The 112,199-nt window shown below is 64.6% G+C and carries 108 protein-coding genes, 1 tRNA gene and 1 other RNA gene (2 of these 110 only partly in view); 64 read left to right on the top strand and 46 right to left on the bottom strand.

Annotated features, from left to right (window positions below; all coding sequences use genetic code 11):
- The 3 genes from argJ to MMB74_RS13965 all read left to right on the top strand — a co-directional run.
- Positions 1-957 carry the 3' portion of a bifunctional glutamate N-acetyltransferase/amino-acid acetyltransferase ArgJ gene (gene argJ, locus MMB74_RS13975; protein WP_277429229.1) on the top strand. 285 nt of this gene lie to the left of the window's left edge, so the window shows 957 of its 1,242 coding nt (coding positions 286-1,242); its start codon lies off the left edge, out of view; it ends in the stop codon at positions 955-957.
- 97 nt (positions 958-1,054) lie between these two features.
- Entirely contained in the window at positions 1,055-1,924 is an 870-nt protein-coding gene (locus MMB74_RS13970; protein WP_277429228.1) for an ATP-binding protein, read from the top strand.
- Entirely contained in the window at positions 1,921-2,358 is a 438-nt protein-coding gene (locus MMB74_RS13965) for an NUDIX domain-containing protein (RefSeq protein WP_277429227.1), read from the top strand. The genes MMB74_RS13970 and MMB74_RS13965 overlap by 4 nt, the downstream gene beginning before the upstream one ends.
- A 117-nt stretch (positions 2,359-2,475) precedes the next feature.
- Here the strand turns inward: MMB74_RS13965 and yacG are convergent, their stop codons facing one another.
- The 7 genes from yacG to MMB74_RS13930 form a co-directional block, all read right to left on the bottom strand.
- Positions 2,476-2,667 carry a DNA gyrase inhibitor YacG gene (gene yacG, locus MMB74_RS13960; protein WP_277429226.1) on the bottom strand — a complete coding sequence of 64 codons (192 nt, stop codon included), beginning with the start codon at positions 2,665-2,667 and terminating at the stop codon, positions 2,476-2,478.
- 3 nt (positions 2,668-2,670) lie between these two features.
- Positions 2,671-3,426, bottom strand: a complete 756-nt coding sequence (gene zapD / locus MMB74_RS13955; RefSeq protein WP_277429225.1) for a cell division protein ZapD — start codon at positions 3,424-3,426, stop codon at positions 2,671-2,673.
- A 204-nt stretch (positions 3,427-3,630) separates the two neighbouring features.
- Positions 3,631-4,242: a dephospho-CoA kinase gene (gene coaE / locus MMB74_RS13950; RefSeq protein WP_277429224.1), complete on the bottom strand. Its 612-nt coding sequence runs from the start codon at positions 4,240-4,242 to the stop codon at positions 3,631-3,633.
- 4 nt (positions 4,243-4,246) lie between these two features.
- The gene (locus MMB74_RS13945) at positions 4,247-5,197 is read right to left on the bottom strand and encodes an A24 family peptidase (RefSeq protein WP_277429223.1); all 951 of its coding nucleotides are present in this window, start codon (positions 5,195-5,197) and stop codon (positions 4,247-4,249) included.
- A gap of 1 nt (position 5,198) precedes the next feature.
- Positions 5,199-6,473 (bottom strand): type II secretion system F family protein, encoded by a 1,275-nt coding sequence (locus MMB74_RS13940; RefSeq protein ID WP_277429222.1) that lies wholly within the window; start codon positions 6,471-6,473, stop codon positions 5,199-5,201.
- The gene (locus tag MMB74_RS13935) at positions 6,470-7,687 is read right to left on the bottom strand and encodes a GspE/PulE family protein (RefSeq protein WP_277429221.1); all 1,218 of its coding nucleotides are present in this window, start codon (positions 7,685-7,687) and stop codon (positions 6,470-6,472) included. The genes MMB74_RS13940 and MMB74_RS13935 overlap by 4 nt, the downstream gene beginning before the upstream one ends.
- A gap of 109 nt (positions 7,688-7,796) precedes the next feature.
- Positions 7,797-9,092 (bottom strand): HlyC/CorC family transporter, encoded by a 1,296-nt coding sequence (locus tag MMB74_RS13930; protein WP_277429220.1) that lies wholly within the window; start codon positions 9,090-9,092, stop codon positions 7,797-7,799.
- A 193-nt stretch (positions 9,093-9,285) separates the two neighbouring features.
- On the opposite strand from MMB74_RS13930, the gene MMB74_RS13925 reads away from it, so the two are divergent.
- Positions 9,286-9,630, top strand: coding sequence for a cupin domain-containing protein (locus MMB74_RS13925; protein ID WP_277429219.1), 345 nt, complete (start codon positions 9,286-9,288; stop codon positions 9,628-9,630).
- Positions 9,631-9,864: 234 nt separating this feature from the next.
- Here MMB74_RS13925 and MMB74_RS13920 read toward each other — a convergent pair.
- Together MMB74_RS13920 and MMB74_RS13915 are read right to left on the bottom strand one after the other, a co-directional pair.
- Positions 9,865-9,941, bottom strand: a tRNA-Pro gene (locus MMB74_RS13920).
- A gap of 41 nt (positions 9,942-9,982) precedes the next feature.
- Positions 9,983-10,975 (bottom strand): polyprenyl synthetase family protein, encoded by a 993-nt coding sequence (locus MMB74_RS13915; protein WP_277429218.1) that lies wholly within the window; start codon positions 10,973-10,975, stop codon positions 9,983-9,985.
- A gap of 295 nt (positions 10,976-11,270) precedes the next feature.
- Between MMB74_RS13915 and rplU the strand changes: the two genes are divergently transcribed.
- From rplU to proB, 4 genes are all read left to right on the top strand, one after another.
- Positions 11,271-11,582 carry a 50S ribosomal protein L21 gene (gene rplU / locus MMB74_RS13910; protein ID WP_004194344.1) on the top strand — a complete coding sequence of 104 codons (312 nt, stop codon included), beginning with the start codon at positions 11,271-11,273 and terminating at the stop codon, positions 11,580-11,582.
- A gap of 24 nt (positions 11,583-11,606) precedes the next feature.
- Positions 11,607-11,870 (top strand): 50S ribosomal protein L27, encoded by a 264-nt coding sequence (gene rpmA / locus MMB74_RS13905; protein WP_277429217.1) that lies wholly within the window; start codon positions 11,607-11,609, stop codon positions 11,868-11,870.
- 148 nt (positions 11,871-12,018) lie between these two features.
- A complete protein-coding gene (cgtA, locus tag MMB74_RS13900; RefSeq protein WP_277429216.1) occupies positions 12,019-13,122 on the top strand; it encodes an Obg family GTPase CgtA in 1,104 nt (367 codons plus the stop codon).
- A gap of 98 nt (positions 13,123-13,220) precedes the next feature.
- Entirely contained in the window at positions 13,221-14,339 is a 1,119-nt protein-coding gene (gene proB, locus MMB74_RS13895; protein ID WP_277429215.1) for a glutamate 5-kinase, read from the top strand.
- Between the two features lie 114 nt (positions 14,340-14,453).
- Here the strand turns inward: proB and MMB74_RS13890 are convergent, their stop codons facing one another.
- Together MMB74_RS13890 and MMB74_RS13885 are read right to left on the bottom strand one after the other, a co-directional pair.
- The gene (locus MMB74_RS13890; RefSeq protein ID WP_277429214.1) at positions 14,454-15,008 is read right to left on the bottom strand and encodes a CNP1-like family protein; all 555 of its coding nucleotides are present in this window, start codon (positions 15,006-15,008) and stop codon (positions 14,454-14,456) included.
- 175 nt (positions 15,009-15,183) lie between these two features.
- A complete protein-coding gene (locus MMB74_RS13885) occupies positions 15,184-15,819 on the bottom strand; it encodes an RNA pyrophosphohydrolase (protein WP_277429213.1) in 636 nt (211 codons plus the stop codon).
- A 264-nt stretch (positions 15,820-16,083) separates the two neighbouring features.
- Between MMB74_RS13885 and MMB74_RS13880 the strand changes: the two genes are divergently transcribed.
- Positions 16,084-17,835 carry a proline--tRNA ligase gene (locus MMB74_RS13880; RefSeq protein WP_277429212.1) on the top strand — a complete coding sequence of 584 codons (1,752 nt, stop codon included), beginning with the start codon at positions 16,084-16,086 and terminating at the stop codon, positions 17,833-17,835.
- A 173-nt stretch (positions 17,836-18,008) separates the two neighbouring features.
- Here MMB74_RS13880 and MMB74_RS13875 read toward each other — a convergent pair whose 3' ends face one another.
- Together MMB74_RS13875 and ffh are read right to left on the bottom strand one after the other, a co-directional pair.
- Complete coding sequence (locus MMB74_RS13875) at positions 18,009-18,560, bottom strand: hypoxanthine-guanine phosphoribosyltransferase (protein ID WP_277429211.1); 552 nt, start codon at positions 18,558-18,560, stop codon at positions 18,009-18,011.
- Between the two features lie 76 nt (positions 18,561-18,636).
- Positions 18,637-20,004 carry a signal recognition particle protein gene (gene ffh, locus MMB74_RS13870; protein WP_277429210.1) on the bottom strand — a complete coding sequence of 456 codons (1,368 nt, stop codon included), beginning with the start codon at positions 20,002-20,004 and terminating at the stop codon, positions 18,637-18,639.
- 105 nt (positions 20,005-20,109) lie between these two features.
- Here ffh and ccsA point away from each other — a divergent pair, with 105 nt between their 5' ends.
- The 7 genes from ccsA (at position 20,110) to MMB74_RS13835 (ending at position 28,102) form a co-directional block, all read left to right on the top strand.
- Entirely contained in the window at positions 20,110-21,009 is a 900-nt protein-coding gene (gene ccsA / locus MMB74_RS13865) for a cytochrome c biogenesis protein CcsA (RefSeq protein ID WP_277429209.1), read from the top strand.
- Between the two features lie 10 nt (positions 21,010-21,019).
- Entirely contained in the window at positions 21,020-21,328 is a 309-nt protein-coding gene (locus MMB74_RS13860) for a PP0621 family protein (RefSeq protein ID WP_277429208.1), read from the top strand.
- Complete coding sequence (gene ampD / locus MMB74_RS13855) at positions 21,325-21,912, top strand: 1,6-anhydro-N-acetylmuramyl-L-alanine amidase AmpD (protein WP_277429207.1); 588 nt, start codon at positions 21,325-21,327, stop codon at positions 21,910-21,912. The genes MMB74_RS13860 and ampD overlap by 4 nt, the downstream gene beginning before the upstream one ends.
- 479 nt (positions 21,913-22,391) lie before the next feature.
- Positions 22,392-25,391: a ribonucleoside-diphosphate reductase subunit alpha gene (locus MMB74_RS13850; RefSeq protein ID WP_277429206.1), complete on the top strand. Its 3,000-nt coding sequence runs from the start codon at positions 22,392-22,394 to the stop codon at positions 25,389-25,391.
- A gap of 401 nt (positions 25,392-25,792) precedes the next feature.
- The gene (locus tag MMB74_RS13845) at positions 25,793-27,016 is read left to right on the top strand and encodes a ribonucleotide-diphosphate reductase subunit beta (protein ID WP_277429205.1); all 1,224 of its coding nucleotides are present in this window, start codon (positions 25,793-25,795) and stop codon (positions 27,014-27,016) included.
- Between the two features lie 86 nt (positions 27,017-27,102).
- The gene (locus MMB74_RS13840; RefSeq protein ID WP_277429204.1) at positions 27,103-27,438 is read left to right on the top strand and encodes a hypothetical protein; all 336 of its coding nucleotides are present in this window, start codon (positions 27,103-27,105) and stop codon (positions 27,436-27,438) included.
- A 19-nt stretch (positions 27,439-27,457) separates the two neighbouring features.
- Positions 27,458-28,102, top strand: coding sequence for a histone H1-like DNA-binding protein (locus MMB74_RS13835; RefSeq protein WP_277429263.1), 645 nt, complete (start codon positions 27,458-27,460; stop codon positions 28,100-28,102).
- A 152-nt stretch (positions 28,103-28,254) separates the two neighbouring features.
- Here the strand turns inward: MMB74_RS13835 and MMB74_RS13830 are convergent, their stop codons facing one another.
- The 10 genes from MMB74_RS13830 to MMB74_RS13785 all read right to left on the bottom strand — a co-directional run bounded on the left by MMB74_RS13830 (position 28,255) and on the right by MMB74_RS13785 (position 37,072).
- Complete coding sequence (locus MMB74_RS13830) at positions 28,255-28,731, bottom strand: glycine zipper 2TM domain-containing protein (protein ID WP_277429203.1); 477 nt, start codon at positions 28,729-28,731, stop codon at positions 28,255-28,257.
- Positions 28,732-28,772: 41 nt separating this feature from the next.
- Positions 28,773-29,708, bottom strand: coding sequence for a carbohydrate kinase family protein (locus tag MMB74_RS13825; protein WP_277429202.1), 936 nt, complete (start codon positions 29,706-29,708; stop codon positions 28,773-28,775).
- A 93-nt stretch (positions 29,709-29,801) separates the two neighbouring features.
- On the bottom strand, positions 29,802-30,302 hold the full coding sequence (gene tpx / locus MMB74_RS13820; RefSeq protein WP_277429201.1) for a thiol peroxidase: 501 nt from the start codon (positions 30,300-30,302) through the stop codon (positions 29,802-29,804).
- A gap of 78 nt (positions 30,303-30,380) precedes the next feature.
- Positions 30,381-32,105, bottom strand: coding sequence for a DUF3426 domain-containing protein (locus MMB74_RS13815; RefSeq protein ID WP_277429200.1), 1,725 nt, complete (start codon positions 32,103-32,105; stop codon positions 30,381-30,383).
- 105 nt (positions 32,106-32,210) lie between these two features.
- Positions 32,211-33,110, bottom strand: coding sequence for a 50S ribosomal protein L11 methyltransferase (gene prmA / locus MMB74_RS13810; RefSeq protein WP_277429199.1), 900 nt, complete (start codon positions 33,108-33,110; stop codon positions 32,211-32,213).
- 5 nt (positions 33,111-33,115) lie between these two features.
- Positions 33,116-34,483: an acetyl-CoA carboxylase biotin carboxylase subunit gene (gene accC, locus MMB74_RS13805; protein ID WP_277429198.1), complete on the bottom strand. Its 1,368-nt coding sequence runs from the start codon at positions 34,481-34,483 to the stop codon at positions 33,116-33,118.
- A gap of 124 nt (positions 34,484-34,607) precedes the next feature.
- A complete protein-coding gene (gene accB / locus MMB74_RS13800; RefSeq protein WP_277429197.1) occupies positions 34,608-35,078 on the bottom strand; it encodes an acetyl-CoA carboxylase biotin carboxyl carrier protein in 471 nt (156 codons plus the stop codon).
- Between the two features lie 64 nt (positions 35,079-35,142).
- The gene (aroQ, locus tag MMB74_RS13795) at positions 35,143-35,598 is read right to left on the bottom strand and encodes a type II 3-dehydroquinate dehydratase (protein WP_277429196.1); all 456 of its coding nucleotides are present in this window, start codon (positions 35,596-35,598) and stop codon (positions 35,143-35,145) included.
- 195 nt (positions 35,599-35,793) lie between these two features.
- Complete coding sequence (locus MMB74_RS13790; protein ID WP_277429262.1) at positions 35,794-36,363, bottom strand: TlpA disulfide reductase family protein; 570 nt, start codon at positions 36,361-36,363, stop codon at positions 35,794-35,796.
- A 64-nt stretch (positions 36,364-36,427) separates the two neighbouring features.
- Complete coding sequence (locus tag MMB74_RS13785; protein ID WP_277429195.1) at positions 36,428-37,072, bottom strand: UDP-N-acetylmuramate--alanine ligase; 645 nt, start codon at positions 37,070-37,072, stop codon at positions 36,428-36,430.
- Positions 37,073-37,228: 156 nt separating this feature from the next.
- On the opposite strand from MMB74_RS13785, the gene mpl reads away from it, so the two are divergent.
- The 6 genes from mpl to MMB74_RS13755 all read left to right on the top strand — a co-directional run bounded on the left by mpl (position 37,229) and on the right by MMB74_RS13755 (position 44,275).
- Positions 37,229-38,626 carry a UDP-N-acetylmuramate:L-alanyl-gamma-D-glutamyl-meso-diaminopimelate ligase gene (gene mpl / locus MMB74_RS13780; RefSeq protein ID WP_277429194.1) on the top strand — a complete coding sequence of 466 codons (1,398 nt, stop codon included), beginning with the start codon at positions 37,229-37,231 and terminating at the stop codon, positions 38,624-38,626.
- Positions 38,623-39,216, top strand: coding sequence for a YqiA/YcfP family alpha/beta fold hydrolase (locus MMB74_RS13775; RefSeq protein WP_277429193.1), 594 nt, complete (start codon positions 38,623-38,625; stop codon positions 39,214-39,216). The genes mpl and MMB74_RS13775 overlap by 4 nt, the downstream gene beginning before the upstream one ends.
- Before the next feature lie 110 nt (positions 39,217-39,326).
- Positions 39,327-41,474: an RNB domain-containing ribonuclease gene (locus MMB74_RS13770; protein WP_277429192.1), complete on the top strand. Its 2,148-nt coding sequence runs from the start codon at positions 39,327-39,329 to the stop codon at positions 41,472-41,474.
- Positions 41,471-42,370 carry a shikimate dehydrogenase gene (aroE, locus tag MMB74_RS13765; RefSeq protein WP_277429191.1) on the top strand — a complete coding sequence of 300 codons (900 nt, stop codon included), beginning with the start codon at positions 41,471-41,473 and terminating at the stop codon, positions 42,368-42,370. Before MMB74_RS13770 ends, aroE begins: the two co-directional genes overlap by 4 nt.
- Before the next feature lie 80 nt (positions 42,371-42,450).
- A complete protein-coding gene (gene mtgA, locus MMB74_RS13760; protein WP_277429190.1) occupies positions 42,451-43,173 on the top strand; it encodes a monofunctional biosynthetic peptidoglycan transglycosylase in 723 nt (240 codons plus the stop codon).
- 46 nt (positions 43,174-43,219) lie between these two features.
- Positions 43,220-44,275 (top strand): ADP-heptose--LPS heptosyltransferase, encoded by a 1,056-nt coding sequence (locus MMB74_RS13755; RefSeq protein WP_277429189.1) that lies wholly within the window; start codon positions 43,220-43,222, stop codon positions 44,273-44,275.
- A gap of 77 nt (positions 44,276-44,352) precedes the next feature.
- On the opposite strand, the gene MMB74_RS13750 is transcribed toward MMB74_RS13755, so the two are convergent.
- Complete coding sequence (locus MMB74_RS13750; protein ID WP_277429188.1) at positions 44,353-44,868, bottom strand: cupin domain-containing protein; 516 nt, start codon at positions 44,866-44,868, stop codon at positions 44,353-44,355.
- A gap of 278 nt (positions 44,869-45,146) precedes the next feature.
- Here MMB74_RS13750 and MMB74_RS13745 point away from each other — a divergent pair, with 278 nt between their 5' ends.
- The 11 genes from MMB74_RS13745 (at position 45,147) to pyrF (ending at position 56,340) form a co-directional block, all read left to right on the top strand.
- Positions 45,147-46,079 carry an IclR family transcriptional regulator gene (locus MMB74_RS13745; protein WP_277429187.1) on the top strand — a complete coding sequence of 311 codons (933 nt, stop codon included), beginning with the start codon at positions 45,147-45,149 and terminating at the stop codon, positions 46,077-46,079.
- Positions 46,080-46,084: 5 nt separating this feature from the next.
- Positions 46,085-47,068 carry a 2-dehydro-3-deoxygalactonokinase gene (locus MMB74_RS13740; protein ID WP_277429186.1) on the top strand — a complete coding sequence of 328 codons (984 nt, stop codon included), beginning with the start codon at positions 46,085-46,087 and terminating at the stop codon, positions 47,066-47,068.
- Between the two features lie 89 nt (positions 47,069-47,157).
- Positions 47,158-47,838: a 2-dehydro-3-deoxy-6-phosphogalactonate aldolase gene (locus MMB74_RS13735; RefSeq protein WP_277429185.1), complete on the top strand. Its 681-nt coding sequence runs from the start codon at positions 47,158-47,160 to the stop codon at positions 47,836-47,838.
- Complete coding sequence (locus tag MMB74_RS13730; RefSeq protein ID WP_277429184.1) at positions 47,835-48,614, top strand: SDR family oxidoreductase; 780 nt, start codon at positions 47,835-47,837, stop codon at positions 48,612-48,614. Before MMB74_RS13735 ends, MMB74_RS13730 begins: the two co-directional genes overlap by 4 nt.
- A gap of 136 nt (positions 48,615-48,750) precedes the next feature.
- Positions 48,751-49,752, top strand: coding sequence for an arabinose ABC transporter substrate-binding protein (locus tag MMB74_RS13725; RefSeq protein ID WP_277429183.1), 1,002 nt, complete (start codon positions 48,751-48,753; stop codon positions 49,750-49,752).
- An 85-nt stretch (positions 49,753-49,837) separates the two neighbouring features.
- Positions 49,838-51,361: an L-arabinose ABC transporter ATP-binding protein AraG gene (araG, locus tag MMB74_RS13720; protein ID WP_277429182.1), complete on the top strand. Its 1,524-nt coding sequence runs from the start codon at positions 49,838-49,840 to the stop codon at positions 51,359-51,361.
- 85 nt (positions 51,362-51,446) lie between these two features.
- A complete protein-coding gene (gene araH, locus MMB74_RS13715; RefSeq protein WP_277429181.1) occupies positions 51,447-52,463 on the top strand; it encodes an L-arabinose ABC transporter permease AraH in 1,017 nt (338 codons plus the stop codon).
- Between the two features lie 62 nt (positions 52,464-52,525).
- Positions 52,526-53,314 (top strand): SDR family oxidoreductase, encoded by a 789-nt coding sequence (locus MMB74_RS13710; RefSeq protein WP_277429180.1) that lies wholly within the window; start codon positions 52,526-52,528, stop codon positions 53,312-53,314.
- Complete coding sequence (locus MMB74_RS13705; RefSeq protein ID WP_277429179.1) at positions 53,305-54,207, top strand: SMP-30/gluconolactonase/LRE family protein; 903 nt, start codon at positions 53,305-53,307, stop codon at positions 54,205-54,207. The genes MMB74_RS13710 and MMB74_RS13705 overlap by 10 nt, the downstream gene beginning before the upstream one ends.
- A 188-nt stretch (positions 54,208-54,395) precedes the next feature.
- On the top strand, positions 54,396-55,409 hold the full coding sequence (locus tag MMB74_RS13700) for an aldose 1-epimerase (protein ID WP_277429261.1): 1,014 nt from the start codon (positions 54,396-54,398) through the stop codon (positions 55,407-55,409).
- Between the two features lie 106 nt (positions 55,410-55,515).
- Positions 55,516-56,340 carry an orotidine-5'-phosphate decarboxylase gene (gene pyrF, locus MMB74_RS13695; RefSeq protein WP_277429178.1) on the top strand — a complete coding sequence of 275 codons (825 nt, stop codon included), beginning with the start codon at positions 55,516-55,518 and terminating at the stop codon, positions 56,338-56,340.
- A 37-nt stretch (positions 56,341-56,377) separates the two neighbouring features.
- Here the strand turns inward: pyrF and MMB74_RS13690 are convergent, their stop codons facing one another.
- The 3 genes from MMB74_RS13690 to thiL all read right to left on the bottom strand — a co-directional run bounded on the left by MMB74_RS13690 (position 56,378) and on the right by thiL (position 58,535).
- Positions 56,378-56,878 (bottom strand): CinA family protein, encoded by a 501-nt coding sequence (locus tag MMB74_RS13690; protein ID WP_277429177.1) that lies wholly within the window; start codon positions 56,876-56,878, stop codon positions 56,378-56,380.
- 84 nt (positions 56,879-56,962) lie between these two features.
- Positions 56,963-57,535 carry a phosphatidylglycerophosphatase A gene (locus MMB74_RS13685; RefSeq protein ID WP_277429176.1) on the bottom strand — a complete coding sequence of 191 codons (573 nt, stop codon included), beginning with the start codon at positions 57,533-57,535 and terminating at the stop codon, positions 56,963-56,965.
- Positions 57,525-58,535, bottom strand: coding sequence for a thiamine-phosphate kinase (gene thiL, locus MMB74_RS13680; protein WP_277429260.1), 1,011 nt, complete (start codon positions 58,533-58,535; stop codon positions 57,525-57,527). The genes MMB74_RS13685 and thiL overlap by 11 nt, the downstream gene beginning before the upstream one ends.
- A gap of 153 nt (positions 58,536-58,688) precedes the next feature.
- Here thiL and MMB74_RS13675 point away from each other — a divergent pair, with 153 nt between their 5' ends.
- From MMB74_RS13675 to MMB74_RS13665, 3 genes are all read left to right on the top strand, one after another.
- Complete coding sequence (locus MMB74_RS13675; RefSeq protein WP_277429175.1) at positions 58,689-60,995, top strand: NADP-dependent malic enzyme; 2,307 nt, start codon at positions 58,689-58,691, stop codon at positions 60,993-60,995.
- A 361-nt stretch (positions 60,996-61,356) separates the two neighbouring features.
- Positions 61,357-61,809, top strand: coding sequence for a ribonuclease (locus MMB74_RS13670; RefSeq protein ID WP_277429174.1), 453 nt, complete (start codon positions 61,357-61,359; stop codon positions 61,807-61,809).
- Positions 61,810-61,825: 16 nt separating this feature from the next.
- Positions 61,826-62,389, top strand: a complete 564-nt coding sequence (locus MMB74_RS13665) for a barstar family protein (RefSeq protein WP_277429173.1) — start codon at positions 61,826-61,828, stop codon at positions 62,387-62,389.
- A gap of 67 nt (positions 62,390-62,456) precedes the next feature.
- On the opposite strand, the gene MMB74_RS13660 is transcribed toward MMB74_RS13665, so the two are convergent.
- Together MMB74_RS13660 and speE are read right to left on the bottom strand one after the other, a co-directional pair.
- Positions 62,457-63,197 (bottom strand): 16S rRNA (uracil(1498)-N(3))-methyltransferase, encoded by a 741-nt coding sequence (locus MMB74_RS13660; RefSeq protein WP_277429172.1) that lies wholly within the window; start codon positions 63,195-63,197, stop codon positions 62,457-62,459.
- Positions 63,198-63,295: 98 nt separating this feature from the next.
- On the bottom strand, positions 63,296-64,156 hold the full coding sequence (gene speE, locus MMB74_RS13655) for a polyamine aminopropyltransferase (RefSeq protein WP_277429171.1): 861 nt from the start codon (positions 64,154-64,156) through the stop codon (positions 63,296-63,298).
- 253 nt (positions 64,157-64,409) lie between these two features.
- Between speE and tkt the strand changes: the two genes are divergently transcribed.
- Both tkt and gap read left to right on the top strand, forming a co-directional pair.
- Positions 64,410-66,431, top strand: a complete 2,022-nt coding sequence (gene tkt, locus MMB74_RS13650) for a transketolase (RefSeq protein WP_277429170.1) — start codon at positions 64,410-64,412, stop codon at positions 66,429-66,431.
- Positions 66,432-66,558: 127 nt separating this feature from the next.
- A complete protein-coding gene (gap, locus tag MMB74_RS13645; RefSeq protein ID WP_277429169.1) occupies positions 66,559-67,569 on the top strand; it encodes a type I glyceraldehyde-3-phosphate dehydrogenase in 1,011 nt (336 codons plus the stop codon).
- A 147-nt stretch (positions 67,570-67,716) separates the two neighbouring features.
- On the opposite strand, the gene fur is transcribed toward gap, so the two are convergent.
- Positions 67,717-68,145, bottom strand: a complete 429-nt coding sequence (gene fur, locus MMB74_RS13640; RefSeq protein WP_115537644.1) for a ferric iron uptake transcriptional regulator — start codon at positions 68,143-68,145, stop codon at positions 67,717-67,719.
- A gap of 162 nt (positions 68,146-68,307) precedes the next feature.
- On the opposite strand from fur, the gene bamE reads away from it, so the two are divergent.
- The 9 genes from bamE (at position 68,308) to MMB74_RS13595 (ending at position 77,783) form a co-directional block, all read left to right on the top strand.
- Complete coding sequence (gene bamE, locus MMB74_RS13635; protein WP_277429259.1) at positions 68,308-69,063, top strand: outer membrane protein assembly factor BamE; 756 nt, start codon at positions 68,308-68,310, stop codon at positions 69,061-69,063.
- Positions 69,064-69,266: 203 nt separating this feature from the next.
- On the top strand, positions 69,267-70,064 hold the full coding sequence (gene dapB / locus MMB74_RS13630) for a 4-hydroxy-tetrahydrodipicolinate reductase (RefSeq protein ID WP_277429168.1): 798 nt from the start codon (positions 69,267-69,269) through the stop codon (positions 70,062-70,064).
- A gap of 74 nt (positions 70,065-70,138) precedes the next feature.
- The gene (locus MMB74_RS13625) at positions 70,139-70,912 is read left to right on the top strand and encodes a MotA/TolQ/ExbB proton channel family protein (protein ID WP_277429167.1); all 774 of its coding nucleotides are present in this window, start codon (positions 70,139-70,141) and stop codon (positions 70,910-70,912) included.
- 35 nt (positions 70,913-70,947) lie between these two features.
- Positions 70,948-71,424, top strand: coding sequence for a biopolymer transporter ExbD (locus tag MMB74_RS13620; RefSeq protein WP_277429166.1), 477 nt, complete (start codon positions 70,948-70,950; stop codon positions 71,422-71,424).
- Positions 71,425-71,591: 167 nt separating this feature from the next.
- Entirely contained in the window at positions 71,592-74,186 is a 2,595-nt protein-coding gene (gene leuS, locus MMB74_RS13615; protein ID WP_277429165.1) for a leucine--tRNA ligase, read from the top strand.
- Between the two features lie 41 nt (positions 74,187-74,227).
- Complete coding sequence (gene lptE / locus MMB74_RS13610; RefSeq protein ID WP_277429164.1) at positions 74,228-74,779, top strand: LPS assembly lipoprotein LptE; 552 nt, start codon at positions 74,228-74,230, stop codon at positions 74,777-74,779.
- A 19-nt stretch (positions 74,780-74,798) separates the two neighbouring features.
- Positions 74,799-75,887: a DNA polymerase III subunit delta gene (gene holA, locus MMB74_RS13605; RefSeq protein WP_277429163.1), complete on the top strand. Its 1,089-nt coding sequence runs from the start codon at positions 74,799-74,801 to the stop codon at positions 75,885-75,887.
- A 76-nt stretch (positions 75,888-75,963) separates the two neighbouring features.
- A complete protein-coding gene (locus MMB74_RS13600; protein ID WP_277429162.1) occupies positions 75,964-77,253 on the top strand; it encodes a glutamate-5-semialdehyde dehydrogenase in 1,290 nt (429 codons plus the stop codon).
- Between the two features lie 113 nt (positions 77,254-77,366).
- On the top strand, positions 77,367-77,783 hold the full coding sequence (locus MMB74_RS13595) for a CopD family protein (protein ID WP_277429161.1): 417 nt from the start codon (positions 77,367-77,369) through the stop codon (positions 77,781-77,783).
- Positions 77,784-77,794: 11 nt separating this feature from the next.
- Here the strand turns inward: MMB74_RS13595 and MMB74_RS13590 are convergent, their stop codons facing one another.
- A complete protein-coding gene (locus MMB74_RS13590) occupies positions 77,795-78,643 on the bottom strand; it encodes an SIS domain-containing protein (protein WP_277429160.1) in 849 nt (282 codons plus the stop codon).
- A 272-nt stretch (positions 78,644-78,915) separates the two neighbouring features.
- Between MMB74_RS13590 and edd the strand changes: the two genes are divergently transcribed.
- The 4 genes from edd (at position 78,916) to MMB74_RS13570 (ending at position 83,577) form a co-directional block, all read left to right on the top strand.
- Complete coding sequence (gene edd, locus MMB74_RS13585; RefSeq protein WP_277429159.1) at positions 78,916-80,790, top strand: phosphogluconate dehydratase; 1,875 nt, start codon at positions 78,916-78,918, stop codon at positions 80,788-80,790.
- Positions 80,791-80,799: 9 nt separating this feature from the next.
- Positions 80,800-81,435: a bifunctional 4-hydroxy-2-oxoglutarate aldolase/2-dehydro-3-deoxy-phosphogluconate aldolase gene (locus MMB74_RS13580; protein WP_277429158.1), complete on the top strand. Its 636-nt coding sequence runs from the start codon at positions 80,800-80,802 to the stop codon at positions 81,433-81,435.
- Between the two features lie 268 nt (positions 81,436-81,703).
- Entirely contained in the window at positions 81,704-83,071 is a 1,368-nt protein-coding gene (locus tag MMB74_RS13575) for a gluconate:H+ symporter (RefSeq protein WP_277429157.1), read from the top strand.
- A gap of 11 nt (positions 83,072-83,082) precedes the next feature.
- Positions 83,083-83,577, top strand: coding sequence for a gluconokinase (locus tag MMB74_RS13570; RefSeq protein WP_277429156.1), 495 nt, complete (start codon positions 83,083-83,085; stop codon positions 83,575-83,577).
- A gap of 150 nt (positions 83,578-83,727) precedes the next feature.
- On the opposite strand, the gene purB is transcribed toward MMB74_RS13570, so the two are convergent.
- Together purB and MMB74_RS13560 are read right to left on the bottom strand one after the other, a co-directional pair.
- Entirely contained in the window at positions 83,728-85,116 is a 1,389-nt protein-coding gene (gene purB / locus MMB74_RS13565) for an adenylosuccinate lyase (RefSeq protein WP_277429155.1), read from the bottom strand.
- Between the two features lie 128 nt (positions 85,117-85,244).
- On the bottom strand, positions 85,245-86,654 hold the full coding sequence (locus MMB74_RS13560; protein WP_277429154.1) for an MFS transporter: 1,410 nt from the start codon (positions 86,652-86,654) through the stop codon (positions 85,245-85,247).
- A gap of 516 nt (positions 86,655-87,170) precedes the next feature.
- On the opposite strand from MMB74_RS13560, the gene MMB74_RS13555 reads away from it, so the two are divergent.
- The 3 genes from MMB74_RS13555 (at position 87,171) to MMB74_RS13545 (ending at position 90,643) form a co-directional block, all read left to right on the top strand.
- Positions 87,171-88,130, top strand: coding sequence for a LysR family transcriptional regulator (locus MMB74_RS13555; protein ID WP_277429153.1), 960 nt, complete (start codon positions 87,171-87,173; stop codon positions 88,128-88,130).
- A gap of 133 nt (positions 88,131-88,263) precedes the next feature.
- On the top strand, positions 88,264-89,568 hold the full coding sequence (locus MMB74_RS13550; protein ID WP_277429152.1) for a Glu/Leu/Phe/Val dehydrogenase: 1,305 nt from the start codon (positions 88,264-88,266) through the stop codon (positions 89,566-89,568).
- A gap of 349 nt (positions 89,569-89,917) precedes the next feature.
- Positions 89,918-90,643, top strand: coding sequence for an amino acid ABC transporter ATP-binding protein (locus MMB74_RS13545; protein ID WP_277429151.1), 726 nt, complete (start codon positions 89,918-89,920; stop codon positions 90,641-90,643).
- A gap of 29 nt (positions 90,644-90,672) precedes the next feature.
- Here MMB74_RS13545 and MMB74_RS13540 read toward each other — a convergent pair whose 3' ends face one another.
- Positions 90,673-91,578: a class II glutamine amidotransferase gene (locus tag MMB74_RS13540; protein WP_277429150.1), complete on the bottom strand. Its 906-nt coding sequence runs from the start codon at positions 91,576-91,578 to the stop codon at positions 90,673-90,675.
- Between the two features lie 228 nt (positions 91,579-91,806).
- Here MMB74_RS13540 and pyrC point away from each other — a divergent pair, with 228 nt between their 5' ends.
- The 3 genes from pyrC to rnpB all read left to right on the top strand — a co-directional run bounded on the left by pyrC (position 91,807) and on the right by rnpB (position 94,261).
- Positions 91,807-92,895 (top strand): dihydroorotase, encoded by a 1,089-nt coding sequence (pyrC, locus tag MMB74_RS13535; protein ID WP_277429149.1) that lies wholly within the window; start codon positions 91,807-91,809, stop codon positions 92,893-92,895.
- 43 nt (positions 92,896-92,938) lie between these two features.
- Positions 92,939-93,856, top strand: a complete 918-nt coding sequence (locus MMB74_RS13530; RefSeq protein WP_277429148.1) for a DUF3025 domain-containing protein — start codon at positions 92,939-92,941, stop codon at positions 93,854-93,856.
- An RNA gene (rnpB, locus tag MMB74_RS13525) (RNase P RNA component class A) lies at positions 93,850-94,261 on the top strand. The genes MMB74_RS13530 and rnpB overlap by 7 nt, the downstream gene beginning before the upstream one ends.
- Positions 94,262-94,309: 48 nt before the next feature.
- On the opposite strand, the gene MMB74_RS13520 is transcribed toward rnpB, so the two are convergent.
- Complete coding sequence (locus MMB74_RS13520) at positions 94,310-94,732, bottom strand: OsmC family protein (protein ID WP_277429147.1); 423 nt, start codon at positions 94,730-94,732, stop codon at positions 94,310-94,312.
- 603 nt (positions 94,733-95,335) lie between these two features.
- Between MMB74_RS13520 and rplM the strand changes: the two genes are divergently transcribed.
- The 3 genes from rplM to erpA all read left to right on the top strand — a co-directional run bounded on the left by rplM (position 95,336) and on the right by erpA (position 96,805).
- Positions 95,336-95,764: a 50S ribosomal protein L13 gene (gene rplM, locus MMB74_RS13515; protein ID WP_102609495.1), complete on the top strand. Its 429-nt coding sequence runs from the start codon at positions 95,336-95,338 to the stop codon at positions 95,762-95,764.
- Positions 95,765-95,775: 11 nt separating this feature from the next.
- On the top strand, positions 95,776-96,168 hold the full coding sequence (gene rpsI / locus MMB74_RS13510; RefSeq protein ID WP_173255276.1) for a 30S ribosomal protein S9: 393 nt from the start codon (positions 95,776-95,778) through the stop codon (positions 96,166-96,168).
- A gap of 271 nt (positions 96,169-96,439) precedes the next feature.
- On the top strand, positions 96,440-96,805 hold the full coding sequence (gene erpA, locus MMB74_RS13505; protein WP_277429146.1) for an iron-sulfur cluster insertion protein ErpA: 366 nt from the start codon (positions 96,440-96,442) through the stop codon (positions 96,803-96,805).
- 101 nt (positions 96,806-96,906) lie between these two features.
- Here erpA and MMB74_RS13500 read toward each other — a convergent pair whose 3' ends face one another.
- Entirely contained in the window at positions 96,907-98,130 is a 1,224-nt protein-coding gene (locus MMB74_RS13500) for an anhydro-N-acetylmuramic acid kinase (RefSeq protein ID WP_277429145.1), read from the bottom strand.
- A 189-nt stretch (positions 98,131-98,319) separates the two neighbouring features.
- On the opposite strand from MMB74_RS13500, the gene tyrS reads away from it, so the two are divergent.
- The 3 genes from tyrS to MMB74_RS13485 all read left to right on the top strand — a co-directional run bounded on the left by tyrS (position 98,320) and on the right by MMB74_RS13485 (position 100,820).
- Positions 98,320-99,567 (top strand): tyrosine--tRNA ligase, encoded by a 1,248-nt coding sequence (gene tyrS / locus MMB74_RS13495; protein WP_277429144.1) that lies wholly within the window; start codon positions 98,320-98,322, stop codon positions 99,565-99,567.
- An 85-nt stretch (positions 99,568-99,652) separates the two neighbouring features.
- The gene (gene dtd, locus MMB74_RS13490; RefSeq protein WP_277429143.1) at positions 99,653-100,111 is read left to right on the top strand and encodes a D-aminoacyl-tRNA deacylase; all 459 of its coding nucleotides are present in this window, start codon (positions 99,653-99,655) and stop codon (positions 100,109-100,111) included.
- A gap of 37 nt (positions 100,112-100,148) precedes the next feature.
- Complete coding sequence (locus MMB74_RS13485) at positions 100,149-100,820, top strand: histidine phosphatase family protein (RefSeq protein ID WP_277429142.1); 672 nt, start codon at positions 100,149-100,151, stop codon at positions 100,818-100,820.
- Positions 100,821-100,824: 4 nt separating this feature from the next.
- Here MMB74_RS13485 and MMB74_RS13480 read toward each other — a convergent pair whose 3' ends face one another.
- The 9 genes from MMB74_RS13480 to MMB74_RS13440 form a co-directional block, all read right to left on the bottom strand.
- Positions 100,825-101,724 carry an oxygenase MpaB family protein gene (locus MMB74_RS13480; protein ID WP_277429141.1) on the bottom strand — a complete coding sequence of 300 codons (900 nt, stop codon included), beginning with the start codon at positions 101,722-101,724 and terminating at the stop codon, positions 100,825-100,827.
- A gap of 79 nt (positions 101,725-101,803) precedes the next feature.
- On the bottom strand, positions 101,804-102,871 hold the full coding sequence (gene ruvB / locus MMB74_RS13475) for a Holliday junction branch migration DNA helicase RuvB (protein ID WP_277429140.1): 1,068 nt from the start codon (positions 102,869-102,871) through the stop codon (positions 101,804-101,806).
- A 114-nt stretch (positions 102,872-102,985) separates the two neighbouring features.
- Positions 102,986-103,567, bottom strand: a complete 582-nt coding sequence (ruvA, locus tag MMB74_RS13470; protein WP_277429139.1) for a Holliday junction branch migration protein RuvA — start codon at positions 103,565-103,567, stop codon at positions 102,986-102,988.
- 166 nt (positions 103,568-103,733) lie between these two features.
- Positions 103,734-104,276, bottom strand: a complete 543-nt coding sequence (ruvC, locus tag MMB74_RS13465; protein ID WP_277429138.1) for a crossover junction endodeoxyribonuclease RuvC — start codon at positions 104,274-104,276, stop codon at positions 103,734-103,736.
- A 201-nt stretch (positions 104,277-104,477) separates the two neighbouring features.
- On the bottom strand, positions 104,478-106,043 hold the full coding sequence (purH, locus tag MMB74_RS13460; RefSeq protein ID WP_277429137.1) for a bifunctional phosphoribosylaminoimidazolecarboxamide formyltransferase/IMP cyclohydrolase: 1,566 nt from the start codon (positions 106,041-106,043) through the stop codon (positions 104,478-104,480).
- A gap of 39 nt (positions 106,044-106,082) precedes the next feature.
- The gene (locus MMB74_RS13455; RefSeq protein ID WP_102609481.1) at positions 106,083-106,316 is read right to left on the bottom strand and encodes a Fis family transcriptional regulator; all 234 of its coding nucleotides are present in this window, start codon (positions 106,314-106,316) and stop codon (positions 106,083-106,085) included.
- Complete coding sequence (dusB, locus tag MMB74_RS13450; RefSeq protein WP_277429258.1) at positions 106,313-107,374, bottom strand: tRNA dihydrouridine synthase DusB; 1,062 nt, start codon at positions 107,372-107,374, stop codon at positions 106,313-106,315. The genes MMB74_RS13455 and dusB overlap by 4 nt, the downstream gene beginning before the upstream one ends.
- A gap of 158 nt (positions 107,375-107,532) precedes the next feature.
- Complete coding sequence (locus MMB74_RS13445; RefSeq protein WP_277429136.1) at positions 107,533-108,729, bottom strand: UbiH/UbiF/VisC/COQ6 family ubiquinone biosynthesis hydroxylase; 1,197 nt, start codon at positions 108,727-108,729, stop codon at positions 107,533-107,535.
- Between the two features lie 3 nt (positions 108,730-108,732).
- Positions 108,733-110,136: an aminopeptidase P N-terminal domain-containing protein gene (locus MMB74_RS13440; protein ID WP_277429135.1), complete on the bottom strand. Its 1,404-nt coding sequence runs from the start codon at positions 110,134-110,136 to the stop codon at positions 108,733-108,735.
- 261 nt (positions 110,137-110,397) lie between these two features.
- Here MMB74_RS13440 and MMB74_RS13435 point away from each other — a divergent pair, with 261 nt between their 5' ends.
- Positions 110,398-111,015, top strand: a complete 618-nt coding sequence (locus MMB74_RS13435; protein WP_277429134.1) for a glutathione S-transferase C-terminal domain-containing protein — start codon at positions 110,398-110,400, stop codon at positions 111,013-111,015.
- A 122-nt stretch (positions 111,016-111,137) separates the two neighbouring features.
- Here MMB74_RS13435 and MMB74_RS13430 read toward each other — a convergent pair whose 3' ends face one another.
- A protein-coding gene (locus MMB74_RS13430) for an FMN-binding glutamate synthase family protein (protein ID WP_277429133.1) crosses the window boundary here: on the bottom strand, positions 111,138-112,199 show its 3' portion. 555 nt of this gene lie beyond the right edge of the window; 1,062 of the gene's 1,617 nt are visible here — the last part of the coding sequence; its start codon lies beyond the right edge, outside the window — the gene reads right to left on this strand; it ends in the stop codon at positions 111,138-111,140.

Here is a 112,199-nt window from a genome sequence, read left to right as displayed (position 1 = left end):
GGCCTCGCGCATGCGCGCGAGACCTGCGTCGAGCTCGCGCGCTTGGCGGGCATCGCGCCCGAGCAAGTTCTGCCGTTCTCGACGGGCGTCATTCTCGAGCCGCTGCCGATCGACCGGCTCAAAGCGGGCTTGCCGGCCGCGCTGGCGTGCCGCGCGCCCGCACAGTGGTACGAGGCGGCGCAATCGATCATGACGACCGACACGCTGCCGAAGGCCGCGTCCAAGCAAGTGACGATCGACGGCCATACGGTCACGCTCACGGGCATCAGCAAGGGCGCCGGCATGATCAAGCCCAACATGGCGACGATGCTGGGCTTTCTCGCGTGCGACGCGGCCGTTGCCCAGGATGTGCTCGACACGCTCGTCAAAGACGTCGCCGATCGCTCGTTCAACTGCATCACGATCGATGGCGATACCTCGACGAACGATTCCTTCATGCTCATTGCCACAGGCAAGTCGAGCCTGCCGGCGGTGACATCGGCCGGTACGCCTGCGTACGCCGCGTTGCGCGATGCCGTTGTGTCGCTCGCGCAAACCCTCGCACAGCTGATCGTGCGCGACGGCGAGGGGGCGACGAAGTTCATGACCGTGCAAGTCCAGGGTGGCGCAAATGTGAGCGAGTGCCGCCAAGTCGCCTATGCCATCGGCCATTCGCCGCTCGTGAAGACGGCCTTCTATGCGTCGGATCCGAACCTCGGCCGAATTTTGGCCGCGATCGGCTATGCGGGCATTGCCGACCTGGATGTCGCGAAGATCGATCTCTATCTCGGTGACGTTCACGTCGCAACCGAAGGCGGGCGTCACCCCGCTTATCGCGAAGAGGATGGCCAGCGGGTCATGAAGGAGAGCGAGATCACGATTCGCGTGATGCTCGGTCGCGGCACAGCCCAAGCGACGATCTGGACGTGCGACTTATCGCACGACTACGTTTCCATCAACGCCGATTACCGCTCCTGACGCATGGTGGCGGCGCCTCTAGGCGCGCCGCCGTGCGTGTCGGATTTTCGATCGCGCCGTGTCGTGCGGCGCGTCGCATGACGCTTCAATACCGCTCATGGACAAACTCGAACAATTTCTGACCCGCGCCGAGGCCCTGCTCGGTCGTCTGGAGGCCATGCTGCCGCCGGTGGCGCCCAGCGTCGACTGGTCTGCGTCGATTGCGTTTCGCTGGCGCAAGCGGCAAGGGCGCGGTTACCTGCAGCCGGTGCCGGCGATCTCGTCCATCACGCTCGGGGACTTGCAAAACATCGAACGCCAAAAGGCGCTGATCGAGCAAAACACGCGGCAATTCGTCAATAAGCGCCCGGCGAACAACGTACTGCTCACCGGCGCGCGCGGCACGGGCAAATCGTCGCTGATCAAAGCCTGTCTGAACGCATACGCGAACGACGGATTGCGCTTGATCGAGGTCGACAAGGACGATTTGCACGACTTGGGCGACATCACCGAACTCATCGCTGCACGGCCCGAGCGGTTCATCGTGTTTTGCGACGACCTCTCGTTCGAAGAAGGCGAATCGGGCTATAAGGCGTTGAAGGTTGCTCTCGACGGTTCGGTCGCGGCGCAGTCGGACAATATCCTCATCTACGCGACGTCGAACCGGCGCCACCTGCTGCCGGAGTATATGAGCGACAACGAGACGTACAAACATACGTCCGACGGCGAGATTCATCCGGGCGAGGTCGTCGAAGAAAAAATCTCGCTGTCCGAACGGTTTGGCCTCTGGGTGAGCTTCTACCCGTTCAAGCAAGACGATTACCTCGCGATCGTCGGGCATTGGCTGCGCCATTTCGGCTGTAGTGACGACGATATCGCCAACGCTCGCGGTGATGCGCTCGTTTGGGCACTGGAGCGCGGTTCGCGTTCCGGCCGCGTGGCGTGGCAATTTGCTCGAGACTGGTCGGGCCGCGGGGCGCGCGTATGACCTCGCCTCAGAGCGGCGCCGAAGCCGTCGACCTCTCCCCCACCGGCCGCCCAGTGACCGAGGTCGCGGTTGGCGTGCTCGTTCAATCCGACGGCCGCTACCTACTCGCGCAGCGGCCCGCGGGCAAGCCGTACGAAGGCTATTGGGAGTTTCCGGGCGGTAAGCTAGAGCCCGGCGAGACGGTCGAAGCCGCGCTCGGGCGAGAATTGCACGAGGAACTCGGCATCGTCATGACGCAGTGCCATCGCTGGCACACGCTCGAGCATGACTATCCGCATGCCTATGTGCGGCTTCACTTTTGCAAAGTGACGGGGTGGACGGGAGAACCGCACGGACGCGAAGGCCAGGCCTTCAGTTGGCAGCGCCTGCCGGTAGAAGTCGCACCGCTGTTGCCGGCAGCCATTCCTGTACTGGCGCTTCTCGCCGCCGATTAGCGCCCGGAGGTAGGGCGATGGCGCCCGTGCGCGCTATTGCGCGCACGGTGAGCCGGAGGGCATCGACCGCTACCGCTTGCCGATCGTCCCGGGCGAGCGCTTTCGCGCTGGCGCGAATCAATTCAGATCGCCGTGTTTGTCTTCATCCGATGGCGGCTCTTCGTCCGTGCCGCCGATCCGATATTTCTCATTCGCCCAAGCGCCTAAATCGATTTGCTTGCACCGCTCGGAACAAAAGGGGCGGAAGCGATTTTCCGTCGTCCACCGGACATCCTTGCCGCAGGTCGGGCATTTGACAACAGTCACCATCTTTCAAAGGCTGCAAAGCGTCAATTGGAACGGCACGTCGACATCGACGGCCCGCGGACGCAGATCGCCGTCCTGGACCGTGAAGCGCACCCAGAGCATGTACTTGTTGGCGCTGGCCTCGGGAATCACCCGCAGTTCCGGCGAGACACGCACTTGCATCAATTGGTACGTGCGGCCCGAGAGCATCTGCTGATAGCTGCCCTGCATGGCCATGACCTTCGATGCTTGCCCCGATTCACGCGCTAGGCGCAACACGATGGACGCGGCATCGCGCAGCGGTAGCAGGGGCGCTATCCACTTGGCGATATCTTGGCGGCGTTGATCGGGATGCAATTGCTGCCAAGCATAGTAGGACGGCAGGTCGAATTCGCAGGTGCCGCCGGGAATGATGGCGCGGCTACGGATGCTGGCGAGCCATTCGTTGTCCGAGAGATGCTGGCCCGTTTTGCCTTGCATCTGCGCGAGGCCCGCGAGGGTCTGCTCGATTTCACTGAGCACGGCTTCGAGCGCGTTCTGCTCGATGCCCGGATTGCCGCGGAACGGTGCGAGCGTTTGCCGTTGCCGCTCCAGTTCCTTCATCAGATCCGACTTCAAATCCGCCCGGCCCGTTACTTCGGCGATTTCGAACAGCGTTGTCAGTGCGACGTGATGCTCTCGCGCGTCGTCTTGGCTCAAGAAAAAGGTGAAGCGCTCGAATAAATCTTCGAGACGCAGCAGCGTGCGAATTCGCTCGTTGAACGGATACTCGTAAAGGATCAAGCGCGCTCGCCCCTGGGGTCGTGGGTGGTGGGATTGCAGGACATTCTAATGCCGCAGATTGGCCCCCGCAATCGCGGAATCGGGCACTTTTTACTGCGCTTTCCTGAAAAGGGGCATTTTGGGGAAGCTATCGGCGGGTTGAGCGGCGTACTCTGGCCACGCAAGGGCGCGACGCCGCGCGGCGTGAGTCTGCGCCGGCCGCGATCATGTAGGCTTGCCTCCGGCAAGCGCTAAATAGTGTCGATGCAAGCGCCGCACCTCTTGCTCGAGCTGCGCTAGAGGCGCGTCGTCGTTGACGATGACGTCGTCGGCTGCCGCGAGCCGCGCCTCGCGCGAAGCCTGGCGCGCCATGATGGCCAAGACTTGTTCACGCGAGAACGCATTTCGGCGCATGACACGTGCGATCTGCGTTTCGGTGCTGCAGTCGACAACCAGAACTCGGTCGACGCGCGTTTTCCACGTGTCCGATTCGATCAGCAGGGGCACGACGATCACGACGTAGGGTCCCGTTGCCGTGCCTCTCTGGCGTTCGGTCTCAGCGCGAATCAGCGGATGCGTGATGCCTTCGAGCCGGACTCTGGCCGCATCGTTGGAGAATACGAGCGTGCGCATCTTGGCACGATCGAGCGAGCCGTCGGGTGCGATGAAACGCGAGCCGAACGCTTGCTCGATGAGCGGCATGGCCGGGCCGCCAGGCGCCGTGATGCGATGCGCGATGACGTCGGTATCGACGATGACGATGCCATGCTTGGCGAACAAATCGGCGACAGTGGTCTTGCCGCTGCCTATGCCACCAGTGAGACCCACGGCAAACATGACCTCAGCCTCCGAGCAGATGGAAGATCGACGTACCCGTGAACAGCGTCACGACGCCGCCGAGCGCAAGGAAGGGACCGAACGGCAACGGCTCGTCGAACCGCAGGCGTCCCGACCACATGGCTGCGAGTCCCGCCATGGCGCCCGTGATGGCGGCGATCAGCACGACTTGGGGCAGCGCCGCCCAGCCGAGCCACGCACCGAGCGCGGCGAGTAGCTTGAAATCGCCATAGCCCATGCCTTCCACTCCGCGGGCGAAGCGAAACAGCCAGTAGACGCACCACAAGAAAACGTAGCCGGCGATCGCACCCGCGACGGCGGCATGCAGCGAGGCGAACGTATCGCTGAAATTGACGATGAGTCCTGCCCATAAGAGCGGCAGCGTGAGCGTGTCGGGCAGCAGGCGCGTCTCGGCGTCGATCGCGCTCATGGCAAGTAGCCCGGCCGTGAGACCGAATGCCGCGAGTCCCGTGCCGGTCGGCCCAAACGTGGCCAGCGCGCCAGCGGCCAATGCCGCGCTGGCAAGCTCGATGAGCGGATAGCGCATGCCGATGGAGGTGCGGCAGGCAGCGCACCGGCCACGCAGCAAGACGTAGCTCAGCACGGGGATATTTTCGTAGGCGCGCAGCACGTGGCCGCAATGCGGACAGGCGCTTCGCGGCAGGCAAAGGTTGAAACGCGCCGGAAGGCTGTCGGCTTGCGCTGGTTCGCCCGTCGCATCGCTGATCTCGAGACGCCAGGCGCGCTCGAGCATGATCGGCAACCGATAGACCACGACGTTCACGAAGCTGCCGATCACGAGGCCAAACACAATCGCGAAGGCGAACTGCCAGGCCGGCGGCAGCGCGCCGAAAGTGGCGGCGATGCCGAGCGACAGGCGCGAGAGAGGTGCGTCGATGAGCGAGGCGTACACGGATGGAGTCGCGATCGGGGTCGGGTGGTGAATGGGGGGCATGCTACACCACGTTGCCGAGTTCGATGACCGGCAAATAGAGCGCGACGATCAGTGAGCCGATGACGAGGCCGAGCACCATCACCAGGAGCGGCTCTGCGCATGCGGACGCGAACGCCAAGCGTTCATCGACCTCGCGTTCCGCCAGTGTGGACCAATCGAGCAACATGGCATCGAGTGCGCTCGATTCTTCGGCGACGGCCAAAGGTTCGACGAGTGCTGCGGGAAAGCAGCCGGCGGCGCGCATCGCGTGCGCGAGTCGTTCACCGCGCCGCAGGCGCGCTTCGATGTCGGCGGTTGCAGCATTGAAGACCGCGTTGCCCGTGACAGCGGCAAGGACGCCGAGCGCGTCCGCTAGCGGGACGCCGGCCGCGAGCAGCGTGCCGAGCGCGTGCGACCAGCGTGCGGCGGCGATTGCCCGGGTGAGCGGGCCTACTGCGGGCGCAGCGAGTAGGCATCGATCGAAAGCCATGCGGGCGCTTGCTCGGCCGCGCAAGAGGCGCGAGGCGCCTAGGGCGATCGCGGCCGAGACGGCGAGCGACAGGGGCCCCCAATCTGTCAGGAAGGTGGAAAGCGCCATCACGGCACGCGTCGGACCCGGCAGCGACGCGCCGAAATTGTCGAACACCTGTTCGAATGTCGGTACGACGAATGCGAGGAGGGAGGCTGTGACGATGACCGCCAGCACCATGACGCCGCACGGATAGGCGAGCGCGGCGCGCAGTTTCGCGCGCTGAGCGGCGGCGCGTTCGCGCTGTTCGGCCAGGCGCGCGAGCGCACTGCCCAGCGAGCCCGTGGCTTCGCCGATGGCCGCGAGTTCGCAGTAAAGCCGATCGAATTGCGCGGGGTAGGCGGCAAGCGCCGCCGCGAACCGTCGACCGGCCGTGATGTGGCGCGCGAGGCCGCTCGCCACGCGCGGCAATGCGTTGCGCGGCGACGTGCGCGCAAGCAGCTCGAGCGCCTGCACGAGCGCGAGCCCCGCGCACAGCAGATTGGCGAGTTGCCGCGTGAACGCCGTGACCTCGCGTGTGCTCGTGCGCGCCGGAGCGGCCGGGCCGAGCGTATCGAGCTTTGCTGCGACGATGCCTTCTGCCTGGAGCCGTGCGCGAGCGGCAGCTAGATCCGGTGCGATGAGTGAACCGCGGCGCCGCGTGCCGTCGAGCTGGACGCCCTTCCAGCGAAAGCGCGTCTCCAGGATGTGCGGCTCGGCCAACGGCTGGTCGGCGCGCGGCGCGCCTAGCGCGACCCGCGCATGGGCTGTCGTGCGGCTTGGATTCATACGCCGTCCGTCGCAGCGAGCGCTTCGTCGATGCTCGTTACGCCTTCGCGCACGCGCGCGAGCGCGGCTGCGCGAAGGGACGCTGCGCCATCGACGCGCGCTTGGCGCGTAATCGCATGCATGCTGGCGCCCGCGTTGATCAATTCGCAAACGGCGCGCGACACCCGCATGACCTGATGGATGCCGATGCGGCCGCGATAACCGGAGCCGTCGCAGGCCACGCACCCTCGCGCGGCATACGAAGCGCGTAGCGCGGGCGCCTCGCCCCCCAACTGCTCCGCAACGAGGTCGGCAGGCGGCGCTTCGGCCTCGATTCGACAATGTGGACACAAGCGGCGAACCAGTCTTTGCGCTGTGACGAGCCGAAGCGCGGCGGCCAAGTTATGGGGCGCGACGCCGATGTCGAGCAATCGGGCGATCGCGCTCGGCGCATCGTTAGTATGCAGCGTCGAGAGCACGAGGTGCCCTGTTTGCGCGGCTTTGAGGGCGACATCGGCAGTTTCGGCATCGCGAATCTCACCGATCATGATGACGTCGGGATCCTGCCGCAATAGCGCCCGCAACGCAGTGGGGAACGTGAGCCCCGCTTTCTCTCGCACGCTGACTTGATTGATGCCCTCGACCTGGATCTCGGCCGGGTCTTCCACGGTGCAGATATTGCGCGAGGATACGTTGAGCATCTGCAGAAAAGCGTAAAGCGATCGTGTCTTGCCGCTGCCGGTCGGCCCCGTGACGAGGATGAGCCCGTGCGGTGCGCGAATGGCTGCCTCGACCGGAGGGCGTTGCTGCGCATCGAAGCCCAGCTCGGCGAGCGACACATCGGACGGCAACGTTTCGAGACGCCGCAGCGCGAGCTTTTCCCCGTGCAGTGTCGGTAGCGTGCTGACGCGGTAGTCTTCGATTTCGTCCCGTGCGAGTGCGAGCCGCAGGCGGCCGTCTTGCGGCACGCGCCGCTCGGCGATGTCCAGGCGTGCAAGGACTTTCACGCGTGTAACGAGCGCGTCGCGCAAATGCGCGGGCGGGCTGGGCAACTCGTGCAGAACGCCGTCGACGCGCAGCCGGATGCGCCAGCCGTGCTCGGTGGGCTCGACATGAATGTCCGATGCCGCGCGATGGGCCGCTTGCTCGAGTACCTGTGTGAAAAGCCTGGCGGCCGGGCCGTCGTCAGGGGCGCGGGCCGTCGCCAGGGAGGAAAACGACGAAGTGGTAGACATCGGAGACCGGCATGACGCCGCCGTGGAACGCGATGCGGCAATCATCGCCCGCGCGGCGGCCGCGCGCCATTTAGCCTGTCGGCCAACCCGGCGCTGAGCGGAGCCGGGGTTATGCGTTCGACGGCTTTGCCGTTGCGCGCGTGCGCGGCTTGAACAGCTTGACGGTTCGCACGGCTTGATCGTCGCTTTGCAGCACCTCGAGTTGGACATCGCCGATTTGCAGGCAAACGTCGCCCTCGGGGATTTCCTCGAGCGTTTCGAGAATCAGGCCGTTGAGCGTTTTGGGCCCGGTGGTGGGTAGCGTGATGTGGAGCCAGCGATTCAATTCGCGCAACGGCATGCTGCCGGCGACGATGCATTCGCCGTGCTCGGTCCAGCCGGTGCGCGTGCTGGCACTGCGAGGAATGGACGTCGTGAATTCGCCGATCAACTCTTCGAGGATGTCTTCCGGCGTGACGAGCCCTTCCAGTTCCCCGTATTCGTTGACGACTAGGGCCGTGCGTTGCCGCGTTTCCTGGAAAAACTGCAACTGCTGGAACACGGGCGTGCCCGACGGCACGAAGTAGGGATCGGTCAATAGCTCGCGCAGCGTCTCGCGGGTGAGTTCTTGGTTGTGGAGCGCGGCGAGCGTTTTGCGCACATGCAGGACGCCGAGCACGCGATCGATGTCGCCTTGATAGACGATCAGCTTGTTGTGGTAGCAGGTTTCGAGCTGACGCAAGATGTCTTCGAACGGCGCGTCGAAATCGAGCGACTCGATCCGGCGACGGGGAATCATCACGTCATCGACGGAAATGTTCTCGAGATCGAACAGATTCAGCAAGATGCTGCGGTGCTTGGTCGGCATGAAGCTGCCCGATTCGAGCACGATGGCGCGCAGTTCCTCCGTGCTCAGGCGCTGGTCCCGGCCGCCTTTGGTATTGATGTGCAATGCGAGCAGAATTGTGTTCGAGAACAAGTTCACGAACCAGACGACGGGCTTCAGAATCCGCATCAGCGGTGCAATGACGACACTCGCGGGCAGCGCGATTTTTTCGGGGTAGGTTGCGCCGACGATCTTCGGTGTGATTTCCGCGAAGACGATGATGAGGAAGGCGACGATGCCCGTCGCGATCGACAGCACGAGATTGTCGCGGCCGAACGTGCGCAGCGCGATCGATGTCGTCAGCACTGGAATGATCGTGTTCAGCAGGTTGTTGCCGATGAGCACGACGCCGAGCAGTTGATCGGGCCGCGCCAGCAGGCCTTGAGTGGTGCGTGCGCCGAAAGCGCCTTTGCCGGCGAGGTATTTCAGCCGATGGCGGTTGAGCGCCATCATCGCGGTTTCCGAAATCGAGAAGAAGCCGGAGCAGAGCAGTAAAACGAAGACGGCGCCGATTTGCGCCCACAAGGGAATTTGTTCCACGCGTCGTGCGGTGTGGCAAAGAAAAGGGATGGCAAGAATATAGCAGAGCGGGATTGCTCAGCCGGGACCTTGCGACGTGCTTCGATCACCGCATGTCGGATCCGCACGCGCTACGTGTCGGATCCGAACAAGCCCCGGCGTGTCTCTGTCTGCTAACGTGGCTGACCCTTATCCGACAGCTTGGAGCAGACAAATGTCCGATTTCATCACCGTTTTGCGCGAAACCTGCCCGACCCCGGTTGTCGATGCGACCAAGTGGAAACGCATCGGCGGAGATCCGCACACCGTTAACCTCAACGCGTACGCCTCCAAGGACGGCAGCAAGATCATGGGCACTTGGATCTGCACGCCGGGCAAGTTCGAGGTGAATTACGAGAAATGGGAGTTCTGCCATTTCCTCGACGGCTATTGCATCATCACGCCGGAAGGCGAGCAGCCTGTACACCTAAAGGCCGGCGACGTGTTCGTGATCGAGCCCGGCATGAAGGGCACTTGGGAAGTCGTGGAGACGGTGCGCAAGTACTTCGTTTTCGCCTGAGTTTTCAGAGTGGAGGTTGTGCAGAGCCGACGCGAAGCCCAATGGCTTCGCGATTGGCGGCCGTTGCCTGAGAGTATGGGGTGCTTGTCGTCGTCATGATTGCGTTGCTGCAATGAAAAAAGCCCCGCGAACCAAAGAGATCCGCAAGGCTTTATCAAACGTTTGTGCTACGCATCCTACTGCAGCAATACAACGACGGAAATTTTGGCTAAACCGTCGATTTCTAAGAAATTCTGGTCGGGGTGAGAGGATTCGAACCTCCGGCCTCTACGTCCCGAACGTAGCGCTCTACCAGGCTAAGCTACACCCCGAATTGGGACCTGCTTGGACTCTCGCCGCTGATCAGTCTCGTTCAAGACTGGCGCGCCGTCGAGTAAAAACATAATTCTAGCAGGCTTTCCTTGTAAAGGGAATCCGGAAACGCAGAAATCGCTTCCGCGGCGGCCTGGGCCTCGCGCTTGGCGCATTCGAGCGTGTGATCGAGCGCGCCCGAGCGCGTGATCGCTTCGAAGATCGTCTCGAAACGGTCCGTGCCCCCGTGCTCGATCGCCTCGCGCGCAAGCGCCGATTGCTCAGGCGTGCCGCGCTCGATCAAGTAAATCAGCGGCAGCGTGGGCTTGCCTTCGCGCAGATCGTCGCCGGCATTTTTGCCCATCGACTCGGCCGTGCCCGTGTAATCGAGCCAATCGTCCATGATCTGGAATGCGGTGCCGATGCGGCGGCCAAACTCGGCGGCAGCCGCCTCGATGCGGGCGTCGGCGCCAGAGATGACGGCGCCCAGTTGCGCCGCCGCCTCGAATAGCTTCGCCGTCTTATAGCGGATGACCTGCATGTACCGCGCTTCGTCGACATCCGCGTCATGCATGTTCAGAAGCTGCAACACCTCGCCTTCGGAGATGATATTCGTCGCTTCGGAGAGGATTTCCATGACGCGCATCTTCCCGATGCCGACCATCATTTGGAACGAGCGCGAATAGAGAAAATCGCCCACGAGCACACTTGCAGCGTTGCCGAACAAGGCGTTTGCCGTTTGGCGGCCGCGCCGCAGATCGGATTCGTCGACGACGTCGTCGTGTAGGAGCGTGGCCGTGTGGATGAACTCGACGATCGCCGCGAGCTCGTGCCGGTGCCCCGTCGAGTCGCCGAGCGCGCGCGCGACCAGCAGCAGCAGCGCGGGGCGCAGCCGCTTGCCGCCGGCGCCGATGATGTATTCCGAGATCTGATTGATGAGCATCACCTCGGAGGCCAAACGTTGCCGGATGACGCGATTGACCTGCTCCATGTCTTCCGAGATGGGAGCGAGCAAGTTGGCGGCGCTGGGAGAGGAGGTGGCGGTCGACGACATGATCAAAAAAATGGGTGGTGCCGCGGATTATAAAGGGTTATGGGGCGCTCCGAGGGGCCGTCGGCGCTGGCTGTGGCGCCGCGCACGAGGGAACCGCCGACGACCTCCCGCAGGGGACTTTGACTGTGCGCCTAACCCCATGTATAATCACGCGTTTTCACGCACGGTGCGTGGGAAAAAGAAAAGCGAAGCAAACAAACCGAGCGATGGCGGCGAGCGAAAGTGTCGCGGCCGGCGGGTAAGTTTGTTTGGAAAAGGCGTCCACGAAAGTGGCGCACACAGAGTGAGGTTCTCAATGTACGCGGTCATAAAAACCGGCGGCAAGCAGTATAAGGTTGCTGTCGGCGAAAAATTGAAAGTAGAACAGATACCGGCAGACATTGACGCTGAAATCACGCTCGACCAGGTTCTCGCGGTAGGCGAAGGTGAATCGATTCAATTCGGTACGCCGCTGGTCAGTGGGGCTTCCGTCAAGGCTACCGTCGTATCTCATGGGCGGCACGCCAAAGTGACGATCTTCAAGATGCGTCGCCGGAAGCACTACCAAAAGCATGGTGGTCACCGCCAGAACTATACCGAACTGCGCATCGACGCGATCAATGCGTAAGCGCGCCGGTTAAGGAGCAATCAGATGGCACACAAAAAAGCAGGCGGGTCTTCCCGCAATGGCCGCGATTCCGAGTCGAAGCGCCTCGGCGTCAAGGTGTACGGCGGCCAAGCGATCAATGCCGGCGGCATCATCGTGCGTCAACGCGGCACGCGTATGCACCCGGGCGATAACGTCGGTATCGGCAAGGATCACACGCTGTTCGCGTTGATCGACGGCCACGTCAAGTTCACGACGAAGGGCGCCGACAAAAAGCATTTGGTCACCGTCGTCCCAGCCGCGGTCTGACATCGATCAGACACGGGAGCGACACGGCAGGAAGGCCCCGCGTGGTTGGCGGGGCCTTTTTTCTTCTGTGCGCGGCTTTGCCGCACCGGCATGGTGAAGGTGCGTCGCGCGCGGCAGAATATCGGCAAGACACGGGACGGAGCGATATATGAAGTTCATTGACGAAGCGCGGATCGAAGTGATCGCCGGCGACGGCGGCGACGGCAGCGCGTCGATGCGCCGCGAGAAATTCGTTCCGTTCGGGGGCCCCGACGGCGGCGACGGGGGGCGCGGCGGTAGTGTCTACGCGGTCGCCGATCGCAACATCAACACCCTCATCGATTACCGCTACGCGAAGAAACACCAGGCGCGCAACGGCGAGAACGGTCGCGGCTCAGATTGTTACGGCAAGGGCGGCGACGATATCGTGTTGCGCATGCCTGTCGGCACCGTGATCAACGATATGGACACGGGCGAAGTCATCGCCGATCTGACCGAGCACGAGCAGACCGTGCTCATCGCCAAGGGCGGCGCGGGCGGGCTGGGCAATCTGCATTTCAAATCGAGCACGAACCGCGCACCGCGGCAGAAAACCGAAGGCAAGCCGGGCGAGCGCCGCATGCTGCGCCTCGAGTTGAAGGTGCTGGCCGATGTCGGTCTGCTCGGCATGCCGAACGCAGGCAAGTCCACGTTCATCTCTTCGGTGTCGAACGCGAAACCGAAGATCGCCGACTATCCGTTTACGACCCTCGCGCCCAATCTCGGTGTCGTGCGCGTCGGACCGAGCAAGAGTTTCGTGATCGCCGATATTCCGGGCCTGATCGAAGGGGCGGCGGAAGGGGCGGGGCTGGGACACCAGTTTCTACGCCACTTGCAGCGGACCGGGCTGTTGCTGCATCTCGTCGATCTGGCGCCGTTCGACGAAAGCGTCGATCCCGTCGCGGAAGCGAAGGCGATCGTCGCCGAGCTGCGCAAGTATGACGAAGCGCTGTATCAAAAGCCGCGCTGGCTCGTGCTCAACAAGCTCGACATGATCGTGGAGGAAGAACGCGAAGCACGTGTGGCCGATTTCCTGGCGCGTTTCGAGTGGAAGGGGCCGGTGTTTCAGATCTCCGCACTGACGGGTCTCGGTTGCGAAAACCTGTGCTATGCGGTCTACGATTACCTCGCTGCGCATTCGGACGCGCATCGCGCCGAGCGCGCCGAGGATTTGGCGGCCGACGTCCGCTTCAGGGACGAGCCGTCTGCGGACGACGCGGCACCGCAGGGCTGACCCCTGCCTGGCCGCGGTAACGGCCGCCCGCTCGGGCTAACGGCTCTTCGCGTCGCCCGGGCGTGGGTTCACCGATCACTCATGGAGACTGTCGCACGATGCGCTCTGTCATCGCGGATTCGAAGCGTTTGGTTGTCAAGGTGGGATCGAGCCTCGTGACGAACGAGGGGCGCGGGCTCGATCAAGCGGCGATCGGCTTGTGGGCGGAGCAAATCGCGCAATTGCGCCAGCGCGGCAAGGAAGTGGTGCTCGTCAGCTCGGGGGCGATCGCGGAAGGCATGCAGCGGCTCGGGTGGGCGAAGCGTCCGCGCGAGATCGACGAATTGCAGGCCGCCGCCGCCGTGGGGCAAATGGGGCTTGCGCAAGTCTACGAAAGCCGGTTCGCGCAATACGGCATCCGGACAGCGCAAATTCTTCTGACGCATGCGGATTTGGCCGACAGAGAGCGCTACTTGAATGCGCGCTCGACGCTGCTCACGCTGTTGCGCTTGGGCGTCGTTCCGATCATCAATGAAAACGACACGGTCGTGACCGACGAGATCAAGTTCGGCGACAACGACACGCTCGGCGCGCTCGTGGCAAACCTGATCGAGGGCGACGCGCTGATCATCCTGACCGATCAGCAGGGCTTGTTCACGGCGGATCCGCGCAAGGACCCGGCGGCCAAGCTCGTGCGCGAAGCCGATGCCGGCGCGCCCGAACTCGAGGCGATGGCCGGGGGCGCCGGTTCCGCCATCGGGCGCGGCGGCATGCTCACGAAGATCCTAGCCGCGAAGCGCGCGGCCGGTAGCGGCGCGAACACGATCGTCGCCAGCGGTAGAGAGGCGGACGTGCTCACCCGGCTTGCCGCGGGCGAGGCGATCGGGACGCAACTCGTTGCGCGCACTGCCCGCCTCGCGGCGCGCAAACAATGGATGGCCGATCACCTGCAGGTGCGGGGGCATGTGGTCATCGATGACGGCGCGGTCGAAAAGCTAACGGTGAGCGGCAAGAGCCTGCTGCCGATCGGCGTGGTCGACGTCCAAGGAGCGTTCGCGCGCGGCGAGGTCATTGCCTGCGTCAATACCGCCGGCCGCGAAGTGGCGCGCGGGCTCACGAACTACAGCAGCGCGGAGGCCAAGCTGATTCAGCGGCACCCGAGCTCTGAAATCGAGACCGTCCTGGGCTATATGCTCGAGCCGGAACTGATTCACCGCGACAATCTCGTGCTGGTTTGAAGGCAGGGCTGGGCAGGCGTTGGCCTGCGCCAGGCCTTTCCGGCGCGTTTCCCGATGGAAGCTCTTCACGGGGACGAATACGCGAGGCCCATAAGCCTCGCGTAGCACACGGCCCTAATGAATCAGCGACGCCGCTGTCCGATGGTGGCGCATATTGTCGACGATCATCTTGGCTTTCCCCGTCGGCATCTTGTTTGCGCAGAAATAGTCCTGATACAGCGCTGCGTGATAGGCGTTCAGCTCGCTGTTTTCGATACGCGACCAATCGTTCGCGACGGTCCGGTCCCAGCCGTTATGCTCTGCGTTCAGGCCGGCGTAGAGCCGCCATTCGTAAGTCTCGCAGCGAATGCCTTCATAGTTGATGTTGCGTGCGCCGCTCGGGCTCGTAATGACCACGGTGTAGCGCACGACGCCGTCGGACTGCACCGTTAGTGAGTTGGAATCGATCGCGAAGTGCAGCGGCGTGTTCTGCGACACGTCGAACGCGATCAGATCTTGCTCGTGCGGCAGCGGCGGCAGTGTCTCGACCTTGTTTTCGGCCCATTCCGACTTGCGATCGAGCAAGTATTGAAACGTGCTGTCGTCTTTGGGATTGGCAGGCATGTGCGAGCAGCCGGCCAGGATGGCGCCGCCGGCCAGGCAGGTCAGCGCGAGAACGATCGCTTTCAATATGGATACCTCGATAAGGGGCGCAAAGATTCGAAGAACCGAATGATAGCGCCGGTGCGTACGCGCGTGAGCATCGCGGGGCGATTTGGCGGGCGACAGGTTGTGCGAGGCTACCGGCACCGGACGCATCCGGCGCGGGGCATCGAACGGAGGCGGCGCGCAGGCGCGCCCCTCGTTAGTCGGGCAAGATCAGACTTGGCGCGGAGCAGGGCGATGGATCGGGGCCATCGGACGCTTGCATGATCGCGCCGTTCGTTCCCGGCAGTTGCGCCGAGGGCGACACGCGTGGATAGCGATGACCGTGATGAGGGCCGCGCGGCTTCTCCGTGCGCGGCGCAGCACGCCGCAAAAAGCGCGACAGCTCGGTCAGCGCCAATTGATAGACATCCCGCTTGAACTCGATCACAGCATCGAGCGGGACCCAATACTCGTTCCAGCGCCAAGCGTCGAATTCGGGATGATCGGTGGCGCGAAGGCAGATATCGCAGTCGCGGCCGACCATTCGAAGCAGAAACCAGATCTGTTTCTGGCCGCGGTAGTGGCCACGTACTTCGCGCTTGATGAACTTGTCCGGCACCTCGTAACGCAGCCAGTCGCGCGTGCGACCGATGATCTTGACGTGCTCCGGGCGCAAGCCGGTTTCTTCGTGTAACTCCCGATACATCGCTTGCAAAGGGGTCTCGCCATACTTGATGCCCCCTTGCGGAAATTGCCAGGAATGTTCACGCAGCCGCTTACCCCAAAACACCTCGTTGTGCGCGTTCAAGAGGATGATGCCGACGTTCGGGCGAAAGCCTTCGCGATCCAGCATACAACCACCTTCGAATCCTTTAAAATTGCTTTGATTATAAACAGATAACGAGCCTTTGGCATCGGCATGCACCAGAAGGGGTCCGGACGTCGCATCAATCGTGCCTCATGCTGTCGATGGCTTGTCTGACGAATCGCGCACGCGCTTGGCTAGGCGATGTCGGCTATGCTGCCGGCACGGCGGCGGTTCTCGCTGATGTCCCGAATCACTCGTTCCCCTCTTCCGGCAGCTCGCTGCGAGCTGCCGCTTTTGGAAAATTGTTGAATGAAAGCCACCCGTTTCTTTATCGGCACCTTGAAGGAAGCTCCGGCGGACGCGGAAGTCGTCAGCCACAAATTGATGTTGCGCGCGGGGATGATTCGGCGCGTGGCAGGCGGCGTCTACAGCTATCTGCCCGTCGGCTTGCGCTCGATCCGCAAGGTCGAGGCGATCGTGCGCGAGGAGATGAACCGCGCGGGCGCGCTCGAGCTGTTGATGCCGACGGTGCAGCCGGCCGAGCTGTGGCAGGAATCGGGGCGCTGGGAACAGTACGGCCCCGAATTGCTGCGCTTCAAGGATCGCAAACAGAGCGATTTCGTGCTCGGTCCGACGCACGAAGAGGTGGTGACCGACATCGCGCGCAACCAGATCAAGAGCTACCGGCAAATGCCGGTGAACTTCTATCAGATTCAGACGAAGTTCCGCGATGAAATTCGTCCTCGTTTCGGCGTAATGCGCGGCCGCGAGTTCACGATGAAGGACGCCTACTCGTTCGACAAGGACCAGGCCGGGCTGCAAGAGTCGTATCAGAAAATGTTCGACGCCTACGTGCGCATCTTCACGCGCATTGGGCTCCACTTTCGCGCTGTCGCGGCCGATAGCGGAGCGATCGGCGGCAATCGCTCGCAGGAATTTCACGTCATCGCGGCGACGGGCGAAGACGATATCGCCTACTGCCCGTCATCCGATTTCGCGGCCAACGTCGAAGCGGCCGAAGCGTTGCCGCTCTACGCCGAGCGCGCCGCGCCGCGCGAGGCAATGCAAAAGACGGCCACGCCCGGCAAGGCCAAGTGCGAAGCGGTCGCCCAACTGTTGAACATCCCGCTCGAGCGCACGATCAAATCGATCATCCTTGCGACGGACAACGAGGGCGCCGAGCCGACCATTTGGTTGTTGATGCTGCGCGGCGATCACGACTTGAACGAGGTGAAGGTCGGCAAGCTGCCGGGTCTCGCAGGGTTCCGATTCGCTACCGAAGCCGAGATCGTCGAATGGTTCGGCACGCCGCCAGGGTATCTCGGCCCGATCGGCACGAAAAAGCCGGTTAAGGTCGTCGCCGATCGCACGGTGGCGAACATGAGCGACTTCGTCGTCGGTTCGAACGAGCTCGACTATCACACGACCGGCGTGAATTGGGGGCGCGACCTGCCCGAGCCCATCGTCGCGGATATCCGCAACGTGCGCCCGGGCGATCCCTCGCCCGACGGCAAGGGCACGATCGAAATCTGCCGCGGCATCGAAGTGGGGCACGTGTTTCAGCTCGGCACGAAGTACTCCGAGGCAATGGGCGCGACCTTCCTCGATGAGACCGGCAAGCCGCAGCCGATGGTCATGGGCTGTTACGGCATCGGCATCACACGCATCCTCGGCGCGGCCATCGAGCAGAACTTCGACGAGCGCGGCATCATCTGGCCGGAAGCGATCGCGCCGTTCGAACTCGTGCTGTGCCCGATGGGCTACGACCGCAGCGAGAGCGTGCGCGCCGAAACGGACAAGCTCTATGCGCAACTGACGCAGGCGGGGATCGACGTGATTCTCGACGATCGAGGCGAGCGCCCGGGCGTCATGTTCGCCGATTGGGAGTTGATCGGCGTGCCGCATCGCCTCGTGATCGGCGAGCGCGGGCTCAAGGAAGGCAAGGTGGAATATCAGGGCCGTCGCGATGCGCAAGCGACCTTGCTTCCGATCGACGAGGCTGCTGTTACCACCGCCGAGAAGATTCGCACGGCGCTCGCCAGCACGGGTCTCGCACGCTAAGGAACCGATGGGCCGCCGCTCCGGCTCGCGGCCCATCGTTGGCAAGCGGCTTCGGCGCTGCGCTGGGCGCCTCTCCCGCGCCCCGTCGCAGCACGCCGGATGCAGCCCGCCCGCTAGCCGAAGGCTTCGCTCTTAGGGCGCGTGCCGATCGAGCGCGTCGCCGGTCGCGCGCGTCAGGCGCCTTCCGTCAGCGCGCGAATGGCCGGCAAGTTGCGCCAGTAGCCCTTCGCGTCCATGCCGCAACCGAACACGTAGCGATCGGGCACTTCGAAGCCGCAGAAATCGGGACGCAGCGGTTTGGCTTTTGCGATTTGCTTTTCGCACAACACCGCGCTCAGGAAGCGCTTGGCGCCCATCGCGAGAATCCGATCGCGAATCGCGGCCATGGTCTCCCCTTCATCGAGGATGTCGTCGAGCACCAGCACGACGCGGTCTTTCACCGATTCCGCCGGCGCGACGCGCCACTGCATGTCGGCGCTGCCTTTGGTCGTATTGCGGTAGCGCGTCAGGTGGATGTAGTCGAACTCGAGCGGGAAGTCCAGATGCGGCAGCAGCATGCCCGTAAACACGGCCGCCCCGCCCATCACCGATAGCAGCAGTGGGAAATCCTCGCCGATTTGCGTGCGGATGGCCGTGGCCATGCGCGCGATCGACGCATTGACCTCGGAGGCCGAGACGATCTCTTCCGAGTGTTGAAAGATATGGAGAGCTTCTTCGCGATTCATGGCGTTCGGCGAGCAGTGACTGTATACATAGTGTGGAGCGGGGCGCGGCGGCGCGCCTCGGCATTAACCCCTGAGCTCAACGCATGCCCGGAAGCATGCCCTTCATGCCGCGCATCATTTTCTGCAGATTGCCGCCCTTGAGCTTTTTCATCATCGTGCGCATCTGCTCGTACTGATTGAGCATGCGGTTCACTTCCTGCACCTGCACCCCGGCGCCTGCCGCGATGCGGCGCTTGCGCGTGGCTTTGATGAGCTCGGGCTTGGCCCGCTCGGCCGGGGTCATGGAGTTGATGATGCCTTCCATGCGGCGCATTTGCTTCTCGGCCTGGCCCATATCCGCGCCGGCCGCCGCTTGCTGGAACTGCGCGGGCAACTTATCCATCAAGGTGGACAGCCCGCCCATGTTCTTCATCTGCGACAGCTGTGCGCGGAAATCGTTGAGATCGAAGTCGCCGCCTTTTTTGACTTTGTCGGCGAGCTTTTGCGCGGCCTTGACATCGACGTTGCGCTGCGCTTCCTCGACCAGCGCGAGAATGTCGCCCATGCCGAGAATGCGATTGGCCATCCGCTCGGGGTAGAACACCTCGAGCCCGTCGAGTTTCTCCGCCACGCCGACGAACTTGATCGGCTTGCCCGTCACGTGGCGCACCGATAGCGCCGCACCGCCGCGCGAGTCGCCGTCGAGCTTGGTCAGCACCACGCCCGTGAGGGGCAACGCGTCGTTGAACGCCTTGGCCGTGTTCACCGCGTCTTGGCCGAGCATCGCATCGACCACGAACAGCGTTTCGACCGGCTTGACGGCCGCATGCAGCGCGGCGATCTCTTGCATCATCGCCTCGTCGATGCCCAGACGGCCGGCGGTGTCGACGATCAGCACGTCGTGATAGTGGCGCTTGGCCCAGTCGAGAGCGCCAAGCGCGATGTCGACTGGCTTTTGATTCGGCTCCGAGGGGAAGAAATCGGCGCCGACTTGCTCCGTGACCGTCTTGAGCTGTGCGATAGCGGCGGGACGGTAGACGTCGCACGAGACCGTCAGCACCTTCTTCTTGTGCTTCTCGCGCAACATCTTCGCGAGCTTGCCCGCCGTGGTGGTTTTACCCGCGCCTTGCAGACCCGCCATGAGGATGACGGCAGGCGGCGTGACAGCGAGATTCAGTTCCGCGGCGCGGCCCTCGTAGTCGCCGCCGATCACGGCCGTCAATTCGCGCTGGACGACGGCGACGAGCGCTTGGCCCGGCGACAGGCTTTGCATCACTTCTTCGCCGAGCGCCTTTTCCTTGACCTTGGCGATGAAGTCGCGCACGACCGGCAGCGCCACGTCGGCCTCGAGCAGCGCGAGACGCACTTCGCGCAGCATTTCCTGCGTGTTGGCTTCGGTCAGGCGGGCTTCGCCGCGCAGCGTCTTGACGACGCGCGCCATCCGTTGGGTGAGTGTGTCGAGCATGGGGGGCGGTTGGGCAAGGCGGCCGCCTTTCGCTCATCGGCTCGTCGAGTCGTCGACTCATCGCACGAGCGGGGCGGGAAAGGCAGCCTAGTGTAAACTTGGGACATGGATATTGTACTGTATGCCCTCACCGCGCTCCTTTACGGGGGACTGGCCGTCGCCGGATGGCGCGCGCACAGGCTCGAAAGTGCGCCGTCGATGCTCTCGAGCGTGCCGCCCGTCCCCGCGGCGGCGCGGGCCTCGTTCGCGCTCTCGCCGCGCGTCGCGCGCGTGCTGCTGTTCGCGGCGATCGTCGCGCACGGGGTGTTGCTGCATACCACCATCTTTCCGCGCCAAGCGATGGTGTTCGGATTCGCGTTCGCGCTCTCGGCCATGTTTTGGCTCGGCGCCTGCATCTACTGGATCGAGAATTTCTTCTTTCCGCTCGATAGTCTCGGGCTGCTCGTGCTGCCCTTCGCGTGCGTGGCCTCGTTGCTGCCGCTCGTGTTCGGCGGCGTGCAAGTGCTTTCGTACGCGGCTGCGCCGCTGTTCAAGACCCACTTCATCATCGCGAACATCGCCTATGGGCTGGCCGCCATCGCCGCGCTGCACGCCGTTCTGATGCTGTTTGCCGAGCGTCGCCTGCATGCGTTGCGCGGCGCGCTCGAGCGAAGCGGCGGGGGCTGGGTCGCCAGTTGGCTCGATACACTGCCGCCGCTGCTCACGTTGGAAAAGCTATTGTTCCGCTTGATCAGCGCCGCCTTCGTGCTCCTCACGCTCACGCTCGTCTCGGGGGTGCTGTTCAGCGAGCAGTTACTGGGCCGGCCCCTCACCTTCGATCACAAGACCGTCTTTGCCGTGCTGTCCTGGGTGATGTTCGGCGGCCTGCTGACCGCGCGCAAGGTATCGGGCTGGCGCGGGCGTGCGGCGCTGCGCTGGGTGCTCGCATCGTTCGTCGCCTTGTTGCTCGCCTACGTGGGCAGCCGCTTCGTCTTAGAGGTGTTGCTCCACCGTCCCGTGATTTGAGCTGATTTTCATGCGACAGATTCTTTTACTCGTCGTCTTCGTGCTCGCCGCCCGGTGGCTGGTGAAGACGATGCGCGCCGCTCAAACGCAAGCCGCGATGCGCGGCGCCGCGCGCCCCGGCGCCACGCGCGGCGGCGCAGGCGCAGGGCCGCAAGCGGCAACGAAGCCGCGCCAGCTTGCCGAGCCGATGGTGCGCTGCGCCGTCTGTGGCGTGCATGCGCCAAAGAGCGAATCCGTTTTCGGCGGCGCGCACTACTTTTGCAGCGTCGAGCACGCACGGCGGTATGCTGCGCGCGCGAACGGGCGCGAGGGCCGGTGAGCGCAACGCCGTTCGCCGTCGGCGACGACGGCTGGGTGCGCGGCGCGCGGGCGCTGCACTCGCCGAATTTCGAGGCGCGGCCCATCGGCGCCGTCCCCACTTTGATCGTCATCCACAACATCAGCTTGCCGCCGGGACGGTTCGGCGGCAGCGCGATCGCCGATCTATTTCTGAACCGCCTCGACTGCGATGCGCATCCTTATTACGACGCGCATCTGCGCGGGTTGCGCGTGTCGTCGCACTTCGTGATTCGCCGTGAGGGCGACCTCGAACAGTTCGTATCGTGCGACGCACGCGCTTGGCATGCGGGCGTCTCCAGCTTCTTCGGGCGCGAACGTTGCAACGACTTCTCCGTGGGCATCGAGTTGGAGGGGGCGGACGATCAACCCTTCGAGCCGGCCCAATACGCAACGCTTGCTTCGTTGGTCGCGGCGCTCGCCGCGCACTACCCGATCGAGGCGTTAGCCGGTCATTCCGATATCGCGCCCGGGCGCAAGACCGATCCCGGCCCGCATTTCGATTGGGCGAGGCTGCGGCGCGAGACCGCGCTCGCGGATCGGTATTTCCCCTATCGGCGGGCCTGATTTTCGCTCCGGCGCGGCCTGGCTGGCACAGCGCAAACCCGCGCGCCGCTTGCGTTTCCGATAAGTCCTTGTCCCGGCTCGGTTAATCAAAAGTCAAGCGCCCAGCGTCAAATAAAGCGTTTTGATTTGACCCGTCGCTCTACTATACTTGGTGGCAATTCGACGCAGTTGCACTAGATATTGTGTCGACGCGCCGCGGTGTCCAAGCAGCGGGCAGCGAGCCCGGGCCGCAGAATGCGGCGTGAAAATCATCTGGGCCGAGCGCCGGGCATAGCCCGGCGTTCCACCTTTGGGGCAAAAACGGGGCGAGCCAGAGCCGCAAAAGCCATGACGAAGACCATCGTCTTTTTCGACTCGCGCTGCCACGCAGCCCGGTCGCCTCGTTTCTTCTCCCGCACCTCATCGTTCGCGCTCGGGGTGGCGCGGCGGTTGTTCCAATCCGCGGTTTAACCGCACATCCAAGATCAGGAGCTTTGCACATGCAAACGACCGACAACATGACGAGCCAGCACGAAGGCGCCCTAAGCGGGCACGCCGTCAGCGGGCAAAGTGGCGCCTACGCGCAGCCGCTCGCGCCGCAGGCGACCTTCGCGGACTACAAGGTTATCCGCCGCAATGGCAGCGTCGTGTCGTTCGAGCCGTCCAAAATCGCGATCGCCGTTACCAAGGCGTTCCTGGCCGTGAACGGCGGGCAAGGCGCCGCGTCCGCTCGCGTGCGCGAACTCGTCGAGCAGCTGACGCAAAACGTCGTGCGCGCGCTCGTGCGCAGCCGCCCCAACGGCGGCACGTTCCACATCGAAGACATCCAGGATCAGGTCGAGCTCGCGCTGATGCGCGGCGGCGAGCACAACGTCGCGCGCGCCTATGTCCTTTATCGCGAGAAGCGCAACCAAGAGCGCGGCCACGAGCAGGAAGCCGCCGCGCCGTCCTCGGGCCTGAACGTCGTCGACAACGGCATCACGCGTCCGCTCGATCTGCAGGCGCTGCATGCGTTGATCGCATCGGCTTGCGAGAACCTGGGCGATGCGGTGAGCCCGCAGCCGATCGTCGCCGAAACGGTCAAGAACCTCTATGACGGCGTGCCGATGAGCCAGGTCTACGACTCGGCGATTCTCGCGGCGCGCACCATGATCGAGAAGGATCCGGCCTATAGCCAAGTGACGGCCCGCATCCTCCTGCACACGATTCGCCGCGAAATCCTCGGCGAGGAAGTGACGCAGGGCGAGATGACCGAGCGCTATGCCGAGTATTTCCCGCAGTTCATCAAGCGCGGCGTCGAAGCCGAGCTGCTCGACGAGAAGCTGCTGCAGTACGACATGAAGCGGCTGGGCGCCGCGCTCGACGCGAGCCGCGATCTGCAATTCGGCTACCTCGGGCTGCAGACGTTGTACGACCGTTACTTCCTGCACGTCGAAGGCGCGCGCATCGAGATGCCGCAGGCATTCTTTATGCGGGTCGCCATGGGTCTCGCGTTGAACGAGATCGACCGCGAGGCGCGGGCGATCGAGTTCTACAATGTGCTCTCGACGTTCGACTTCATGAGTTCGACTCCGACGCTGTTCAATTCGGGCACCCGCCGCTCGCAGCTGTCGTCGTGCTACCTGACGACGGTCGCGGACGATCTCGACGGCATTTACGAAGCGTTGAAGGAAAACGCGCTGCTCTCCAAGTTTGCAGGCGGCCTTGGCAACGACTGGACGCGCGTACGCGCGCTCGGCTCGCACATCAAGGGCACCAACGGCAAGTCGCAAGGGGTCGTGCCGTTCCTGAAGGTCGTCAACGATACGGCCGTGGCGGTGAACCAAGGCGGCAAGCGCAAAGGCGCCGTCTGCGCCTATTTGGAAACGTGGCACCTGGACATCGAGGAATTCCTCGAGCTGCGCAAGAACACGGGCGACGACCGCCGCCGCACGCACGACATGAACACGGCCAATTGGATTCCCGACCTGTTCATGCGGCGCGTGATGGAAGGCGGCGATTGGACGCTGTTCTCGCCGTCGACCTGCCCGGATCTGCACGACAAGTTCGGCGCCGACTTCGAGAAGGCTTACACGGCGTATGAAGAAAAGGTCGAGCGCGGCGAGATCAAGCTCTTCAAGAAGATTCCGGCCGCCCAGCTCTGGCGCAAGATGCTCGGCATGCTGTTCGAGACGGGCCACCCCTGGATCACGTTCAAGGATCCGTGCAATGTGCGCTCGCCGCAACAGCATGTGGGCGTCGTTCACTCCTCGAACCTGTGCACCGAGATCACGCTGAACACGAGCGACACCGAGATCGCCGTCTGCAACCTCGGCTCGGTCAACCTCGTCGCGCACCTAGTGAAGCAGGCCGACGGCAGCTACGCGCTCGATCACGACAAGCTCAAGCGCACCGTCAGCGTGGCGATGCGCATGCTCGACAATGTCATCGACATCAACTATTACGCCGTGCCCAAGGCGCGTAACTCGAATCTGAAGCACCGCCCGGTCGGCATGGGCATCATGGGCTTCCAGGACTGCCTGCATCTGCTGCGCGTGCCGTATGCGTCCGAGCTGGCGGTCGAGTTCGCCGACCGGTCGATGGAAGCGGTGTGCTACTACGCCTATTACGCGTCGACGGAGCTTGCCGAGGAGCGCGGCCGGTATTCGAGCTACCGCGGCTCGCTGTGGGATCGCGGCATTCTCCCGCAGGACACGCTCAAGCTGCTCGAGCAGGCGCGCGGCGGCTATGTCGAAGTCGATACGAGCGAGACGATGGACTGGGCGACGCTGCGCTCGCGCATCGCCACCCACGGCATGCGCAATTCGAACTGCGTGGCGATCGCGCCGACGGCAACGATCTCCAACATCATCGGCGTGTCGGCTTGCATCGAGCCGACCTTCCAGAACCTGTACGTGAAGTCCAACCTGTCGGGCGAGTTCACGGTGGTGAACGATTACCTGGTGCGTGATCTGAAGGCGCGCGGGCTCTGGGACGAAGTCATGGTGGCCGATCTGAAGTATTTCGACGGCACGCTTTCGCGCATCGACCGGGTGCCGGCCGATCTGCGCGCGATTTATGCGACGGCGTTCGAGGTGGATCCGAAGTGGCTGGTCGAAGCGGCGTCGCGTCGCCAGAAGTGGATCGACCAAGCGCAGTCGCTGAACATCTACATGGCGGGCGCCTCGGGCAAGAAGCTCGACGAGGTTTACAAGCTCGCTTGGGTGCGCGGTCTGAAGACGACTTACTACCTGCGCACGATGGCGGCCACGCACGTTGAGAAGTCCACGGTCGCGCATGGCGCGCTCAATGCAGTGCGCTCCGATGACGGCGGCGCGAGCGGCGGTGGCGCGGCCGGCGGCTTCGGCGCGATGGGCGGCGCGATCGGCGGCGGTGCGGGTTCGCCCGCAGGCGGCATGAATGCCGCGTCGGCGGCGCAAGAAGAGCCGCAGCCCGATGGTCCCGCCTGCATGTTGCGCCCCGGCGATCCGGGTTTCGACGAATGCGAGGCTTGCCAGTAACGGCTTCGCTTGGAAGCCGGCGCGCGCAGCGCGCCGGCATTGCCGGTCCCGGGCGCGCGAACGACAGAACGAGAAACATGGCGCGCCCACGATGAAGCGCAACGAGCGCTGCGATGCGTCGAACCACAACGCGCATCGACATCGAAGAGACGAAGGAGGACCCAGGGATGCGAGACGGGAGGCGTCGGCAATCGAAACTTTGCGATGCGCTTTTTCGCGAGAAGACATCGCATCGAGACGACCCTTCATGAGTCATCGACGATCTCGCGTGTGCGACCTCACGAACAAAGTGTTGTATCGAGGTCGCAGCGCGAATCGAAAAACAGGGATTTTCGTGAGCGAACCCTTTTATCGCTCGTGAAAAGATGGTACAAACCGATCTAAATTGATGGTGAGAATTTATGCTCAACTGGGATGACGAGACGACTGCCGTAACTCCCTCGAGCGGTTCGCAACAGAACACGTTGCGCAACTCCGCGGGACAGGCCGTCGGAACGCAAGCAGCGACACCGGTCGTGCCGCAAGCTCCGTTGGCTCAAAACATCTTCGCGCAGGACTTTGCCGTTGCGCCATACGTGGAAGCGGCTCAACCTGCCGTGGCATCCGAAGCACGGGTGAACGTCGCGGACAAGCGGATCATCAACGGCCGCACGGACGTCAATCAACTGGTGCCGTTCAAGTACAAGTGGGCGTGGGAGAAGTACCTCGCCGGCTGTGCGAACCACTGGATGCCGCAGGAAATCAACATGTCGCGCGACATCGCGCTTTGGAAAGACCCGAACGGGCTGACCGAAGACGAGCGCCGCATCGTCAAACGCAATCTCGGCTTCTTCGTGACCGCCGACTCTCTCGCCGCGAACAACATCGTGCTCGGCACCTACCGGCACATCACGGCGCCCGAGTGCCGTCAGTTCCTGCTGCGCCAGGCGTTCGAAGAGGCGATTCATACCCACGCCTATCAGTACATCGTCGAATCGTTGGGGTTGGACGAAGGCGAGATCTTCAACGCGTACCATGAGGTCGCCTCGATCCGCGACAAGGACGAGTTTCTGATCCCGTTCATCCATACGCTGACGGATCCGGCGTTCAAGACGGGCACGCTCGAAGCCGATCAGAAGCTGCTCAAGTCGCTGATCGTGTTCGCCTGCATCATGGAAGGCCTGTTCTTCTACGTGGGTTTCACGCAAATTCTTGCGCTCGGCCGCCAGAACAAGATGACGGGCGCGGCCGAGCAATACCAGTACATCCTGCGCGACGAGTCGATGCATTGTAATTTCGGCATCGACCTCATCAACCAGATCAAGCTCGAGAACCCGCATCTGTGGACGCGCGAGTTCCGGGAAGAGATCCGCGAGCTATTCAAGCACGCGGTCGAACTCGAATACCGCTACGCCGAGGACACCATGCCGCGCGGCGTGTTGGGATTGAATGCGTCGATGTTCAAGAGCTATCTGCGCTTCATCTGCAACCGTCGTTGCCAGCAGATCGGCCTCGATCCGCTCTATCCGAACGAGGAAAACCCGTTCCCGTGGATGAGCGAAATGATCGACCTGAAGAAGGAACGCAACTTCTTCGAGACGCGAGTTATTGAATATCAAACCGGCGGTGCGCTGTCCTGGGAATGACGCGTGCTGCTCGATGCAATGAATGTCGATGGGGTGCCCGCCGCGAGAGGAGCCGCGGCGGATAAAGCAAGGAGCAAGATCGCCTAATGCAAAGCGTGCCCGGCGGTGCAACCGCCAACAAACATGACAGGCACTTTGCGAGCCCTTCAGTGGGATGGGCGAACTACCCCCTTAGAAAGCGGGCGGCTAAGCCGTCTGCTTATCACGAGCGATTATCGGGCTGCGTGAGCGCTGCGCGTTCACCTGCCGTCTCGATCCGGCGTGCGGTGCCTTTTGGCACGGCACGCCTTACCGCATTCATTAGCGTAAGCGCTTGGTCTTTGCGTACGCCGATGAATAGCCCGCTTCGCAGCGCGCGCCGTCACCGGCGCGCAGCGGGAAGCGGGTTTGAAGAAGGGTGTAGTTCGAAACTTACCATCTGAAAACCTGAAGGAGAACACAATGGCAACTGCCAAGAAGAAGCCTGCCGCCAAGAAAGCCGCACCGGCCAAAAAAGCAGCAGCGAAGAAGGTTGCGGTGAAGAAGGTCGCGGCGAAGAAGGCGGCTCCGGCCAAGAAGGTTGCAGCCAAGAAAGTCGCGGTGAAGAAGGTCGCGGCGAAGAAGGCGGCTCCGGCTAAGAAGGCCGCGGTGAAGAAGGTTGCAGCGAAGAAGGTTGCAGCGAAGAAGGCGGCTCCGGCAAAGAAGGCTGCTGCGAAGAAGGCTGCACCGGCCAAGAAAGTTGCGGCAAAGAAAGTCGCAGTGAAGAAGGCCGCACCGGCCAAGAAGGCTGCTGCGAAGAAGGCGGCTCCGGCTAAGAAGGCTGCTCCTGCGAAGAAGGCTGCGGCCAAGAAGGCCGCTCCTGCCAAGAAGGCTGCCCCTGCGAAGAAGGCCGCCGCCAAGAAGGCTGCCCCTGCGAAGAAGGCTGCTGCTGCCCCTGCGGCGAAGAAGGCCGCTCCCGCGAAGAAGGCTGCCGCCAAGAAGCCTGCGCCAGCCGCGCCCGCTGCGCCTGCTCCTGCAGCAGCCGCTTCGACGGCGCCCGCTTCGACGGTGAAGACCGCGCTGAACCCGGCCGCTGCATGGCCGTTCCCGACCGGCAGCCGTCCGTAATAGGGCGGCGCGACGCGTGCCGCGCTTGGCGTGGCACCGGCTCGCGTGTCGAGGTGGACAAACCCCGCCGCTGGCATCACGCTGGCGGCGGGGTTTTTACATTGTGGCCGGGTTCGGCAGCCGTGCGGGAAGCAACGCCGGCGCAGTGACGGTCAGTGCGTGACGCGCGTCACGCCGCCACTCGAGAGCAGGCGCACGCGTTCACCTGCTTGAAAGATCTCCCCGGTCGCCGATTGCGTAATGGCCCGCAGATCGCCGTTGTCCAGTCGTACCGTGATTTCGAGACCTTGGCGCTTCGCGACGCCGTTTTCAACTGCATTGCCGGCTACCGCGCCCGCAATGCCGCCGATGATGGCCGTCGCGATCGATCCTTTACCGCCTCCGAACGCGCTGCCAGCGACGGCGCCGAGCGCACCGCCGCCGACGGCGCCGAGCCCGCTCGGTTGCCCGTCGTTCGCGGAGATCGTCACCGCACGCACGCTTTCTACCGTACCGAAGCGGACGGTCTGTTCGCGCTGCGCTTGCCCCGCCGTGTACACGTTGGGGGAACTGCTGTTATACGCGCATCCCGTCATGGCTAGCGATCCCGCCACCAGTACGGCGAGCACGACCCGGCCCGATGTTTTCATTGTCTATTGCTCCACAAAAAGTATTGCCGCAGGCTGCTGGCTTATAAGCTATAGCCGTAGGCCTGCTTGAACCGACGATCGATTTCGTCACGGGACGGCGCATAAGTTTGCGGTCCCGACTGCTCGATTTTGAGCGAGCCCATCAGGCTTGCCAAGCGGCCCGTCGTGGCCCAGTCGAGGCCATTCTCAATGCCGTAAAGCAGGCCGCCGCGGAACGCATCGCCACAACCGGTAGGGTCGACGATCTGCGACGCCTGGACGACGGGAATTTCCTCACACTGGCCGCGATGATGGATGCGCGAACCATGCTCGCCGCGCGTCACGATCAAGGCTTGCACGCGCTGGGCGATTTCCTCGAGCGACCAGCCCGTCTTATTGCTGACGAGGCTTGCCTCGTAGTCGTTGACTGCCACGTAGGTGGCGAGTTCAATGGCGCGCCTGAGCGCCTCGGCGGAGAACAGCGGGAGCCCTTGGCCCGGATCGAAAATGAACGGCACGCCTGCCGCGGCCAGCTTCTCGGTGTGCTGCACCATCCCCTCGTACCCGTCGGGTGCGACGATCGCGAGCTTGATGCCTTGCGCTCGATCGGCGTGATTCAAATGCGATTGCATCATCGCGCCTGGGTGGAAGGCGGCGATCTGGTTGTTGTCCAGATCGGTGGTGATCATGGCCTGGGCCGTGTACGCCTCGGGCACGACGCGGACGTGCTCGGTCGAAAGGCCCAGGCTCTTGAACCGATCGAGATAGAGCTGACCGTCGACTTCGCCGAGCGTCGCCATGATGCGCGCCTCGCCGCCCAGCAGGTGCAGCGCGTAAGCGATGTTGCCGGCGCAGCCGCCGAACTCGCGGCGCATCGTCGGGACCAAAAAGCTCACGTTCAAGATGTGGACCTGTTCGGGCAGGATGTGCTCGCGGAAGCGCCCCTGGAAGGTCATGATGTTGTCGTAAGCGAGCGAGCCGCAAATCAGCGTAGCCAAGTCGAATATTCCTATGCGTGTCCGGTGAAATAGGGCCGCCATACGAAAAACGCCGCGCGGGTGGCGCGGCGTGCTGCATTGCGGCCGTGCGATTTACTTCAGTGCGTTCAGCGCCGCGTCGTAGTTCGGCTCGTTCTTGATTTCGCCGACGAGTTCCGCATGGACGACTTTGTCGTTTTCGTCGACGACGACCACCGCGCGCGCCGTCAGCCCCGCCAGCGGGCCCGATGCGATGTCGACGCCGTACGCTTGCGCGAATTCATGGCCGCGGAACGTCGACGCCGTCACCACGTTCTCGATGCCTTCGGTCGTGCAAAAGCGGCTTGCGGCGAACGGCAGGTCGCCCGAGACGACGATCACGGCCGTGTTTTGCAACTTGGCCGCTGCTTCGTTGAACTTGCGCGTCGAGGTGGCGCAGGTGGGCGTATCCAGGCTCGGGACGATGTTGAGCACCTTGCGTTTGCCGGCGAAATCGGCGAGCGCCACCGGCTTGAGGTCTTTGCCGACGAGCGAAAACTCGGGTGCCTTTTGGCCGACCGAGACGAACGTGCCGCCGACTTCGATCGGGTTGCCGCCCAGCGTGACTTGACTCATGTTTGCTCCGGATATTCGTTTCGGGTTGTCGCGAGTGCGAGGAAGTGGGCGCGCCGAGCTTGGCGCGCCCGGGTTCTGCTACGGGTAGAAGATCTGAACGCGAAAGTTGGTCGCGATCACGTTGCCGCTGTCGAGCCGCACGATCATCGTCTGCGTCGTGTGCGCCGGCAGGCCTGCCGCCACGCGAGTGCCCGGTGCGACATAGTCCTCGGGCCACAAAATGCGGCGCACGGCCACGTCGTTCTTGCTGTCGAACAGCGTCAATTCGATCGCAGGGTAACCGAGCGCGATGCCGTAGCGGTTCCGTAGGGGCACGCGCAGCTCGAGGCGGTGGGGTCCGTCGATTTGCCGCAGATCGGATGCTTCGACTTGCAGCCCGTCGATGTCGCGCGGCGGCGTCAGTTGACACCCGACCTTGGCGCACACCTGCGCGAACAGCGGCTGCGAGCTGGGCCAGTAGACCATGACGGCTTCGCGGCGCCACCAGGCGAGTTGAGCGACTAAGGCGACGACGAGCGCCAGCGCGACGATCCCGCCGACGATGTAGGCGAGCGCACGGCTTGGCGTCCCGGTGCGCGCCTCGCGGGTTACCGCGAAGTGATGCTCGTGCGCGCTCGATGGAGGCGGTTCGGCGAAAACCGGCGGCACGCCGGCTGCCCGCAGGCGAGGGTCGTCGGCTGCGGCGCTGCGCTGCGGCGCCCCTTCGGCTTGTCGTTCGGCGCGCGCTTGAACGCCTTCGCGCAGGTGCGGTTCGAGGTGCGGTTCGGTTTGAGCTTCGTCGGCGTGCGGCGAGCGGGTAGGCACGGCGAATTCAGGCTCGGCGCGCGTTCGCTCCGGCAGATCGGGAGACGCCAGCGAGGGTGCGCTGAAATGCGGTTCGTCGTCGATGCCGGGCTGCAACGTACCGTTGATATGCGGTTCGTCGTCATCCCAACTTGGTTCGGGCGATCGACTCCACGTTTGCGACGGGAAAACTTGGTCGCGTGCAGTAGCGCCGGGTTCGATTGGCTCAGGCGGGCTGGCTTGATCCTCCGGCGCTCGATGCGCCTCGGGGAACGCGCCCGCTCGGAGCGGTGGTTCAGGCGATTCCGGTGTCGGCGGATGCTCGGCTTCGGGCACATGCTCAGCCTCGGGCGCATGCTCAGCCTCGGGCGCATGCTCAGCCTCGGGCGCATGCTCAGCCTCGGGCGCATGCTCAGCCTCGGGCGCATGCTCAGCCTCGGGCGCATGCTCAGCCTCGGGCGCATGCTCAGCCTCGGGCACATGCTCAGCCTCGGGCACATGCTCAGCCTCGGGCACATGCTCAGCCTCGGGCACATGCTCAGCCTCGGGCACATGCTCAGCCTCGGGCACACGCTCGGCCTCGGGCACACGCTCGGCCTCGGGCACATGCTCAGCCTCCGGCACATGCTCGTACACGGGCTGTTGTTCAGCGCCCGGCGCAAAAACCGGTGCCGCGAAAGGCGGCACTTCCGCACTGAGCGGTGGTTCGTGCGTGAGCGGCGGCTCGGACGGCGCAACGTCCGAGCTTGCCGTCGCCTCGGAGGCGACGGCCTCGGCTTGCGCTTCCGGCGTCGCGTCGTTCAGCGGATGCGGCGCTGAATCGCGCTCGCTCTCCGATGCGGGAATGCCCGTGTGGTCGCTGTCTTGGCCGGCGCCCGCATGCGGATCGAGCGTGTTGTGCCGAGCGTCGAAGACCTCATGGCAGTGTCCGCAGCGCGCGAGCCCACCAGAGCGTGCAAGCATTGCTTCCTGCACGCGGAAAACCGTTTCGCAGTGGGGACAGCGGGTGGCTAGGACCATAGTGAACGGAAAAGCCGGCGCTAGCGCCGGTGCATCGATCGATAGTCGCTATTCTAATGGTTTCTCGCCGCGCCCTCGGCGATGGCTCAATTGCTTGCGGCCTAGTCAGCCGCGCTTCACACCGGTCAAGCAAACCCAGCCGTCGAGTTCGCGCCACACGCCAATGTCGATCCACGGACGATACGCGTCCGCGACTTCCTCGGCTTGCCGCGCAAGCACGCCCGACAGCACGATGCGTCCGCCCGGCTCGATCTTCGCGCTCAGCATCGAAGCCATCAGCTTGAGCGGGTTCGACAAAATATTGGCGACCACGACATCGAATTGGCGGTCGGGACAAGCGTCGGGCAGCGTATAGGTGACCGCCGCGTGATTGCGCTCGCTGTTTTGCCGAGCCGATTCGACGGCCTGCGGATCGATGTCGACGCCAACGACAGGCGCTGCGCCGCACTTGTACGCAAGGATCGCGAGGATGCCGGAACCGCAGCCGTAGTCGAGCAGCGACTGGCCCGGCACGACCGATTCTTCTAGCCATTCCATGCACAGCCGCGTCGTCGGGTGACTGCCCGTGCCGAATGCCAGTCCGGGATCGAGTTCGAGAATCAACGCCTGCGGATCGGGGGCGTCGTGCCATGACGGCACCACCCAAATTCGCTTGCCGATCGCGATCGGTTCAAATTGCGACTGCGTCAAGCGTACCCAGTCCTGCTCCGGCACTTCCCGCACCGCGAACGACGGAACCGCCGCCAGCCCAACGGCATTGGCCGCGGCGGCCGCGACGAGCGCCGGCTCGTGCTCGGGGGCGAGCAGGGCGATCACGCGCGAATGCTGCCACGCCGTGCGGTCTGGCGTGAGGCCGGGCTCGCCGAACAGCGGCTGCTCGTCGGCCGTGTCGGCATCGGCATCCTCTACCGAGACCGACAGCGCCCCCAGTTCGATGAGCGCGTCGGACAGCGCTTCGGCGCGCGCCCGGTCCAGTTCGACGATCAGTTCCCGGTAGCTCGCCATGTCGGTCAGGCTTCCTCCGGCGCGGCTTGCTGCTTTTCCGCGAGCCGGTTCTCGAGATAGTGAATGCTCGTGCCGCCTTCGACGAAACTACCGTCGAGCATCAACTCGCGATGCAGCGGAATGTTCGTCTGGATCCCTTCGACGACCATCTCCGACAGCGCGATCCGCATGCGTCGAATCGCTTGATCGCGCGTGGCGCCGTAGGCGATCAGCTTGCCGATCATCGAATCGTAGTTCGGCGGAACGAAATACCCATTGTAGGCGTGCGAATCGACACGGATGCCGGGGCCGCCGGGGGTATGCCACGACGTGATGCGACCGGGCGACGGCGTGAACCGGAACGGATCCTCCGCATTGATCCGGCACTCGATCGCATGACCGCGGAACACGATATCGCGCTGACGCAGCGCAAGCTTTTCGCCTGCTGCGATGCGGATTTGCTCCTGCACGATGTCCACGCCCGTGATCAGTTCCGTCACCGGGTGCTCGACCTGCACGCGCGTGTTCATTTCGATGAAATAGAACTCGTTGTTCTCGTACAGGAACTCGAACGTGCCGGCGCCGAGGTAGCCCATTTTCTTGCAGGCGTCCGCGCAGCGATCGCCGATGCGCTCGATCAGGCGGCGCGCGATGCCGGGCGCCGGCGCCTCTTCGATCACCTTTTGGTGGCGGCGTTGCATCGAGCAATCGCGCTCGCCCAGCCACAGCGCGTTCTTGAACGAATCGGCCAGGACCTGGATCTCGATGTGACGCGGATTCTCGAGAAACTTCTCCATATAGACCTGCGGGTTTCCGAAGGCGCGTTCGGCTTCCTCGCGGGTCATGTTGACGGCGTTCACGAGCGCCGCCTCGGTGTGGACCACGCGCATGCCGCGGCCGCCGCCGCCGCCGGCGGCTTTGATGATCACGGGGTAGCCGATCGAGCGTGCAATCTTGACGATCTCTTTCGGATCGTCCGGCAACGCGCCTTCCGAACCGGGCACGCAGGGCACGCCCGTTTTGATCATCGTCTGCTTGGCCGTGACTTTGTCGCCCATCAGACGAATCGTCTCGGGGCGCGGGCCAATGAAGGCGAAGCCCGACTGCTCGACGCGCTCGGCGAAATCGGCGTTCTCCGAAAGAAAGCCGTAGCCGGGGTGAATCGCCTCGGCATCGGTGACTTCGGCCGCGCTGATCAGCGCGGGCATGTTCAGGTAGCTCTGCGGCGACGGCGCCGGTCCGATGCAGACGGCTTCATCGGCGAGCTTGACGTATTTGGCGTCTTTATCGGCGGTCGAGTAGGCGACGACCGTCTTGACGCCGAGCTCGCGGCAAGCACGCTGGATGCGCAAGGCGATTTCGCCGCGATTGGCGATAAGAATTTTTTCAAACATGGCGATGGTTCGACGCAGTTATGGGCTCGTGCGTCGTGGGTCCGCAAAGAAATGGGCGGTACACGGCATTCGAGCGAAAGGGCTGCACCCGAGGCTTGGTCATTCGCCCGGGTCCGCCTCGCGATCAACCGATGATGAACAGCGGCTGGCCGTATTCCACGGCTTGGCCGTTTTCGATGAGGATTTCTTTCACGACGCCCGCTTGGTCGGATTCGATCTCATTGAGCAATTTCATCGCTTCGATGATGCACAGCGTCTGGCCTTCCTTGACCGAATCGCCCACCTGGACGAACGGCTCCGCGCCCGGCGAAGGGGAGCGGTAGAAGGTGCCGACCATCGGCGAAGTCACGACGTGGCCTTCGGCGACGGCGGGTGCGGGCGCCGGCGCTGCCACGGGGGCATGCTCGGCGGCGATCGAACCGGCGGCCGGAGCCGATGCGTTGAATTGCGGTGCGTACGGGGCGGACTGCTGCACGTAAACCGGCGGCGCATTCTTGACGATGCGGACTTTGCCTTCGCCCTCGGTCACTTCGAGCTCGGAGATGCCCGATTCGGAGACGAGGTCGATCAAAGTTTTCAGCTTACGTAGATCCATAAGGAATCCCCTCTTTAATGCGTGAGGCGCCGGCTCGCACCGGCTCCGATTTGATGTTCTGGAATCAGCCGCGCGCGTTCTGGGGCGCGAGCCGCTCTAGCGCGAACTCGAGTGCGTACAGATAACCCTTCCAGCCGAGACCGCAGATGACGCCCTCGGCCTGGTCGGAAAAGTAGGAGTGATGCCGGAAGGGCTCTCGGCGATGCACGTTCGAGAGATGGACCTCGATGAACGGGATGCCGACCCCCGCCAGCGCGTCGCGCAAGGCGACGCTCGTATGCGTGAACGCCGCCGGATTGATGACGATGAATTCGATCCCTTCCCTTGCCGCCGCCTGCACGCGGTCCACCAGATGGCCTTCGTGATTGCTCTGAAATGCCACCAGTTCGACGCCTGCTTCCTTCGCGCGTGCCGATAGCGCCTGATCGATCTGCTCGAGCGTGACGCGACCATAGACCTCGGGTTCCCGCGTACCTAGCAGGTTGAGGTTTGGGCCGTGCAACACCAGCAGTCGTTTCATGGTTCGCTTCTGTTTCCGCGGAATTGCGCGCACTTTAGCGCTGATTGTCGAAACTTGTCTAGCGGCCGATGAAAAAGGCGCTGCGCGCGAGCCCGCCGGAGCGCGTTTTTTGGGGCTCGACTCACTCAATTTCCGTGATCCTGACACGAATTCGTCGCTTTTTGCGTGTAACTCCCGCGTTTTTCGCGAGGTCGCTCAAAGCGCGTCCAAGGTCTTGCGAAGTTCGGTCGGGACGATTTGTCCTAATTTTGTCGACCGTACGACGCCGTTAGCGTCAATTATGACCGTGAAGGGCAGCGCGCCGGCCCCGTTGCCGAGGTTGCGGGCAAGGTCGGCGCCGCCAAATCCGCTGATCAAAATGGGGTAATCCACCGGGACCTTCTTGAGGAAATTTTTGACGTTCTGTCTGGAATCGACGCCGATCCCGACGAATTGGACGCCCTTGCTCGCGTAGGCGTCATGGAGTTCGACGAGTTGTGGCATCTCGGCGACGCACGGGGCGCACCAGGAAGCCCAAAAATTCACGACCAGCACTCGCCCTTTGTAAGCCTCGAGCGTTCGCGGCTTGTCGTCGATGTCGCGCAGCGGTGCGCTCAGCAGTTGCGCGACCGCGTCGCTGGCAGGCGCCGTCTTGGCGGGCGCGGCGGCGCTCGGCATCGGCCTTTCAGGGTTGGCGCCGCCGGTGAGCCAATGCTGCGCCGCGACCCCGAAGAGGCCTGCTGCCACCGCCACGGTCGCCACGATGAAGAGATGTTTCGCTTTCATAAAGTAACAAGGACGGGCGCCGAGCCGGCCGACGGGCGTCGCGCTGCGGGGTTCGGCGTCGATTTCAATTGTGCAACGGTGCGTGGCCCTCACCGGCGAGCAGCGCCTCGACGGCGTCGAGATTGGCCCGGGCCGTGCGGCCCCGCCCGTCCGCGCGCACCGCGCCGCGCAGATCGTCCGTATCGTAGAGCGCGATATGGATGCCGACCGGATCTTCATCCCGAGCGGCCCGCCACAGGAAGCTCAATGTCTCCACGTCGCCCCGGCCGCCGAAGTGGCGTGTTTCCGAGACGTCGTACTGCACGTTTACATTGAGCAGATAGATCGCCACTTCTTTAGGGTTGTCGCAAAACACTTGGAGGTGGATGTCCGAATGTTCGCCGGCTGTGCCGTTCAGGACCGCCCCCGTCAGGTAGGGATGGAACGCGGCCAGCCGCTTCATCCATTCAATGGCGATTTCCCGCAGCCGGCGCAGGACCGCGGGCTGCGTGTCGGCTTGGAACAACGATTGATACTCGCGAATTTCTTCTTCGATCTGATCGTTGTCGGGCAGCCATTCGCCCGCGACGCGCGTCTGGCCGGTAATTTGCCGCGCCGCCTTGCGCTTGGCGCTGGCGTAATCGAGCCCTTCCTCCGCGATCAGCCGCGCGGCTGCCATCGCGATTTCATCCCGCACGCGCTGCGGATCGACAAGAGATTTGCGCACCATCCGGCAATCATACTAGATCGTCCGGCACCGGCCGCTCGGCCCCGTTCGCGGCGGGCGCGTCGGGTACAATAGCGAGCCTCTAGCGCGCCGTCCGCACCCGGGCGTGAGCGTCCACCCATGCACTCGCGGAAAGCGCGGCACCAGCACGACAGGTTTATGCATATCCACATCCTCGGCATCTGCGGCACCTTCATGGGCGGTCTCGCGGTTCTCGCGCGCGCCGCGGGGCATACGGTGACAGGCTGCGACGCCGGCGTCTATCCGCCGATGAGCACCCAGCTCGAGGCGCAAGGCATCAAGCTCATCGAAGGGTATGGCGCGGAACAGCTCGAGCTCGAGCCCGACTTGTTCGTCGTCGGCAACGTCGTTTCGCGCGGCAACGAGCTGATGGAGGCGATTCTCGATCGTGGCTTGCCCTATGTCTCCGGGCCGCAGTGGCTGGGCGAGCACGTGCTCGCGGGCAAGTGGGTGCTCGCGGTTGCGGGCACGCACGGCAAGACGACGACGAGTTCCATGCTCGCTTGGTTGCTCGAAGACGCGGGCCTGAACCCCGGCTTCCTGATCGGCGGGGTGCCGCTCAATTTCGGCGTGTCGGCCCGGCTGACCGATTCGAGCTTTTTCGTCATAGAAGCCGACGAATACGACACGGCGTTCTTCGACAAACGCTCCAAGTTCGTCCATTACCGGCCCCGCACGGCCGTGCTGAATAATCTCGAATTCGATCACGCCGACATCTTCCCCGATTTGGCCGCGATCGAGACGCAATTTCATCATCTCGTGCGCACCGTGCCCCGCGTTGGGCGCCTCGTCGTCAACGGGCGCGAGGCCGCGCTCGAGCGCGTGCTCGCGCGCGGCGCGTGGAGCGAGGTGGAGCGCTTCGGCGTCGAGGGCGGATGGGATGCGCTGCCCGCGGCGGACGGCGAACCCGTCGACGAGCGCTTCGCGCTCTATTGGCATGGCGAGCGCCTGGGCCTCGTCGATTGGCAGGTGCAAGGCGAGCACAATCGGCTCAACGCCCTCGCGGCGATCGCGGCCGCGCGTCATGTCGGCGTGCCGCCTGCCCAGGCGGCCCATTCGCTCGCGCAATTTCGCAACGTCAAGCGGCGCATGGAAGTGCGAGGAAGCGTCGATGGCGTGACGGTCTACGACGACTTCGCGCACCATCCAACCGCCATCGCGACGACGATCGCGGGGCTGCGCACGCGCGTCGGCAGCGAGCGCACCCGCATTCTGGCCGTGCTCGAACCGCGTTCGAACACCATGAAGCTCGGGGTCATGAAGGCGCAGTTGCCCGGTAGCTTGGCAGGCGCCGATCTCGTGTTCGGCTACGGCGCGCCGAGCGGGCGCGACGCGCTCGGTTGGGATCTGCGCGAAGCGCTGGCGCCGCTCGGCGGCAAAGCGCGCGCGTTCGACGATCTGAGCGCGCTCGTTGCGGCCGTCGCGCAGGCGGCGCGCCCCGGCGATCACGTGCTCGTCATGAGCAACGGCGGCTTCGGCGGCGTCCATCAGAAGTTGCTCGATGCGCTGGGCTCGCGCCCGAGAGGCGCTGCGTGATTCTCTATCTGCACGGCTTTCGTTCTTCGCCGAAATCGTTCAAGGCGCAGCTGCTCGCGGCGCGCGTGGCCGAGCTGGGCGGCGCGAACGATTGGCGCTGTCCGATGCTGCCTGTTTCGCCGCTGCAAGCCATCGCTTTGGCCGAAGCGCAAGTGGCCGAGGCGGTGAAGGGCGCACGCGGCGAAGTGTCGGTCATCGGCAGCTCCCTTGGCGGCTATTTGGCCACTTACCTAGCCGAGAAGCATGGTTGGCGCGCGGTGTTGCTGAACCCCGCCGTGCTGCCCGAGCGCGATTTGTCCGCTTACTTGGGCGAGCAGCCGCTTTGGCACGGCGGCGGCAGTATCGTCGTGGAGCCGCGTCATTTGGATGAGTTGCGCGCGCTCGGCGTCAGCGCGATCAGCAAGCCGGAACGCTATTATTTGTTCGCCGCCACGGGCGACGAAGTGCTCGACTACCGCGAAATGCTCGCGCATTACCCCGGTGTCGAGACCAAGCTGATCGAAGGCAGCGACCACGCGATCAGCGAATTCGCCAACTATGTCGACGACGTGCTCGCATTTTGCGGCATGACGCCGGCCGAGCGCGTATAGCCGGCTCGCGAGCCGGCGCATCAATGAACTGAATCAAATCGATCGGCAGCGGGCGTGCGGATTGCCGCACGGTAGCGCTGCGAGGGCCATATTCGTAACGAGAGTGTCGAGTGAACGTTTTCTTTGAGGAATCGGGCGGTTTGAAGGCGGGTAGCGTGCTGTCGCGTCAGGGCGATGCGCTGCAAGTGGAGTTGCCGGGCGGACGGCGAGCGAAGGTGCGCGCCAAGGACGTCCTGATCGAGTTCGACAAGCCGAGTGCGGCCGAGCTGCTGCAGCAGGCCGACGCGGCTGCGCAGCAGATCGACCTCGACTTCCTGTGGGAGTGCGCGCCCGCCGACGAATTCCCGTTTGCGGCGCTGGCCGGCGAGTACTTCGGCGCGCAATCGGGTCCCGTCGAGCGCGCGGCGCTCGTGCTGCGCATGCATGGCGCGCCCGTCTATTTCCGTCGCAAGGGCCGCGGGCAGTACCAGCGCGCGCCTGAAGAGCAATTAAAGATGGCGCTCGCGGCGTTGGAGCGCAAGCGTCAGCAGGCGCTCGTCCAAGCCGGATACGAAGAAGAGCTGAAGGCCGGGCGGTTGCCCGAGGCGCTGCGCGGCAAGGCGCTCGCGTTGCTCACGAAGCCCGATAAGAACGCGATCGAATACAAGGCGCTAGAGGGCGCGGCGGCGGCGCGCGGGGTGTCGACGGCGCGGCTCATGTTGGAGTGCGGCGGCATCGCTTCGGCGCGCGCATTGCATGAAGCGCGCTTTCTGTCCGAGCACTTTCCGCATGGCACCGGGTTTCCGCCCGTGACGCCAGGGCCGGTGCCCGAAGATTTGCCGACCGCCCATGCGGAGGCGTTTTCGATCGACGACATCACCACGACCGAGATCGACGACGCGTTTTCGGTCGAATTGCTCGGCGAAGACCGTGTGCGAGTGGGCATTCACATTGCGGCGCCCGCGCTCGGCATCGCGCGGGGCGATCCCGTCGATGCGATTGCGCGCGCCCGGCTGTCCACCGTGTACATGCCCGGCGACAAGATCACGATGTTGCCCGATGAGGTCGTCGAAGTCTTCACGCTCAAAGAAGGCGCGCTGCGGCCGGCGCTCTCGCTGTACATCATCGTCGATCGCAACACGCAGGACATCGTGGCCACCGAAACGCGCGCCGAACGCGTGTTCGTCAGGAGCAATTTGCGCCACAACACGCTCGATGCCGATGTGACGGAGGAGTCGCTCGCCGCCGGTAGCGGCGATTATCCGCACAAGGACGAGATCGCCGTGCTGTGGCCGCTCGCTCAAGCGTTATTCGAAAAGCGCCAAGCGGCGCGCGCCGGCTACGGCTTGCGGCGCGAAGTTCACGGCAATACGGATTACAACTTCTACGTCGATGGCGAGCACGTGACGATTACGCCACGCCGTCGCGGCTCTCCGCTCGATCTGATCGTGGCCGAACTCGCTATTTTGGCCAATTCGACGTGGGGCGCCCTGCTGCACGACCATGGCGTGCCCGGCATCTACCGAACCCAACGCACGTTCGCCGCCGCAGGCCCCAAGCGCACGCGCATGCAAACGAGCGCCGCGCCGCACGAAGGGCTCGGCGTCGCGCAGTACGCATGGAGCACCTCGCCGCTGCGTCGCTACGTCGACCTCGTCAATCAATGGCAATTGCTCGCCTGCGTGCAGCACGGGGTCGCCGCCAAGCTCGTCGCGCCGTTCAAGCCGAAGGACGCCGATCTGTTCGCCGTGGTCCAAGGCTTCGACGACACTTACACCGCCTATGCCGACCACCAGCGGCGCATGGAGTACTTTTGGTGCTTGCGTTGGATCACGCAGGAACAGAAGAAGGAAGTGGTGGCGGCCGTCGTCAAGGGAGACCTCGTGCGCTTCGAGGAAGTGCCGCTGTTGCTGCACGTTCCGGGGCTCGGCGTGCATGCGCGAGGTACGCGCATCGTGCTGGAGGTGATGGGCATCGATGAATTGACGATCGAGGCATCGGTGCGCCCGATTCGCGTGCTCGATGCGCCCGGGGCGTCGAACGTCGCTGCCGAAGAGGAGGAAGACGCAGAGATCGTCGATGCGCCCGATGCGTCGGCGCAGAGCGAGGAAGAAGCGCGCGCCGAAGAGAGCCAATTGGAAGCGGGCGTCGATGCGACAGGGGACGAAGGGACGGGCGACGAAGCGAGCGACGACGGCGATGCGGCCGGCGTGGACGACAGTGAGCGTGATTCGACCGCTCTAGGCGGCGCGACGCCATCGTCGCAGGAGGCGCAATGAGCGCGGCGGCGTCCAACTCTGCCGGTGAGGCGTCCATCGAACCGGCTGCGCCCGGATATGACCTCTATGCCGTGATCGGCAACCCGATCGCGCATAGCAAATCGCCGCTCATTCATTCGCGCTTTGCGGAGCAAACGGACGAGCGCATCGAATACCGGCGCCTGCTCGCGCCTGTCGACGGCTTCGGCGATACGGTGCGCGCGTTCATGGCCGCCGGCGGCAAAGGGCTCAACGTCACGGTGCCGTTCAAGCTCGAGGCGCACGCGCTGGCCGCGCGGCTTTCGCCCAGAGCGGCCGCGGCGGGCGCCGTCAATACGCTGCGATTCGATGCCGATGGCATCTTCGGCGACAACACCGACGGCGTGGGGCTCGTCGCCGATATCGAAAGAAACTTGGGCGTGAGCCTTGCGGGTGCGCGCGTGCTGCTGCTCGGCGCAGGCGGCGCGGCGCGGGGCGCGGTGCTGCCGATCCTCGAGCGCGGTCCGCAGCGCGTGACCATCGTCAATCGCACGGCGCAAAAGGCTGATGCTCTCTTGGCCCAATTCGCTTCGGCGGCGCGCGAAGCGCGCTGCGTATTGTCGGGCGGCGCGCCTGCGGCGATCGACCCCGCGGCCTACGACGTCGTGATCAATGCGACGGCGGGCTCGTTGGCCGCGGCGCTGCCCGAATGCGACGATCGGGCGTTCGGTCCGGGCACGCTTGCGTACGACATGATGTACGGCGCACAGCCGACGGTATTCATGCAGCATGCGCAGTCGCTCGGCGCCACCGTGTCCGACGGCCTCGGCATGTTGGTGGAGCAGGCTGCCGAATCGTTTTGGGTGTGGCGCGGCGTGCGTCCCGACAGCGCTCGCGTGCTGGCGGAGCTGCGTGCCATGCTGGCAGCATCCGCTTAGCGGCGACAAGACACGACAGGAGTGCAGCGCGCGTCGCACGAGAAGACGCCGACGCGAGCGAGAACGATCAAAACGCAGCGATGACGAAAGCGAAAAAGCGGACGGGGAAAGGGATCGCCGGCTGGCTCGTTTATGCGGCAGCCGTGTGCGCGCTCGCGTGGGGTGCGACGCAAGCGTATTACTTTGCGCAAATCGCCGTTTGGAGCGTCGTCAACCCGCGTTCGACGGCGTTCATGCGGGCCGATGCATGGCGGCTCGCGCAGGATCGGCCCGATCTGTCGCTCGCGCACGAGTGGGTGCCCTACGAGCGCATCTCGCGCAACTTGAAACGCGCGATCATCGCCTCCGAGGACGCCAATTTCGTCAATAACAACGGCTACGAGACCGACGCGATTTTGCAGGCATGGGAAAAGAACAAAGCGCGCGGTAAGATCGTCGCGGGTGGTTCGACCATCACGCAGCAACTCGCGCGCAACTTGTTTCTTTCGCGCGAGAAAAGCTACTTGCGCAAGGGGCAGGAGCTCATCATCACCTGGATGCTCGAGCTGCTATTGGACAAGCAGCGGATCTTCGAGATCTATCTGAATTCCGTCGAATGGGGCAACGGCGTGTACGGCGCGCAAGCGGCCGCACGATATTACTACCGCACTTCCGCCGCGCGGTTGACGGCGTGGCAAGCCGCACGGCTCGCCGTCATGTTGCCTCGCCCGAAATACTTCGACGAGCATCGCGGCTCGGCTTATCTTGCACAACGGGCCGCGGTCATCGCGCGGCGCATGGGTGCGGCGGAAGTGCCACGATGAGCGGGCGGCCTCGACCGGAGATGCACTCATTTCCGTGACGAACCCTATGAGCGTATTGCATCCGGACGATGTCCTCTTTCATCCAGGCTCGTTGCTGTCGCCGTTGGGCGAACTCGTCGCGCCGTACGACCTCGAATCCGGCGATGCCTCGCTCGCCGGGTATCGCCCGGCGACGGCCGATCCACGGATCAACAACGCAAACGCACGAGCCTTCCGGCTGGACTGGGAGACGCTATCGGCGGTGCACGTCGTCAACGGAATGGGCGTCACGCTGGGGGACTCGATTATCGGTCTGACGGCGATCGCCGCGATCCGTCATCGGTTTCCCAGCCTGCGCGTCCATCTGTACCGGCCCAAGCGCGCGCCTGCTTACGTGGAGGCGCTTTATGCGCTCTCGACCGGCCGGATCGTGGACACGTGTCAGTGCTTGCCGCGTGCCATCGGCGGCGGGCTGCCCGGGCGGGAAGCGATCGTCGATGTGGGCAATCATCTGTTCTGGCGCGGCTTTTCGCGCGAACCTATGGTCGACTTCTTTCTCGATGCCCTCGGTATGGATCCCGCATCGGTGGCGTCCTCGCAGAAGCGAAATAACTGGCTGCGGCGATTGCCGCTCACCGATGCGTCGCCGCGAACGGTGTCTCGGCCCTATGCGCTGTTCTCGCCGTCGGCGAGCACATCGTTGCGCAGTATTCCGTCGAGCCAGTGGGCGCGCTTGGTGGATCTGATACACCGCACTTATGGTTTGCCGGTGCTCGGGTTCGGGCAGGTCGATCATCCGGTCTACCGGGATGTCAGCGAGCAAAGCGCTACGACGGCCGCGTTCCTTGGCTGGGTGAGCGGCGCGGCCTTCGTCATGACGGGCGACAGCGCCGCGCTTCATATCGCCGCGGGCTTCGATATCCCCACCACCGCTTTTTTCTCGAGCATCGAGCCTGATTTGCGCGCGAAAGACTACCCGATGTGCCAATCGATCAGCTTGGACGTCCCGTCGTTGCGGGGCTTGCAGGCCAGCAGCCGTAAGAGCGATTTAGCATTGCTGAGCGGCGCGTTCGATCGCCTGTTGGACGAGGGGCTCTCGCTGCTGCCTTTGCCCTTAGGCTAATCAACGGTCTGAACGGCCCTAAACAGTGCCAGCCCTCGGCCAGAGTGTGACTCGAGACGCCTCGGCGGCCGCCACCGTCAGTTGCCATCCCAATACGGCGCGCTCTCGCTTTCTCTCGATACGAACCGAAAGCCCTTCGGCTTCTCACCCGGCGCGCCCGGAAACTCCGCCAGGATGCCGAATTTGCCGGAGTCGGGATATTCGGCGATTTCGGGCAGCATTTTCGTGCTCACGGCGAGGTACTTGAGCTCGACGTCCCCGGTATTTGCGATCTGATGCGCCGCTTCCGGACCTCCGGGCGGGCAGGCGATGACGTCGCCCGCGCGGATTGCATAGACGGCCTCGCCGATCCGAACCTCCCCAGTTCCCTGCAACACGAAGAACATTTCCTCGTTCACGCGATGGTTGTGAAACGGGAAGCCGCGTTTGCCCGGCGCAAGCGCCGTCACGTTGTAGCCGAGCTTTTGCGCGCCGATGCGGGCGCCGACGGCGCCCATGCGCGGCGCGTAGCGATCCGCCATCGAGTCGGGCGGCGCCATGCCGGGAGGGAGTGGGGATAGCTCGACTTCGTCCAGATTGATGATCGGTTTCATAAGTGGGTTCTCGTCGAAAAAGGGAGCCGGCAGGAAGCGCCACGCGGCGCTGCGGGCGGCCGTGATGGGCCTGCAGCACGCCTAGGCCGGCGCGAAGCATATTGCCAGACGAGGCGGAACCATCATGCTCGATTGATCGTCAATCTCAATATATGAGCAGGTCATTCAAATGTTGGATCGAGGCGCAAGGCGTGCCTACAATCCGTCGCGAGCGGTCGAAATAGCCGCCCAACGAAAGCGAAGCATTCTGCGATTCGAGAGCGAAGCATTCGAACCCAATGGAGACGCGCCCGATGACTGCATCCGACCACCAACTTTCCGCTTCCGCCACGAGAAGCGACGTATCCGAACTGCCGCCGCGCGGTGTCAGAGGCGAGGCCTCCGAGCCGCCTGCGATCGCAGGCTCGGCGCTCGATAGCTTGGATTTGCCCGCCGGGACGCAGACTCTGCTGCGCGGGCTCGCGATCATCGAGGCGTGCGCCCGTGGCGCGCGCGACATGCGTGCGTTCGCCGCGGCGTTGGGCACGACCCGCAGCACGACACACCGGCTCGTGCACAGCCTCGTGCAGGCGCGCTATCTGCGCCAAGTGCCGCAAGGGTATTTGCTCGGGCCGAAACTGATCGAACTCGGTACCGTCGCCCTCGAGCAGATGCCGCTCACTGCGGTGGCGCGCCCGCACCTCGAGCGGCTCGCGCAGGCGACGCTCGATACGGTTCACCTTGGCGTGCGCGACGGCGAAGACGTGCTTTACATCGACAAGCTGCCCGGCACGCGTGGGCTCGAAATGCGTTCGAAGGCCGGTCACAAGATGCCGCTCGCCTGCACCGGCATCGGCAAAGCGCTGATGCTCGACTTGTCGCCGCAGAGCTGGAGTTCGCTCTACGACGCCGCGCAGCGCACGCTCGAAGGCGTGCGCTTCGAAAACAGCCGCCGTCCGGACAAGCCGCTATTCCTTCAGCGCATGGTGCGCTATGCCGCCGGGCAATTTTCGTTCGACCTCGAAGAGAACGAGCCGTCGATCTGCTGCGTGGCCGCGCCCGTGCGCGATGCGACCGGCGCAATCGTGGCCGCGATCTCCGTGGCGAGCACCACGCACTACATGTCTCAAGAACGCATGGATGAACTGGTCCCCGTCGTGCAGCGAAGCGCGCGCGCGATTTCCGAAGAACTCGGCTGGAGTGCGCCCGCAGCGCGCCGTATCAAACGATGACCGCTGTGCAAGCTTTGGCGGCGCCGCCCGCGCTGATCGGACTCGACTGGGGCACCACAGCCCTGCGCGCCTATCTGTTCGATGAGCGTGGCGGTGTGATCGCGACGCACGCGTCCGGCGACGGGATCATGCGCTTGCCGCAGCCGGGCGCGTTCGACGCCGCGTTCGAAGCCGCTTGCGGCGATTGGCTCGGCATGGCGCCGAGCCTGCCCGTGATCGCCGCCGGCATGATCGGCAGCGCGCAGGGCTGGCGCGAGGCGCTGTACGTCGAAACGCCCGCCGACGCTTCTGCGCTCGTTGCTGGAATCGTGCGCGTGAGCGCAGCATGCGGCGCCGATATTCATATCGTACCGGGGGTGATCGAGCACGGCGAGCTGCCGAACGTCATGCGCGGCGAGGAAACCCAGATCGTGGGCGCGCTGGCGAGCGCGGCGCTCGATGGGGAAACGCGCGCGCTGGTGGGCTTGCCGGGCACGCATGCGAAATGGGCGGTCGTGCGCGGCGAACGGATCGAATCGTTCCATACGTTCATGACCGGGGAGGTCTACGGGGTGTTGCGCGAGCACACGATCTTGGGTCGCACGATGAGCGAGCCGGCCCAGTTCGACACGCAAGCGTTTTTGCGTGGGGTGGCCGTCGCCCAGCACGCGCATGGCGCGGGCTTGCTTGCCACGATTTTCAGCACCCGAGCCTTGGGGCTGACCGGCGAGTTGGAGCCGCAGCAGCAGCCCGACTATTTGTCGGGCCTCCTGATCGGCCACGAGTTGGCCGGGTTGGCGGCGCTGCTCGCATCGCGGGGCGTGGCGCTTGCCGGTGAAGCGCCGCGTCTGATCGGCAGCGCCACGCTGTGCGAACGCTATCGGTTGGCGCTGACGCAATTCGGCTGCTTGCGCGCGAGCATCGTCGAAGCCGCTGCCGAAAGCGGCCTATGGCGGCTCGCCGTCCAAGCGGGGTTGGTTGGGCGTCGCGCTTTTGCGCCCGCCGGTTGAAGCACGGGTGCGGCCGCCGAACGAGAAGTGTGCCGCAGTGGGTCGATGCATTGTCAGTCAATGAGCTAAACCGTTTTAGTCGCTACGCCATGCAAACCGAATTCGATTTACCCAAGCCGTACCATCCGCACGCCAAGTTCATCGGTGCATTCGAGGCATGTCCGCTGATCGCCATCTTGCGCGGCATCACGCCGGGCGAAGCGGTGGCGCACGGCCGAGCGCTCTACGAAGCGGGTTTTCGCATCGTCGAAGTGCCGCTCAATTCGCCCGATCCGCTCGCGAGCATCGCGGCGTTGAGGCAAGCGCTGCCCGACGAAGTCATCGTTGGCGCGGGCACCGTGCTGCGGCCCGCCTTCGTCGAGGATGTTGCCCGCGCCGGCGGGGAACTGATCGTCATGCCGCATGGCGACGTCGAGATCATCGAAACCGCGAAGCGCAACGGCATGGCCTGCGCGCCCGGGGTGGCCACGCCGACCGAAGCGTTCGCCGCGCTCGCGAGCGGCGCCGACGTGCTCAAGATGTTTCCCGCCGAGCAGCTGGGCGCGGTCGTCGTCAAAGCGTGGCGAGCCGTGATCGCCAAGCGCGTGCCGCTCGTGCCCGTCGGCGGTGTGACGCCCGAGAACATGGGGACGCTCGTTGCCGCGGGCGCGAACGGCTTCGGTCTCGGCTCGGCGTTGTATCGCCCTGGCCAAGAAGTCGAGGCGACGGCCAAGCATGCGCATGCGTTCGTCGCGGCCTGGCGCGGCGTGAGCGCGGGGGCGGCGCGGTGAACCGGCTCGCGGGCAAAGTGGCGCTCATCACCGGCGCCGGTCGCGGCATCGGCGAGGCGATCGCCCGTGCCTTCGCGCGCGAAGGCGCGGCGACCGTGCTGGCCGAACTCGACCTCGAAGCTGCGCGCCAGGTTGCCGAACGGATCGAGCGCGAGACGCCGGGCGCGCGCGTGCTGGCCGTGCGCACCGACGTGACGCAGGGGGCGTCGGTGTGCGCTGCGCGCGATGCGGGCGAGCAGGCTTTCGGCCCCATCGACACGCTCGTGAACAACGCTGGCATCAACGTGTTTTGCGATCCGCTGACGATGACCGACGACGATTGGCGCCGCTGCTTCGCCGTGGACCTCGATGGCGTGTGGAACGGTTGCAAGGCCGTATTGCCGGGCATGGTCGAACGTGGCCGCGGCAGCATCGTCAATATCGCATCGACGCACGCGTTTCAGATCATCCCTGGATGCTTCCCGTATCCGGTGGCCAAGCACGGCGTGCTTGGTTTGACGCGCGCACTCGGCATCGAATACGCGGCGAAACAAGTGCGCGTCAACGCGATCGCTCCCGGTTATGTGGAGACGCAGCTCACGCACGATTGGTGGAACGGCCAGCCGGACCCGGCGGCCGCGCGCCAAGCGACGTTGGATTTGCAACCGATGAAGCGCATTGCGCAACCGCATGAGATTGCAATGACGGCGGTGTTCCTCGCATCGGACGACGCGCCGTTCATCAACGCGACTTGCATCACGGTCGATGGCGGGCGCTCTGCGCTTTACCACGATTGATCTGAAACGATCGTTTCGATTGCCGGGCGACGGGTTCGCACGGCGATGCTTCAACCGGATGGCGCACAGTGGCCGCGTGAGTCATCCGACATAGATAACGCGGCCAAAACGCTCAATCAGACAGGAGACGCATGTCATGAAACGCAGAATTTTCCTCACGCTGGCCGCCGCTGCGGTGACGTCGATGGTGGCGGGTGTGCCGGCCGCTCAAGCCGCCGATCCGGTCAAGATCGGCTTCCTCGTGAAGCAACCCGAGGAGCCCTGGTTCCAGGACGAATGGAAATTCGCGGAGATCGCCGCGAAGCAGAAGGGCTTCACGCTCGTCAAGATCGGCGCGCCTTCCGGCGAGAAGGTCATGAGCGCGATCGACAACCTGCACGCGCAAAAGGCCCAGGGCTTCATCATCTGCACGCCTGACGTGAAGCTCGGACCGGGCATCGTCGCGAAGGCCAAGGCGGACGGCTTGAAGATGATGACGGTCGACGATCGCTTGGTGGATGGATCGGGCAAGCCGATCGCCGCCGTGCCGCACATGGGCATTTCGGCCTACAACATCGGCCAGCAGGTGGGCAAGGGCATCGTCGACGAGATCAAGAAGCGCGGCTGGGACATGAAGGACGTCGGCGCGATCGACGTGACCTACGAGCAACTGCCGACCGCTCACGATCGTACGCAAGGCGCGACCGACGTGTTGTTGGCCTCGGGCTTCCCGAAGGCGAACATCGTCGCTGCTCCTCAAGCGAAGACGGACACGGAGAACGCGTTCAACGCGGCCAACATCGCCATCACGAAGAACCCGAACTTCAAGCACTGGGTGGCGTACGGCCTGAACGACGAAGCCGTCCTCGGCGCCGTGCGCGCGGCCGAAGGCCGGGGCTTCAAGGCCGACAACATGATCGGCATCGGCATCGGCGGCTCCGATTCGGCCCTGAACGAGTTCAAGAAACCGAACCCGACGGGCTTCTTCGGCAGCGTCATCATCAGCCCGAAGCGCCATGGCGAAGAAACCTCGACGCTGATGTACGACTGGATTACGCAAGGCAAGGAACCGCCGAAGCTCACGCTGACGACGGGCATGCTCGCGACGCGCGACAACGTCGCCAAGGTGCGTGAAGAGATGGGTCTCGCCTCGAAGTAAGTTAGCGGCGAAGCGTTCCTGCCGGCGCTTGCGAAGTCGCTGCAAGCGCCGGCTCGGATGACCCTTCAGTACGAGGTGAGGTGAGATGTCTGCAACGTTGCGATTTGACAATATCGGCAAGGTCTTTCCGGGCGTGCGTGCGCTCGACGGCGTGTCGTTCGAAGTCGAGGCCGGCCAAGTGCACGGGCTCATGGGCGAGAACGGAGCGGGCAAGTCGACGCTGCTCAAGATTCTCGGCGGCGAGTATCAGCCCGATTCGGGCCGCATCATGGTGGACGGTCAAGAAGTGCGTTTCGCCAACGCCGCGGCTTCGATCGCGGCCGGCGTCGCGGTGATTCACCAGGAACTGCAATACGTCCCCGATCTGACGGTGGCGGAGAACCTGCTGCTCGGCCGGCTGCCCAATGCGCTCGGGTGGGTGCACAAGGGCGAAGCGAAGCGTTTCGTCAGAGAGCGGCTCGCGCAAATGGGCGTCGACCTCGATCCGAATGCCAAGCTCGGGCGCTTGTCGATCGCGCAACGGCAGATGGTCGAGATCTGCAAGGCGCTGCTGCGCAATGCGCGCGTGATCGCGCTGGACGAACCGACGAGCTCGCTCTCGCACCGCGAGACCGAAGTGCTGTTCAAGCTCGTGCGGGAACTGAAAGCCGACGGCCGCGCGCTCATCTATATCTCGCACCGCATGGACGAGATTTACGAGCTGTGCGATGCCTGCACGATCTTTCGCGACGGCCGCAAGGTCGCATCGCATCGTTCGCTTGCCGAGGTGAAGCGCGAGACGATCGTCGCCGAAATGGTCGGGCGCGAGATTTCCGACATCTACGGCTATCGCCCGCGCATACAAGGCGAAGTGCGCCTTGCCGTCGACGCGGTGCAAGGCCACGGCTTGTCCGCGCCTGCCAGCTTCAGCGTGCGCGCGGGCGAAATCGTCGGTTTCTTCGGGCTTGTCGGCGCGGGACGCAGCGAGTTGATGCGGCTCGTCTACGGAGCCGAAAAGCGGCGCGGCGGGCGCATGACGCTCGATGGCCGCGACATCGATACGAGTAGTCCAGGGCAGGCGATTCGCAGCGGCATCGTGCTGTGCCCCGAGGATCGCAAGGAGGAGGGCATCGTCGCGATGGCTTCCGTCGACGAGAACATCAACATCAGCTGCCGTCGGCACTATCTGCGGGCGGGCTTGTTCCTGAACCGCGCCAAAGAGATCGAGACGGCCGAGCGTTTCATCAAGCTGCTCAAGATCAAGACGCCGAGCCGCCGGCAAAAGATTCGTCTGCTCTCGGGCGGCAATCAGCAAAAGGCGATCTTGTCGCGCTGGCTGGCGGAACCCGATCTGAAGGTCGTGATTCTGGACGAGCCGACGCGCGGTATCGACGTCGGGGCCAAGCACGAGATCTACAACGTCATCTACGAGTTGGCCGAACGCGGTTGCGCGGTGGTGATGGTGTCCTCGGAGCTGCCCGAAGTGCTCGGCGTGTCCGATCGGATCGTCGTCATGCGGGAGGGGCGCATCGCGGGCGAGGTGCCGCGCGAGCAAGCCAGCGAGCCTGCGCTGCTCGAGCTTGCGCTGCCGCAAGGGGCGCGCGCGGGCGCAGCGCTCGATGCGGCTTGAGTGCGCGGGCGAGCACGCGAGCGGAACCGTAAAGAGAAACGGATGAAACAAAACCCGTCGCACACGACGGTGAAGGAGTCAGGACATGCAAGCTAGAGAAAATCTGATCGAGGCGGGCGCGAAGCGCGCGGCCGAAGCGTTGATCCCGCAGCCGAACGATCGGCAGAAGTGGTGGCAACAAGTCACCGAATACAGCCTCATCCTCATCTTCGCCGTCATGTTCGTGACGACGTCGCTGACCGTCGATCACTTCTTCTCGATCGACAACATGCTCGGCCTTGCGCTGTCGGTCTCGCAGATCGGCATGGTCGCCTGCACGATGATGTTCTGTCTTGCGTCGCGCGACTTCGATTTGTCGGTCGGCTCTACCGTGGCCTTCGCGGGCGTGCTCTGCGCGATGGTCCTCAATGCGACGAACAACACGTTTCTCGCCATCGTCGCGGCCGTGGCGGCCGGGTCGGTCATCGGCTGGGTCAATGGCGCCGTCATCGCCTACCTGCGCATCAATGCGCTGATCACGACGCTCGCCACCATGGAGATCGTGCGCGGCCTCGGCTTCATCGTGTCGCACGGCCAAGCGGTGGGCGTGTCCTCAGATACCTTCATCGCACTCGGCGGGCTCACGATGCTCGGCGTGTCGCTGCCGATCTGGGTGACGCTCGCGTGCTTCATCGTGTTCGGCGTGCTGCTGAACCAGACTGTCTATGGCCGCAATACGCTCGCGATCGGCGGCAATCCGGAAGCGTCGCGTCTGGCCGGGATCAACGTCGAGCGCACCCGCGTCGTGATCTTCCTCGTGCAAGGCGCGGTGACCGCGTTGGCCGGTGTGATTTTGGCGTCGCGCATCACGTCGGGGCAGCCCAATGCCGCGCAGGGCTTCGAGCTGAATGTGATCTCGGCTTGCGTGCTGGGCGGCGTGTCGCTGCTCGGCGGCCGCGCGACCATTTCGGGCGTCGTGATCGGCGTGCTCATCATGGGCACCGTCGAGAACGTCATGAACCTGCTCAATATCGACGCGTTCTATCAGTACTTGGTGCGCGGCGCGATCCTGCTCGCGGCGGTGCTGCTCGATCAACTCAAGAACCGCGGTACGCGCGATTGAGTGAGTTACGCTAGCGTCCGCTCTCGCGAGCGGACGCGCAGTCTTTCCGGAGAATCTTCACGATGGCGCTTCCCGATCATCCGCAAGCAGGTCCTTACGCGCGCTACCCGAGCCTGGCTGGCCGCACGGTCTTCATCACGGGCGGCGCGACCGGTATCGGCGCATCGTTCGTCGAGCATTTCGCGCTGCAAGGCGCTCGCGTCGCGTTCTGCGACATCGACGCGAGCGCCGGCGAAGCGCTAGCCGATGCGCTTGGCGACGCAAGCGCCAAGCCGCTCTTTCTCGCATGCGACGTGACCGATATCGACGCGCTGCGCGGCGCGATCGCCGACGTGCAGAATGCATTCGGCCCGATCACGGTGCTCGTCAACAACGCCGCGAACGATGCGCGGCACGCGCTGGCCGAGGTCACGCCGGCTTCGTTCGACGCCGGTCTCGCCGTCAATTTGCGGCATCAGTTCTTCGCCGCCCAGGCCGTCGTCGAAGACATGAAGCGTGCGGGCGGCGGCTCGATCATCAATCTCGGCTCGATCAGCTGGATGCTCAAACAAGGCGGCATGCCCGTCTATCTGACGGCCAAAGCCGCGATCGAAGGCCTCACGCGGGCGCTGGCGCGCGATCTCGGTCCGTTCGGCATTCGCGTCAATGCGCTCGTGCCGGGCTGGGTGTTGACCGAGAAGCAACGCCGGCTATGGCTCGACGAAGCGGGCAAGCGTGCGCTCAAGGAAGGGCAGTGCCTCGACGGCGAATTGATGCCGGACGATTTGGCGCGCATGGCGTTGTTTCTCGCGGCCGACGATAGCCGCATGATCACGGCGCAGGACTTCATCGTCGACGGGGGATGGGTATGAGCTTGGAGCGTTCTCGCGCCTCGCTCGCGGTGCGTGCGCGGTGCGCGCTCGGAGAGGGCGCAACCTGGTGCGCGCGCACGGGGCGCTTTTATTGGACCGATATCGAAGGCGCTCGCTTGCATCGCCTCGATCCGCAAACGGGCGAACGTGCGAGTTGGGCGATGCCCGAACGCCTCGCGACGTTCGCGCTGTGCGCCGATCCGCATTACCTGCTCGTGGGACTGGCCACGCACCTGGCGTTCTTCGATTTGACCACGGGCGACATGCGCCGCATCGTCGACGTCGAACCGGGGCTCGATACGCGACTGAACGATGGGCGATGCGATCGGCAAGGCCGCTTCGTCTTCGGCACGAAGCATGAAGGCGCGGAACTGAGGCCGATCGGGGGCTTTTATCGATTGGGCCGCGATTTGTCGCTCGAGCGCTTGCCGCTGCCGTCGCCTGCGATCTCGAACAGCATTGCTTTCAGCCCCGATGGCGCCACGATGTATTTCTGCGATTCGCCGACGCGAGAAATTCTCGCCTGCGACTACGGCGCGGACGGCTCGGTCGGCAACGTGCGCGTCTTCGCCCGGCTCACCGACGCGAGCGGCGTGCCCGACGGCTCGACGGTCGATGCCGAAGGCGGGCTCTGGAATGCGCAATGGGGCGGCGGCCGCGTGGTGCGCTATCGGCCGGATGGCGTGGAAACCGACCGCGTGAGCGTGCCGACGAGCCAGCCGAGTTGTGTCGCGCTTGGCGGAGCGCATCTGGCCACGCTGTACATCACTACGGCGCGCGTGGAACTCGATGCGGCCGCGCTTGCCGCCGAGCACGGCGCGGGAGGGATCTTCATCGCGCCGAGCGGGCGCCGCGGGCTGGCCGAACCGCTGTTTCTCGGCGAGTGGCGGTAAACCCGAGTCCGATCGGTTAAACCGAAGGACGCATCGCGAGTCAAAGCCGGCTAAAGACACGGCGGCAGCACTCGAGCCTCACGCCGGCGTCGCACCGGCAAGACCGCCTCTCGACGGAGCTCATCATGACGATAGCGAATTCCGACGCCACCGCAACGAGGGGCGCGACCGATTCCCAAGGCAGCCCCATGCCGGCGCAAAGACGCGGTGCGCGCGCGCAATCGCGCAGTGCGAAGCTCGCCGCGTTGATGCAGCCGGTGCGCTCGGGACCGCAAACCTCCGCGGTCGCCCGCGCTACGGCGGGCGGTCGCGTGCCGGCCGCGCTGACGCTGGCGAACGGCCAATTGCGCGTCGATTTGGCGCCCGCGCTGGGCGGCGGTATGACGCGTTTCGAGTGGCATGGCGACGGCGGCCAGCCCACGCCGATTTTCCGGCAGTGCGCGCAAGCGCAAGTGGACACCGATCCGAACGCGCTCGCGTGCTACCCGCTCGTGCCCTACTCGAACCGGATCGGCGGCGCGAGGTTCCACTTCGACGGGCGCGAGCTGGCCGTGCCGCGCAACCGCACGGCCGAGCCGCTACCGATTCACGGCGACGGCTGGTTGCGCGCGTGGCGGGTCGCCGAGCGCGGCGCGACGCATGCCACGCTCACGCTCGAACGCGAGCGGGCCAAACCGCACGCCTACCGCGCGCGGCTTGCCTACACACTCGAGGACGCGACGCTTTCGGTGGCGTTGTCGGTCGAGAACGCAGGGCGCGAGCCGCTGCCGTTCGGACTGGGGCTCCATCCCTTTCTGGCGCGCGACGGCGACACGCGGCTGTCGGCGGCGGCGAGCGGGTTGTGGCTGCCCGGCCCCGATTGGCTACCCGTGCGGCATGTGCCCGCGCCGCCAGCCTGGGAATTCGGTGTGGCATATCCGTTGCCGGACGCCCTGGTCAATCACGCGTTCACGCATTGGAGCGGCCGCGCCGCCGTGGTCTGGCCGCGCAAGCGGCTTTCGCTGACGATCGCAGCGGACGCCGACTATTACGTGCTCTACACGCCGCCCGGTGAAGATTTCTTTTGCTTCGAGCCCGTCGATCATCCGATCAATGCGGTGAATTTGCCCGGCGGTGCGAGCGCGCACGGCATGACGGTGCTCGCGCCCGGGGAAACGCTCGCGCGGGAGTTCCGCTTCACGGTCGAGCCCGTCGGCCGCTAGCGGGGTTGGCGCGCGCGCCGCGCCTGCGGCTGCCGGCCGGCGGGCAAGCGCGGGTAGAATACGGGCCTTTCCCGCCATCGGCGCGCTTCTTTCCATCGTTTTCGCCATGTCCACGTCCTATTCGTTCGTCCGCTCGCTCAACGACGCCTGGCAGCGCACGGGTTCGCTCCTGTGCGTCGGCCTCGACCCCGAACCGGCCCGCTTTCCGGCAGCGCTCGCGAACCGCGCCGACAAGATCTTCGAATTTTGCCGGGACATCGTCGATGCGACCGCACCCTATGCGAGCGCGTTCAAGCCGCAGATCGCCTACTTCGCCGCGCACCGCGCCGAGGACCAGCTCGAGGCGCTGATCGCCCATATCCACGAGTGCCATCCCGGTCTGCCGGTGATCCTCGACGCCAAACGCGGCGACATCGGCAGCACCGCCGAGCAATACGCGCGCGAAGCGTTCGATCGCTACCGGGCCGATGCGGTCACGGTCAATCCGTACATGGGATTCGATTCGATCCAGCCGTACCTCGCGCACACGGGCAAAGGCGTGATCGTGCTGTGCCGCACGTCCAACCCGGGCGGCTCGGACCTACAGTTTCTCGAGACGGGCGGGCGCCCACTGTATCAGGTCGTGGCGTCGCTCGCGGCCGAGAAGTGGAATGCGAGCGGCGAACTGTCGCTCGTCGTCGGCGCGACGTTCCCGAAGGAAATCGAAGTCGTGCGCGGCATCGTCGGCGACATGCCGCTCTTGATTCCCGGCGTCGGCGCGCAAGGCGGCGACGTCCAGGCGACGGTCGAGGCCGGCCGCACGCGAGCGGGAAGCGGGATGATGATCAATTCGTCGCGCGCGATTCTTTACGCGGGCAAGGACGAGGACTTCGCTCGAGCGGCCGCCCAAGCGGCGCTCGAGACGCGCGAGAAAATCAACGCGTATCGCTGAGCGGCTAGCGCCGCGGCCGAACTCGCACGACCAAGCCTCAATGCTCGTTGTGGTCGATGTGATCGAGCAGGCCGCGTAGCGCGTGCGCCGCGGCCTGCACGCGAATCTGCTCTCGGTCGCCTTTGAACACCAGCGTTTCGGCCGACGTATGCAGCCGGTTGCTCCACGCGAAGCACACCATTCCCACCGGTTTCGTTTCAGTGCCGCCGCCGGGCCCGGCCACGCCCGTGATCGCCAGCGAAACTTGCGCGCGGCTGTTGCGCAAAGCGCCTTCGGCCATGGCGCGCGCCACGGGCTCGCTCACTGCCCCATGCTTGTCGATGAGGTCGGCGGGCACACCGATCATCTCTGTCTTCGCTTGGTTCGAATAAGTGACGAAGCCGCGCTCGAACCAGCCGCTGCTGCCCGAAATGTCGGTGATGGCGGTAGCCACCATCCCGCCCGTGCATGACTCGGCGGTCGTGAGCATGAGTCGCGTTTCGCGCAGCTTGTTGCCGGCGCGCACGGCGAGTTGATGAACGACGGAATCGGTGGGCATTGCGGTGGTCTCGCTATTCTCGATGGGCGGGCAAAGCCGCGGCGCCTCGAAGGTGCGCGGCCTGAACGGATCCGTATGTCGTGTCTAGATCGTCATGCGCCATAACGCGATGACGAGCAGGGTGAAGAATGCGGCGATCAGATCGTCGAGCATGATGCCGATGCCGCCTTTCACGTGGCGATCGAAGTATCGAATCGGCGGCGGCTTGACCATATCGAAGAACCGGAACACGAGAAACGCCCAAAGCTGGCCGGTGAACGTTTCGGGCGTGACGAACAGCAGCACGAGCCAAAACGCGACGATTTCATCCCAGACGATGGCCGATGGATCGTCGATGCCGAGTTTGCGCGCGGTGAACCCCGTGACATAGATGCCCGCGACGAACCCGCCGACGATGAGCACGGCCCACTCGAGCACCGTGAGACGCGCGTCGAGCGCGGCGAACGAGGCCCACGCGAGCAGCGTGCCCATGGTGCCCGGCATGACCGGCGACAAGCCGCTGCCGAAACCGAGCGAGAACAGGTGGAGCGGGTGCGAGAGCATGAAGCGCGCGCTCGCGCGGCGCTTGGCCCGCGGCGAAACGGGCCGAGAGGGCGGTTGTGGCCGTGGGGGCGGGGCGGACGGCGGACCGCCGGGAAGCGTCGGATCAGTTTGCATCGAAGTGGTCGAACCCGTGCAGCGTCAACGAGAGCTGCGTCTGTGAGGCGTCTTGCCACGCGATGGCCGGCTCGTCCGTCGCATGGCGCAAGGCGTCTATTGTACCGATGCGGGTTACGGCGACGGCCGCGCGCGCGCCGGCGTCGACGATCGCTTCGCGCGCGTGCGGCGGGGCGGTGAAGAGCAGTTCGTAATCGTCGCCGCCTGCTAGCGTGCACTGCCGCTGCGCGTCGAGCGGCAGTTTGCGCAGCGCTTGCGAGCGTGGCACGGCGTCGACGTCGACGCAGGCGCACATGCGCGAGCGCTCGAGGATGTGCAGCAAGTCCCCGGCTAGGCCGTCCGAGACGTCGAGCCCAGCATGCGCGAGTCCGCGCAAGGCCAGGCCGAGCGCAATGCGCGGTTCGGGCCGATCGAGCGCTTGCTGCAGCGACGCGCGTTCGCGCTCGTCGAACAGGCTCGGCGCGCATTCGCCGCGCACGAGGCCGAGCGCGGCTCTCGCATCGCCGAGCGTGCCGGAAACCCAAATGTCGTCCCCCTCGCGCGCGCCGTCGCGGCGTAGCGCCGCTTGGGCCGGCACGTCGCCGAAAACCGTGACGCATAGATTCAACGGGCCGCGCGTGGTGTCTCCGCCGATCAGTTCGCAGTTGAAGCGCTCGGCAAGTGCGAACAGGCCATCGGCGAAGGCTTCGAGCCATGCCTCGCGTGGCGTTTCCAACGCGAGCGAGAGCGTAAACGCACGCGGTTTCGCGCCCATTGCGGCGAGATCCGACAGGTTGACGGCGAGCGTTTTATGGCCGAGCGAGCGCGGGTCGACGTCCGGCAGGAAATGCCGGCCTTCGACGAGCATATCGGTCGATACGGCGAGCGCTTCGCCTTGTGCGGGCGCGATGAGCGCGCAGTCGTCGCCGATGCCGAGCAGGGCTCGGCGCGGGCCGCGGCGTGCGCGCTGCGCGAAAAAACGCTCGATTAGCGAGAACTCTGAGAGTGACATAAACGGGATGCGGAAAAGGATGCGTTGACGGCGACGCGCTTTGCAGATGCCGCTCGCGTTGCCTGCCCAGACGGGCCGGCCGCCGGGGCAGGCAACGATTGGCGCTACAATGCCGTCGAACATTGATTCTAATCCGCGTAACAAAGACTGGACTTTCGACTCATGTCTACGAAACCCGCTGCCGCCAAGGCGAAGCTGCGCGAAGCCGCGCTCGATTATCACGAATTTCCTTCGCCAGGCAAGATCGCCATCGCGCCGACGAAGCAGATGATCAACCAGCGCGATCTGGCGCTCGCCTATTCGCCCGGGGTCGCCTTCGCCTGCGAGGAAATCGTCGAAAACCCGCTGAACGCGGCGCGCTTCACGGCGCGCAGCAATTTGGTCGGCGTCGTCACGAACGGCACGGCGGTGCTCGGCCTGGGCAACATCGGCCCGCTGGCGTCCAAACCCGTGATGGAAGGCAAGGCGGTGCTGTTCAAGAAGTTCGCCGGCATCGACGTATTCGATATCGAGTTGAACGAGTCGGACCCGCATAAGCTCGTCGATGTCATCGCCGCGCTCGAGCCCACCTTCGGCGGCATCAATCTCGAAGACATCAAGGCGCCCGACTGCTTCATCGTCGAGCGCGAGTGCCGCAAGCGGATGAAGATCCCGGTCTTCCACGACGATCAGCACGGCACGGCGATCGTCGTCGCCGCGGCCGTGACGAACGGCTTGAAGGTCGTCGGCAAGGACATCTCGAAGGTCAAGCTCGTCGCCTCGGGCGCCGGCGCTGCGGCGCTCGCCTGCCTCGACTTGCTGGTCGATCTAGGCTTGTCGCTCGAGAATATTTTCGTGACGGACTTGGCCGGCGTCGTCTACAAAGGCCGCACCGAGTTGATGGACCCGGACAAGGAACGCTTCGCGCGCGAGACATCGGCGCGCACGCTTGCCGAAGTGATCGAGGGCGCCGATATTTTCCTCGGCCTGTCGGCCGGCGGCGTGCTCAAACCGGAGATGGTCAAGGGCATGGCCGCCAAACCGCTCATTCTCGCGCTTGCCAATCCGACGCCCGAAATCTTGCCCGAGGCCGCGCTGGAAGTGCGGCCCGATGCGGTGCTGGCGACGGGCCGGACCGATTACCCGAATCAGGTCAACAACGTCCTGTGCTTTCCGTTCATCTTCCGAGGCGCGCTCGATGCGGGCGCGACGACGGTGACGCGCGAGATGGAAATCGCGGCCGTGAATGCGATTGCGGAACTCGCGCGCCAGGAGCAGAGCGATATCGTTGCGACGGCGTACGGCATTCAAGACCTCTCGTTCGGGCCGGAGTACCTGATTCCGAAGCCGTTCGATCCGCGCCTCATCGTCAAGATCGCGCCGGCCGTTGCGCAAGCCGCGATGGATTCGGGCGTCGCGACGCGGCCGATCGAGGATATGGAGGCCTATAAGCAGCACCTGCAGCAGTTCGTTTACCACAGCGGCACCACGATGAAGCCGATCTTCCAGCAGGCGCGCAGCGTCGAGCCGAGCAAGAAGCGCATCGTATTTGCCGAAGGCGAAGAGGAGCGCGTGCTGCGCGCGGTGCAGATCGTCGTCGACGAAAAACTGGCGACCCCAATCCTGATTGGCCGCCCGTCCGTGATCGAGCATCGAATCGAGCGCTACGGCTTGCGGCTCACGCCCGGCGTCGATTTCACGGTCGTGAATACGGACCACGACGAGCGCTACCGCGAGTTTTGGCAGGAGTACTACCACTTGATGGCGCGCAAGGGCATCAGCCAGCAGTTGGCGAAGGTGGAAATGCGCCGGCGCACGACGCTGATCGGCTCGATGCTCGTGAAGAAGGGTGAGGCGGACGGCATGATTTGCGGCACGATCTCGACGACGCACCGTCATCTGCACTTCATCAATCAGGTGATCGGCAAGCGCGAAGGCTGCACGGTGTTCGGGGCAATGAACGGGCTCGTGCTGCCGGGCCGGCAGATCTTTATCGTCGACACGCATGTGAACGTGGACCCGACGCCGGCCGAGCTTGCCGAGATCACGCTGATGGCGGCGGAGGAAGTGCGCCGCTTCGGTATCGAGCCGAAGGTGGCGCTCCTGTCGCACTCCAATTTCGGGACGAGCAATGCGCCGTCGGCGCAAAAGATGCGCGATACGCTTGCCCTGATCAAGGAGCGCGCACCCGACCTGCAAGTGGACGGCGAAATGCACGGCGACGTTGCGCTCGATCCCGAGCTGCGCCGCGAGGTGCTGCCCGAGTCGACGCTCGAGGGCGAGGCGAACCTGCTCGTGCTGCCGAACATCGATGCGGCCAACATCGCGTACAACCTGCTCAAGACCGCTGCCGGCAACAACATCGCGATCGGGCCTATCCTGCTGGGCGCGGCCAAGCCCGTCCATGTGCTGACGGAATCGGCGACGGTGCGCCGTATCGTCAACATGGCTGCTTTGCTCGTGGCTGACGTCAGCGCAGCGTCGCGCTGAACGGATCAAATTGATCCCATTGTTTTGCGGTAAAGAAGAGAAGAAAAAACGGCGTGCCCATTGCGGGCACGCCGGGGGCGAAAAGAGAGGCTGCCGCCCCAAATGCGTGAAACGACGATGCCCGATTGCGTCACGCTGCGGCAAGGAGGCAAAGACTTGCCGCATCGGGATCGTCCACGAAACTTTATCCTGTGAAAGATAAAAATAGCGAAAACACGGGAAAAATAGGACGACCGGCAATCCGAGAAAGTGACGTAACTCTTTCATTTTGCATACAAAGATTGCGTCGACGGGCGGTTAGGGATACGCTTACGCTTTTCGTGGTCGTTCATATCTGATCGAGCAGCAGGAACTGTCGCCCATGACACGCGCGGGAACACGCGAACGAGCTGGTAAATGGGTTTGTCACGGCGCGCTCGCGGCGTTCTTGGCCCTAGCAGGCTGGGGCGGCGCCGGCGCGGTCGGCGGCTTCACTGCTTCGTCCGTTGCTTTGGCGCGCGAGGCGCCGCAACCGTCGGCGGGTGGATTCGGCACGATCGAGCAGGCGCAGTTGCCGAGCGAAGCGGTCGATACACTGCATCTGATCGCGGTCGGCGGCCCCTATCCGTATCCGAAGGACGGCATCGTGTTCGGTAATTTCGAACGGCTTCTGCCGCCGCATCGGCGGGGTTACTACCATGAGTACACGGTCCCGACGCCGCGAGCCAGAAACCGCGGCGCGCGCCGCATCGTTTGCGGCGGCCCTTTGAGGCGGACCGACAATTGTTTCTACTCGGACGACCACTACAACAGTTTTAAACGCATTGTTGAATGATATCGGGATGAACGGCATGAGCGACAACGTCTACGCGCACGACGCTCCAGTCGCGACGGATCTGTTCGCGGCCGGCGACGGCAACCTTTTTCAGCGCGTCATGCAAATGCGCACGGCCGAGCGGGGCCAGAACGCGCAGGGCGACGCGGCGGTATCCCGGCATTCACCGAGCGAGGAGCCTATGAGCCTTTTCGCGACCGTGCGACCGAACATCGTCCAGTCCATCCGGGCGTTTCGCGTGCAGGACCTCGCCGACGAGGCCCAGCGGCTCGAGCAGCATTTCCTGTATGCGTACTGCGGCCAAGCGGCCTCGAAGCAGGAAGTGCTCGAGACGATCGCCACGTCGTTTTTGTTTCCCAAACATTTCGGCAAGAACTACGACGCGCTGTACGACTCTCTGACCGACCTCGTGCACAAAGCGGGCGAGCAGCCCGGCTTCGTCATCGTGCTCGAAGGGCTGCCGATCGCGCAGAAGTTCGACAAGGAAGGGCGCGAGACGCTGCTCGACGTTTTCCGCGAGGCCGCCGAATTCTGGGCAGAGCGCAAGGTCGCTTTCCGCGTCTTCTATTCGTTTGCCTGACGCGAGGCCGCTGCGTAGCGGCTGCGTCACGCTCCTCCTCTGGCCAGCCCCCGCGCGGGGCCTGGCTTCACCATCCTCCCCAGCGGGCCGCGAGCGCTGCCAGGACGGCTAAGCCGGCCGTTTCCGTGCGCAAAATGCGCGGTCCCAGCGACAGCGCGGTAAATCCGTGGGCGACAGCGGTCTCTTCCTCCTCGGGCGATAACCCGCCTTCCGGGCCGATCAGCAAGGTGACGTCGCCGCTAGGCGGCGCGCTCGGCAACGCATCGAACGCTATGCTGGCGCGCGGCGACAGCATGAGCCGCAATGCGCCGGGGTCGCTGCCCGCTGCCAACGCTTCGATCCATTTCGGCAATTCGCAAGGGGCTTGAACCTCTGGTATCCGGTTGCGGCCGCACTGTTCGCAGGCCGCCCGTACGATGCCCTCCCAGTGAGCGTGGCGGCGGCTCGCGCGCTCGGCCGATAGGCGCACGACGGCGCGCGTTGTGACTAGCGGCGCGATTCGCGTCACGCCGAGCTCGACCGCTTTCTCGACGAGCCAATCCATTTTGTCGCCGCCTGCGATTCCCTGAGCCAGCGTGATCCGATAGGGCGCCTCGGCATCGACAGGCTCGAACGCGCCGACTTGCGCGAGGGCATTGCGGCGGCCCAGTTCGACGAGCCGCGCCGCGTATTGGCCGCCGCGGCCGTTGAATAGCGTCAAGTCATCGCCCGATTCGAGGCGAAGCACTTGAACATGGCGGGCGACATCCTCGGGCAGGGCGACGATGTCGCCGGGCGCAAAGGCCGAATCGACGAAAAAGCGAGGCATAAAGCGACGTTCGAGGTTGAGTGAGCGAGGGGTGCGCTCGGGGCCGCCGCGCTAGGCTGCGCCCCTCGTTTTGCCGGCCGCATCGCACCAACCGCCGGTTAGCGCAGCGCTTCGCGCACACCTCGCGGCAAGAGGAACAGCGCGGGATGCAGCGCGGCGTCATAGTAACGCAAGCCGTCGACGCCACGCGCGGCCAGCCGCTCTTCGATGTCGCGCTTGAACAGCGAGGCGGCTTCGAGCGTGTCGCTCGCGAGCGCCATGAGCCAGAGCGAGCCGTAAAGCGGCACGAACGCCGAGATGACGTCGACCATGGCGAAGCTGGCGCGCAAGCCGCGCGCGAGCGCCGCCGCCCGCTCGGGGTGGAACTGGGCCGAGCCCAGATGCATCGACAGCATCGCGCGCGGCGCCAGGATGTTCTTCAGGCGGGCGTAAAAGGCGGACGTGTAGAGTTCCGCGGCCGGCGAATCGGGCGGGGTCAGGTCGAATACGACGAGATCGAAGCGTTCCATGGTCGTGGCGACGAAGCGCGCGGCGTCGCCGATCACCACTTGCACGCGCGCATCGTCGAGCGCGCCTCGGTGCACCTGCGCCAAGTGCTTGCGCGCCATGTCGAGCACGGCCTCGTCCAGCTCGGCGACGACGATTCGCTCGATGCTCGGGTGTGCGAGCAGTTGCCTCGCGGCGCCGCCGTCGCCGCCGCCCAGCACGAGCGCCTTGCGCGGCGTGGGATGGGCGAGCGCGGCCGGGTGGACCATGCACTCGTGATAGATGAATTCGTCGCCGACCGAGGTCATGGGGCGCTCGTCGAGCGTAAACAGCACGCCGAGTTGCGGCGTATCCCAGACTTCGATGCGCTGATGCGGCGATTGGACCTGGGCGACACGCCGCGCGCCCGGAAAGCCGTAGGCGGCGCCGGGCGTTGGGTGAAACAGTAGCGGCGGTGCGGTGCGGGAGAACACGGTGATGGCACGCTCGCAATCTGTCGTAATGCCCTGATTATAGAGCCGCGGGGCGCGCCGATCGGCGAAGCCGCACGCGCGCCGGGGCGGGGGAGGCCTTACCGCCATCTGCTAGAATGGCATGCTTTGCAGCACCGTCCGCTCGCTCTTGCCGCTTCGCGCCGCAGCGCACGCCCTACCGCGTGGGCGGGCGTCCCACCCGAGCAGCGGGCCACCGCGCGCACGCTTTCTCGACTCGTTCTCCGGACTCGACATGACGACCTCGTCTCCCGCTCCCACCGCTCTCATGGCGAACGCGATCCGCGCGCTCGCCATGGATGCCGTGCAACAAGCGAACTCAGGCCACCCAGGCATGCCGATGGGCATGGCTGAAATTGCCGTCGCGCTTTGGTCGCGCCATCTGAAGCACAATCCGGCCAACCCGCATTGGGCCGATCGCGATCGCTTCGTGCTGTCCAACGGCCACGGCTCCATGCTGCTGTACTCGCTGCTGCATTTGACGGGCTACGATCTGCCGCTCGCCGAGCTCAAGAACTTCCGCCAACTGCATTCGAAGACGCCGGGCCATCCCGAATACGGCATCACGCCGGGCGTCGAAACGACGACAGGCCCGCTTGGCCAAGGCTTGGCGAACGCCGTCGGCATGGCGCTCGCCGAAGCGCTGCTTGCGGCCGAATTCAACCAGGCCGATGCCAAGATCGTCGACCACCACACCTATGTGTTCCTCGGCGACGGTTGCCTCATGGAAGGCATCTCGCACGAGGTCTGTTCGCTCGCGGGCACGCTCAAGCTGAACAAGCTGATCGCGCTGTACGACGACAATGGCATCTCGATCGACGGCCACGTCGAATATTGGTTCGGCGACGACACCCCTAAGCGTTTCGAGGCGTACGGCTGGAATGTCGTTCGCAACGTCGACGGGCACGACGTGCAAGCGGTGGACGCGGCGATCGCGGCCGCCAAGGCTGCGGACAAGCCCACGTTGATTTGCTGCAAGACCGTCATCGGCAAGGGCGCGCCCACCAAGGCGGGCGGCCACGATGCGCACGGCGCGCCGCTCGGCGCGCAGGAAATTGCCGCCACGCGCGAGGCGATCGGCTGGAAGTGGGAGCCGTTCGTGATCCCGCAAGAGGTCTATGCGGCGTGGGACGCAAAGGAAGCGGGCGCACAGCGCGAAGCGGCCTGGAACGACGCGTTCGCACAGTACCGCGCGAAGTACCCGGAGCAAGCGGCGCAGTTCGAGCGGCGCGCGGCCGGCAAGCTGCCGTCCGATTGGACGGCCAAAGCGCAAGCGATCATCGCCGGCGCGAACGAGCGTGCGGAGACGGTCGCCACGCGCAAAGCATCGCAGCAAACCATCGAAGGGCTGGCCGCGGCACTGCCCGAGTTGCTCGGCGGCTCGGCCGACTTGACCGGCTCGAACCTCACGAATTGGAAGGCGAGCAAGCCCGTGCGCGCGGGCGAGCATGGCATCGTGTGGGGCAACCACGTCAACTACGGCGTGCGTGAATTCGGCATGAGCGCCGCCATCAACGGCATTGCGCTGCACGGTGGCTACAAGGCGTTCGGCGGCACCTTCCTGACCTTCTCCGACTACAGCCGCAATGCGTTGCGCGTGGCGGCGCTGATGAAGTCGCCGTCGATCTTCGTCTTCACGCACGATTCGATCGGCTTGGGCGAGGACGGCCCCACGCACCAATCGGTCGAGCATGTCGCGAGCTTGCGCCTGATCCCGAACCTTCATGTGTGGCGCCCGTCCGATACGGTGGAGACGGCCGTTGCCTGGACGCAGGCGGTTGAATACCAAGGCCCCTCGTGCCTGATCTTCAGCCGGCAGAACCTGCCGTTTTCGGCGCGTAGCGATGCGCAAATCGCCAATATCGCGAAGGGCGGCTATGTGCTGCGCGATTGGAACGACGAAATCGTCGCCCGCAAGCTCATCTTGATCGCCACTGGGTCGGAGGTCGAATTGGCCTTGGCCGCGGTCGAGCCGCTCGCGCAGCAAGGGATCGCCGCGCGCGTGGTGTCGATGCCGGCGACCACGGTGTTCGACCGGCAAGATGCCGACTATCGCGAGCGCGTGCTGCCCAAGGGCGTGCGCCGCATTGCGATCGAAGCGGGCGTGACCGATTTCTGGCGCAAGTACGTCGGTCTCGAAGGCGGCGTGGTCGGGATCGACACGTTCGGCGAGTCGGCTCCGGCCGGCGTGCTGTTCAAGCACTTCGGCTTCACGGTGGAGCACGTTGTCGCAGTGGCCAAGGCCGCGCTCGAGTAACGGATAGACTTCGTCGCGAGATGCAATACGGCTTGCCGGCGGCGTCGTGGCGCGAGCGATGCTCGCTTGGCGCCGGCAAGCGTGAGGTAAGACAGCTTTTTTCAGCCCAAATATCAGGAGAACCAACATGACGGTACGCGTTGCAATCAATGGATATGGCCGGATTGGCCGCAACACGCTGCGTGCGTTCTACGAGAACGGCAAGAAGCACGATCTGCAGATCGTCGCGATCAACGATCTCGGCGATGCGAAGACGAACGCCCACCTGACCAAGTACGACACGGCCCATGGCACGTTCCCGGGCGACGTGGCGGTGGAAGGCGAGAACATGATCGTCAACGGCGACAAGATTCGCGTGCTGGCGAACCGCAATCCGGCCGAACTGCCGTGGGGCGAGTTGGGCGTCGACGTGGTGATGGAATGCACGGGCTTCTTCACGTCGAAGGAAAAGGCGAGCGCGCACTTGGCCGGCGGCGCGAAGAAGGTGCTGATCTCGGCGCCGGGCGGCAAGGATGTCGACGCGACGATCGTCTATGGCGTGAACCACGACCAGTTGAAGGCCGCGCATACGGTCATCTCGAACGCGTCTTGCACGACGAACTGCCTCGCGCCGCTCGTCAAGCCGCTCAACGACAAGATCGGTCTGGAAACGGGCCTGATGACGACGGTGCATGCGTACACGAACGACCAAGTGCTGACGGACGTGTACCACGAAGATCTGCGTCGCGCGCGCTCGGCCACGCATAGCCAAATCCCGACGAAGACGGGCGCCGCCGCCGCCATCGGTCTCGTGCTGCCCGAGTTGGCCGGCAAGCTCGATGGCTATGCCATCCGCGTCCCGACCATCAACGTTTCGATCGTCGACCTCTCGTTCATCGCCAAGCGCGACACGACGGTCGAAGAAGTGAACGCGATCATGAAGGAAGCCGCCGAAGGTTCGCTCAAGGGCATCCTCGGCTACAACACGGCGCCGCTCGTATCGATCGACTTCAACCACAACCCGGCCTCGTCCACGTTCGATGCGACGTTGACCAAGGTTGCCGGCCGGCTCGTGAAGGTGTCGAGCTGGTACGACAACGAGTGGGGTTTCTCGAACCGCATGCTCGATACGGCAATCGCGCTCGCGACGGCCAAGTAAGCAAGCACCGAACAGGCAACGCGCGATTCGCTGCCGAACGAAAGAGCCGCCCCGGGGTATCGACGGACCCAACGGGCGGCTCTTTTTACTTGGACGGCCAGGCGTGCGCGAAGCCCGGCGTGCGGGACAGGGCGCTAGCGGTGAACGTCAGTGCTTGCGGTGCGGGCAGGCTTCCTTCGTGCAGACACCGTATAGCGCGAGCGCGTGCTCCTGCAGCTTGAAGCCGCGTTCCTCGGCGATCTTTTGCTGGCGCTTTTCGATTTCAGGGTCGAAGAATTCTTCTACGCGCCCGCAGTCGATGCACACCAGATGGTCATGATGAGAGCCCTCGTTGAGCTCGAACACGGCCTTGCCCGATTCGAAATTGCTGCGCGAGAGCAAGCCTGCCTGCTCGAACTGCGTCAACACGCGATAAACGGTGGCAAGGCCGATGTCGAGTTCTTCGGTGAGCAGGTTCCGGTAGACGTCTTCGGCAGTCAGATGCCGGACGGCGCTGCGCTGAAAAATTTCGAGGATCTTGAGGCGCGGTAGGGTCGCCTTGAGCCCGATGTTTTTGAGATCGGTCGGATTGGTCATGGCTAGGCATCCCTAGAGTACAATGCACGATTCGAATAGTAATGGGTTTTTGCTGTTTCGGTCATCTTCGTGAAACTCGCGCGGCCCGACGATACGCGAAACGGAGCCCGCACGGTGGGTGAAATGAGTCCAAATTTTCTTATGAAGCGCGGGGGGAGCCACGTGCGCAACCTGTTGATCGCTGCCTCGATGGGTGCGCTCGTTGCGGGATGTTCGACCTACGACAGCCTCACGCAGCGCGTCGCTCAGAGCATTACGCCGTATCGCATCACCATCGTGCAGGGCAACTTCGTGTCGAAGGAAGCCGCCTCGAAGATGCGCGTGGGCATGTCGCGCGACGAAGTGAAAGCGGCGCTCGGTACGCCGCTGTTGACCGACATGTTCCATAACGATCGCTGGGACTACGTCTTCTACTTCAAGCGCGGCTCCACGGCCATCGTGCAGCAGCGCGATTTCATCGTCAATTTCAACGGCGACCATGTCGTGAATTGGACGGGCGGAGACGATCTGCCGTCGGAACTGGAACTGCTTGCCGATATCGACGGCGACAAGCGCGGCAAGAAAGCGAAGGCGGCCAGCGTGGCGGCGGCTTCTGCTGCGTCGTCAGCGCAAGCGGCGGCGGCAGTCGCGCCGGCCAGCGGCGTGACTGCCGCCGCGGGCGCCAGCGAAGAGGCGCAGGCGGCCAATGCGCAGGCGGCGCAGGCGGCGAATCGGGCCACGAACCAAGTGCCTGCCACACCCGCCAAGCAGAGCGTGCGCTCCGGCACGCCCTCGCCGCACACATTGCCGAGCGCGACGCCGCAGTTCCAATTCCATCGCGAGCCGCAGCCCGCCTCGCCCGATCAAAGCAATCCAGTCGGCCCGACCGGCTCGCCCTCGAGCAGCACCGGCGCGGGCAAGTCGCCGGCGTCGTCGTAGCGGGGCGCACCCAGGCGGGCGATCGACCGCCCGTCGCTCCGGGCCTCGTACCAGAAAGGCAGCGGGGCACAGCGTTCTAGCTGAATGCGGGTCGTGCGCGAGGCGCGCCGCCCGCTTTTCGTTTTCTTGCGGCGCCTTTCACGGCGCTGCCGGCCGGCCCAGCCAAGGCCGGCCCGCCAACCGAAGAGGGATGCATGTTGCCGATGAAGATCGCCATCGCCGGCGCATCGGGCCGAATGGGCCGGATGCTGATCGAAGCCGTTCTGAACGACCCCGATGCGACGCTCGCCGCCGCGCTCGATCGCCCGGGCTCGCCCCAGTTGGGCGAGGATGCCGGCGCGTTTCTCGGTCAGCGCACGGGCGTGACGCTGACCGACGATGTCGAGCGGGTGTTTGCTCAAGCCGACTGCCTGATCGACTTCACGCGGCCCGAAGGCACGATGGCCTATGTCGATGCCGCGGTGCGGCACGGCAAGAAACTCGTGATCGGCACGACGGGCATGAGCGAGGAGGAGCGGCAAGCGGTGCGCTCGGCCGCAGAGAAGATCGGCATCGTCTTCGCCGCGAATATGAGCGTCGGCGTGAACGTCACGCTCAAGCTGCTCGAATTCGCCGCCCGCCACTTCGCCACCGGCTACGACATCGAAATCATCGAGGCGCATCATCGCCATAAAGTCGACGCGCCCTCGGGCACCGCGCTCGCGATGGGCGAGGCGATCGCCGGCGCGCTCGGACGAGACTTGAAAACGTGCGCGGTCTACGGCCGCCAGGGCGTGACGGGCGAGCGCGACCCGTCGACGATCGGCTTTTCGGCCATTCGCGGCGGCGACATCGTCGGCGATCATACGGTGCTGTTCGCCGGCATCGGCGAACGCATCGAAATCACGCACAAATCGGCGAGCCGCGTCTCCTATGCGCAGGGCGCGCTACGCGCCGCTCGCTTTCTTGCCGACCGCGGCGCCGGCCTCTACGACATGCAGGACGTGCTCGGGCTGCGCTGATCGGCGGCATCGACGCGCATTCGTCCTCGTCCTCGTTTCGTTCTCGCTTCGGCTCTCCAGGCACTTCCGTTCGTATGCAAAACAACGGCATCGTTCACTACCTGCAAGCGGGCGACGCGCTCACTCACGGCGTCGCGTATTTATTGCTGGCCATGTCGATCGCGAGTTGGTGCTTCCTGCTCGTCAAAGGCTGGATGCTCGTGCGAGCGAAGCGCCAGGGCCCGCGTGCGATCGCACTGTTCTGGCAGTCGGCGACGCTCTCCGAGGGCGTGCTCGCCTTGCGCGGCGCCGATCGCGAGCGCGTCTTCGCGCCGTTGGCTCAGGCGGCGCTCGCTGTCTCCGAGGTGCACGCGCCGTCCGCCATGCTCGCTCGCGTCGAGCGTAGCGAGCGCGTGATGCGCGCACTGCGCGAGGCGTTGCTTGCATCGCAGCGCCGCCTCGAGTTCGGCCAGGTCCTGCTGGCATCGGTCGGCAGCACCGCGCCGTTCGTCGGTCTGCTCGGCACCGTGTGGGGCATTTACCATGCGCTCGGCAGCATCGCCGCGAGCGGGCAAGCGATGATCGAGAACGTCGCGGGCCCTGTCGGCGAGGCGCTGATCATGACGGCGTTCGGTCTCGTGGTCGCCATTCCCGCCGTGTTGGCGTACAACGTGCTGGGCCGGATGCAGCGGCAGTTGTCAGAGGAGTTGGACGGTTTCGCGCACGATTTGCATGCTTATGTCTGCGCGCCGGAGCTTGCCGAACGCTCCGCGGCCCACGACGCCGCGGTGGGGCGTGGCGCCGCCGAGCCGACGAGCGCCGTCCACGCGGTGCAAGCCGAAGATGCCTCGCGCGCAACGCGCGCGTAGCGAGCGCACGAACGTTTTCGAAGGAGGCGGCGAGCATGGCATTCGGCGGATTCGACAAAGAGCGTTCGGCTGCGCCGATGGCCGACATCAACATGACGCCGCTCATCGACGTCATGCTCGTCTTGCTCGTCATTTTCATCATCACCGCACCGCTATTCACGCACGCGATTCGGCTCGATCTGCCCAAAGTCGCAGCGGGCCCGGCGCCCGAAACGCCGAAAACGATCACGCTATCGATCGACGACGCGGGCCGGCTCTACTGGGACGGCCGCCCGATCACGCTCGATGCCGTGCGTGCCGATCTCGCCCGGGCCGGCAAAGCCGGCGAGCCGCCCGAACTGCATTTGCGCGCATCGCAAGCCACGCGCTACGAAGTCATCGCGCAAGTCATGGGCGCGGCGCAGCAGGCAGGCATCGCTCGAATCGGTTTTGTCACCGATCCGCCCCGCGCGAGCGTCGCGCCAGGCGCCGCCGCGGCGCCGGCTTCGCCGCTCCAACCCGGCGCGCGCTGACGGCCCGCCGCTTCACCGCGCCGATCATTGGCGCGTCAGACCCGCCGTGGATGCATCCGCGGGCGGTATAATCGACCTTTTCCCCATTTCCGGGGAAACGCATCTTCACGTATCGCCGCGCCGCGTGTTTGCCAAGGCGCCACGACAGCCAAGCCCGAACCACCGCCATGCAAGAAAAATACTTACCCGCCGACATCGAAGCCGCCGCCCAGGCAGACTGGCGCGCATCGAACGCTTACCGCACGGCCGAAGTGGCCGGTAAGCCAAAGTTCTATTGCGTCTCGATGCTGCCGTATCCGTCGGGCAAGCTGCACATGGGGCACGTGCGCAACTATACGATCAACGACGTGATGTACCGCTATCTGCGGATGAACGGCTACAACGTGCTGATGCCCATGGGCTGGGACGCGTTCGGCATGCCGGCCGAAAATGCGGCGATGGCCAACGGCGTGCCGCCGGCGAAGTGGACCTACGAGAACATCGCTTACATGAAGCGGCAGATGCAGTCGATGGGGCTTGCCATCGACTGGTCGCGCGAGGTCGCCACGTGCGATCCGAAGTACTACAAGTGGAACCAGTGGTTGTTCCTCAAGATGCTCGAGAAAGGCATCGTCTACAAGAAGACGGGCACGGTCAATTGGGACCCGGTCGATCAGACGGTGCTCGCCAACGAGCAAGTGATCGACGGGCGCGGCTGGCGTTCGGGCGCGCTCGTCGAGAAGCGCGAAATCCCGATGTACTACATGCGCATCACGCAGTACGCGGACGAGCTTCTGAGCGATCTCGAGGGCCTGGGCTGGCCCGAGCGCGTGAAGGTGATGCAGCAAAACTGGATCGGCAAGAGCTTCGGCGTGAACTTTGGCTTCCCGTACGAGCTCGACGGCGAAAGCAAGCTGTTGCGCGTGTTCACCACGCGCGCCGACACGATCATGGGCGTGACGTTTTGCGCGATCGCGGCCGAGCATCCGCTCGCCGCACGCTTGGCGCAAGGCAAGCCCGAGTTGCAAGCGTTCATCGACGAATGCCGGCATGGCGGCGTGGCCGAGGCCGAGATGGCGACGATGGAAAAGAAGGGCATGCCCACGGGCTTTTACGTGACGCATCCGCTCACGCAGGCGCGCGTCGAAGTGTGGATCGGCAACTACGTGCTGATGAGCTACGGCGAGGGCGCCGTCATGGGCGTGCCCGCGCACGACGAGCGCGATTTCGCGTTCGCGAAGAAATACGGTTTGCCAATCAAGCAAGTGATCGCGAAAGCCGGGTGCGATTATTCGCTCGACGCCTGGCAGGCTTGGTACGGCGATAAAGAAGGCGGCGTCTGCGTCGATAGCGGGCGCTACGACGCAATGGGCTACGAGCAGGCGGTCGACGCCGTCGCGGCCGATCTGAAGGCGCTCGGTCTCGGCGATAAGCAGGTCACCTGGCGGCTGCGCGATTGGGGCATCTCGCGCCAGCGCTATTGGGGCACGCCGATCCCGATCATTCACTGCGGCGCGTGCGGCGATGTGCCGGTCCCCGAGAAGGACCTGCCCGTCGTCTTGCCGGAGGACCTCGTGCCGGACGGCGCGGGCAACCCGCTCGCGAAGTCGGCGGCGTTCGTCGACTGCACCTGCCCCAAGTGCGGTGCGCCGGCCAAGCGCGAAACCGACACGATGGATACGTTCGTCGATTCGGCCTGGTATTTCTCGCGCTATACGTGCCCGGACGCCGAGACGATGGTCGATGCGCGCACCGACTACTGGATGCCGATGGACCAATACATCGGCGGCATCGAGCACGCGATTTTGCACCTGCTCTACTCGCGCTTCTGGACCAAGGTGATGCGCGACATGGGCCTCGTGAAGTTCGGCGAGCCGGCCAAGAACCTGCTCACGCAGGGCATGGTGCTCAACGAAACCTTCTATCGCGAGGATGCGTCCGGCAAGAAGACTTGGTACAACCCGGCCGACGTCACCGTCGAGCACGACGACAAGGGCCGCCCCGTGGGCGCGACGCACCATTCGGACGGGCAGCCTGTGGTGCTGGGCGGCGTCGAGAAGATGTCCAAGTCCAAGAATAATGGCGTCGATCCGCAATTGCTGATCGATCAATACGGCGCCGATACGGCGCGCCTGTTCACGATGTTTGCCGCGCCGCCCGAGCAGCAGCTCGAATGGTCGGGGTCGGGCGTCGAAGGCGCGAGCCGCTTCCTGCGCCGCGTCTGGGCGTTCGGTCATGCCAATCAGGCCGAACTCGTCGCGCGCGAGACGTTCGATCCCGCGCAGTTGGCCGAAGTCGACAAGACGCTGCGCCGGGAAATCTACAGCGTGCTCAAGCAGGCCGATTTCGACTATCAGCGTTTGCAATACAACACGGTCGTGTCGGCGGCGATGAAGATGCTCAACGCGCTCGAAAACGCCAAGCTCGCGCGGCCTAGCGTGCTGCGCGAATGCTACGGCGTGCTGCTGCGCGTGCTGTATCCGGTCGTGCCGCATGCGACGCACGCGCTCTGGCAGACGCTCGGCTTCGTCGATGAATTCGGCTCGTTGCTCGATGCGCCTTGGCCGAAGGTCGACGAGAAGGCGCTCGAACAAGCCGAGATCGAGCTCGTGCTGCAAGTGAACGGCAAGGTTCGCGGCGCGCTGACGGTCGCCAAGGACGCGCCGCGCGAGGCCATCGAAGCGGCTGCGCTCGCGCATGAGATGTTCGCGCGCTTCAGCGAAGGCAAGAGCGCCAAGAAGATCATCGTCGTACCTGGCCGTCTCGTGAACGTCGTCGTTTGACGGCCCGCCGCCGCGCGCCCAATAGACTCCAAGGAGCCAATGTGATTCGCCGATCGTTTCTCGCGCTCATGTGCGGCACGATGATGCTCGCCGCTTGCGGCTTCCAACTGCGAGGGCAGGAGAATTATGCGTTCAAGCGGCTGGCGATCGTCGGCGCGCCGCCGATCGTCGCTGCGCGTTTGACGCGGATGATCGAAGGCGGCAGCGATACGATAGTCGTCAAGTCGCCCCGCGACGCCGACGCGGTGCTGAGCCTGAGCGAAGGCCGCGGGCAAGGCGTGCTGACGCTCAATTCGCTGGGCGTGGCGGCGGAATATCAGCTCAATTACACGCTGGCTTATACGCTGACCGGGACGGACGGCGCCGTATTGATCCCGTCGAGTGCGATCGCGCTCAATCGGGCGATGACTTATAGCGTTCAGTACTCACAGGCGAAAGCCCAAGAAGCGGAACTGCTCTATCAGGATATGCAAAACGACGCCGTCGATCAGTTGACGCGCCGCCTCGCAGTCGTGCGTTCGCTGCACCCCGCGGCCGGGCAGCAGCCGCCGGCGGTTGCCCCGCGCGCGCCGTTGCCGCCGCCTCCGCTCTGATCGGGCACGCTCGACGCTCATGCAACTGCGACTCGACGCGCTCGACACGCATCTGGCGAAGGGCCTCGCCAGTCTGTACGTCGTCTTCGGCGACGAGCACTTGCTCGCGCAGGAGGCGTGCGACCGCGTTCGCGCGGCAGCGCGCGCGGCGGGATTCACCGAACGCAACGTGTTCACGGTCGAGCGCAGCTTCGACTGGAGTTCGTTGCTCGGTGCGACGCAATCGATGTCGTTGTTCGGCGATCGCCAATTGATCGAGTTGCGGATTCCCTCCGGCAAGCCAGGCAAGGAGGGGGCGGACGCATTGAAAGCGCTCGCGGCCACCGGCAATCCCGACGTCCTGGTGCTCGTCACGCTGCCCCGGCTCGACGCCGCTACGCAAAAGTCGGCTTGGTTCACGGCGCTTGCCGATGGCGGCGTGTCGTTGCGGATCGATCCGGTCGAGCGTGGGCAATTGCCCAATTGGGTCGCGCAACGGTTGATGCAGCAAGGCCAGCGCGTCGCGCCCGGGGAAGAGGGCCGGCGTGCGCTGCAGTTCATCGCCGAGCGCGTCGAAGGCAATTTGCTGGCCGCCCACCAAGAGATCCAAAAGCTCGGCTTGCTCTATCCGCAAGGCGCGCTGACGTTCGAGCAAGTGCATGACGCCGTGCTCAATGTGGCGCGCTACGACGTCTTCAAGCTGAACGAGGCGATGCTGGCCGGCGACGTCGGCAGGCTGGCGCGTATGCTCGACGGGCTCAAAGGCGAGGGCGAGGCTGCCGTGCTAGTGCTGTGGGCGCTTACGGAAGAAGTACGCACGCTGCTCAAGATCAAACGCGGCGCGGCGGCGGGCAAGCCGCTCGCCATGCTGTTGCGCGAGAACCGGGTGTGGGGGCCGCGCGAGCGGCTCGTCGGCCCCGCGCTTTCCCGGGTGACGGAATCGCTGCTCGAAGAAGGCCTAGCCCTCGCCGCGGCGCTCGACCGGCAGGTGAAGGGCCTGACGGGCGCGCCGCCGGCCACTCGGCGGCGCCCGGCGCTGCCGCCGGACCCGTGGGACGGCCTGTTCGAGCTTGCCGCGCTCGTGGCGGCGCCGGCCAAGCGCGACGCCGCACGCGCAATCGGCGCCTGACGCTACAATCGATGCGACGGCCAACGCGCCGCCAATCCGAGACACCGCGCTGCTGGCGCGAGAAACGAGAATCACGATGGAAATCGACGAGTACATGACCGGCATCGGCCGCCGCGCGCGGGCCGCCTCGCGTGCGATGGCGCGCGCCTCCACCGCGGCCAAGAACGATGCTTTGGAAGCGATTGCGCGCGCGATCGAGCGCGAGCAAGCCTCGCTCCAAGAAGCGAATGCGCGCGATGTCGCCAAGGCGCGCGAAAAGGGCATGGACGCGGCCTTTGTCGATCGCTTGACCTTGTCGGACAAGGCGCTGCGCACGATGATCGAAGGCCTGCGCCAAGTCGCTGCGCTACCCGATCCGATTGGCGAAATCGACAACCTCAAATACCGTCCGAGCGGCATCCAGGTCGGTCAAATGCGCGTGCCGCTGGGGGTGATCGGCATCATCTACGAATCGCGGCCGAACGTGACGATCGATGCGGCGGCGCTCTGCCTGAAAGCGGGCAATGCCGCGATCTTGCGCGGCGGTTCCGAGGCGCTCGCATCGAACACGGCCTTGGCGAAGCTGATCGCCGAAGGATTGGCGGCAGCCGGTTTGCCGAGCGATGCCGTGCAAGTTGTCGAGACCGCCGACCGCGCCGCCGTCGGCAAGCTCATTACGATGACCGAGTACGTCGACGTGATCGTACCGCGTGGGGGCAAGAGTCTGATCGCGCGGCTCATCGAAGAAGCGCGGGTGCCGATGATCAAGCATCTGGATGGGATCTGCCACGTCTACGTGGACGATCGCGCGGACCTGTGCAAGGCGCTCGCTGTCTGCGACAACGCCAAGACCCATCGCTACGGCACGTGCAACACGATGGAGACGCTGCTCGTTGCGCGCGGTGTCGCGCGTGCCGTGCTGCCGCCGCTTGCGCGCGTCTATCGGGACAAGGGCGTTCAGTTGCGTGTGGACGCCGCCGCTCGCGCCGTACTCGAGGCCGCGCCGTGGGACAGCGATGCACCGCCGCTTGAACTCGTCGATGCGACCGAGCAAGACTGGCGCACGGAATACCTCGCACCGGTGCTCGCGATCAAAGTCGTCGACGGCATGGACGCCGCGATCGATCACATCAATACCTACGGCTCGGCGCACACCGATGCGATCGTCACCGAAGATCACGACCGCGCCATGCGTTTCTTGCGCGAAGTGGATTCGGCGAGTGTGATGGTGAACGCCTCGACGCGTTTTGCCGACGGCTTCGAGTTCGGGCTCGGCGCGGAAATCGGCATCTCGAACGACAAGCTCCACGCGCGCGGCCCGGTGGGCCTGGAGGGGCTGACCTCGCTCAAGTACGTGGTGCTTGGGCACGGCGAAGTGCGCCAGTAGTTCGGGTCCGGCGGCCGGCGCGCGAAGCCCTGTAATTGGTCCGCGAGCTTCGATGCGGCGGCCCTCGCGCCTCGACGTATCAACCCCAACATTCAACGACAAGCACTATCACGATGCTCTGGGTCAAGACGTTTCACATCGTATTCGTGGCCTCGTGGTTTGCGGGCCTGTTCTATCTGCCGCGTATTTTCGTCAATCTCGCCATGGAGCGCGAGGCAGCCGCCGTCGCGCGGCTGCTCACCATGGCGCGCAAGCTCTATCGCTTCATGACGATGATCGCGGTGTTCGCGTTGGCCCTCGGCCTATGGCTGTGGCTCGGCTACGGCATCGGGCGCGGGCAAGGATGGATTCATGCGAAGTTGGGCGTCGTGGCGCTGCTCATTGCGTATCACTTGTATTGCGGACGCGTGTTGGGTGCATTCGAGCGCGGGGAAAACCGCCGCTCGGACCGCTGGTACCGCATCTTCAACGAGTTGCCCGTGCTGGGCCTGATCGCCGCCGTGGCGCTCGTCGTGGTCAAGCCGTTCTAAGGCTATTTTCGTTATGGCTCTTGCCCCGATTCGATCCGCCGGCGGGTAATCGCTTTTTTAGCGCGTCCGAGTTTGTCGACGAGTTCGGGGCCGCGGGTGAGCGCAACGCCAACCGCAAGGATGTCGCCGATCGCCAGATGCGATACGCGCGAGGTCATGGGCGAAAAGATATCCGTTTCCTCCGTGACGTTCGCGAACAAACTCACGGTCGCGATCTGCGCGAGAGGGGAGTTGCTGTTGGTGATGGCGATCACCTTCGCCCCGCACGCGCGGGCGGAGCGCGCCGCTTCGACGATGTCGCGCGTGCGCCCCGTGTTCGAGATCGTCACCACCACGTCCCCCTCGCCGAGCAATGCCGCCGACATCGTATAGGTGTGCGGATCGGCATAGGCGACGCTCGGTATGCCGAGCCGGAAGAACTTATGCTGAATGTCTTGTGCGGCGATGCCCGAGCCGCCCGCGCCATAGAACTCGATGCGCGAGGCAGCGGCGAGCAACTCGGTCGCCTTGGCAATGCTGCTCGCGGACAAGCTGTTGCGAACCTCGATGAGCGCGCCGATCGTGCGGTCGAATACCTTGGCCACCACCCCCGAAGCCGGTTCGTCGGGGCGCACGTCGCGATAGACCGACGGCAGCCCCGGCGCAATACTTTGCGCTAGCCGGATCTTGAATTCCCGAAAGCCGCCGCAGCCGAGCGCTTGGCAAAACCGCGCAATGGTTGGCTGGCTCACGCCGACCCGCTGAGCGAGTTCGGTCATCGCCAGGTCGAGCACCTCGCGCGGGGTGTCGAGCACGTAGTCGGCCAGCTTGCGTTCGGACGGACGCAGTTGCGCACGCATGGCTTCGATTCGGGAAAGCATCGGATGACCGCCTCGATGGGGTGTATCGTTTTCTATCGATGGCGACAGTATGACCGGATGGATGTAGAAAATCTACGAGAATTTTCTACCGACGTGCGAAGCGCGCCTTCGGTGCTGATGCCTTTGCATATGGCAATCCAGTCTCGCCCGCATTGCGGTGATGTAGTTTTTCTACTAAACTCCACGACCAAATCGAACTGCGCGGCCGCTTGCGCCGCATCGCGCCACCCGCCGGCGTCCGTACGCCGGCCTATAGGAAGGAGCGTTCCACCATGGCCTCGCCGCATCCCACGCTGATTGAAGTGACTCGCCGCATCGTGGAGCGCAGTCGCGCCACGCGCTCGGCCTATCTTGCGCGAATCGACGCCGCGCAAGGGCGATTCCCGGCTCGCGGCGTACTGTCATGCGCGAACCTCGCTCACGGCTTTGCGGGGCTCGAAGGCCACGACAAGCTCGTGATCAAGGCGGTGCGGGAACCGAACATCGGCATCGTTTCGGCGTACAACGAAATGTTGTCGGCGCACGCGCCTTATAAGGACTACCCCGATATCATCAAGCGCGCCGCGCGTGAAAACGGCGGCGTCGCCCAATTCGCAGGCGGCGTGCCGGCGATGTGCGATGGCATCACGCAAGGCAACGCGGGCATGGAACTCTCGCTGTTTTCGCGCGAAGTGATTGCAATGAGCACGGCGGTCGCGCTCACGCACAATATGTTCGATGCGGCGCTCTGCCTGGGCATCTGCGACAAAATCGTGCCGGGCCTCTTGATCGGCGCGCTGCAGTTCGGGCATCTGCCGACGATCTTCGTGCCCGCCGGACCGATGACGAGCGGCTTGTCCAACGACGAAAAGGCCAAGATCCGGCAGCAGTTCGCGACGGGGCAAGTGGGCCGGGAGGCGTTGCTCGAGGCCGAATCGGCCGCCTATCACGGGCACGGCACATGCACCTTCTACGGCACCGCGAACAGCAATCAAATGCTCATGGAAGTCATGGGGTTGCATCTGCCCGGGTCGGCGTTCGTCCATCCGCATACGCCGCTGCGCGACGCCCTGACGGCGGCGGCGGCGCGTCGCGTGCTCGATCTGACTGCCGAGCGCGGTCAATACACGCCGATCGGCCAGGTCATCGACGAAAAGGCAATCGTCAACGGCATCGTTGCGCTGCTCGCCACCGGCGGCTCGACCAATCACACGCTGCATCTCGTCGCGATCGCGCGTGCGGCGGGCATTCTCATCGACTGGAACGACTTCGACGCGCTGTCCCAAGTGGTGCCGCTGCTCGCCAAGATCTATCCGAACGGCAAGGCCGACGTGAATCATTATCACGCGGCCGGCGGCATGGCTTTCCTGATCCGCAACCTATTGGAAGGCGGTTTGCTGCACGAGGACGTCACGACCGTGATGGGCAAGGGCTTGGGCCCCTATACGGAAGAGCCCCGGCTCGTCGACGGGCAATTGGCGTGGGTGGCCGGTGCCGAGCAGACGGGCGACGCCAAAGTGCTGCGGCCGATCGGCGAACCGTTTCAACCCGACGGCGGCCTGCGCCTCATGCAGGGCAAGCTCGGACGTGGCGTGATCAAAATCTCCGCTGTCGCTCCCGAGCATCGCACCGTGCGCGCGCCGGCGCTCGTTTTCGATTCGCAGGAGGCCGTGCAGGAAGCGTTCGACAAGGGCGAGCTCAAACGCGATTTCGTCGCCGTCGTACGGTTCCAAGGCGCGCGCGCGAACGGCATGCCCGAGTTGCACCGCCTGACGCCGCTGCTCGGCGTGCTGCAGGATCAGGGCTTTCACGTCGCGCTCGTCACCGACGGGCGCATGTCGGGTGCATCGGGCAAAGTCCCGGCCGTCATTCACGTGTCCCCCGAGGCGCTGCTCGCCGGGCCGCTCGGTAAAGTGCGCGACGGCGACACGATCGTCATCGATGCCGAGCGCGGCATTCTGGACCTCGAGCTCGATGCGGCGCAATGGGACGCGCGCGAGGTCGAGCAACCGAAGCATCAAGCGCAAAACGAAGTCGGCTTCGGCCGCGAACTGTTTGGCGTCTTCCGGGCGGCTGCCGCGCCGGCCGAGATGGGCGCCTCGGTGTTCGGTCCGCTCGTTCACGAGCCGGCCGAGCGTTTCGATCCGGTCCACGCAAGCAAGCAATAAGGAGCCAGCATGAAAAAGGTTGAAGACATCGTCCGCCTCGGTCCCGTCATCCCCGTGCTGGCTTTCGACACGGTCGAGCAGGGCGAACATGTGTCGCGCGCATTGCACGCGGGCGGCGTCAAAGTGCTCGAGATCACGCTGCGCACGCCGGCGGGCATCGGCGCGATCGAGCGCGCGGCGCACCTCTCGCCGGACATCGTCGTCGGCGTCGGCACCATCACCAAGCCCGAGCACTGCGCACAGGCGAAAAAAGCCGGCGCGCAGTTTGGGGTTTCGCCGGGACTCACCCGAGACATCCACCAAGCTGCGCAGGACGCCGGCCTGCCACTTTTGCCGGGCGTCATGACGCCGAGCGACATTTTGCTGGCGCTCGAGCTCGGCTACGAAACGGTGAAGTTCTTCCCGGCGCAGCAAGCCGGCGGGATGCCGATGCTGCAGGCGTTGTACGGACCATTCCCGACGCTCAAGTTCTGCCCGACCGGCGGCATTACGACCGAGACGGCGCCAAGCTTCCTCGCCTTGCCCAACGTCGTTTGCGTGGGCGGCTCGTGGCTTACGCCGAAGGCCGCCCTGGCTGCGCAAAACTGGGATGAGGTCACGCGCCTCGCCCGCGCTGCATCGGAACTGGCAGCGCACCAGCACTGATTCGCCGAGCCGCGGCGAGGGCGGGCTTCGCAACGAGCAAGCCCTAGCCGCGGTCGGCGTATTCCATTGCTGCCGATCCTGACATTCGCCCCTATGCGTGCCGTTTTAGGCGCGAGATATAGGGGTTTCTGTTAATGGAACCGGTTCTATCGCCAGTTCACGGCGCCGACTACAATGCAACGTCCGTATCGGGGCGGCGGGGCCAGCGATGCTCGCCGCTTTCATTCGTCCACCTGCCTCGTTTCACAACAAGTAAAGGAGACTCTTCATGGGATCGGTCCACGGCGGCCTCTTGTTGCTTTATGCCCTCATAGCGATCGCGGCGCTCATCCTGCTCATTGCGCGGTACAAGGTCTATCCGTTCCTGGTCCTGATCGTCGTCTCATTGCTGCTCGGCCTGGCGGCCGGCATGCCGGTGGGCCAGATCGTCAAATCGTTCGAAGCCGGCAACGGCGGCACCTTGGGCCACATCGCGATCGTCGTGGGCCTGGGCACGATGCTTGGCAAAATGATGGCCGAATCGGGCGGCGCCGAGCGCATTGCGACCACGCTGATTCGTTGGTTCGGTGAGAAGCACATTCACTGGGCGATGATGTTCGTCGCGATCATCGTCGGTTTGCCGGTGTTCTTCGAAGTCGGCTTCGTGTTGCTGATTCCAATCGCCTTCAACGTCGCCAAGCGCACGGGCAAATCGCTGTTGCTGATTGGCTTGCCCATGGTCGCGGGGCTGTCGGTCGTGCATGGGTTGATTCCGCCGCACCCGGCCGCGTTGCTCGCGGTGCAAGCCTATGGGGCCGACATCGGCAAAACCATCGCCTACGGCCTTATCGTGGGCATTCCTACCGCGATCGTGGCGGGGCCCTTGTTCGCCCTGCTCATCCATCGGTATGTCAAGCTGCCCGAGAACAACCCGCTTGCGGCGCAATTCATCGAATCGGCCGACGATGCGGCCGAGAATCGGCATGATTTGCCGGGGTTCGGCATTACGCTGTTCACGATTTTGCTGCCGGTGCTGCTGATGCTCGTCGGCAGCTGGGCCGACCTGGTGTTCGCGCCGAAGTCGACCGCGAACGATCTGCTGCGTTTCGTCGGCAATTCGGACGTGGCGCTCCTGATCGCGGTCATCTTCAGCTTCTGGACCTTCGGTTCGCAGCGCGGGTTCACGCGGGAGCAGATCCAAAAGTTCTGCGGCGAATGCCTAGCGCCGATCGCCGGCATCACGTTGATCGTGGGGGCGGGCGGTGGCTTCGGCGGCGTCTTGCGCGACAGCGGTATTTCGCGTGAGATCGTTGCGGTGGCCACTCAGGCGCATCTTTCTCCGCTGCTGTTCGGTTGGTTCGCCGCCGCGCTGATTCGCCTGGCGACGGGTTCGGCCACGGTGGCCATGACGACGGCGTGCGGCATCGTCGCGCCCATCGCCAAGGCTGGCGTGATTCAGGTGCGGCCCGAGTTGCTCGTGCTTGCAACGGGCTCCGGTTCGCTGATTTTCTCGCATGTGAACGATGGCGGCTTCTGGCTGATCAAAGAGTATTTCGGCATGACGGTGGGTCAGACCTTCAAGACGTGGTCGTTGTGCGAGACCATCATCTCGCTGCTCGGCCTCGGATTGACCTTCGCGTTGGCCACGGTTTTGTAATTGGAACGAAAATGATCCTGATCGTGATGGGCGTCTCGGGCGCCGGCAAGACGCTTATCGGCGAGTTGTTGGCCGAGCGCCTGGGTTGCAGCTTCGTGGATGGCGACGTGTTCCATAGCGCCGCCAATAAAGAGAAGATGGCGCAAGGCATCGCGCTGACCGACGACGACCGCTGGCCGTGGCTGGCCTCGATTCGCGACGCGATCGAAGACAAGGTGCGTGCGGGCGAGTCGCTCATCGTCGGCTGCTCGGCGCTCAAGCGCGCCTATCGCGACGTATTGCGCGGCGGCGCGCAGGGCGATGGCGTCGTGCGCTTCGTTTATTTGAAGGGCTCGTTCGACGTGCTGCACGAGCGCCTCGCTACGCGCGGCCGGCATTTCTTCAACCCGTCGCTGCTGCAAAGCCAACTCGACACGCTCGAGGAACCGGGCGAAGATGAAGCGATCACGGTCGGGATCGAGTTGTCGCCGCCCGCGATTGTCGATGAGGTCGTGGCTCGCCTCTGATCCGATAGCCGAGTGGGCACGACGTTAGGGGCGGGCTCGTCATGATGCCGGCGGTGGCGGCAGCGATGCAGTGCGGCCGATCGCTCGAACCGGTAGAAAAAAAGCGGGCAGCCGATCGGCTGCCCGCTTTTTTCATCGAGACGGTGATTTTTAGGCGATCCGTTTCGCCAGCTCGGCCGCCTTGCCCGTATACGACGCGGGTGTCATGGCGCTAAGCAGCGCCTTCGCATCGTCCGGGATCGCGAGGGTGGCGATGAACTGCTGCAGCGCTTCACGAGTGATGCCCTTGCCGCGCGTGAGCTCCTTCAACTGCTCGTACGGGTTCTCGATGCCGAAGCGGCGCATGACCGTTTGCACAGGCTCGGCCAGCACTTCCCAGCAGGCGTCGAGATCTTCGTTCAGGCGGGCCGGGTTGACTTCCAGCTTGTCGATGCCGCGGATCAGCGCGTCGTAAGCGAGCAGCGAGTAGCCGAGCGCGACGCCCATGTTTCGCAGGACCGTCGAATCGGTCAGGTCCCGTTGCCAGCGCGAGACGGGCAGCTTTTCCGCCAGATGGCGCAGCAGCGCGTTCGCGAGACCGAGGTTGCCTTCCGAGTTTTCGAAATCGATCGGGTTGACCTTGTGCGGCATCGTCGACGATCCGATCTCGCCGGCTTTGGTGCGCTGCTTGAAATAGCCGAGCGAAATGTAACCCCACACGTCACGATCGAGATCGAGCAGGATCGTGTTGGCGCGGGCGATCGCATCGAACAATTCCGCCATGTAATCGTGCGGCTCGATCTGGATCGTGTACGGGTTGAACGTGAGCTTGAGCCGTTGCTCGATCACGTTGCGCGAAAACGCTTCCCAATCGAAGCTCGGGTAAGCCGACAGGTGCGCGTTGTAGTTGCCCACCGCACCGTTCATCTTGCCCAGGATTTCGACCTTGGCGATGCGCTCGATCGCACGCGCGAGGCGGGCGGCGACATTCGCGATTTCCTTGCCGAGCGTCGTGGGGCTGGCCGGCTGGCCGTGTGTGCGAGAGAGCATCGGCTGCTCGGCCTGCGCGTGCGCGAGCGCGACGAGGCGGCCATGCACCGAGCGCAGCGCCGGCAGGATGACGTGTTCGCGCGCACCGGCAAGCATCAGACCGTGCGAGGTGTTGTTGATGTCTTCCGAGGTGCAGGCGAAGTGAATGAACTCGCTTGCTCGCTCGAGCTCGGGCTGGCCCTTCACGGATTCCTTGAGCCAGTATTCGACCGCTTTGACGTCGTGATTCGTGACGCGCTCGATGTCCTTGATGCGCGCGGCGTCGTGCGCCGAAAAGCGCGCGACGAGATCGAGCAGGAATTGTTCGGCGGCGGCGGAGAAGCGCGGCATTTCCGCGAAGCCGGCCTGCGACAGCGCAATGAGCCAATGCACTTCTACGGTCACGCGATGGCGCATGAACGCGGCTTCGGAAAGCCAATCGCGCAGCGCTTCGGTCTTGGCGGCGTAACGCCCGTCAAGCGGTGAGAGGGCGGTGAGGGCAAACAGCGTTTCGGCGCGGGTATCGGACATGATCGGACGTAGCGCTCGAAGGCGCGGGTTCGGGGCAGGAGAGAACCCGCGATTTTACCACCGCCGCGATCGGCCTTCGGCAGTTCGCCCGGACGGGCCCGCACGCGAGGCGCGCCCGCCGCTTCGCATCATTTCCCGGCGGGGGCCGGTTGTCCGACGCGTGCCGGATTGACCGCGTGCGCGAGTTCCGGCGCCGCGCCGGCCGGGTTCGCCCAGACGAGCCACTGTGTGCGCAAAGCAAGGATCGCGACGCATGCGCAGGCCGCGATCGCGCCGAACGTGGCGAAGCCCATTTGATAGCTGCCGGTGCTTTCCTTGGCGATGCCCATCACCACGGGCAGATAGAAGCCGCCGATGCCGCCGGCCGCGCCAATCACGCCCGAGAGCAAGCCCGTCTTGCCTTTCCAACGATGGGGGACGAGTTGAAACGTCGCGCCGTTGCCGAGGCCGAAGGCGAGGTAGAGGCACACCAGGACGGCAATGCCGCCTGCGAGCGGCGGCATCCAGGCCGCAAACGCGAAATCGGCCAGCGAAATCGCCGCGAGCAGGCCCGTCAGCGCGCGCACGCCGGTGATGCGATCTGCCAAATAGCCGCCCATCGGACGCACGATGGCGCCCAGAAACGCGAGCAGCGACATGAACAAGCCGGCTTCGAGTTTGGGCATTTGGTAGAGCGTCGTCAGCAACAGCGTCACATACGACGACATCCCGACGAAGCCGCCAAAGGTAATGCTGTAGACGAGCATCATGACCCACGTGTCGCGCTCGGCAAGCACGGCGCGATAGCGCGCAGGCAACAAGGCGATGGCGCCCGCGGCGCCGAGCACGGGCAGCAGCAGCACGCCTGCCTTACCCGAGCCGAACATGCCCGCGTGCACGGCTAGCACGAGCGCGATCAATCCCGCGAGCATCGTCGCGAAGCCCGCGAGCGCCGGTCCCGGCCTGCCGGCCTTTTCGCTGCGGTCGTCGCCCCAGGCGAACAACGCGATGCCGGCGATCGCCAGCAGCGGCAGCGCGGCCGCGGTGGCGTATTGCCAGCCGAACGCGTCGGCTACGTGCGGGAACAGAAAGCCGTCGAGCACGGCGCCGATATTGCCCGCGGCGGCAAGGCCGAGGACGAGGCCTTGCACCTTGGGCGGGTAGCTGCTCCCCGCCATCGGCAGGGCAACGGCGAAGCTCGCGCCGCCGACGCCGAGGAATACGCCCAGCACGAGCAGCAGCGTATACGAGGGCGCAGTCGGCAGCAGCGGCAACACGATCGCCGGCAAGGCCGAGATCGCCACGCCCATCAACGCCACGCGCCGGCCGTCGGTCGACTGATAGAGGTTGCCGAGGGCCACGCGCAAGATTGCGGCGGAGAGGACCGGCACGGCGACCAAAAAGCCCTGTTGAGCAGCCGTCATGGCGATGCTCTTGCCGATGAACGGCGCGAGCGGTCCGTACAGGACCCACACCGTGAAGCCGGTGTCGAAATAGAGAAAGCAGGCGATGAGCGAGCGCCAATTGCCACTGCTCAACGCGTGTTTCAGGTTCTTCATGGTCGTCCTCGTATCGAAAGTCGGATGAAACATTGGGGCCGATGAGCCACGGCGCCGGTTGCGGCGCGCGACGGCTCGCCAACGCAAGCCCTATGCCATGTGCGCTCCCGCTGCTCGGGCCGCGCGACGCGGCGCCAAGCGCCGTCTGCCGTTGCGGCTTTCGCGCGGCTCGCTCGGGCTGTCCGCGGTTCGGTCGCCGACGATCGCAAGCGGTGCGCATTCGCGCACCTGCGTCGCGCCCGCGGGCACTGTCGATGTGCCCCGCGCGCGCCGATGGTGCGCTGCATCAACGTTGCCACCGGAACGAACCGAGCGGAGCGCATCTGCGTCGTTGCGCCGCGCGGCATGGCGGCAGCGTCGGCTTTATTCGCGACACGTCGTACGAATTGCGAGCCCTTGCAGCGAGAAGAGGCGTGAAGTGACCAGCCGCCTACAGGGCTCGCGCCGCGGGCCGCGGCACGTCCCCCGGTACAATGCGGACGTCGCTTTACGCTCGGCGCTGCCCGGCCCAATCGCATGGAACTCAAATGGCTCGAAGATTTCGTTTCGCTCGCTGAGACGCGCAGCTTCAGCCGTTCGGCCGAACTGCGGCACGTGACGCAGCCTGCGTTCTCGCGCCGCATCCAAGCGCTCGAGGCATGGCTCGGCACCGAACTCATCGATCGTTCGGTCTATCCGACCCGGCTCACGCAGGCGGGCGAGGTATTCCACGAGCAGGCGCTCGCGATGCTCTCGCACATGCACGAGTCGCGCATTCTGCTGCGCGGGCACGTGCGCTCGCCGGCGCCGACGATCGAATTCGCCGTGCCGCACACGCTTTCGCTGACGTATTTCCCGCTGTGGCTGCAACGGATCGAAGCGCAGATGGGACCGGTTCATACCCGCTTGCGCGCGCTCAACGTTCACGATGCCGTGCTCTCGCTCGTCGAAGGCGGCTGCGATCTCGTGATGGCCTACCACCATCCGAGTCAACCGGTCGCGCTCGATCCGGGCCGCTACGACATGCTCACGCTCGGCGCCGAGCCGATCAGCGCATTTTCTGCGCCGGTGCGCGCGGGCCGCGCTCGCTATGCGTTGCCCGGCGCCGCCGATGCGCCCGTTCCGTACTTGTCCTATACGCCGAATGCGTACCTCGGGCGCATGACGGAAGTCATCGTCGCCAACGCGCCGGAGCCGCTCTATCTCGATCGCATCTACGAAACGGATATGGCGGAGGCGCTCAAAGCCATGGCGTTGGCCGGCCACGGGGTTGCCTTCTTGCCGCACAGCGCCGTCGAAGACGCCGTTGCGGCGGGCGATCTGATTCGCCTTGACCGCACCGCCTCGCGCGGGTTGCCCGCCGATCGCTTCACGTTGACGATGGAAATCCGTCTATACCGCGACAAACTGGCGGGCAACAGCGACGATCCGCGCCAGCAACTCGTGCGTCGCCTATGGCAAGTCGTGGCCGACGCGCTGGGCGTTAAGCCGGCATGACCGGCAATAAGAGAAAACAGCCTGTCAAATCCCGTTATGCAAGAAATGCATAACGGGATGACCAAACGGCATTGGATTTCAAAATGCGCTTTTTCCACAATGGCGCACAATTTCCGTGACCGTTGGAGTGTCCATGTCTTCGCAATTGCAGTCCACGACGTCTGCACAATCGATCCCCTCGTACCTTCACGCCGACGATCTCGGCCCCTGGGGAAACTATCTGCGTCAAGTCGATCGCGTCGCGCCGTACCTCGGTTCGTCGTCGCGTTGGCTCGAAACACTCAAGCGTCCGAAGCGCATCCTCATCGTCGACGTGCCTATCGAACTCGATGACGGCACGGTGGCCCATTTCGAGGGCTATCGCGTTCAGCACAATGTCTCGCGCGGCCCAGGCAAAGGCGGCGTGCGTTACCACCAGGACGTGACGCTGTCCGAGGTGATGGCGTTGTCGGCATGGATGTCGGTCAAGAACGCGGCCGTGAACGTACCGTACGGCGGCGCGAAGGGCGGCATCCGCGTCGATCCGCGCAAGCTCTCGCGTGGCGAACTCGAGCGCGTGACGCGCCGCTACACGAGCGAGATCGGCATCATCATCGGACCGAACACGGATATTCCCGCGCCTGACGTCAACACGAACGAGCAGATCATGGCGTGGATGATGGACACGTACTCGATGAACCAGGGCCAAACGGCCACGGGCGTCGTGACGGGCAAGCCGATCGCGCTGGGCGGCTCGCTGGGCCGCCGCGAAGCCACGGGCCGCGGCGTATTCGTGGTCGGCACGGAAGCGGCGCGCCGCGTGGGCCTCGAAATCAAAGGAGCACGCATCGCCGTGCAAGGCTTCGGCAACGTCGGCGGCATCGCCGCACGTTTGTTCGAAGAAGCGGGCGCCAAAGTCGTGGCCGTGCAGGATCACACGGGCTCGATCTACAAGTCGAGCGGCATCGATGCGACGGCACTGCTCCAGCACGTGGCGAACACCGGCGGCGTGGGCGGTTTCAAGGACGCCGATCCGCTGGCGAACGACGAGTTCTGGACGATCGAAAGCGACATCCTGATCCCGGCCGCGCTCGAAAACCAGATCACCGAGAAGAACGCAGCCAAGATCAAGACGAAGATCATCGTGGAAGGCGCGAACGGCCCGACCACGACGGCGGCCGACGATATCCTGCACGACAAGGGCGTGTTGATCATCCCCGACGTGGTGGCCAACGCGGGGGGCGTGACGGTCTCCTACTTCGAGTGGGTGCAGGACTTCTCGAGCTTCTTCTGGACCGAGGACGAGATCAACCAGCGTCTGGAGCGCGTGATGCGCGAAGCGTTCGGCGCGGTCTGGCAGGTGGCGAGCGACAACAAGGTGTCGATGCGCACGGCGGCGTTCATCGTCGCATGCAAACGGATTTTGATGGCGCGCGAAATGCGTGGCCTGTATCCCTGATTCCCTCTTCGCCACAAGCGAAACGGGTTTGACTTGCCGGTGCGTCTCACGGCGCTTCCGGCTTCCCCTGGGCGGGCGGCACCGACAAGGTGTCGCCCGTTTTTCGTCGTGGGTGCGGTCGGCTGCGTGCTCGCGTGCTTGAGTGCACGGGGCAAGCAAACGAGCCGGGAGGCGGTACGGACCGAGCCGTGCATTTAGGCATGGCCTCACGCGTTGGCGCTTACGCGTTGACCAGGCAATTTGGCCGGTGTGTAGTATTGCCGGCGCGCCCGCATGCGCGCCGGGTATGATGCGAAAGCTTCGCCGGTTCGAGCTGCGGCCGGTTCGTTATTGCAAAAGGATTCACCGCATGATTTCGATCAAGCAGGTTTCGAAGTGGTACGGCACGTTTCAGGTGCTCTCCGACTGCACCACGGAAGTTGCGAAAGGCGAGGTGGTCGTCGTCTGCGGGCCGTCGGGTTCGGGCAAGTCGACATTGATCAAGACCGTCAACGGTCTCGAGCCGTTTCAACAGGGGGAGATCGTCGTCGATGGCCAATCGCTCGGCGACAAGCAAACGAACTTGTCGAAGCTGCGCGCGAAAGTCGGCATGGTGTTCCAGCACTTCGAGTTGTTTCCGCACCTGTCGATCATGGAAAATCTCACGCTCGCGCAGCTCAAGGTGCTGGGCCGTTCGAAAGACGAGGCGGTCGATAAGGGCCTCAAGCTACTCGATCGAGTCGGACTGAAAGGGCAGGCAGACAAGTTTCCGGCTCAGCTCTCGGGCGGCCAACAGCAGCGCGTGGCGATCGCGCGCGCCTTGTCGATGGATCCGGTTGCAATGTTGTTCGACGAACCCACTTCGGCGCTCGATCCCGAAATGATCAACGAAGTGCTCGACGTGATGGTCGAACTCGCGCGGGAGGGGATGACGATGATGTGCGTTACTCACGAAATGGGGTTCGCCAAGAAAGTCGCACACCGTGTGATCTTCATGGATCGCGGCGTTATCGTGGAAGACGATCGCAAGGATGCGTTCTTCGCCAATCCGAAGTCCGATCGAGCGAAAGAATTTCTAGCGAAGATCCTGCACTAAAGGGGGCGGCGCGAGCTTGCTCGAGTCAGTCAGGACTCGAAGGCCGCGATATCGTCGGCGTCCGCGCCCAATGCGGAAGCCGGCGCGCGCGTCGGCGCCGACGCGCTCGGATCGCAAGATGGGTTGCGCGCCTTTTCGAGCACACTGGCCGGCACGGGTATGTTGGCGCGTGCCGCCACTTCCCCGTCTTGGAACATCAACAGATCGCCCGGCGCGAATGCAGTCCAGATCTCATCGTCGGTGAGCGGCTGCGTCGCGATGACGGCGACGCGATCCTCCGGCGTGGTGTATTGCGCGAAATCGATCGACATATCGGCATCGATCAAATGCGCCGTCGAAAACGGCCAGCGTCGGACGATGTAATGCAAATTGGTCGAACAATGCGCGAACAGCGCCTGCCCATTGGACATCAAGAAGTTGAACACGCCGTAATTCGTGATATCCCGCGTGAGTGCGGTCACGGCGTCGAACAATTCCTGCAAGGGCGGTTGCGCGCCCGGAAACGCGCGGCGCAAGCCCTGCATCAGCGCACAAAACGCAATTTCGCTGTCGGTCGTGCCCACCGGCTGGTAAACGCCCGTGATCTCGGGCCGATAGTCCTGCAAATCGCCGTTATGGGCGAAGATCCAATGCCGGCCCCACAATTCGCGCATGAACGGGTGGCAGTTCTCGAGCAGGATATGACCCTGCGTCGCCTTGCGGATGTGGGCGATCGTGTTTTTCGATTTGATCGGGTAACGCTTGACCATCTCGGCGATCGGCGAGGTGGCCGACGATTGATGGTCGATGAACAGGCGGCAGGCTTTGTCTTCGAAGAAGGCGATGCCCCAGCCGTCGGCATGGTGATCGGTGATGCCCCCGCGTGCGGCGAAGCCCGTGAAGGAGAACGTGACGTCCGTCGGTGCGGCGCAGTTCATTCCGAGGAGTTGGCACATGGTACGGGCTAGCGGTGCGTGTGAACGTGCGGGCGCGCAAGCCGAACCCGCTACAATATGTTTTTTTGAAGCATATACCGAGCCGTCGGCTGAAAAAAGCGAAATGGCGGCCCCGAGAGGCCGTCCGTTGCTGTTTTTCCACGATGGCTGCGGCGTGCTTCGCTCGATCGTCTTCGCTACTCGCCGCCGAGCGGCATCTTCGCCGGTTCCCTTGCAAGATCCATCGCCATGACCGTTACCGATTTGTCCCCGAACGCCGCTCAGCAGCAAGGCGCGCCGTCCTCGCTTACCTTTGCCCGCCCTGACGATTGGCACCTGCACTTGCGCGACGGCGAAATGCTCGCGGCTGTGCTGCCGCATACGGTCCGCCAGTTCGGCCGCGCGATCGTCATGCCCAACCTCAAGCCGCCGGTCACGACGGTCGACGCCGCGCGGGCGTACCGCGAGCGTATCCTCGCAGCGTTGCCGGTGGGCGCGGGGTTCGAACCGCTGATGACGCTTTACTTGACCGACAACACGCCGCCGGACGAAATTCGCCGGGCGAAAGAGAGCGGTTTCATCCACGGCGTGAAGCTCTACCCGGCCGGCGCGACGACGAATTCCGACTTCGGCGTGACCGATCTCGGCAAGTGCGCGAAAACGCTCGAGACGATGCAAGCAGTCGGCATGCCGTTGCTCGTGCATGGCGAGGTGACCGATCCGGCCATCGATTTGTTCGATCGCGAGAAGGTATTCATCGATCGCGTGATGACGCCGCTGCGCCGCGATTTCCCGGCGCTCAAGGTAGTATTCGAGCACATCACGACGAAGGACGCGGCTCAGTACGTGCGCGACGACGGTGCGCCCGCTGGCCTGCTTGGCGCGACCATCACGGCGCACCATCTGCTCTATAACCGCAACGCAATCTTCCAGGGCGGGATCCGCCCGCATTATTACTGCCTACCGGTGCTCAAGCGTGAGACGCACCGGGTCGCGCTCGTCGAAGCGGCCACCTCCGGCAATCCGCGTTTCTTCCTCGGCACCGATAGCGCGCCGCACCCGAAAGGCTTGAAAGAGCACGCGTGCGGTTGCGCGGGCTGCTACACGGCGCTGCATGCCCTCGAGCTCTACGCCGAGGCGTTCGACAATGTCGGCGCGCTGGACCGGCTCGAAGGGTTCGCCAGCTTTTTCGGGCCGGATTTTTACGGTCTGCCGCGCAGTAGCGAGCGCGTGACGCTCGTGCGCGAGACCTGGACGCTGCCAGCCGAGATCGTGGCGGGCGAAGCCGCGGTGGTGCCGCTGCGCGGCGGCGAGCCGATCGGCTGGCGCCTGCTCTGAGAGCCGGCCCGACGGAGCATGGGGTGGCAGGGCGGCAGCGGCGATGCAGCGAGCGGGTGAGGACGAGATGACGCTCATTCCGAATTTGGAACGGATCGACTGGTCCGCGCCTTGGCTCGCGCCGCTCGCCGAACGCGGCGCGCGCTGGCAACGCTGCGCGCAGCGCGACAGCGCCGATTTCGTCGCCCTGCTCGCGCGCGAGGCCCGCTCGTGCGGTCATGTCACGGGCAACGGGTTGCCGCTCACGTTCATCGAGCAAGCTGAGCTTCCGGACGGAAGCGCATACGAGGCGCACATCGCCGCGACCGGCGGCGTGCCGACGCGCCGCAATCTACATGACTTTTTCAATGCGCTCGTTTGGTTTGCCCATCCTCGCGTGAAGGCCACGCTCAATGCACGGCAGGCGCGTGCGATCGAGCGCGGCGGCATTGCCGGGCAGCGCGGAGCGGAGCGCGATTTTCTGACGTTGTTCGACGAAAACGCGGTGCTCTTCATTTCATCGGATCCCGCGTTGAGCGCAGCGTTGATCGCATTCGACTGGCGCGGCTTGTTCGTCGATCAGCGTTCGGCATGGGGTGCGCGGTGCGAAGTGCGCGTGTTCGGCCATGCGCTGCTCGAAAAGCTCGTGACGCCGTATAAGGCCTGCACGGGGCATGCGTGGATCGTCGCGGCGCCGGCTGATTACTTCGACTGGCCGACGGCGCGCAAAACGGCATGGTTGGACGAAACGGTGGCGGCCTCGCTCGCCGAGGGAGAACTGGAGAACGGCCGCTACGCGCCGTTGCCGGTGCTCGGGGTGCCCGGATTCTGGCTCGCCAATGCCGATCCGGCGTTCTACTCGGATCCCGCGGTGTTTCGGACGGGGCGGCGTTCGCGAATCGCCCAAGGCGCGCACGAGACGAGCAATGGGTGGGCGGCGACGACGCGTGCCGAGGTGGTAGACTCTCAGGTTGCGAAGTAGGCCAGGCAGTCGCGGCTTTCCCGGTTTGCGCCGGGAGAGGCGAGGAAAGTCCGGACTCCAACGGGCAGGGTGATGGCTAACGGCCATCCGTGGCGACACGCGGAACAGGGCAACAGAAAGCAAACCGCCGATGGCCCGGCGCAAGCCGGGATCAGGCAAGGGTGAAACGGTGCGGTAAGAGCGCACCGCGGCTGCGGCGACGCAGCCGGCACGGTAACCTCCACCCGGAGCAATTCCAAATAGGCAGGCGCGCATCTTCGGATGCAGGGCGGGGCCCCCGTCTCGCCTGCGGGTAGGAAGCTCGAGCGCGTCAGCAATGGCGCGCCTAGAGGAATGGCTGCCACGTTCGCGGCGCTTTGCGGCGCCGCGAACGCACAGAATCCGGCTTACCGGCCTGCTTCGCTCCCCCATTCCAAGTAAAAAAGCCGGCCCCCCTGCGAGGCCGGCTTTTTTTTAGCTTTCCACGATCTCGAACGAATGCGAGAGCTCGGCCGTCTTGGCGAGCATGATCGAGGCGGAGCAATACTTGTCGTGTGACAAATTGATAGCGCGCTCGACGGTGTTCGGGTTGAGGTTCTTGCCCGTCACGGTGAAATGGAAGTGGATCTTCGTGAAGACCTTCGGATCTTCGCTGGCACGCTCGGCCTTGAGCGTGACCGAGCAGCCGGCAATTTCCTGGCGGCTCTTCTTCAGGATCATGACGACGTCGTAGGCCGTGCAGCCCCCGGTGCCAAGCAGCACCATTTCCATCGGCCGGGGGGCGAGATTGCGCCCGCCGCCTTCCGGCGCGCCGTCCATCATCGCCAGATGGCCGCTGCCGGTCTCGGCCGCAAAGGCCATGCCGTCGGGCCCCATCCAGCTTACTTTGCATTCCATAGCGACTCCGCTGTTGTACGCCAAGACTAGTGTCGGACTGGCATTGTAGCCTCGGGGCGCGCAATGGGCAGAGCGCGTCTTTTGCGTCATGGCGCGCGGGTTTGAGTTATCACATTATGAGATGTATTTTCGCGATGCAAATTTTCTTGCCTACGCGCCGTTCGGTCTGTACAATGCCTCACATTGATTGTCGCTTTCGACAATCTCCGCATGTCTCCTCCACCCTCCTCCTTAGGTGGATTAAGCCCGAGCCCAGAGTTCGGGCTTTTTTTTGCGCACGCGGCGCGCGCAGCACGCCGCTGAGCGTTGCTCCACGCGGCGCGGGGGCACCCGTGCCGCCGCATCGCGGCTATTGGAATAGGCCGGCTATCGTCCCGTTTCGCCGGCGGTGGCGACTCTTTCGGCTTGCGCTTTCGGCCTGCTACGCCCGCCGGTCGCCGCGGTAATCGCCGCCTTTGACTGCGCCTACCAAATTCCTTTATAATTCAGGGCTTTTCCGCATCTATGCCCGCGGAAGAAGAACAGGGAGAGCCTGCACGGCGCCTCGATGCGCCAACCGAAGCAGGAAAAATACGAAGGGCAGGTCAATTTTTTGGATCGATCATGAAGACGTTTTCCGCCAAAGCCGAAGAGGTGACGCGCGAATGGTACGTGATTGACGCGACGGATAAGGTTCTCGGCCGTGTCGCCAGCGAAGTGGCACGCCGTCTTCGCGGCAAGCATAAGCCTGAGTTCACCCCGCACGTCGACACCGGTGATTTCATCATCGTCATCAACGCCGGCAAGCTGAAGGTCACGGGCAACAAGACCACCGACAAGAAGTACTACCGTCACTCGGGCTACCCGGGCGGCATTTACGAAACGACGTTCGGCAAGATGCAAGAACGCTTCCCGGGCCGGGCGCTCGAGAAGGCGGTCAAGGGCATGCTGCCGAAGGGCCCGCTCGGCTACGCCATGATCAAGAAGCTGAAGGTCTACGCTGAAGCCACGCATCCGCATTCGGCGCAACAGCCGAAGGCGCTCGAGATCTAAGGGGAGCCCATATGATCGGCAATTGGAACTACGGTACGGGCCGCCGCAAGAGCGCTGTCGCTCGTGTCTTCATCAAGGCTGGCAAGGGCGACATCGTCGTCAACGGCAAGCCCATCGCGGATTACTTCTCGCGTGAAACGTCGCTGATGATCGTGCGTCAGCCGCTTGAGCTCACGAACCACGGCACGACGTTCGACATCAAGGTCAACGTCTCGGGCGGCGGTGAAACGGGTCAAGCCGGCGCAGTTCGTCATGGCATCACGCGTGCGCTGATGGATTACGACGCAACGCTGAAGCCGGCTCTGTCGAGCGCTGGCTTCGTGACGCGCGACGCGCGTGAAGTCGAACGTAAGAAGGTCGGCTTCCACAAGGCACGTCGCAGGAAGCAATTCTCGAAGCGTTAATCGTTTCGAGGCGCCCGCCTACTGGCGGGTTGCTGCCGAAAAAGCCGCCGCTGCCCATGCACGGCGGCTTTTTCGCTTTTTGGCTTCTAGCTTCCTGCGCGATGCCGGGCTTCGCCGATGCGCCCCCCATCTGCGTCAAGCGCAGCGGGCCGGCGCTCGATTTGCGGGTAAGATAGAATCCATTGCAATCATAGGGTTACCGTATCGCGGTACAGCACGAGTCGGCGAACGGCCATACAATAGCGCTTAGAAGCTTTTTTGGAGATTTCGAATGACCGCCGTCACCGACACCCCCGTGACCGAAATGCCGGGCCCCTTCGTCTTTACGGACGCGGCGGCCGAGAAGGTGAAACAACTGATCGACGAGGAAGGCAATCCCGACCTCAAACTGCGTGTTTTCGTGCAAGGCGGCGGCTGCTCGGGCTTCCAGTACGGATTCACGTTCGACGAAGCGGTCAACGAAGACGATACGGTCATGAACAAGGCCGGCGTGCAGTTGCTGATCGATTCGATGAGCTACCAGTATTTGGTTGGCGCCGAGATCGACTATAAGGACGATATCAACGGCGCGCAGTTCGTTATCAAGAACCCGAACGCCTCGACGACATGCGGCTGCGGCTCGTCGTTCTCGGTTTGACGCATGACTGAATACATGAGCTGAGCGGCACGGTCCGCTTCGCATCGCTGAACGGGGCTGCGGCCCCGTTTTTCATAGGTACGGCTTCGCCGCGCGCTCGCCTACCGGGGGTAGATCGCGCCGAGCACGCGCTCGCCGGCCGCGCCGGTAACGGCGGGTAAATTGCCTGCCGCGCGCTCCACACAGCGCATCGCGAGCCACGCAAAGGCGAGCGCCTCGACATGATGGGGGGGCACGCCGAGGGCTTCGGTCGTCATGACGGGCACTCCGCTCACGCCGCTTTGATCGAGTGCGCGCTCGAGCGCCTTCAACAGTTCCGGATTGCGGGCCCCGCCGCCGCAGACGTAGACGGCGCGGCACCCCGCCGCATGCCGCTCGATCTCACGTGCGACGCTCACGGCGGTGAGCGCCGTGAGCGTTGCTTGCACGTCGGCGGGCGCGAGCGATGCGAAGCTGGCGAGTTTGGCGTCGAGCCATTCGCTGTTGAATAGGTCTCGCCCGGTGCTCTTGGGTGGCGCTTGCTCGAAAAAAGGCTCGTCGAGCAGGGCGTTCAGCAGCGCTTGGTTCACGGCCCCGGTTGCCGCGAATCGCCCCGCCTCGTCGTACGGAGCCCCCAGATGCCGACGCGCCCATTCGTCGAGCAGCACGTTGGCCGGACCGCAATCGAAACCGCGCACGGCATGGCCGTCGTCCGCGGCCACTTGAGCGCCGTTGCGGGACTGCGCTCGCGTGCGAGCGGGCGGCAACACAGTGATGTTGCTGATGCCGCCTAAATTGCAGACGACGCGCGTTTCGTCTTCGGCGCCGAAAACCCGAGCGTGAAAGGCGGGTACGAGCGGCGCGCCTTGGCCGCCCGCGGCGACGTCGCGGCTGCGGAAATCCGCCACCACATCGATATGGGTCATTTCCGCCAGCAAAGCGGGGTTATTGATCTGGCGTGTGTAGCCTTTCTCGGGACGGTGGCGCACCGTTTGGCCGTGAACGCCGATTGCCCGCACGCTCGTGGGCGCGATGTTGGCGCTGCGTAGCAGCTCGTGGCAACAGACGGCGTACCGAGCCGCGAGCGCCGAGGCGGCCAGCGCTTCGCGCTCGATTTCGTTCTCGCCCGGCTGCTGCAGCGCGAATAGCGCGTCGCGCAAGCCGTCGGCAAAGCCGACGAACGCATCGGCCAGCACGACCGGCGCCTCGCCGTCGCGCAATTGAACGGCGATGCCGTCGACGCCGTCCATGCTCGTGCCCGACATCAGGCCGAAGTACACGCCGTCGGCGCCCGTTTGCCGCGTGCTCGCCGCCAATTCCTGCTCCTCGTCGTGATTGCGGGCCATGCGCGCGGCCCGAACAAGGCGTCCTGCGCCCGTTTGCCAAACCGATTATCCGCGAGAACGAGCGTGCGCGCTAACGGCCGCCCATCATTGCACCCTCCACCGGAACGCTAGGAGGCGGCCCAGATATGGGACAATTACGGCTTTTGCACCATCCGCCAGCCGGATCAACCCGGACCAACCGACTTCAAGATGAGCACCGAGTCTTCCTCCAAGCCCGCCACGCTGCTGCCGATCACCGACGAAGTGCGGCACGCGCTCGCCGTCGCCAAACGCGGCGCCGATGAACTCCTGATCGAAGACGAGTTCGCGCAGAAGCTCGCGCGCAGCGCGGCAACGGGCACGCCGCTGCGCATCAAGCTCGGGCTCGACCCGACCGCGCCCGACATCCACATCGGGCACACGGTCGTGCTCAACAAGATGCGGCAGTTGCAGGATCTCGGTCATAACGTCATTTTCCTGATCGGCGATTTCACGTCGTTGATCGGCGATCCGTCGGGGCGCAACGCAACCCGGCCGCCGCTCACGCGCGAGCAGATCGAATCGAACGCCAAGACGTACTTCGAGCAGGCCGCGCTGGTGCTCGACCGGGAAAAGACCGAGATCCGCTACAACAGCGAATGGTCGATGCCGCTCGGCGCCGACGGCATGATCAAGCTTGCATCGCGCTACACCGTGGCGCGCATGCTCGAGCGCGACGATTTCACGAAGCGCTTTCAAAGCGGCGTACCGATCTCCATCCACGAATTTCTCTACCCGCTGATGCAAGGCTACGACTCGGTCGCGCTCAACGCCGATTTGGAGTTGGGCGGCACCGATCAGAAGTTCAACCTGCTCGTCGGCCGCGAATTGCAAAAGCAGTACGGGCAAGAACAGCAATGCATTTTGACGATGCCGTTGCTCGAAGGCCTCGACGGCGTCGACAAGATGTCCAAGTCGAAGAACAACTACGTCGGCATCAGCGAGAAGCCGAGCGACATGTTCGGCAAGCTCATGAGCATTTCCGACACGCTAATGTGGCGCTACTTCGAATTGCTCTCGTTTCGCAGCCTGGACGAAATCGCGCGCTTCCGTCGCGAAGCGCAAGAAGGACGCAATCCGCGCGACTTCAAAGTCATGCTCGCCCAGGAGATCGTCGCGCGGTTTCATTCGCAAGCCGACGCCGAGCGCGCGCTCGAGGATTTCAATCACCGTGCCAAGGGCGGGGTGCCCGATGACATCGTCTCGGTCACGCTCAGCGGGGCGCCGCTCGGCATCGGTCAATTGCTCAAGCAGGCCGGGCTCGTGCCGTCCACGAGCGAGGCGGTGCGCAATATCGACCAAGGTGGCGTGCGGATCGACGGCACGGTGATTTCCGACAAGGCGCTCAAGCTCGAAGCGGGCGAATACGTGGTTCAGGTGGGCAAGCGCCGCTTCGCACGCGTCACGCTCACGGCATGAGGGGGCGGGCCGTGATGGCGATCGGCTGTTCGAGCAGGCTGCGCGGCACGGGTGGCACGAGCGCGCGTCGCTGGGGAGCCGGGCGATGATCGCGCTGATACAGCGTGTCGCCCAAGCCAGCGTGCGAGTGGGCGAGCGCGTCACGGGCCAGATCGGCCCCGGCCTGCTGGCGCTCGTCTGCGCCGAGCGCGGCGACACCGAAGCAAGCGCCGACAAGTTGCTTGCCAAAGTCCTCGGGTACCGGGTCTTCAGCGATGCGGCCGGCAAGATGAACCTGCCGGTCACCAACATCGATGGCGCCGGCCAGGCCGGCGGCTTGCTGCTCGTGTCTCAATTCACGCTGGCCGCCGATACGAACAGCGGTTTGCGGCCGAGCTTCACGCCGGCCGCGGCGCCGGAAGACGGCAAGCGATTGTTCGACTACTTCGTCACGACGGCGCGCGCTCGCCATTCGATCGTCGAAACCGGCGAATTCGGTGCGATGATGCAGGTCTCGCTCGTCAACGACGGCCCTGTGACGTTCTGGCTGCAAACGCGGCCCTGACTTCCCCTCATTCGCGATTTATCCGCTGGCGCTGCCGATGCCTACCCAAGTGCTTTTCATTCGACATGGCGAGACCGACTGGAATCGCATCAAGCGCATTCAAGGCCATATCGATATCCCGCTGGCCGAAAGCGGCATCGACCAGGCGCAGCGCCTGGCCGAACGGCTGGCGCGCGACGCCCGCGATGCCGCTCGCCTCGATGCGATCTATTCGAGCGATTTACGGCGTGCGCAGCAAACGGCGCAGCCCGCGGCGACTGCGCTCGGGCTAGAGTTGCGGCTGGTCGAAGCGTTGCGCGAGCGCGCATACGGGGTGTTCCAAGGGCACGACAGCCGCGAGATTGCGCAACGCTATCCGGACGAGTATGCGCGCTGGCAAACGCGCGACCCAGGATTTGCCCCCGAGGGCGGCGAATCGGTGCGCTCGTTCTACCACCGCGTGCTGCATGCCGTGGATGAGATCGTGCGCGCGCATCCGGACGGCCGCATCGCCTGTGTGACGCATGGCGGGGTGCTCGATTGCGTGTATCGACGCGCCTGCGGCCTGCCGCTCGATGCTGCGCGCAACTATCCGCTGCTCAATACGAGCATCAACACCGTCGAATTCGTCGAAGACGGCACGGCGCGCGTGCTCAGTTGGGCAGACATCGCGCACTTGTCCGTCGCGAGCGATGACGACGGACTGGCGAGGCGGGAGGGGCAGGGCTAGGGCGTTAGGACGATGACGCCGCTGCCCGGCGCCGCGCGCGCTTGGAAACCGCGTTCACGTGCGCCCATCGAATGACGGGTGCGACCATCCGCACGCCTGGACGCGCCAGCGCGGCATGCATCCGCGCCAATGCGTTGAAACCGAGCATTGCCTGAGCCCAATCGGGCAGCAGATCGACCCCGGCGCTCAGCATCAGCTTCACGGCCGGCCGCATGAGCGGGCGGTCGGGCGGCGCGGCGTGCTGCAGAATCCGCACGACTTCGAGCGTGCGCGAACTCGCCTCGAGCTGCGGCCGCATCTCCGTCAAGTAGCCGGCCACTTGCGCACGCGTTTCGGGCACGTCGGCCGCACCGAGCATCTTTGCGATCGAGGCGACTTCCGCGTAATAGCGGTCTTGCTGCGCGGTCGATAGCGATGGGTCCACGTAACGCAGGTGGGCCGCCAGAAAGCTCGACACTTCCGCCACATGAACCCAGGTCAAGAGCGCCGGATCGCTCGCGCGGTAGGGGCGGCCGTCGGGCGCCACGCCCGTTACCGAGAGATGAATGCGTTTGACGCGCTCGATCAGTGCGAGGGCGTCCGCGCGCGCGCCGTAGGTCGTGCCCGCGATGAAGGTGGCAGTGCGCCGCAGACGGCCACGCATGTCGGTGCGGAACGTCGAATGATCCCAGACCCCGGCGAGTGCGAGCGGATGCAGCGCCTGCAGCATCAAGGCGCTCACGCCGCCGATCATCATTGCCGTGAAATCGGCATGTACGCGCCAGCAGACGGAATCGGGGCCGAACAGGCCCGGATCGCCGGGCGGATTCGCATAATCGAGCGTGGGGCCGCTGCCGCTGGTCACACTGAGCACGCTTTGCGAGACGCGCTCGCGTATGCGCATGATCAAAGGATCATGCTGCATGGTGTGTCCGTCTCGTGGGCGGCGTGCCTGCTCGGACATTGCGATTGGGCCTCGCGTGTTTAAGAAGGGCGACGCGCGCCTATCCGTTGCCTTCGTCGTCCCATAGCGTACGCACGGCGCTCGACGCATCGGGCGTGGCAAGTCCGAAATGGCGATAGGCGGCCAGCGTCGCGACGCGCCCCCGCGGCGTGCGCTGCAAATAACCTTGCTGGATCAGGTACGGCTCGAGCACGTCTTCGATCGTGTCGCGTTCTTCGCCGATCGCGGCAGCGAGATTGTCGACGCCGACAGGGCCGCCGTCGAATTTGTGCAGGATCGCTTCGAGCAACTTGCGGTCCATCAAATCGAAGCCGACCGGATCGACGTCCAGCATGGCCAACGCCGCATCGGCGACGCGCGCCGTGATCGAACCGTCGGCCTTGACTTCGGCATAGTCGCGCACGCGGCGCAGCAGACGATTGGCGATCCGGGGCGTGCCGCGAGACCGCTTAGCAATCTCGAACGCGCCTTCCGGATGAATCTGCGCGCCGAGCAGCGCTGCCGAGCGTCGCACGATGCGCGAAAGTTGCTCGGCGTCGTAAAACTCGAGCCGCGCCACGATGCCGAAGCGATCGCGCAGCGGGTTCGTCAGCATACCGGCGCGCGTGGTTGCGCCAACGAGCGTAAACGGCTGTAGATCGAGCTTCACGCTGCGCGCGGCCGGCCCTTCGCCGATCATGATGTCGATCTGGTAATCCTCCAGCGCCGGGTACAGGATTTCCTCGACCACGGGAGAGAGGCGGTGAATTTCGTCGATGAATAGAACGTCGTTCGCTTCCAGATTCGTGAGCAGCGCCGCCAAATCGCCCGCCCGTTCGAGCACCGGCCCCGACGTTTGGCGCAGGTTGACGCCCATCTCGCGCGCGATGATGTGCGCCAGCGTCGTCTTACCTAGGCCGGGGGGGCCGAACAGCAAAACGTGGTCGAGCGCTTCGGAGCGGCGTTTTGCCGCTTCGATGAAGATTTCGAGCTGCCCGCGCACCTTTTCCTGGCCGACGTATTCGTCGAGTTGACGCGGACGCAGCGCCCGCTCGAAGGCCTCTTCGTGCGTTGACGCGGGTGTCGCGGAAATGATGCGCTCGGCGGCGAGCTTGTCGGTTTCGATCATGTGGGCGATTGTACCGCGCGCGCCGGCTGCTTAGCCGAGCGCATGGGAAAGCGGTTGCGAGCGCTTTCTTGCCGCACGGCGTCGTTGCTTGCGCCCCCCGCCGAGCGGCAGGGGCTACGCCTTCGACAGCGCCTTGAGCGCGAGCTTGATGCCCTCGGAGACGCCCGTGCCCGCCGGCACGTTTTTGATGGCCGCAAGCGCTTCCTTCTCCGAATAACCGAGCGCGAGCAGAGCGTTCAGGATGTCGGAGGCGTGGTCCGATGGCGATGCGGCCGCCGCCGCGGCGCCGATATCGGCGCCGAGCTTGCCCTTCAGTTCGAGGAGCAGCCGTTCGGCCGTTTTTTTGCCGATGCCCGGCACGCGGGTGAGACGCGCCGCATCCTGCAGCGTGACCGCATGTGCGAGTTCTTGCACGCTCATGCCAGAGAGCACGGCCAGCGCCATGCGTGCGCCGATGCCGCTGATCTTGAGCAACTCGCGGAACGTGGCGCGTTCCTGAGCCGTGCCGAAGCCGTACAGCAGGTGCGCGTCTTCACGCACGATGAGCTGCGTCAGCAGGACGACCTTCTCGCCCGTCGACGGCAAGTTATAGAAGGTGCTCATCGGCACGTCGACTTCGTAGCCGACGCCGTTGCAATCGACGAGCAGGTGGGGCGGATTCTTTTCGAGCAGGATGCCGGCGATACGACCGATCATGGCGGGGAGCGCTTAGCGTGACGTGATGGTGGTTAAGGGCGATCGCTTCTAGCGTGACGCGGCGACGCTCATCGAAGGATAACGACGAGCGCCGTGGTTAGGCCGACGGCGAGCGAGCACGAACTGTAGCACCAGACGTTCCGAAATATTCGACCTCGCGCTAGGCTTAGCCCACGAGCCGGCCGCGCCGCACGCGCAGGCCTTTCTTGGCGAGGGCGGGGGCGATGCCCCCCAGCGTTTCGAGCGTGCTGCCGCCGTGTGCGTGGCAAATGGCCATGCCGAGCGCGTCGGCGGCGTCGGTTCCCGGCATGCCCGATAGGCTCAACAAGCGCACGACCATTTGCTGCATCTGCTCTTTCGTTGCGCGGCCGTAGCCTACGACGGCCTGTTTCAGTTGCAGCGCGGTGTATTCGGCCACCGGCACGCCGCCCGCGACGAGGCCGCAAATCGCGGCGCCTCGCGCTTGACCGAGTAGCAGAGTCGATTGGGGGTTGACGTTGACGAACACCTTTTCGATGGCCGACTGATCGGGCGTGTGCTGGCGGATCAGTGCCGAGATGCCTTCGAAGATCGTGCCGAGGCGGGACGGCAGATCGCCGTCGGTCGTGCGGATGACGCCGCTCGTTACGTAGGTGAGCCGTTGCCCCGTTTGTTCGATGACGCCAAAACCCGTCACGCGCAACCCAGGGTCGATGCCAAGGATTCTCATGAATAAAAATCGGACGAAGTGCCTGAGATACTACAGGGAACGGCGCGGCGCGCCTATCATCCTGGCTCGTGCGTCGGCCGCAAAAAGTCGGACCGACGGATCTGGGCGACGACGTATTTCGGGCAGAAAAAAACCCGGCAGTTCAGTTGCCGGGTTTCGTCACGCTGCGACGCGCTGTTCTGCAGCGTCGCCAATGGCTCGTCAATGGCGGAAGTGCCGGACGCCCGTCACCACCATCGCGATGTTGTGCTCGTCGGCGGCGGCGATCACTTCGTCGTCGCGCACCGAACCGCCCGGCTGGATGACGCAGCTCGCGCCCGCGGCGACGACAACGTCGAGGCCGTCGCGGAACGGGAAAAACGCATCGGACGCCACCGCCGAGCCCTGCAACGACAGCCCCGCGTTTTCCGCCTTGATGCTCGCAATGCGCGCCGAGTCGACACGGCTCATTTGGCCCGCGCCTACGCCGAGCGTCATGCCCTTACTGCAGAACACGATCGCATTGGACTTCACGAACTTGGCGACGCGCCAGGCGAACATCAGATCGTCCATCTCTTGCGGTGTCGGATGGCGCTTGGTCACCACGCGCAAATCGCGCGACAGGACATTCTTCGCATCGGGCGACTGCACGAGCAGGCCGCCGCCGACGCGCTTGAAGTCGAAGGCGTTCTGGCCGTCGCCCAATGCGATCTCGAGCACGCGCACGTTCTGCTTGGCGGCGAGCACTTGCTTGGCGCCGTCGGTCAGCGACGGTGCGATCAGCACTTCGACGAACTGCTTCGAGACGGCCTGGGCCGCCGCTTCGTCCACTTCGCGATTGAACGCGATGATGCCGCCGAACGCGGAGGCCGGATCGGTTTGGAACGCCTTGGCGTACGCCTCGGCCGGGCTCGCCGCAACCGCCACGCCGCACGGGTTCGCGTGCTTGATGATGACGCAGGCGGGCGCGTCGAACGTCTTTACGCATTCCCATGCCGCATCGGCATCGGCGATATTGTTGTACGACAGCTCTTTGCCCTGCAATTGGCGATAACCGGCCAGCGCGCCGGCGGGCGCCGTCAGCTCGCGATAGAACGCCGCGCTCTGATGCGGGTTCTCGCCATAGCGCAAGTCCTGCACCTTTTCGAACGCGAGGTTCAACGTGCTCGGGTACGCCACGCGCGACGAATGTTGCAGCGTCTCGGTCAGGCTCGTCAGGTAGTTCGTGATCGCGCCGTCGTATTGCGCCGTATGCGCGAACACTTTCGTCGCCAAACGAAAGTTCGTGGCGTAGCCGACGGCATTGCCGTTCGCGCGCATCTCCGAGAGCACCGTCTCGTAGTCGGCCGGGTCGACGACGACCGTGACGTCGCGATGGTTCTTGGCCGCCGAGCGCAGCATGGTCGGGCCGCCGATATCGATGTTCTCGATCGCGTCTTCGAGCGTGCATTCGTCTTTCGACACGGTGGCGACGAACGGGTACAGGTTCACGACGAGCAGATCGATCGTCGGAATCGAATGCGCTTCGAGCGCGGCCATGTGCTCGGGCAGATCGCGCCGTGCGAGGATGCCGCCGTGCACTTTCGGGTGGAGCGTTTTCACGCGGCCGTCGAGCATCTCGGGAAAGCCCGTGTAATCTGCCACTTCCGTGACCGGAAGGCCGGCATCGGCGAGCAGCTTCGCCGTGCCCCCCGTGGACAGAATCTTGACGCCGAGCTCCGACAGGGAACGAGCGAATGGCACGATGCCGGACTTGTCGGAGACGGAAATGAGCGCTTGCTTGATCATGATGGGAACGAAGGCCGAAAAGGAACGAGGTGGTGCGCGTTACAGCAGCCCATGCTGCTGCAGTTTCTTGCGCAACGTGTTGCGGTTGATGCCGAGGTAATCGGCGGCCAGCGACTGATTGCCGCCGGCCCGCTCGAGCACCACCTCGAGCATCGGTTTCTCGACGCATGACATGACCATGTCATAGACGTCGTGCGGATTGGCGCCGTCGAGATCCTGGAAGTACATGCCCAGGCTGTCGCGGACGCATTGTTCGATATTGTGCTTGCTCATGCTGCTAAGGGTTCGTTTCGGTTCGGCTCGGCGCCTTCGGAGGCCTCGTCCACGTAGACGAGACGGTCCGACAGGGACTCTTGCTCGTCGAAAAATGCGTTGACGGCGTCGAGCTGGTCGCGTGTGGTATCGAGCGTGTTCATCCGGTGCCGGAAGGAATTGGCGCCGGAAAGGCCGCGAGTGTACCAGCCGATGTGCTTGCGCGCCGTGCGCACGCCCGTAAACTCGCCGTAAAACGCATAGTGATCTTCGAGGTGCTCGTTCATCACTTGCCGAATTTCGGCGATGCGCGGCGGCGGCAGCAATTCGCCCGTCGCCAGAAAATGCTCGATTTCCCGAAACAGCCACGGCCGGCCTTGCGCCGCCCGGCCGATCATGATGGCGTCGGCGCCCGTCGCGGCGAGCACGGCGCGCGCCTTGGGCGGCGAATCGATGTCGCCGTTCGCGACGACCGGAATGCGTACGGCCGCTTTCACGGCCGCGATCGTGTCGTACTCGGCTTCGCCGTGGTAGAGATCGGCGCGTGTGCGCCCGTGGACCGTCAGCATCGACACGCCAGCGGCCTCGGCCAGTTGCGCGATGCACACCGCATTGCGGTTCTCGCGGTTCCAACCCGTGCGAATTTTCAGCGTCACGGGCACCGCGTCGGGGCCGATGCCCACGGCATTCACCACGGCCTCGACAATGCGCACGACAAGCGGCTCGTTTTGCAACAGCGCCGATCCGGCTGCGACGTTACACACCTTCTTGGCTGGGCAGCCCATGTTGATGTCGATGATCTGCGCGCCGTTTTGAACGTTGTAGCGGGCCGCCTCGGCCATCATCGACGGATCGGCTCCGGCAATTTGCACGGCGATCGGTTCGACCTCGCCCGCATGGTTCGCGCGGCGCATGGTCTTCTCGCTTTTCCACAACTGGGCGTTGGACGCGACCATTTCCGACACCGCATAGCCCGCGCCGAGCCGTTTGCAAAGCTGACGAAACGGCCGATCCGTCACGCCCGCCATCGGGGCGACGAAAAGGTTGTTGCGCAGAGTGTGCGAGCCGAGCGTAGGCATCATGAAAAGGAGCGGCTGCCCGCGCGGCGGTGGCGCGGGCGCGGGAAGGCGACCAGGGAAACGCGCATTTTACCGTTAACCGTGGACCGAGCGCGCGCCGGGCCGGTACGAACGACATGGCCGGGCGGCGGGCCAGCCGTAAGATCGGACCGGCCGGGCTAGCGCCGTTGGCCGAACATCATCTGCCGCGCGAGCGCCATTTTCGCCGGAGGCAGGCACTCCAGGGCGGTCAAGGCAAGGCCGCGCAAGGCCGCGAGCGGGCCGAAGTCGACCGTGAAGAGCCGCGCGAGCGTATCCGTTGCCCCGATCGTTAGGCGGCGGTCGAGCGCGCGTCTGCGCGCGAATTCGGCCAGTGCTTCGGGCGTCGCGCCCGCGTGAGCCAGCGCGTCGGCAAGCGCGTGTGCGTCGCGCAGTCCCAAGTTGAGCCCCTGCCCGGCGACGGGATGCAGCGTTTGCGCCGCATTGCCGATAGAGGCCATGCGCCCTTCGACCAGCGTGTGCGCCGCGACAAGCCCGAGCGGGAACGCCGCACGCCCCTTGATCGATTCGAAGCGGCCCATGCGCTCGCCGAAGGCTGCGCCCAGTTCGGTCAGCAACTGCGCGTCGGATAGTGCGCCGCGGCGCGCCGCCTGCGCCGGCTGCATGCACCAGACGAGCGCGTAGTCGGCGTGCCGCACGCCGCCCATTGGCAGCAGGGCGATGGGGCCTTCGTCCGTGAAGCGCTCCCACGCCACGTGCGGTTGCGGGGCCGATACGCTGACGATGCCGACAATGGCGGTTTGGCCGTAGTCGCGCGTAGCGCGCTTGGCGGTCGAGGCCTCGCCGTAAAGCCCGCCCTCGGCGTTGATCAGCACACGCGTGCGCAGCGTTCGCTGCACATGCGCGCTTTGGATCGGCAACGTCACGAATTCATTGCCGGCGTTCACCTGCGGCGGCAACGCGCGGCAAGGCGTGAACCAATGCGTCTGGGTGCGGCGCACGGCGAGCGCCAAGGCATGGACGATCGAGCCGTAGCGCGCCACATAGCCGAGCGCCGGCAAGCGGTGCTCGGCGCGCTCGATCAACGTGCGGCCGAAGCGGCCGCGCTGGGAAACATGGATGCGCTCGATCGCATTGGCGTCTGCCGGCCAGGCGCCGAACGGCTCGAGCAGCATGCGGCTGCCTTCGGAGATGGCGATTGCGCGCGGGTCGCCTGCGGCCGCCTCGGGCTCGCGCGCGTCGACGAGCGCAACCGAAAGCGCCGCGCTCGCGCTGCGCCGCGCGAGCCAGGCTGCCAGCGCGAGGCCGACAGGCCCCGCACCGACGATCGTCACGTCGAATTCATGCGGACTGGGCAAGGGGCGAACGTCGCTCATGGCTTACACCGCGCTGGGTTCCTGGCCGGCCTCGCGCATGAGCGCTTCGATCGCGTCGGCTTCGACCGGCACGTCGCGCGTGATCAGCACGCAGCCGTCCTCGGTGACGATCGCGTCGTCCTCGATGCGGATGCCGATGTTCCAATAGGCTTCGGGCACGTCGGCCGCGGCGCGCACGTACAGCCCGGGCTCGATCGTCAGCGCCATCGATGCACGCAACGTCCGCCAGGGCAGCGCGCCTTCGGCGTCGGGCAGGGCCGTGCGCTCGCGGTAGTCGCCGCAGTCATGCACGTCCATGCCGATCCAATGGCCCGTGCGATGCATGTAAAAGCGCGAGTAGGCGCGCTCGGCGACGACATCGTCGACCGTCGAGAACTTGCTGCGATCGACGATGCCGGTATCGAGCAACCCTTGCGCGAGCACGCGCACGGCCGCGTCGTGCGGCGCTTCGAAGCTCACGCCGGGGCGGGTGGCGTCGATCGCTGCCTGCTGCGCGGCCAGCACGATGTCGTACAACTCGCGCTGTGGCCCCGAGAAACGGCCGTTCGCCGGGAACGTGCGCGTGATGTCGGAGGCGTAGCCGTCCAGTTCGCAGGCGGCGTCGATCAGCACGAGGTCGCCGTCGCGCAGCACGGCATTGCCGGCGGGGTAGTGCAACACGCACGCGTTGGCGCCTGCCGCGACGATCGACCCGTACGCCGGCGCCTGGGCGCCGTGGCGGCGGAACGTGTAAAGCAGCTCGGCCTCGAGCTCGAACTCGCGCATGCCCGGACGGCATGCCTGCATGGCCCGCCTGTGCCCTTGAGCGGAAATACGTGCGGCCTCGCGCATGATTGCCAGTTCGTGCTCTTCTTTGACGAGGCGCATGTCGTCGAGCATCGGCATCAAGTCGATGAGCTTCAGTGGCGGAACGATGCCGCTGCGGCTCTGCGCGCGGACCGCGTCGAGCCAGCGCCGCACTTGGCCGTCGAGCTCGCCCGAGCGGCCGAAGCCGTAAAAGAGCGCCGGGGCGTCGCCGATGATGCGCGGCAGTTGAGCGTCGAGCGCCTCGATCGGAAACGCGGCGTCGAAGCCGAATGCTTCGCGCGCCGCCTCGGGGCCGTAGTGGAATCCCTCCCACGTTTCGCGTTCGGCGTCTTTCGTCCGGCAAAACAGGATCGAGGCCGGCTCGCCTGCCTGCGCGGTCGCATCGAGGACCACGAACGACTGCGGCTCGGTAAAGCCGCTCAGGTAATAGAAATAGCTGTCGTGGCGGTACGGATAGTCGGTATCGCGGTTGCGCAGCGCTTCGGGCGCCGTCGGCACGAGCGCGACGCCGCCGCCCGCGGCGCGCATGGCCGCGAGCAGGCGCTCGCGCCGGGCTTGGTAGACGGAGACGGCGATGGGAAATTCGGTCGGCGTGTTCATGGCGCGATTGTACTGCTCAATTGCAGCGGCCCGGCCGCGCGCGCGGCGGCGAGATGGCGGCCGAATAGACATGTTGGCGCCGGCACACGCCGTTTTGGGCGTCGGCGACGTTATACTCTTTCTCGCACTTCAGCGGGCCTGCCCGACTGGCGTTGCGCGAGGCCCTCGTGGCCGGCGCAGCGCAAGCGCGCCGCGCGCACGACGCGGTGGACGCAAAAGCCGTTTCGAGGGTGGTCCGGTGTTTTCATGAGAGAAAGGCAGATGATGAAATTAATCGGTTCGCTGGCGAGCCCCTTCGTCCGTAAGGCGCGGATCGTGCTCGCCGAAAAGAAGATCGACTATCAATTCGTGCTCGAGGATGTCTGGTCGCCCGAGTCGACCATTCATACGTTCAATCCCATCGGCAAGGTGCCGTGCCTGGTGATGGAAGATGGGGAAGCCGTATTCGATTCGCGCGTGATTTGCGAGTATGTCGATATGCTTTCGCCGGTTGGAAAGCTGATTCCGCAGTCTGGCCGAGAGCGTGTCGAAGTGCGCTGCTGGGAGGCGCTTGCCGACGGCATGCTGGACGCGGCCGTGCTGATCCGGCTCGAGGGGACCCAGCGCGACGCAAGCCAACGCAGCGAAGGATGGGTGGCGCGCCAGCAACGCAAAATCGACGAGGGGCTCGTGGCGATGTCGCAAGGGCTCGCCGGCAAGCCGTGGTGCGCGAACAATCACTATACGTTGGCCGATGTCGCCGTCGGCTGCGCACTCGGTTATCTCGACTTCCGCATGCCCGATTTGGATTGGCGCGAGAAATATCCGAACTTGGACAAGCATTTCGCCAAGCTGGCGCAACGGCAATCGTTCGTCGACACGCAACCCGATCCCAATTGACCCGTCGCCCGGCGCTAGCCGGTGCGGTGGGCCGTGTGATGTCGTAGTGGTGCGTCGCGCGCTTCGGTCGAAGGGCGCCTGCGTTGGGGCGCGCGTTTGCGCCAAGCCGGCGCGCTTGGAGGTCAGGCCGCCGTCATGGGGGCGAGCGCTTTCGGGGCGAACGAATCGCTGCTCGCGAGCGGCCACCATTTTTCGTAGAGCGAGTAGCGGTAGTTGCCGTTGACGAGGTCGTTCGGCTCGAGGTATTTGAGCAATTCCGACATCAACTGCACTTCGTGCGACGACACGCGGCGCACGATATGGTGCGCGCGCAACTGCGACGGGTGCTCGAGCCCGGCGGCTTGCACGATCTCTTGCAGCGCATGCAGGGTGTTGCGATGGAAGTTGAAGACGCGCTCGGATTTATCCGGCACGACGAGCGCGCGCTGACGCACGCTGTCTTGCGTCGCCACGCCCGTGGGGCAGCGCCCCGAGTGGCAGGTTTGCGCCTGGATGCAACCCACCGCGAACATGAAGCCGCGCGCCGAGTTGACCCAATCGGCCCCGATCGCAAGGGTGCGCGCGATGTCGAAGGCAGTGATCATTTTCCCGCTCGCCCCAATGCGGATCTTTTCCCGCAAGCCGACGCCGACGAGCGTGTTGTGCACGAGCAGCAGCCCCTCTTGCAGCGGCACGCCGATATGGTCGGTGAATTCCAGCGGTGCGGCGCCGGTGCCGCCTTCGGCGCCGTCGACGACGATGAAGTCGGGCACGATGCCCGTCTCGATCATGGCTTTCGCGATCGCGAAGAACTCCCACGGGTGGCCGATGCAGAGCTTGAACCCGGTCGGTTTGCCGCCCGAGAGCGTGCGCAGCCGATCGACGAATTCGAGCAGGCCGCGCGGCGTCGAGAATGCGCTATGCGAGGCCGGCGAGATGCAGTCTTGACCCATCGGCACGCCGCGCGCCTCCGAGATCTCGGGGGTGACTTTGGCGGCTGGCAGCACGCCACCGTGTCCGGGCTTGGCGCCCTGGGAGAGCTTGACCTCGATCATCTTCACCTGCGGGTCGCGCGCTTGGCTCGCGAATTTCTCGGCGCTGAACGTGCCGTCCTGGTTGCGGCAGCCGAAATAACCCGAGGCAATCTCCCAGATGATGTCGCCGCCGTGCTCGCGGTGATGTTTCGAGAGCGAGCCTTCGCCCGT

It is taken from the genome of Trinickia sp. Y13, from assembly GCF_029522115.1.
Lineage (GTDB): Bacteria > Pseudomonadota > Gammaproteobacteria > Burkholderiales > Burkholderiaceae > Trinickia.
Note: the sequence above shows the minus strand (reverse complement) of the source record. Positions and strands in the feature narration are given on the sequence as shown.

What these genes read in the sequence shown, in the direction of transcription:
- purH (WP_277429137.1), bottom strand. Translation starts at nt 106,043, where the DNA reads ATGATCAAGCAAGCGCTCATTTCCGTCTCCGACAAGTCCGGCATCGTG.
- MMB74_RS13455 (WP_102609481.1), bottom strand. Translation starts at nt 106,316, where the DNA reads ATGAGCAAGCACAATATCGAACAATGCGTCCGCGACAGCCTGGGCATG.
- rpsI (WP_173255276.1), top strand. Translation starts at nt 95,776, where the DNA reads ATGATCGGCAATTGGAACTACGGTACGGGCCGCCGCAAGAGCGCTGTC.
- MMB74_RS13580 (WP_277429158.1), top strand. Translation starts at nt 80,800, where the DNA reads ATGAAAAAGGTTGAAGACATCGTCCGCCTCGGTCCCGTCATCCCCGTG.
- dusB (WP_277429258.1), bottom strand. Translation starts at nt 107,374, where the DNA reads ATGCCTACGCTCGGCTCGCACACTCTGCGCAACAACCTTTTCGTCGCC.
- MMB74_RS13670 (WP_277429174.1), top strand. Translation starts at nt 61,357, where the DNA reads ATGACACGCGCGGGAACACGCGAACGAGCTGGTAAATGGGTTTGTCAC.
- MMB74_RS13875 (WP_277429211.1), bottom strand. Translation starts at nt 18,560, where the DNA reads ATGAATCGCGAAGAAGCTCTCCATATCTTTCAACACTCGGAAGAGATC.
- accC (WP_277429198.1), bottom strand. Translation starts at nt 34,483, where the DNA reads ATGTTTGAAAAAATTCTTATCGCCAATCGCGGCGAAATCGCCTTGCGC.
- MMB74_RS13545 (WP_277429151.1), top strand. Translation starts at nt 89,918, where the DNA reads ATGATTTCGATCAAGCAGGTTTCGAAGTGGTACGGCACGTTTCAGGTG.
- proB (WP_277429215.1), top strand. Translation starts at nt 13,221, where the DNA reads ATGCGCTCTGTCATCGCGGATTCGAAGCGTTTGGTTGTCAAGGTGGGA.
- edd (WP_277429159.1), top strand. Translation starts at nt 78,916, where the DNA reads ATGGCCTCGCCGCATCCCACGCTGATTGAAGTGACTCGCCGCATCGTG.
- ruvB (WP_277429140.1), bottom strand. Translation starts at nt 102,871, where the DNA reads ATGATCGAAACCGACAAGCTCGCCGCCGAGCGCATCATTTCCGCGACA.
- cgtA (WP_277429216.1), top strand. Translation starts at nt 12,019, where the DNA reads ATGAAGTTCATTGACGAAGCGCGGATCGAAGTGATCGCCGGCGACGGC.
- MMB74_RS13860 (WP_277429208.1), top strand. Translation starts at nt 21,020, where the DNA reads ATGCGACAGATTCTTTTACTCGTCGTCTTCGTGCTCGCCGCCCGGTGG.
- MMB74_RS13550 (WP_277429152.1), top strand. Translation starts at nt 88,264, where the DNA reads ATGTCTTCGCAATTGCAGTCCACGACGTCTGCACAATCGATCCCCTCG.
- MMB74_RS13835 (WP_277429263.1), top strand. Translation starts at nt 27,458, where the DNA reads ATGGCAACTGCCAAGAAGAAGCCTGCCGCCAAGAAAGCCGCACCGGCC.
- MMB74_RS13850 (WP_277429206.1), top strand. Translation starts at nt 22,392, where the DNA reads ATGCAAACGACCGACAACATGACGAGCCAGCACGAAGGCGCCCTAAGC.
- MMB74_RS13785 (WP_277429195.1), bottom strand. Translation starts at nt 37,072, where the DNA reads ATGGTGCGCAAATCTCTTGTCGATCCGCAGCGCGTGCGGGATGAAATC.
- MMB74_RS13935 (WP_277429221.1), bottom strand. Translation starts at nt 7,687, where the DNA reads ATGTCTACCACTTCGTCGTTTTCCTCCCTGGCGACGGCCCGCGCCCCT.
- MMB74_RS13485 (WP_277429142.1), top strand. Translation starts at nt 100,149, where the DNA reads ATGCCTACCCAAGTGCTTTTCATTCGACATGGCGAGACCGACTGGAAT.
- MMB74_RS13560 (WP_277429154.1), bottom strand. Translation starts at nt 86,654, where the DNA reads ATGAAGAACCTGAAACACGCGTTGAGCAGTGGCAATTGGCGCTCGCTC.
- yacG (WP_277429226.1), bottom strand. Translation starts at nt 2,667, where the DNA reads ATGGTGACTGTTGTCAAATGCCCGACCTGCGGCAAGGATGTCCGGTGG.
- fur (WP_115537644.1), bottom strand. Translation starts at nt 68,145, where the DNA reads ATGACCAATCCGACCGATCTCAAAAACATCGGGCTCAAGGCGACCCTA.
- MMB74_RS13735 (WP_277429185.1), top strand. Translation starts at nt 47,158, where the DNA reads ATGCAAACCGAATTCGATTTACCCAAGCCGTACCATCCGCACGCCAAG.
- MMB74_RS13940 (WP_277429222.1), bottom strand. Translation starts at nt 6,473, where the DNA reads ATGAATCCAAGCCGCACGACAGCCCATGCGCGGGTCGCGCTAGGCGCG.
- dtd (WP_277429143.1), top strand. Translation starts at nt 99,653, where the DNA reads ATGATCGCGCTGATACAGCGTGTCGCCCAAGCCAGCGTGCGAGTGGGC.
- MMB74_RS13665 (WP_277429173.1), top strand. Translation starts at nt 61,826, where the DNA reads ATGAGCGACAACGTCTACGCGCACGACGCTCCAGTCGCGACGGATCTG.
- MMB74_RS13815 (WP_277429200.1), bottom strand. Translation starts at nt 32,105, where the DNA reads ATGGTCCTAGCCACCCGCTGTCCCCACTGCGAAACGGTTTTCCGCGTG.
- coaE (WP_277429224.1), bottom strand. Translation starts at nt 4,242, where the DNA reads ATGTTTGCCGTGGGTCTCACTGGTGGCATAGGCAGCGGCAAGACCACT.
- MMB74_RS13845 (WP_277429205.1), top strand. Translation starts at nt 25,793, where the DNA reads ATGCTCAACTGGGATGACGAGACGACTGCCGTAACTCCCTCGAGCGGT.
- MMB74_RS13575 (WP_277429157.1), top strand. Translation starts at nt 81,704, where the DNA reads ATGGGATCGGTCCACGGCGGCCTCTTGTTGCTTTATGCCCTCATAGCG.
- MMB74_RS13530 (WP_277429148.1), top strand. Translation starts at nt 92,939, where the DNA reads ATGCAGCGAGCGGGTGAGGACGAGATGACGCTCATTCCGAATTTGGAA.
- pyrF (WP_277429178.1), top strand. Translation starts at nt 55,516, where the DNA reads ATGTCCACGTCCTATTCGTTCGTCCGCTCGCTCAACGACGCCTGGCAG.
- MMB74_RS13435 (WP_277429134.1), top strand. Translation starts at nt 110,398, where the DNA reads ATGATGAAATTAATCGGTTCGCTGGCGAGCCCCTTCGTCCGTAAGGCG.
- MMB74_RS13840 (WP_277429204.1), top strand. Translation starts at nt 27,103, where the DNA reads ATGCAAAGCGTGCCCGGCGGTGCAACCGCCAACAAACATGACAGGCAC.
- MMB74_RS13595 (WP_277429161.1), top strand. Translation starts at nt 77,367, where the DNA reads ATGCTCTGGGTCAAGACGTTTCACATCGTATTCGTGGCCTCGTGGTTT.
- MMB74_RS13710 (WP_277429180.1), top strand. Translation starts at nt 52,526, where the DNA reads ATGGCGCTTCCCGATCATCCGCAAGCAGGTCCTTACGCGCGCTACCCG.
- MMB74_RS13830 (WP_277429203.1), bottom strand. Translation starts at nt 28,731, where the DNA reads ATGAAAACATCGGGCCGGGTCGTGCTCGCCGTACTGGTGGCGGGATCG.
- MMB74_RS13700 (WP_277429261.1), top strand. Translation starts at nt 54,396, where the DNA reads ATGCCGGCGCAAAGACGCGGTGCGCGCGCGCAATCGCGCAGTGCGAAG.
- MMB74_RS13660 (WP_277429172.1), bottom strand. Translation starts at nt 63,197, where the DNA reads ATGCCTCGCTTTTTCGTCGATTCGGCCTTTGCGCCCGGCGACATCGTC.
- mtgA (WP_277429190.1), top strand. Translation starts at nt 42,451, where the DNA reads ATGACGAAAGCGAAAAAGCGGACGGGGAAAGGGATCGCCGGCTGGCTC.
- MMB74_RS13625 (WP_277429167.1), top strand. Translation starts at nt 70,139, where the DNA reads ATGCAAAACAACGGCATCGTTCACTACCTGCAAGCGGGCGACGCGCTC.
- leuS (WP_277429165.1), top strand. Translation starts at nt 71,592, where the DNA reads ATGCAAGAAAAATACTTACCCGCCGACATCGAAGCCGCCGCCCAGGCA.
- pyrC (WP_277429149.1), top strand. Translation starts at nt 91,807, where the DNA reads ATGACCGTTACCGATTTGTCCCCGAACGCCGCTCAGCAGCAAGGCGCG.
- holA (WP_277429163.1), top strand. Translation starts at nt 74,799, where the DNA reads ATGCAACTGCGACTCGACGCGCTCGACACGCATCTGGCGAAGGGCCTC.
- rplM (WP_102609495.1), top strand. Translation starts at nt 95,336, where the DNA reads ATGAAGACGTTTTCCGCCAAAGCCGAAGAGGTGACGCGCGAATGGTAC.
- MMB74_RS13755 (WP_277429189.1), top strand. Translation starts at nt 43,220, where the DNA reads ATGAGCGTATTGCATCCGGACGATGTCCTCTTTCATCCAGGCTCGTTG.
- ccsA (WP_277429209.1), top strand. Translation starts at nt 20,110, where the DNA reads ATGGATATTGTACTGTATGCCCTCACCGCGCTCCTTTACGGGGGACTG.
- MMB74_RS13925 (WP_277429219.1), top strand. Translation starts at nt 9,286, where the DNA reads ATGTCCGATTTCATCACCGTTTTGCGCGAAACCTGCCCGACCCCGGTT.
- rpmA (WP_277429217.1), top strand. Translation starts at nt 11,607, where the DNA reads ATGGCACACAAAAAAGCAGGCGGGTCTTCCCGCAATGGCCGCGATTCC.
- MMB74_RS13520 (WP_277429147.1), bottom strand. Translation starts at nt 94,732, where the DNA reads ATGGAATGCAAAGTAAGCTGGATGGGGCCCGACGGCATGGCCTTTGCG.
- MMB74_RS13675 (WP_277429175.1), top strand. Translation starts at nt 58,689, where the DNA reads ATGTCTACGAAACCCGCTGCCGCCAAGGCGAAGCTGCGCGAAGCCGCG.
- MMB74_RS13965 (WP_277429227.1), top strand. Translation starts at nt 1,921, where the DNA reads ATGACCTCGCCTCAGAGCGGCGCCGAAGCCGTCGACCTCTCCCCCACC.
- ruvA (WP_277429139.1), bottom strand. Translation starts at nt 103,567, where the DNA reads ATGATCGGTCGTATCGCCGGCATCCTGCTCGAAAAGAATCCGCCCCAC.
- rplU (WP_004194344.1), top strand. Translation starts at nt 11,271, where the DNA reads ATGTACGCGGTCATAAAAACCGGCGGCAAGCAGTATAAGGTTGCTGTC.
- MMB74_RS13620 (WP_277429166.1), top strand. Translation starts at nt 70,948, where the DNA reads ATGGCATTCGGCGGATTCGACAAAGAGCGTTCGGCTGCGCCGATGGCC.
- MMB74_RS13915 (WP_277429218.1), bottom strand. Translation starts at nt 10,975, where the DNA reads ATGTCGTCGACCGCCACCTCCTCTCCCAGCGCCGCCAACTTGCTCGCT.
- MMB74_RS13590 (WP_277429160.1), bottom strand. Translation starts at nt 78,643, where the DNA reads ATGCTTTCCCGAATCGAAGCCATGCGTGCGCAACTGCGTCCGTCCGAA.
- MMB74_RS13480 (WP_277429141.1), bottom strand. Translation starts at nt 101,724, where the DNA reads ATGCAGCATGATCCTTTGATCATGCGCATACGCGAGCGCGTCTCGCAA.
- araH (WP_277429181.1), top strand. Translation starts at nt 51,447, where the DNA reads ATGCAAGCTAGAGAAAATCTGATCGAGGCGGGCGCGAAGCGCGCGGCC.
- tpx (WP_277429201.1), bottom strand. Translation starts at nt 30,302, where the DNA reads ATGAGTCAAGTCACGCTGGGCGGCAACCCGATCGAAGTCGGCGGCACG.
- accB (WP_277429197.1), bottom strand. Translation starts at nt 35,078, where the DNA reads ATGGATCTACGTAAGCTGAAAACTTTGATCGACCTCGTCTCCGAATCG.
- MMB74_RS13790 (WP_277429262.1), bottom strand. Translation starts at nt 36,363, where the DNA reads ATGAAAGCGAAACATCTCTTCATCGTGGCGACCGTGGCGGTGGCAGCA.
- prmA (WP_277429199.1), bottom strand. Translation starts at nt 33,110, where the DNA reads ATGGCGAGCTACCGGGAACTGATCGTCGAACTGGACCGGGCGCGCGCC.
- gap (WP_277429169.1), top strand. Translation starts at nt 66,559, where the DNA reads ATGACGGTACGCGTTGCAATCAATGGATATGGCCGGATTGGCCGCAAC.
- tyrS (WP_277429144.1), top strand. Translation starts at nt 98,320, where the DNA reads ATGAGCACCGAGTCTTCCTCCAAGCCCGCCACGCTGCTGCCGATCACC.
- MMB74_RS13880 (WP_277429212.1), top strand. Translation starts at nt 16,084, where the DNA reads ATGAAAGCCACCCGTTTCTTTATCGGCACCTTGAAGGAAGCTCCGGCG.
- tkt (WP_277429170.1), top strand. Translation starts at nt 64,410, where the DNA reads ATGACGACCTCGTCTCCCGCTCCCACCGCTCTCATGGCGAACGCGATC.
- MMB74_RS13540 (WP_277429150.1), bottom strand. Translation starts at nt 91,578, where the DNA reads ATGTGCCAACTCCTCGGAATGAACTGCGCCGCACCGACGGACGTCACG.
- MMB74_RS13750 (WP_277429188.1), bottom strand. Translation starts at nt 44,868, where the DNA reads ATGAAACCGATCATCAATCTGGACGAAGTCGAGCTATCCCCACTCCCT.
- MMB74_RS13945 (WP_277429223.1), bottom strand. Translation starts at nt 5,197, where the DNA reads ATGCCCCCCATTCACCACCCGACCCCGATCGCGACTCCATCCGTGTAC.
- MMB74_RS13705 (WP_277429179.1), top strand. Translation starts at nt 53,305, where the DNA reads ATGGGTATGAGCTTGGAGCGTTCTCGCGCCTCGCTCGCGGTGCGTGCG.
- MMB74_RS13685 (WP_277429176.1), bottom strand. Translation starts at nt 57,535, where the DNA reads ATGCAAACTGATCCGACGCTTCCCGGCGGTCCGCCGTCCGCCCCGCCC.
- aroQ (WP_277429196.1), bottom strand. Translation starts at nt 35,598, where the DNA reads ATGAAACGACTGCTGGTGTTGCACGGCCCAAACCTCAACCTGCTAGGT.
- ruvC (WP_277429138.1), bottom strand. Translation starts at nt 104,276, where the DNA reads ATGAGAATCCTTGGCATCGACCCTGGGTTGCGCGTGACGGGTTTTGGC.
- MMB74_RS13570 (WP_277429156.1), top strand. Translation starts at nt 83,083, where the DNA reads ATGATCCTGATCGTGATGGGCGTCTCGGGCGCCGGCAAGACGCTTATC.
- dapB (WP_277429168.1), top strand. Translation starts at nt 69,267, where the DNA reads ATGAAGATCGCCATCGCCGGCGCATCGGGCCGAATGGGCCGGATGCTG.
- MMB74_RS13440 (WP_277429135.1), bottom strand. Translation starts at nt 110,136, where the DNA reads ATGAACACGCCGACCGAATTTCCCATCGCCGTCTCCGTCTACCAAGCC.
- MMB74_RS13690 (WP_277429177.1), bottom strand. Translation starts at nt 56,878, where the DNA reads ATGCCCACCGATTCCGTCGTTCATCAACTCGCCGTGCGCGCCGGCAAC.
- MMB74_RS13970 (WP_277429228.1), top strand. Translation starts at nt 1,055, where the DNA reads ATGGACAAACTCGAACAATTTCTGACCCGCGCCGAGGCCCTGCTCGGT.
- mpl (WP_277429194.1), top strand. Translation starts at nt 37,229, where the DNA reads ATGCATATCCACATCCTCGGCATCTGCGGCACCTTCATGGGCGGTCTC.
- erpA (WP_277429146.1), top strand. Translation starts at nt 96,440, where the DNA reads ATGACCGCCGTCACCGACACCCCCGTGACCGAAATGCCGGGCCCCTTC.
- MMB74_RS13745 (WP_277429187.1), top strand. Translation starts at nt 45,147, where the DNA reads ATGGAGACGCGCCCGATGACTGCATCCGACCACCAACTTTCCGCTTCC.
- MMB74_RS13500 (WP_277429145.1), bottom strand. Translation starts at nt 98,130, where the DNA reads ATGGCCCGCAATCACGACGAGGAGCAGGAATTGGCGGCGAGCACGCGG.
- MMB74_RS13445 (WP_277429136.1), bottom strand. Translation starts at nt 108,729, where the DNA reads ATGAGCGACGTTCGCCCCTTGCCCAGTCCGCATGAATTCGACGTGACG.
- MMB74_RS13725 (WP_277429183.1), top strand. Translation starts at nt 48,751, where the DNA reads ATGAAACGCAGAATTTTCCTCACGCTGGCCGCCGCTGCGGTGACGTCG.
- MMB74_RS13555 (WP_277429153.1), top strand. Translation starts at nt 87,171, where the DNA reads ATGGAACTCAAATGGCTCGAAGATTTCGTTTCGCTCGCTGAGACGCGC.
- MMB74_RS13600 (WP_277429162.1), top strand. Translation starts at nt 75,964, where the DNA reads ATGGAAATCGACGAGTACATGACCGGCATCGGCCGCCGCGCGCGGGCC.
- MMB74_RS13885 (WP_277429213.1), bottom strand. Translation starts at nt 15,819, where the DNA reads ATGCTGGATCGCGAAGGCTTTCGCCCGAACGTCGGCATCATCCTCTTG.
- araG (WP_277429182.1), top strand. Translation starts at nt 49,838, where the DNA reads ATGTCTGCAACGTTGCGATTTGACAATATCGGCAAGGTCTTTCCGGGC.
- aroE (WP_277429191.1), top strand. Translation starts at nt 41,471, where the DNA reads ATGAGCGCGGCGGCGTCCAACTCTGCCGGTGAGGCGTCCATCGAACCG.
- purB (WP_277429155.1), bottom strand. Translation starts at nt 85,116, where the DNA reads ATGTCCGATACCCGCGCCGAAACGCTGTTTGCCCTCACCGCCCTCTCA.
- ffh (WP_277429210.1), bottom strand. Translation starts at nt 20,004, where the DNA reads ATGCTCGACACACTCACCCAACGGATGGCGCGCGTCGTCAAGACGCTG.